The organism is Amycolatopsis sp. cmx-4-54, from assembly GCF_046548895.1.
Classification (GTDB): Bacteria; Actinomycetota; Actinomycetes; order Mycobacteriales; family Pseudonocardiaceae; genus Amycolatopsis.
On record NZ_JAEBEJ010000010.1, the window covers coordinates 111,719 to 221,468 of the forward strand.

A 109,750-nucleotide genomic window follows, 5' to 3' on the forward strand; every position below is an offset into this window, starting at 1 on the left:
GGCCGGGAGCTGGATGTTCTCGCCCAGCGACAGCAGGTCCCGAAGCGACTTGCCGCCGTGGCCGGTCCAGGCCGGGAGATCCTTGGCCAGCAACGCGGTCAGTTTGGTCAGCTCGGTGTTCCGCTCGACCTCGGTGATCAGTTCGCCGAGGTGCCGGTTCAGCGCGGCGATGCTGTCGTCATAGGCGGTGGCGATCTTCTCGAAAGCCCGGTCGAAGGACTGCAGGACACCGATGATCTCGTGGCCGGTGATCTCCTGGGTGTCCGCCCGTTCGAGCTTGAACTCAGGCAGGCCCGAGGTCTCCCTCATCAGTTCCGCGACTTCGATGACCAGTTCGGCCTTCGGGATCTGCTTGACCGCGATCAGGGCCAGTTTCAGGCCGAAGATCGCCGCGGGCCGGTAGTCGACACTCACGTCGTCCATCCGGTCGATCGCCGCGTCGAGGGCGAGCGCGATCTCCCGTAGGTCGTTCTTCTGCGCGAGCTGGACGGCATAGATCGTGTCGAGTACGGAGGACACCTGCTGGAGGTATCCGTGGCGTTCACCGATTTTGACGCCTTCGCCGATGAAATCGGTGAGGTAGGCATTCACCATGCCCAGATAGCTGTGGAATTGCGTGGCGGCATCCCCGGACCAGTCCCTGACCTCCATGTCCCGGATCGTCCGGATGATCTCCTGCGCCCGGCGGAACCTCTCACGCCGCGCGAAGACAGCGCCGAGCAACGATTCGGAAGCCACGGAAGGCTCGAACAAGGCGATGTCGCCCTCGATGGCGTACTCCTTCCACCTGTTGAAACCCAGCAGGATTCCGGACTCGTGGTTGGGCACCGTGTCGATGTCGTGCGGCCATTCATCCCGGATCTTCTTGGCCAGCCGCAGATAGAGCAACGTCAATTCGTACTGACTGGGTGCGGAGGACATGATCCGCCTACTTTCCGGTGATTTCGCGCTCGATGCGCTCGTAGGCGTCGGCGATCACGTCGAGCCGCCTGGCGGCCTCGTCGAGTGATTCGGACACCGCCAAACCGCCGCTGATCAACGTCGCGAGAAGGTGATTGCGCTTCTTCCCGAGCTCCACCCCCGCGGCATTGCCGCCGAATGCCCCCTGCGGCTGGACGTATAGATCCCGCAGCTCTTTCGAAGCGCTGCCGATCTCACCCGACGCGTCGGGCAGGCTCGCGCTCCTGCTGCCGTCGCCATTGCCGGAAGCGATGCGCCGAAGCGCCCTCACCTCGACACTGAAACCACCACTCTGTGCCATTCCGCCCCTCCATGTCACACGTCGACCGGGTCAACGTACCGGAATTCCGGGGACGGGAAGGGGTGTTCCGCGCAGCCGGCCGGACCTAGGAAAGCCGCCGCGGCCAAGACGGATGGCCCGGTGGTTCGGCGAGGTCTTCGAGATAGGTGATTTCGCTGAAATCCTGGTCAGCGACGGGTGGCCGGCGCGGACGTGGTGGCGGCGGGGGAGGCTCGTGCTCCTGTTCGTCGGCGAGTTCGGCTTCGACGACGGCCAAGGCGGGCCAGAGTTTCTCCTTCGCTTTCGGGGCGAACAACGCGAGCGCGAGCGGATGTTCGCAGGTGCCGGCGGCGACGTCCTCCCAGGTGAACTTGCCCTCGCGGACGGCGTCGGCGGCCCGGGCGAGCCGAGGCGAAATGTCCGTCCGCGCGGCGGACCGGCGGAACACCTCAGCGGAGAACGCGGGTTCGAGTGCCACAGGACCTCCGGACCGATCAGCCGGCCGGCCAACCCGGTCGGCCGACGGCTACGGACATGCCGCCCCACTTTACCTTCGCCGCGTCCCTGACCACCCGTACACGGGACAGCCTCGGCTGGGCGCCGACTAACACCAGCGCTCCCGCGGACAGCGTCACAGGCGACCTAATCGATGCGTAACCGTTTCAAATTGGGCGAACCGGGTAGCCGTCAGTGCTGCCCTCTCCCCTACAGCAAGGGTATGGCCTTCGATGACCACGACAACCGAACAGTCTCTTTGGCTCCGTGACGACGCCTATCCGACCAACTCCGTTCCCCTGTCCGGCAGGCATATCGCCGACGTCGTCGTCATCGGCGGCGGCATCACCGGACTCACCACCGCGCTGTCACTGCTGCGCCGCGGCTTCGACGTGACCCTGCTCGAAGCCGACACCATCGGTCGCGGTGTCAGCGGTAACAACACGGCGAAGGTGACCGCGCTGCAGTCGACGAAGTACACGACGCTCACTCGCACCCACGGCGCGGAGACAGCCACCGCCTACGCCGCCGCCGCGACCGCCGGTGTCGAATTGCTGTCCACTCTCGCCGAACCGATCGACTGTGACCTCCAGCGAGCTCCCGCGGCGACGTTCGCCTACACCGAGAACGAACGCGAGACGGTACGCCAGGAAGCCGACGCCGCGGCAGCAGCCGGCCTCCCGGTTCACTGGACAGAGACACTCGACGTTCCCTTCAGCACCTTCGGCGCCGTGCGCCTGCCCGGTCAGGTCCTGCTCCACCCCGCGAAATACGTGCGCGGCCTCGCAGCGCTGTTCCTCGCCGACGGCGGGCGCATGTTCGAGCGCAGCCGGGTCACGTCCGTGTCGACCACTTCCCCCTTCGACGTGATCACCACCGAGGGTTCGGTGAAGGCGGAGCAGGTAGTGGTGGCCACTCATTACCCGATATTGGATCGCGGCCTGTTCTTCGCCCGCCTCGACGCCGAGCGGTCCTACTGTGTCGCCGCCCGGCTACGCTCGGGCGAGTTGCCCGAAGACCTGGCGATCAGCGCCGGAAGTCCGGCGTGGTCCCTCAGCCGCCATGGTGATCATCTCATCGTCGGCGGGCAAAGCCACTCCGCTGGAGATTCCGGTGTCGACTTCAGCCGCTTCACCGCTCTCAGCGACTTCGCACACCAGCATTTCGACGTCGCCGAAGTGACCCACCGCTGGTCGGCACAGGACCCGAAGGCCTACGACGGACTCCCCATGGTCGGCTCCTATTTCCCTGGCACGTCCGGTCTGTGGGTGGGCACCGGCTTCGCCAAATGAGGTCTCGCCATGGGCACCATCGCCGGAGCGATCCTCGCCGACCGCATTGCCGGCCGAGACAACCCGCACGCCGAAGTGTTTTCACCGCACCGGCTCAGCCTGCGCGGCGTGCCGACCCTGCTACTGCAGAACGCGCAAGTCGCCAAAGATCTCGTCGGCGACCGGCTGACCCCACCCGACGCGCAAGACACCGAGGACGTCCCGGTGGACAGCGCCCGCATTCTTCCCGACGCCACGGGCAAGAAAGGTGTCTACCGCGACCGGAGCGGCACCCTGCACGCCGTTTCCCTGCGCTGCACCCACCTCGGTTGCCTACTGCGATTCAATGGCGCCGAACGCAGCTGGGACTGCCCCTGCCACGGTTCCCGTTTCGACGTCGACGGCGCCGTCCTTGAGGGCCCTGCGGTCCGTCCTCTTTCACCACGGCAACCCTGACACAGCGACGAAGGGACGACCATGTCGCACCCCGGTCACGACGAACTTCGCGACCTTGAAGCCAGGCTCACCGCCGACGACCCCAAGCTGGCCGCGAAACTGACCATGGCCAATCAGACACGGCGATGGCGGTTCGTTCTCCTCCTCGCCGACCTCACTGCCATCGCCATGGTCGCCGTCGGGGTTTTCGCCGGTGATGCCTCAGCAGTCTTCTTTGGCATGATTCTCGCCGCCGCTTTGCTCTGGGTACACCGTGCGGCTCGTACGCGTCCAAGAGGAGAGACATTTCCACGGACTTGAGAGAACCGGTCTATTGGCGGTGCCGGCGGACAGGGTTCCGTAACGGGTCTTACTCGGCCGGGTCCGCCCACGGTGTCCGAGACCACTCGGGAGCGAATGCCGCACGGATCGTGGCCCCAGTTCGTGACCGACCTCTTTGGACTCCTGAGTGCCAAGCCACTTTCGAGTTCGGTGGAAGTCATGTTCACGACGTCACCGTCGCTCATATCTTTCTCCAGCGCGTCGGGATTGTGCACCGCTTCGCCACCGCTCTTGTCGCTGCGCACCAGGTACTGCGGCTCCTCCCGGGAGGCGTGCACTGTACGACCGTGATCGGCGTCAGCCAAACCGACCGCCTGGTGCAGGCACGTCGCCAAGGTCGCGGCGTACAGCTTGTCGGGATTCCGGCCCGCCGCATTGAGGTCGCCGCCCAGCTCAGCGGAGGCCCGGATAGGCGATATCTCCGGATCGGTCCCACCGGCTCAGTCGTTGGACGTGCTCGCACGCGAGACCGCGGACGTCCGGTACAGCGACGTTCTCTCCGTCATCCACAATACCTTCCCGCTACGCGATCTACGTCGTCCGCCGGCGCGCTGGACGCGTCCCGACGGAAGTGTTCGGGGATTTCGACCGACTGGGCCATGGTTCGTATCCCTTGATCGGGGTTCATACCCCGCTCCAGCAGAGCGCAAACCGATCCAAAATCGATTCAGTTGACCGAATGTCCTGGTCTCCGGCGCTGCGGGAAGGATCTCGTCGACGTACGGTGAAGGTGCGTGGGGTTCAAAACGCAGCTTCGCGTGAACGGCGACATTGTCCGCCCGCACCGTCCGGATCGATCGCGGTGCGCCTGGCGACGCGCTCCGCGAACCCCTCGCGCATATCGCGGGGATTTCCTCTGTGAACGCATTCGTCCCGCTTCTTCCGAGGAGACCTCCGCCATGCCTTCTCCCCATCGACACGCCGCGCATGTCGACCCCCAGCACACCGCCCAGGCTTTCCTCACCACCTCATCCACCGATCGCCTCGGCTGTTATTCCAGGCCTTTCACGGCCGGACCGGCACGCGTGCTGAGGCATGAACACACCGCCGATCTGCTGATCCTCAGCATGTCCGGTGAACTGGATACGATCGCGGCTCCGCTGCTGCAACGAGAACTGACCGAGGATCTGCCTGACTGCACTGTGCTAGATCTGTCCAAGGTGACGTTCCTCGGCGTGGCGGGGCTGCGAGCACTCGAGGCGGCGGCCGCTCGTGCGCGACGCGAGAGGAGGCGCTTCGCCCTGGTCACCTCCTCGCCGACAGACTTGAGAATTCTGCGGATCTTCGCTCTCGACGTGCACGTCCCGGTTTACCCTCGACTGGCGGACGCGGTGCGCGAAATCTGCTCACAGCGCCCTCCTCGTGATTCGAAGCGGTTCTCGTAAACGCGCCCGCACCCGCATCGCCGGGCGCGGGACCAAGGATCTGGAAGCCGCTGCGAGCCGGGCACCCGCTGACAACGTCAATCGCGTCTACAGCCGCGGCGACGTTTCCCGGAGGTCACACATCTGGTTCGCAGCGGCCGCACAACGAGAGTCCTTCGTCCACATAGGTGCGGCTGTTGCCGTGTTCGCCCGCAAGCCCCAGTACTGCGTAACCCCGATCAAGCCGAGGGTCGCGACCGGACTCACGATCGTGGTGAGTACGACCGCCGCGGTCAGCGGAATGGTGTACGCGGCAAGAATGCCAGTTCCGGCTTCGACCACGAGAATTATGGCCCAGAGCGCCGTCAGCCTCCGATGCATGATGCGAAACGCCTTGCCGTAGGACCAGGTGCGGTCGAACACGTCAGGGTTCTCCGAGATGTCGCGGCGGATCCGCGCGATGATCGGGCGTCGCCAACCTAGCGAAATCGCCAACATCACGCCGATCACGCCGGTGATCACCAGATCCTTGACCAATTCCAGCCGGGGATCGCCGGTCACCACGGCGACGGCGATCCCCAGCGCGAAGCGGACCAGCACGAGAGAACCGAGGAACGTCAACTCCCTAGTACGCAGGAAAGTCACCACCAGGACGATCAGGGACACAGACGCCGACCGACCAGCGACCAGACCGGCGGGACACCACAAGACAGAAGTCCAAAGTAGACTTCAGGTATTGCCGGTGCTGGGGATCGTCGCCCCGGCAGCCGAGGCCGCGCCGCGTGCGGCGGCGTTGGGGAAAGCGTTCCAGCTCACCAACTTCCTGCGCGACGTCGCCGAGGACATCCAGCGAGGCCGCGTGTACCTGCCCGCGGATGAGCTGGCCGCGTTCGACGTGGACCGCGAACTGCTGGCCTGGTGTGCCGAGCATCGGAGGCTGGACGCTCGGGTGAGGCGAGCGCTGGCGGATCAAGTCGCGATCACGCGGCGGATCTACCGGACAGCGAAACCGGGAATTGACATGCTTCATCATCCGGTCTCACGACCGTGCGTCGCCACGGCATTGGGTCTGTACTCCGGGATCCTCGATCGCATCGAGGACGCCGACCTCAACGTCTTCATCCAGCGCGCGCGAGTGCCTCGTCGCCACAAGCTCGCCGTCGCCATCCCCGCGCTCTACCGTGCCGTCGCGCCCGCCGCCAACAGCGGGCGACGATGATGTCCCGTGCCGAGGCGGCCGCTCGGCCGTGATTCAGGCTTCCAGGTGCTCGGCGGCGAGGTTCAGCGCGCCGGCCAGATCGTTGACCCACGGAGCGCCATGAACGTTGAGTCCTTCCCAGCCTGGTCCTGCGACGACGACCTCGAAGCCGCGACGCTGCAGCCGTTGGCACACCAGGTCGTCGACGGTGTTCGCGGACATCGACCACAGCACGATCAGCACCGGGTCCAACTTGGAGGCCATGCCGAGGATGGTCTCCGCGGGCACCATCTGGCCGAGGTAGACCGCGGGGATACCGACCTCGACCATCACCGCGCGCAGTACCTCGACCGGCAGGCTGTGCCGCTCGTCGGGGCAACAGGAAATGAGCACTCCGCGTTCCGAGGGCGCTTTGGCGAATCGGGCGACATAGCGCTGGAGCGCCAGAGAGACCTCGCTGGTGAGCGCCCATTCCGATTCGAAGCACACATCACCCCGAAGCCAGCGCCCGCCGAGGTTGCGCAAGATCGGCAGGAGGACGTCGGTCCACATGGCCGCCGCGCCGAGCGCGTCCAAGGTCTCGTCCAGCAGCGCCGCGATCGACGCGAACTCGAGATCCTCCGCGGCCTGTTCCAGTTCGTCCACCCGCCGGTCGGCCGAGACTTCGGGGGCCACGTCGTCGGCGCCGGAGAACGCGGCCGCGGCGGCCTCGCGGGCACGGATACCGCGGCCGATGAGCCGCTGCATGTGCTGCAATCTGCGGACGTCCGCGTCGGAGTAGCGGCGATGCCGCCCGTCAGCGCGCAAGGTTGGGCCGACGCCGTACCGAGTGGCCCAGGTCCGAAGCGTCACCGGCGAGATGCCCAGCATGTCGGCCACCTTGCCCGGCGTCCACGAACCCGCGGCTCGGGAGCCGCCATGGCCGCTCATCTCGTCGACTTCCATTCAGCACCACGTTCCCATACCCGGGCGCCCCTCGTCAGCGTGCCGCCCTCTCGCGAACTCCCGCCACGATGGACACCTGACTACCGGTCATGTCCGCTCTTACGGATACGGCATCCGGCTAGTCTTGAACACCCACGCAGCTAAACCGATCTGCGTCTTCGAGCGTCTTATGATCCAAAGCACACGAATTCGTGTCAGGTGCTCGCCCGTGGAGGGTCGTTCCGGTAGTTTACGTGCTCACGCGTCGTGTGTGCAGGAATACCGTCCGCATGGCATCTTCGAGGGTGTTGACGATCGGGCCGATCCGCGGTCGGAACGAGTACCAACCCGGTCCCGCCGGACAAGCCGGGATCTTCAGCCTGCCGACTTCGTTGAGCAAAGGCAGGTCAGCGGTGTAGGAGGTCATCGACCACAAGAGAACGACCGCCGGCTCCAGGGAGGTCATCCGGCGCAGCCGCTGCCATTCCCGGGGTCCGTACAACCGCTGACCGCCGGAGGCGCGCCGGGCGGGGCCGAGACCGTATCGGCTGTCCCAGGTACGCAAAACGACGGGCGAGAGTCCGAGCGACGAGACGAGCTGCCCCGTCGTCCACCAGGAATCCCGGTCGGCCACCCCGGGCCTTGGATGTGTCGTCACTCTCCCCCACCACTGATCGCCTGGCCGCGATTCATCCCCCACCGCATCAAGCCGGAAAGAACCGGACATGCGGTACGCGCCCGATGATGGCCGAGTCGGATCGCTCGTGCAACGCTTCACTGGTGCTCCCTGGACACCACCTGGACAAACCCACCCTGAACTGGGAAAACGATCGAACTCATTGCGCGTTTCTGCATCGATTTCCGGGCAGGTTTTCGGTGCTCGGAACCGATCCCGCGTGTGTTGCTTCAACACTCAGCGTGAGCCTGAAACCGAGCAGGAGCAGAACGTGCAGCAGATAGAGCCAGAGGACCAAGGCAGACACCACGCCGACCACGGCCAGACCGCCGAACGGAACGCTCCAGTCCAGCGGGATGGCCAGGAAGAGAAGAAAACCGTGGAAGAATCCCGCGAGTATCGACGCCACGGCCAGCGAGCCGAGCACGAGCGGCCCGCGCCTGGTTCCGCGGGGCGCGCTGCCGACGAACACGACGCCGGTCACCAGAGCGATGATCAGCCAGTCGATGTGGAACGACACGGTGATGCCCCAGAAAGTCGACCAACCACCGCCGACGTAGAGATCGGCCACGGTGTCGGCGGTGGCGAGCGGCACGATCGCCAGGGTCGGGCTGAGCAGCAGGATGGGGACGAACATCAACCGGCCTCGCCAGCCGACGAAAGCACCCGGCGCGTGCCCGGAAACCTGCACGAGTCCTCGGTACAGGCCTTCTCCGTAGAAAGTGGCGGGCAACAGGGTCACCAGGAAGGTCGTCCACGGGGAATTCAGCGCCGCGGCGGTGAGAGCCCGCAGCGCGGCGCCCGGTTTCTGGTCGGGCGGGAGCGCGTCGGCCCATCGGGCGACGCCGTGGGCGACGAATTCGGGCGATCCGAGGATCGCGGCCCCGCGCAAGGCGACCAGGGCCAGCGGCACGACGGCCAGCACGGCGAAGAAGGTCACACCGGCCGCCCACAGCGACAGATCACGACCCCGCAGAGATCGGGCGGTGTGACGGAGCACGACGCCGGTGCGGCGGCGCACAGTTCCGCCGCTCATGACGCGACTCGGCCGGAGGACGGTGTGGCCGGCTGGTCCCGGCTGCACGAGCATGACGTCTCCGGCAGTCCGCTCGCGGTCGGTTGGCTGCGCGGAGTCCAGGGGCTCGCTCGGCCCGTGCTCGGCGTGCCTCCGGACGTGCTGACGGGCTTCGGGGTCGTATGTGCGGTGGCCGCGGTCGTGCTGGCGGCGGCGGGCGGTTCATGGTTGTGGCCGTCGATGGTGTTGCTGGTGGCCACCGGGCTGTTCGACGGTCTTGACGGTGCCGTCGCGCTATTGACCGGTAAGGCCCGTCCTGCTGGGGCCGTTCTGGACGCGTTCGCGGACCGGATCACCGAACTGTGCTTCACCGCTGTGCTCGTCGTTCTCGGTGCTCCGCTCGGCTGGTGCGCCGGGCTCGCCGTTCTTCTCCTGCTGCACGAATACCTTCGGGTGCGCGCCCAGGTCGCCGGGATGCGCGGCGCCGGCGCGATCACGGTGGCGGAACGTCCGACGAGACTGATCGTCGCCGTGGTCGCGGTCGCCGGTTCGGCTCTGGCACCGGCCGGAACGCCGTGGACGGGTTGGTCGTGGGCGTCGACCTGCGCGGCGGTGTGGGCCGGGTTGTCACTCATCGGGCTGGTGCACCTCTCGATCGGCGTGACGCGAAAGCTTCCCGCTCGCTGGACCGATCGAGTCGGCGACGATCGCGGCTGACATCGCCACCAGCGGGAGCCCACCGCCTGGATGCGCCGAACCACTCGCGAGGTAGAGACCGGGCACGGGGCTGACGTTGGCGGGGCGGAGCAAGGCGGCGCGTGGGCCGTTCGACGACGAACCGTAGATGGAGCCGCCCGGCGCACCGGCCTCGCGCTCGAGGTCCGCCGGGGTGCGGATGTGCTTCCACAGCAGCCGATTTCGGACATCGTGACCACGCTCGGCCAGGATGTCGAGCACTCGTTCCGCATATGCGTCGGCCAATCCGGGCGCCGTCCAGTCCACTCCGGACACCGGATCGTGACAAGGCGCGTTCACGAGCACGAACCAGGATTCGCAGCCTGGTGGGTGCAGCTCAGGATCGTCCGGTGAACAGATGTAGACGGTGGGGTCCGGCACCGGCCGTGGTGATCGACCGAAGATCGCGTCGAATTCGGCGTCGTAGTCGGCGGGGAACAAGACACGGTGATGGCTGGGCTCAGGTGTCTTGCCGCGCAAGGCGAGCAGGAGCACGAAGCCGGCCAGAGAGGGTTCGGCGTGCCGGAGCGCGCGACGGGGCCTACGAGCACGCGGGTCGTTCAGCAGGTCACCGTAGAGCCGGGTTGCGTCCGCGTTGCACACCACGATCGGCGCGGTCAGTCGTTCGCCACCGGCCAGACGCACCCCGCGCACGCCGTCCGAACCGGTTTCGACGGCGGTGACCTCGCTGCGGGTCCGGACTTCGACCCCGAGCACCGAAAGGCGTCCCAGTAGGGCATCGCCGAGGCGGTGCAATCCGCCACGGATGTGCCAGCTGCCGAACTCCTGCTCCACAAAGGGGACGACACTCATGACGGCAGGCAGTCTGCGCGGGTCCGAGCCGGTGTAGGTGGCGTAGCGGTCCAGCAGCATCCGCGCTCGCGGGTCGCTGAGGCGACCGCGCCCGATGCCGCGCAGGGTGCGCCAGGGGGCGATGGCGAGCAGGTCTTTGACCCCGCTGGCGTGCCGAAGCAGGTCACGGGCTCCGCCCAACGGCCGCCGGAGAATCTCTTCGCCGACAAGTGACCAGAGATGCCCGGCCTCCTGCATGAGGTGAGCCCACTCGGTACCCGCACCGTTGCCCAGCGCCTCCTCGAGAGCACACGGCACGGCCTCGCGATCGTGCGGGACGGCGAGCTCGGTGCCGTCCGCGAAACGGTAGTGACAGGCGGGATCGACCGGCTCGATATCGATCAGATCGTCGAGATCGGCGCCCGTGACCGCGAACAGGTCACGATAGACCGACGGCAAAGTCAGCAACGACGGCCCGGTGTCGAAGGTGAACCCCTCCCGGCTGAAAGTACCCAGCTTGCCGCCGCAGTGAGAGGACCGCTCGAGCACGGTCACCGAATGTCCGCCGGCCGCGAGCCTGGCGGCTGCCGCCAGCCCGCCCATACCAGCCCCGACTACCACGACGTCGCTCACGACATTTCCCATCGCAGGTTACGGTTCTTCCACACCAGCCGTCCGGTGCGGCGTGCCCACCAGGATCTGCCGATGAGGCCCACCAGGGTCAGCACCGACAGCGGATGCGCGAGGCTGTCCGGCCAGACGCGACCCTGGGTACGGCGAGCCGCCACCGCGCGGCCGGCGACGCCGGCCAGGTATCCGAGCAATCCGGCCCTGGACCCGGTCAAGGCAGCTGCCGCGGGCAGCACCCAGACGGTGAGCAACGCGGTGGAGATCGCGATCGCTCCAGGCAGCGAGCCAGTCGCCGACCAGAGCGATTTGGCGTATCCGTCTCGTAGATCCGGCCAGCTCGCGTACATCGTGCACTCGGCGACCCGGCTTCCGTCCGCGACCGCACCACGGCCGCCGGCTCTTTTGACCGCGCGCATGACCGCGATGTCGTCCAGCACCTCATGCCCGACCGAGAGGAATCCACCGCATTCGCGCAACATCGACGCGTCGATGATCAAGAATTGGCCGTTCGCCGCGGAAAGCGACGGCCTTGATGACCGTTCCGCGACGCGCAACGGAAGCAGGGTCAGCCACGACCACTGCAACAACGGCTGCACCAGCCGCGCGCCCACGCTGTCGGCATGTTGCCTGGGGAAGGGTGACACGGCATCGAGTGAGGCGTCACGTAGCAAGGAAACAGCTGCCGCCACGGCGTCCGGTGCGAGAACGACATCCGCGTCGATACACACCACAACGCTTCCCCGAGCCCGCTCGGCGAGCTGATGACAAGCGTGGGGCTTGCCGACCATGCCATCGGGAGGCTCGACGCCGGTGAACAGCTTGACCCGCGGATCACCCTGCGCGACCTGCCGGACCACCTCGGCCGTTCCATCCGACGAGCAGTCGTCGAGCACGAGAATCTCGACGTCGTCGAGACCGCGTTGCGCCAGAAGCGATCGCAACGTCGGCGTGACTCGCGAGGCCTCGTCGCGCAGCGGCAGCAGTATCGACACCGGCTCCTGGCAGCGAGCCGGGTTCCGCGGAGGTTCCCTGACGATGCGCGCGTTGTACACGGCATGACCGGCTCCCACCGCGGCGGCCACCGCGGCCGCGCGCACCACTACGCGGACACGCGAGCCCACAGCCGCCCCCGTCCCAGGTGGATCGCGAACGGCACCGCGATCGCACCCATCAACAGTCCACCCACCACAGCGACCCACGGTCTGCCGAAGAACGCGAAATGCGCCCATACCGACGAAAACCACGTCCAGAGGTACAGCGTGGGAGCGGGCCCCGCACGGAAACCAGGAACGCGTTCTTCCGCCAGGGGAACCAGGCGGTACAGCGCTGCTTGGACGATGATCGCGACAAGTAGCCAGCCCGCGAAGTTGGTCAGAGGGATCCCGTCGACTCCCGGCAAGGACGGCCTTGGCGAGGCCCACGTCCAGTAACCCTCGTCCACCATTTGCGGATCGAGGAAGACGTCCCAGACCGCCAGTGCGGCCGCCGCCAGCGCGACGACGAAGACAGGCTTCCTGGCCAGCGTCCGTCCCACCAGGAAGGCGGGCCACGCCATCATCAGCCACGCCAGGGGAATGAGCACCGGGACACCGGCTATCCGCCAGCCGAGCAACTCGGTGTACTGGTACTGCCCGAACGGCAACCCGGTGTGCAGACCCACGACTTCCGCGAGCAGACCACCACCGCCGGCGACCATGACGAGTGTCGCGGCGGCCCGCGCACCCGCCCGCGTCCAGGCGTCGGCGAACGAGGCAGCCGAGAAGAACAGCACGGTCAACACTGTCAGCGAAGTGCGCGCTCCAGCATCGGTGACCGAGTAAAGAATCTGACAGAGCACAGTTCCAGCAGCACAAATCCACGCTGCCAGAGCACCGGGCTGCCTCAGAAGACGTGAGAAAGCGGCGGTCCGCGTAACCATCACAAGAACACGATAGACCGACATGCCCAAGTGAAGGGAACTAGTTCGGCAATCCCGGTGCAAGCCGAAGAAATAGCATCACAAAAGGGCATGACGAAATATCCCGCGGCACGTGGAGACCGCAATGGAACGGCCTCCGCCCGGCCACCGGACAGCATCCGGAACACGACCGCAGGCGCGAGCGCCGGGCCCCAAGAGATACGGCTCGAGCTCAGCCACCTCTTCCACCAAGCAACCATGGTCGATTCGCGAACGATCCAGGTTTAGCTCGGCGGCACCGGGGGCAACCCGTGGACTCTTGTCCAACAACCAGGTTGCAAGGATGCCACCAGATCCAGTAGACAACCTACACCACGTGTGAAACGGTTGCGAATCGAATGAGCGAGAAGGGGTTGTTGGATGGCGTCGACACGGGCGGTGGCAGGGATGCCGCCACACCCCTGGCTGGACGCCTCGGGCGAGTGTCGACTTGCCGGTGCCCAAGGTTCCTTTGCAGCACGAGCCATCAGCATCTACTCGAACTCTGCGAAAGAGAACCACGGTGCACCACTCACGACGCACAAAGGAGGTAAATGCCCTCCGCTCGATGTTCACCCAGGCGGTTTGGCTGTGCGGCGGTCCGAAAACGGACGCCGCTCTACTGCACGCGCCGAGGTGACGATTGCTCGATTACTTGACGCTGGTTCAGAACGGCCCCTTCGACAGTGGCACCTGCGCGAGCTACTTCACACCGGTGGCCTAGCCGGCTCGTTCACCCAGCGCCTCACCGACGCCGGCATCGGTGAAGTCCAAGCCGCGACCGTCCCCAGCCGGCAAGGGTGGATCCTGGACGGCCTCGCCCTGCAGGAGAGCCAGTGACCAGACCTCTCGGAACCGATCCGCGCCTCGTCACGAATCCGGCGTCACCGGGCCTTGCCGACGCCGGTCAGCTCGGCCGACGTCCAACCGCGGCGATCGTGGGCGGCGGCATCGCCGGTTTGACAGCGGCGACCGGACTGGCCGAACGCGGCGTTGACGTCACCATCTTCGAACGCGACGATTACCTCGGCGGGCGAGTCGGCGGCTGGCAAGAAGAGCTCTCCGACCGCAGCACGGTGACGATGAGCCGAGGTTTCCACGCCTTCTTCCGTCAGTACTACAACCTGCGCACGCTGCTGATGCGCACCGATCCGCACCTCGATCGGCTCACTCCGCTCGCCGACTACCCTCTGCTCGATGCGCACGGCCGCACCGACACCTTCGCCGGGCTGCCACACACCCCGCCCTGGAACGCGCTCGCCTTCGCCTGGCGAAGTCCCACTTTCACTCCCAGGGATCTACTGCGGATCAGCGGGCGCGACGCCCTTCCGCTGGCGACGGTCAGCGTGCCCGAGACCTATCACCGGCTCGACCACACCGACGCGTCCTCGTTCCTCGAAGCGATCAACTTCCCGACCGCGGCGCAACACCTCGCGTTCGAAGTGTTCTCCCGCAGTTTTTTCGCCGACCCGCACGACCTGTCGGCCGCGGAGCTGGCGACCATGTTCCACCTGTACTTCCTCGGCTCCAGCGAAGGCCTCGTCTTCGACGTACCGACCGAACCGTTCCCACAAGCTCTCTGGGACCCGCTGGCGAGCTATCTCATCAGTCGTCGCGTCGAAATTCGTACCGCTACGGCTGTCACGGCCATAGAGCCCACCACCGACGGCTTCGTGATTCAGAGCAGTGATCGGACGAGGAAGTTCGACGGAATCATTCTCGCCTGCGACATCGCCGGTCTCCGCGACATCGTGACGGCCTCTCCCGACTTGGGGACCGAGGCTTGGCGGGCCACGATCGGTCAATTGCGTACTGCCCCACCCTTTCTCGTCCGACGGCTTTGGCTCGACCGGCCGGTCGACGCCAAGCGATCACCGTTTCTCGGCACGGGCAGCGTCCCGCCGTTGGACAACATCAGTCTTCTCCACCGATACGAGGGGGAAGCACTGCGCTGGGCCAAGCGCACCGGCGGGTCGGTGGTCGAACTGCATGCCTACGCGGCGACCACAAAGGACTCGAGCGGCTTGGAGAAGGCCCTGGAGAGACGCCTCCACGAGATCTACCCGGAGATCCGAGAGGCGCGTGTCGTCGGCGAGATCACGCTGTGGCGCGAGGACTGCCCGTTGTTCGGGGTCGGCGATTTCGCCCGCCGACCGACAGTGACGACGCCTGACCCGACGCTGGCCCTCGCGGGCGACGGCATTCGCATCGACCTTCCGGTCGCTCTGATGGAACGTGCGGCCGCCACTGGCTGGGCCGCGGCGAACGCACTTCTCGGGCACTGGGGCCTCGCCGGACACCCCATCCACTCGGTTCCCAACCATGGCCGAATCGGCCTGTTGAACCGGCTAGCGAAATCGAAATATGTCAGCGGGGCACGGGCATGACAGTCGAATACCTCGTCCATGTCAGGCGCCGGAAAGCTGTGAATGTACGGCCTTTGTCAGACTGCCGACCGTGGTGGGTATGCCAGGCTGGGACAGCATGACGGCACCCGGACCAGAACCTGACGACGTTCCGGGCTTGGAGCCGGGTGGTTCCGTATCACCCTGGGACGTGCCACCCGACGCGGGCCAGACGTCCGGGCTGTCACATCCTCAGCCGATCCCGTCGCGTGTACCAGGTTCGTCACGCACATCGTGCTCGGCGTCGTGGTGTTGGGCGTCGCCGCGTTCTTCCTTCTACGGGCAATAGATCTTCTCTGAACCAAGTCCGGCGACAGCGCGGCCGCGCTGTCGCGGCCGGCCTCGTCACACGCGGCGTCGGTCGTTCTCCTGGGCCACCACCTCGCCCAGGTCGGACAGTCTGTTCAACCCGTTGAGCGGCTGCCGCATCCGCGGGTTTCCTCGCAAAAGTTCGGCATTGCGGTCGAGAAAGGCCCAGTACCCGGCGGTGAACGGACATGCCTTCTCACCGATGCGCTTTCTCGGGTCGAACACGCATCCGCCGCAGTGGTCGCTCATCCGGTTGATGTATGCGCCGCCTGCCGCATAGGGCTTCGTTGCGACGATACCGCCGTCGGCGTACTGGCTCATCCCAATGACGTTCGCCGGCATCACCCAGGGAAAGCCGTCGACGAAGGCGGTGGCGAACCAGTCGGTCAGCTCGGCCGGGTCATAACCACGCTGTAGAGCGTGGTTGCCCAGCACCATCAACCGTTCGATGTGGTGGGCATAGCCGCGATCGCGGACACCGGCCAGCGCGGTACGCAGGCACGCCGCCTCCACCATGTCGGCGTCCAGCTCTCGCCACCACGCCGGAAGCTTGTTCCGTGCCCGAAGCCGGTTGTGCTTCAGGTAGTCCGGCCCGAGGTGCCAGTAGAGGTGCCATACCCACTCCCGCCAGCCGAGGATCTGACGGACGAACCCTTCGACGCTCGCCAGTGGCGCTGTCCCGTCCCGGTAGCGTTCTTCGGCTTTCCGGATGACGTCGAGGGGATCGAGCAGGCCATGATTGAGCGGCACCGAGAGCAGGGCGTGCGACATCGCCCAGTCCGCGTGGAGCATGGCGTCCTGATGAGGACCGAAAGTGGCCAGCCGGTGGTCCAGAAAGCGGCGCAAGGCACGATGGGCCTCAGCGTGGCCGACAGCGAACTGGCGTGGGCCGTCGACGCCGACCGGATGAATCGTTCCTTCGCTTTCCGCGCGGTCCAGATCGACTCGTACCTGCTTGTCGATCTCATTTTCCTTCGGATGCCATGGGGCCGGCACCGGCAGTGTCGAGCGGGCAGGCGGTGGGCGGCGGTTGTCGTGGTCGTAGTTCCACTTCCCGCCCGAGGGCTCTCCGTCCGGCTCGAGCAGTATTCCGAAGCGGCGACGCTGATCTCGGTAGAAGTCCTCCATCACGTAGCGGTGCCGGCCCGCGACCCATGCCGAAAAGTCTTGTTTGGACAGGATGAAACCGGGTGTCGGCAGAATATCCGCCACGAGTCCCCGCTCGTGGAGCCGTCTTACCAGAGCCTCGGCGGCGTGCGAGCCCGGCTCGTGCACGACGACCGGCTTGCCGAAGCGGCGAAGGCCGTCGGTGTAGGTCGCGGCGTCGATGATCCGGGCTCGGCTACCCAGATCGGCGGCCAGCCGCCGCATTCCCGCTTCGATCAGGTGCAGTTTCTGGCGATGGAACCGGCGGCGTCCGAAGGCGGCGGTGGAGCGAATCAGCAGAACTTCACGGTCACGATGCTCCGGCGTGCTGTGGAAGTGCGGTCCGAGCTGGTCGCCGAACAGCCACAGGGCAGGCGGGGTGGTCACTCGGCACCGAGCTGTTGCAGGCGCGCGGCGAGGACGGGTACGACCTCGTCGCCCAGACGCTCGAACTCGCGCTTGAGAAACGGTGACGCCAGCTTCGCGAGCCCGTGAAAGACAATCGTGGCTTGATAACGCACGGTGGTCGCCGCGGGTCCGGGGTGCAAGGTGAAATCGTCGGTGGACGTCGCGGTGCGGTTGTTCCCCACCAACGTGATCCGGCCGGGGTCTCGTCTGGTCAGCCGATACGTCAGCTCGGTGCGCTTGCCGCGGAACTCCGAGACGTTGCGCCATCGTGTGCCGACTCTGATCTCGCCGTCGTCGATGCGCTCGCAGGACAGGGTGCCAGGGTCCCAGTCGACGGCGTGACCGAAATCGGCGAGATAGGCGGCGATCAGCGGGGCGGGCGTGGCGACGGTCAGACTGCGTTCGACGCGGAGCATGAAGTCCTCCAGGTCAGTTCCACACGAGGATCGCGGCGTTGAGCGCCGTCGCGAACAACACCCAGGCCGGATAGGGCAGCTGCAGCGCGGCAGCGAGCGGGGATTTCTTATGGAACACCACCACGGTGCCGACTATCACGAGGCCCAAGGCGATGATGTCGGCCAGCGCCGCGGTGTAGGCACCGGCGGCGAAGAACAACGGTGTCCAGGCGGCATTGAGCAGCAACCCGACCGAGTACCAAACCAGACTCCGACATTCCCTGTGCCCGCCGGAACAACCAGCCGGACACCGCGATCATGACGTACAACGCCGTCCACACCGGACCGAACAGCCACGATGGTGGCGCCCGCGCAGGCAACGTGAGTCCGCTGTATACGGTCTTCGCCTGCATCGAAGCGAGCCCCCGATGATGGCGACCGCGGAGGAAACCCAAGAGGGCCACCGGGGCTGCGACCACACTCGAGAATTTCAGCCCCCACGCGCCGCCTCCAGCCTGTGTTTCACAATCGATTCAAGCGTATCTTCATTGAAGAAGTGTCGCACCTTGGCCTCCGCATGCCGGTCATCACCGAGCAACGAGCTGAACGGTGCCCTCTTCTGTCAGCCCGTTGTCCTGCCATACGAGCTCCGGGATATCCACCAGTACATGCGAGGATCCTCTGATGTCGCCTCGCCCGCGTACCGTCGATCCTGTCCGCCTTGCCCGGTGGTGCAGGCAGCATCTGGGCAGCCCACCAGCGGAGGAGATGTTCAGGTCCGGGTACCTGTCTGCCGTCCTCGGGCTGCGACTGGCTGACGGCCGCGAGGTCGTGGTCAAGGTTCGTCCGGACTCGAAGCGAATAGCGGCCTGCGTCGAAGTCCAGCGCCGCCTGTTCCAGGCCGGTTATCCCTGCCCCCGGCCGCTCACTGGCGCCGCACCGTTCGGCGGCGACGTCGCCACCGCGGAGGCCTATGTCCCCGGCGGTGCGCTGCTCCCGAGCGCGGACCACGCCGCCGAAGCCTTCGCTGAGGCGTTCGCGCGGCTGATCCGGCTGGCCCCCCGTCCGGGCGAGGTGTCCACGCTCGATCCGGCACCGTCGTGGGCGGCCTGGAACCACACCGGGGACGGGCTGTGGCCGCGCCCGGAGGAAGACCCTGATGTCAACCTCAATGAAGTGGCCGGGCAGGCGTGGATCGACGATGCCGGGCGCCGTGCCCGTGACCGGCTGCGAGACAGCGAATCCGAAGCCGTGATCGGCCACTGCGACTGGCTTGCCGGCAACCTGCGCTGGAGCGCGAACGCGCTGCTGGTGGTGCATGACTGGGACAGCATGACTGCTGAGAGCGAAGCCGTCCTAGTCGGCTTCGCCGCCGCGCTGTACTCGACCTACTCGACCGTCAGCGTGGACGAACTAGCCACCGTCGAGGACACGGAGCGGTTCCTGGACGTGTATTGCCAGGCGCGCGGCCGGGACTTCAGCGCCAGCGAACTCCAACGGTCGTGGGCGGCTGGCGTCTGGACGAGGGCCTACGACGCCAAGTATCAGCACGCGATCGGGAAGGCCATCACCTCACTGACGGAGAATGAGGCCCGCGAGCGCCTCCGTCGTACTGGCGCCGACACGCGAAGACCATAACCGACCCGCTGCGGTGCTCGAGTGCGTATTCCATGCCGCGCAGGCCCCTGCCGATGCGGCGGCGCGAGCACGTCGTCGGAGTCTTGACCCTCCTGGACGCGGAACCCGGCGGGATGCAGCGTGACGACATCGACCTCGGGCAGGCACTGGCCGAGGTCACCACGATCGAGATCTTGCTGTCCGCAGTCGCCAGTTTCCAGAACTCGTACCACTGAACAGTGATGAGGAAGCGTGTGGCGGCCGACAAGCTGTTTTCTCAACCGACCGACCGCCTTGGTGCTGGTACCCGTGGTCGGGTGCTGCCACACCACCGCTCGTGACCAGTCTCAACCGGTGCTGCCGCGGGGTGAGAGTTCGCGCCGGTTCTCGACCAGCCAGGCGGCGACCTGGTACAGCTTCATGTTGGTGGTCTGGGAGGACTCGACGAGCATCTGGAACGCGCTCACCGGGTCGATGTCGTGGCGTTCCATCAGGATGCCTTTGGCCATGCCGATGGCGTCGCGATGCCCGAGCGCGACCTGCAGCCGCGCTTCGGTCTGGGCGCCGGTCAGGGCGATCGCGGCGTGGGAGGCGAACAGCTGTCCGTCGCGTTCGGTCTGGTCGCTGAACGCGTCGAGGGAGCGGGAGTAGAGGTTGAGTGAGCCGAGGGTCGTGTCGCTGACGAACAGCCGGTAGGCCAGCATCGACCGCATCCCGGTCGCGGCCGCCGCGGGGGTGAACGCCGGCCAGCGGGTCTCGGCGGTGAGGTCACCGGTGCGGTAGATCTCGTGGGTGACGATCGCGTCCACGCACGGGCCCTGCTTGGTGCGGTACTGGATCTCGTCGATCGCGGTCACCACCTCGTCGGTGGGGGCGACGGTGCGGATCTTGCCGCGTTCGATCAGGGAGATTCCGGCGTAGTCGGTGCCGGTCACCTGGTTCAGGGCGGCCGTGACGATCGCGGTGAGAGTCGTGTCGAGGTCGGGTTCGGCCTGCAGAGTGCGCGCGACCGCACCCAGCACCGCACCGAGGTCTTCGGCCACGGTCGCTTCAGGACTGCACATCGCCACCCCTTTCGTCACGAACCGGATGCGGTGCGACAACACCATCTGATACCTCGCAGCGCTTCGATTTCAAGCTCGTCCCCCTGTCAACTTCGAGCCTGCACCGGTCCAGGTCCCGGCAGGTTCGCGGATACGCCCTGTCCCGCCGGGCTCCGCCCGAAGGGGGGAGGCTTCCCGCGGGACGGACCAGCCGGGCCCCGTCCCGTGGGAGGCCCTTCTGCGGGGACGGGACCGGCTGATCTGCGCGGTGGCCAACGCCGGGAGGACAGCGGTGATCACCAAGAGCCCTGTCCGGGGCTGTCGGAGGGTTGTGCACACGTCGGCAAGGACAGCCCGGACAGGAGAACGCCGGGCGTCGGCGCCACGCACCAGCTGTTCCACGATCGTGTTACCCCCCGCCGATCCGCCGCAAACCGATTCACGACCGTTGCAGCCCGCCGGGCCGGGTGGTGGCCTGATCAGCGGGTGTCGGCCTGGCCAGGGGCAGGATGGGTGTGCCCCGGGTATCTTAGGCCGCCCAGGGATGGTGGGTGGTTCCCGGCGCCAGGTGGATGACGCACCGGCTGCGGCTCCGCCGGTGCCGGGAACCGTACCCCACCGTCGGGATCGAGACTTGTCACGCCATTTGATGCGGCCTGAGGCTGGCGCCAGCCGGCTCGACGCCGATCCGGCAGCGGGGATAGCGTCCGGGGTGGTGCTCCTCCGCCGAAAGTCGATGAACCTCGCGTTGGCGCCGGCACCGTACCTGCAAGCGTTGTTCGAAGCCGTCCAGCTCGCCATCATTGTCCACGACGACGGCGAACATGCGACAATCACGATCAAGCTCCCGGCAGACCAGCTGCCGGAGATCACTCACGTAGCGGAAACGAACACCGACGTGACGCCCTCCCACGAACTCCCGCGCGAAGCCGCGCCTGAGCTTGTGGGGATGTTGTCTGTGCCCCCGGTGAGATTCGAACTCACACTGGACGGGTTTTGAATCCGTTGCCTCTGCCAGTTGGGCTACGGGGGCGGTGCCCGGTGAACTTTACGGGATCACGGGAGCGCACCGTTCGCCGGGCCTGGGGTGTGACGGCCGTCTGACGTGGTGAACGCCATCTAGCCGTCTGGATCGTTCCCGGTAGGCTTCAGGTTCGCGGACAGACCGCGAGCCGAACTGCCCGACGACCTTCAGGAGGACCCCGGTGACCGAGCAGGCTGCCGAGGCCGATGGTGCCGTCGCCGCACCCCAGCGGCGGGTGCTCGTGGCCGAAGATGAGGCCCTCATCCGTCTGGATCTCGTCGAGATGCTCCGTGAAGAGGGTTATGAGGTGGTCGGTGAGGCCGGAGATGGCGAGCAGGCCATCAACCTGGCCACCGAGCTGAAGCCCGACCTGGTGATTCTCGACGTCAAGATGCCCAAGCTCGACGGGATCGAGGCCGCCTCCAAGATCACCGGCGAGCGGATCGCGCCGGTCGTCATCCTGACCGCGTTCAGTCAGCGCGACCTCGTCGAGCGGGCCAGGGACGCGGGCACGATGGCGTACCTGGTCAAGCCGTTCGCCAAGCGTGACCTGGTGCCGGCCATCGAGCTGGCCGTGAGCCGGTTCGCGGAGCTCCAGGCGCTCGAGTCCGAGGTCGCGGGCCTCACGGACCGGCTCGAGACGCGCAAGGTCATCGACCGCGCCAAGGGGTTGCTGATGAGCCGTCAGGGGCTCACCGAGCCGGACGCGTTCCGCTGGATACAGCGCACCGCGATGGACCGCCGGACCACGATGAAGGCGGTCGCCGAGGCGGTCGTCGAAAGCATCGGCTGACCCAACGCCCCGTGAAGGCCACCTCCGTCGCCGGAGGTGGCCTTTTCCGGTTCAGAGGCCGCTTGCCGACCGCATCACCCAGTGGACGTCGGTGTTCTCGACCGTGCCACCCAAACGGGTGGAGCCCGGGCCTTCGGCGGTGACCGGGGTGTCGGAGCCGGTGTGGTCGTGGGTCGTCCAGTCCACAGTGAACCGGAGCTTCGAACCCGGGATGTCGAACGGGCCGTCCTGGTCGGGGTCGGTGTCGGAGGCGTCGTAGTTCTCGATGGCCAGCCCACCGGTCTCGTGATCGCCGCCGATGATCACCAGGGTGTCGGGATGCGCGCGGACGAATCGCATCACCTCGGCGACGGTGGCGTCGAGCGCGCGGCCCGCGTCGATCACGCCGTGCGCGTTGTTCTCGTGCGACATCCCGTCGGTTCCTTCTTCCTCCAGGAAGAGAAAGAAGCCGCGCGGGTTCTTGGAGAGGGTGTCCAGGGCCTTGCGCGCCATCTGCTGGAGCGGCACCCGTGGCGCGTACTTCCCGACGCCGTCCGGGCCGTAGTCGACCATGTCCTCGTTCGCGAACAGGCCGAGGATCCGGTTCGCCCGGGTGTTCCGCAGTTCGTCGCCGTCACGCACGTAGGTGTAGCCCGTTCGCTGGGCGCGTTCGACCAGGTTGCCATACGGACTGCGGCTCTCCTCCCCCGGTTTGTCCGGCCAGAGCCCGGGATTCCCCTTCGGATACCACCAGTCCTCGCCACCGCCGAGCAGGACGTCGGGGCGGCTGTTCTCGATGTACTGCTTCGCGATGTCGCTCTGCGAGTCCCGGCTGGGGACGTGCGCCGCGAAGGCCGCGGGCGACGCGCCGGTCACCTGCGCGGTCGTCACCAGACCGGTCGATTTCCCCGCGCGCTTCGCTCGTTCGAGGATCGTCTCCAGCGGGCGCCCGCGGGAATCCACGCCGACCGCGCCATTTCGCGTCTTGTGTCCGGTCGCGAGGGCGGTGGCCGCGGCGGCGGAGTCGGTGACGATCTCGTCGGGGTCGTCCGAGGACGTCCGCACGAGACCGGTGACCGCGAGCCCGTCCATCGCCAGCCTGCCGTTCTTGCCCTTGAGCGCCAAGCGAAGCAGGTCACGCTGGCCAAGGCCGAGACCGTCGCCCTGGAGGTAGATGATGTTGCGTGCCGAGCGCGCGGTCGTGGTGTCCGCGACGGCGGCCGAACCACCGCACAGGACCACCAGAACCGTCGCCGCCGCCAGACCACGTCCGCGCATGTCGCCTCCCGTTAGTTAGGAACCTTTCCTAACAGAGAACTCACGCGAAGGCCAGAGGTCCGCTCAGCCGCGCAGAAAGCCCGCGTCGTGGCCAGGACGCGGCCTGCGCCTCCGGTACATCCGGTGACCGGCGCGACCGACAACACCACGCACTTCCAGCTCACTCGTAACTCCTGCCTTCGGGACACCGGACGATCCAACCCCGGCGCCCACTCCGCGCACGACCGTCGACAGGCTGAAAGGACGGCACCGTAGTCGGCCGAGGGGACCAGACCGAAAGACATACCCACGATCGGTGAGATCCAGACCACACGATCGGGTCGTGACAATCTTCGCGCGGCTGGGTCCATGGAGTGTGGAAGTGAAGCACTTCCACCGCAGGCAACGGAATCCGAACCGAGGAGATCGCGATGACGAACACCGCCACCACCGCCAAGCCGAACTCGAGCTCCGCCGCCCCGGCCGAGAACAGCGCGCTCGTCTCCACGCAGGGCGTGACCACGATCGCCGACACCGTCGTGCAGAAGGTCGCGGGCCTCGCGACCCGCGAGATCAGCGGTGTCCACGCGCTGGGCGGCGGCGCCGTGCGGGCGTTCAACGCCCTGCGCGAGCGCATCCCCGGCGCCACCGCGTCCGCCGGGCAGGGCGTCTCCGTCGAGGTCGGCGAGCGCCAGGCCGCGGTCGACCTGCAGATCGTCGTCGAATACGGCGTCGCGATCGCGGATCTCGCCAAATCGGTGCGCCGCAACGTGATCGGCGCGGTCGAGCAGATGACCGGGCTCGAGGTCGTCGAGGTCAACATCAACGTGTCCGACGTGCACATCCCGGGTGACGACGACACCGACGAAAGCACCGAATCCACCCGCGTCCAGTGACCACCGGCGCCGGTTCGCGCCCGACTGCAAGGAGAACGTTCATGAACGCCACCCATCTCGGCCTGCTGACCGGTCTCGTGCTCGGCGTGGCCGGCGCGTTCGGCGGCTTCGGCGCCTTCCTGGTCGTCCTCGTGCTCGCCGTCCTCGGCCTGCTGGTGGGCCGGTTCCTCGACGGCAAGCTCGACCTGTCGGCCCTGGCGGGCCGCGACAGGGGCTGATCGCCATGACGACCATGACCGCCGCCGCGCCCGGAACGGACGGGCGCGGCGCCTTGACCGTGGCCGACGGCGCCGTCGAGCGGATCGCCGCCCGGGCGATCACCGAACTCGACGGCGTCGGCGGCGCGGCCTCCCGCGTGCTCGGGATCGCGGTCGGCGGTGAAGACCTCGACCAGGGCGCCAAGGTAAGCGCGCACGTCACCGGCTCGACGGCCACGCTGGACGTCCGGCTGTCGGTGAAGTACCCGCTTTCCGTGCGTGCCACCACCGAAAGCGTGCGAGAGCATCTGATCCGCCGCGTCGGCGAACTCTCGGGCCTGGCCGTCACGCGGGTCGACATCACCGTCACGGCCCTGCATTCCACGGAGACCGAAACGAGGAGGGTCCGATGAAACGGCGCCCCCGCCGCAGTGTCCCGGCCGTGCTGGTCGCCCTCGTGGTGCTCGCCGGATGCGTACTGGCCGCCATCGTCGCGGTCCAGACGATCCTCGGCGAGAAACCGTGGATCAGTTACGACGCCGTCGCGTCCGCCCTGCACGGCACCCGGTGGAGTGATCCGCTTCCGGCGATCGCGGGCGGCGTGGTCGCGCTGCTCGGTCTGCTGCTCCTCGTCGCCGCGATCGTCCCGGGACGGCCCACCGTGCTGCCGCTCGAAGGAGGCATCGACTCCGGCGCCTCCCGGCGCAGTTATCGGTCGACGCTGCGCGCCGCGGCGTCCACTGTGGATGGTGTCTCGGCGGCGAAGCTGAAGGTCAAGCGGAGCAAGATCGTCTCGGTGGTCACCACCGGGCGGACGAACACCGCGGGACTCGCCGACGCCGTCCGCGCGGCCATCGAGCACCGCCTCTCCCAGATCGGCCCCGCCACCGTCCCGGCCGTGCGGGTCCGCGTCAAGGCCACCAGGAGCGCGTCATGACCGACCTCAACCGCCCCGCCCGGCTGAACCGCACCCTGCTGGTACTGACCGGGATCGTGCTGCTCGCCGCCGGCGGGTTCGCCGTCGGCACCCATTTCGGCCGGATCCCGCCGCTCGATCCCGGCGCCACGCTCGTCCCCGGCACCGCCGCGCCGCCCGGATGGGTCTGGTACGCCGTCGCCGCGGTCGCGCTGGTGGCCGGACTGCTGGCGCTGCGCTGGCTCGTCGCGCAGCCCGTCCGCAAACCGAAGTCCCACACCTGGCGTTTCGACCAGGAGACCGGAGAGACCACGCTGGCCGCAAGCACCGCGGTGGAACCGTTCGCCGCCGAGGTCGCGACCTATCCCGGCGTCCACGCCGCGCACGCCACGCTCGGCGGCTCCCAGGACGCGCCGGTGCTGGCCGTGGTGCTGAGCGCCGAACAGGACGGTGACCTGGCCACCATCCGCGAGCGGATCACCACGGAGGGCCTGCCGAGGCTGCGCCAGGCGTTGGATCTCGGCGAGCTTCCGACGACCATCGAGTTCCGCTTCTCCACGAAGGCCGGGTCCCGCGTCCAGTGACAGGTTTCCGTGCCGAGTGGACCGGGAACACGGTGTGGGCCGAGCAGCCACCTTCCGACCGCTGAGGAGCACCCGGATGTCCGTCGTCACCCGAGCCGCCGACACCGTGCTCGACCGGACCTTGCTCGGGTACGGCAACGTCGGGTATTTCCTGCGCCGGCACTGGTGGCCCGAGGATCCCGCGCCGGACGCGCTCGCGGGCAAGGTCGCCGTGGTGACCGGTGCGAAAGCGGGTTTGGGGAAGGCGACGGCCATCGGGCTGGCGAAACTGGGCGCGACCGTCCGGATCGCGGTCCGTGGTGACGGCGACGCCGCCCGCGCCGAGATCGAACGTGCCGCGCCCGGCTCGCGGATCGTCGTCGACCAGTGCGACGTCAGCCTGATCTCGTCCGTGCGCGACTACGCCGAGGACCTCGATGGTGAGATCGACGTCCTCGTGCACAACGCCGGAGTGATGCCCTCGGAACGCACGGAAACGGCCGAGGGCAACGAAGTCATGCTGGCCACGCACGTGCTCGGACCGCATCTGCTCACCGCGTCGCTCCGGCCGAAACTCGCCGACGGCGCACGGGTGATCTGGGTCGCTTCCGGTGGCATGTACGGCCAGCCGCTGCGCACCGACGACCTCCAGTACCGCCTGGATGAGTACAGGCCGGCGGCCGGATACGCGCGCACCAAACGGATGCAGGTGGTACTCGCCGAACTCTGGGCGGACCGGCTGGACGGCTCCGGCGTCACCGTGCACAGCGCTCACCCCGGTTGGGCCGACACTCCCGGGGTCGCGACCTCTCTTCCGACGTTCCAGAAGCTGACGCGACCGATCCTGCGGAATCCCGAGCAGGGCGCCGACACCTTCGTCTGGCTCGCGGCGGCCCGGGAACCGGCCCGGTACAACGGGATGTTCTGGCACGACCGCGTCCAGCGGCCGACGCATTATTTCGGCAAGACCCGGGAAACCGCCGCGCAGCGCCAGGAACTCTGGCAGGCCTGCGAGCGGCTCACCGGGGCTTAGCCAGATCCACCATGACCACCGCCGGAACGGTCGGGGCAGGCGAGCCTCCGGCGGGTTCCGCGGTGATGCCGACCCGGTCGATCCCGCCCGGCAGGTCCGCGAGGACCGGACGTGTCCGATGTGGACCGTCCGGCGCCAGCAGGCCCGCAGAATGCACGCCGCTCGCCCCGATGAGCCAGACCTGATACGCCTTGCCGGGCGCCGGCGACGGGAGTTCCCCGGCCAGTACGACGATCTTGCCCTGGCTCCGCGAGGTCACGACCGTGGTGGTCTCCCGCTCGGCACCCTTGACCGTCGAGGCGTCGGGCGCGGTGAGCACGGCGTTCACCGAAGCCAGTTGTTGCTGAGCGGGGTCCGCTCCCGGATCGGCGGTCGTGGTGACCAAGCTGAACACCAGCGCTCCGACGGCGGCCACCGCAGCACCCCAGAGGGCGATCCGTGTCTTCGCCGGCCCGCCTCGACGCGCGACAGCGACCAGCGGAGGCCACTGACGGGTGTGGGCGATCTCCGTGAGCGTCGCCTCCCGGAGCCTCGGCGGTGGTGGCGTGGCGAGAGCCGCCCCCAGACGCGCGGCGGCCTCCCGGAGCTCCCGGACCTCCTGGCCGCACGAGGGGCAACCCCGCAGGTGCCGTTTGAAGGCCGCGGCCTCCTCTTCCGGGACCGCGTCCACGGCGTAGGCCCCGGTCAGCGTGTGCAGTTCCGCCGTCATTGCCCGACCCCCAAGCAGTCGCGCAACCGGATCAGGCCATCACGGATGCGGGTCTTCACCGTGCCGGGCGCGGTTTTGAGCACTTCCGCGACTTCCGGGTACGTATAGCCGTTGTAATAGGCCAGCACGACCGATTCCCGTTGCAGGTCGGTCAGCGCGGACAGGCACTGGCGCACCCGTTGCTGTTCCAGGTTGCTGATCGTCGACTCGGCGACCTCGTCGAACGGCCGGCGGAAGTCGAGCCTTCCCGCCCGATCGTCCCGGTCGAGCGCGGCCTGATGCGAACGCACCCGGTCCACCGCCCGCCGGTGCGCGATCGTGAGCACCCAGGCCAGCGTGCTCCCCTTGCCCGGTTTGAACCGGGCCGCCGTCCGCCAGACCTCCACCAGGACCTCTTGGGTGACCTCCTCGGCGAACGTGCCGTTGCGGACGACCCGGTTCACCACTCCCCACACCGGTCCGGCCACGACGTCGTACAGGTCGGCGAACGCCTGTTCGTCACCCGCCGCGACCCGTTGCATCAAACTCGGCTCGGCAGGCTCCGCTCCGGTGCCGCCGCTTCCGCGCGGACTCGTCCGCACACCCTCGACCATCAAGCCGCCTCCACCTCACCCGACGCCCGGCTACGCGGTTCCGTGGCGTCCGGGAGGTATTCGGTGCCGAATGCGGATCGGACTGGTCCGGAGCTAACCCTGTTCTTCGAGCACGCTGTCCATTGTGGACTTCAGATGCCGCAGGAAGGCCTCGAACCGTTCGATCTCTTCCGCCGGGTACTCCGCCACCAGCGCCGCGAGCCCGGCGCTGAACGGGCCGAAGAACTCACGCGCGGGCCCCTGGATGTCCGGGCCACTGCGCAGGGTCACCCTTCGCCGGTCGCTGTTCTCCCTGGTCCGCACCACATAACCGAGGTTCTCCAGCCGGTTCAGCAGGTTCGTGGTCGCACCGGAGGTCAGCGCGATACGTTCGCCGAGCCGGGCCGGGGACAACGGCGAACCGGTGTCTTCGGCGTAGAGGATCTCCACCAGCGCGGCGGCGTCGGTGGCGTGCAGGCCGAGCCAGTCCGCGAAACGCCGGGTGAACTCGGTGTAGTTCGCCCCGAAGCTCCGGAGGCCGTCCAGCAGCGACGTGCTCCGCGCCACGACGTCGTCCTCCATCAGCCCTCCTCGGATCCGTGCGCTTTGACAACCTACCGGCCCCAAATATACCTTCATGGTGAAGCTACTTTCACATGAAGGAGTTTTTGTGCTCCCCGATCCCTTCGCCGCGACGACCCGCGGCATCACCGAACCCGACCCTGTCCGCCCCGCACTGCGTGCCGCCGGCCCCCTCGTCGAAGTGGCCGCGCCCGAGGGCGGAAGCGCATGGATCGTGACCGAGGAGAAGCTGGCCCGCGAGGTTTTGGCGGACCCGCGCTTCGCGAAGGATCCCGCGCTCGCCCCCGAAGGCTGGACCGGGCTCGAACAGACCGCCGCCGAACAGCCCTCGCTCACCACAGTGGACGGCTCTGACCACACGCTCCTGCGTCGGGCGCACGCCCCTTTGCTGAGCGCCAAACGGATCCAGGCACAGTCCGACCGGATCCACCGGATCGCACGGACACTGCTGGCGGACCTCGGCGGCAGCACGGTCGACCTCATGGACGGGTTCTCCACCCGTTTCCCGCTCACCGTGCTGCTGGACCTGCTCGGCATCCCGCTCCACCTGCTCGACGCCGCCGTCGATGCCTGCCGCCGCATGTCCGACCCCGCACCGGGCGCCCAGGGCAAGGCCATCGCCGCGATCGCGGACCTCGCCGCCGCGGGGTTGACCCCGAACCGAAACGGGCTCGCGACGGAACTGCGCGACACCCTCCCGTCCGAGACGTCCGAAGAGGACCTGCGGTATCACCTGTTCGCGTTGATCTTCGCCGGGCAGCTGACCACCGACGCCTCGATCGGCTTCCTCGTCTCGCGGCTCTTGAACGGGGACACCGCCGCCGAAAGCCATCTGGTCCGGGAAACCCTCCGGGTGCACCCGCCCGCACCGTTCACACTCTGGCGGTTCACGACCTCGGAGGTCGGCCTCGCCGGGATCCGGCTCCCCGCGAAGGCCCCGGTGCTCGTGGACATCCAGGGCATCAACACCGATCCGGCCAGGAAACCGGGCCCGGACCTGACCTTCGGCGCGGGCCCGCATTTCTGCGTCGGCGCCCAGCTCGCGCAGCTCGAACTGCGGGCGGTGGCGACGGTTCTGCGCACGGACTTCCCCGAAGCCCGGCTCGCCGTGCCCTACGGCGAACTCCGGCAGACGTTCCTCGGCGGCATCCAGGGAACGCGGCTCACGAGCCTGCCGGTCGTTCTGCACGGCTGAAAGCGGGCCGGGGCGCGGAAATCCGCCGCCCCGGCCCGGAAAACACTACTTCTTGAAGGTGTCGCGGAGCTTGTCCGCGGCGTCACCGACGGCGTCCTTCACGTTTTCGACCGCGCCCTTGAGACCGGCCTTCGCCTGGTCCGCCTGGCCTTCCGCCCGCAATTCGTCGTTGCCGGTGGCGTCGCCGGCGGTCTCCTTGGCCTTGCCGCCGAACTCCTCGGCCTTGTTGCTGATCTTGTCGCCCAACGACATCGGGTCCTCCTCCGTCCGTGGCGCCCGGATCGTGCGCCGTACGTCCGAAGGACAAACGAAGATCAGGATTCGTCACGCGCACTGACGAGTGATCGTCCTCACCCGAGCAGGGACGCCACAGCGGCCGCGAACGCTTCGGGAGCCTCCTGGGGAACGTTGTGGCCCACTCCCGGCAGAACCCGATGCTCGTACGGCCCGGTGAAGTACTCGCGGTCGCCCTCCGCGCTCGGGCCGCCGATGCCGTCGTCCCCGCCTTCCAGCACCACCGTCGGCACCGTGATCGCCGGCTCCTCCGCGATCAGGTCTTCGAGCGCCTGATACCGCGGATCTCCTTCCACCAGGCCGAAGCGGTGCCGGTAGGAGTGGATGACGACGTCGACGAAGTCCGGGTTGTGGAGGCTGGGAGCGCTGGCCGGGAACGCCGCGTCGGCGCCGGTCCAGGTCGGCGACCAGGTGCGCCACAACAAGGCGCACAGCTCGTCGCGGTTCTCCGCCAGCCCGCGCCTGCCGCGCTCGGAGTGGAAGTAGAACTGGTACCAGTAAGTGCGTTCCCACTCCGGCGGCGCGGGTTCGCCCGCGTAGGCGAGGTTCTGGACGTTGTAGCCGTCCACCGAGACCAGCCCGCGCACACGCTCGGGCCGGAGCGCCGCCGCGATGCACGCCGCGCGGCCACCCCAGTCGTACCCCGCGACAACGGCCTTCTCCAGCCCCAGCGCGTCCATGAACTCGAGCAGGTCCTGCGCGAGGGCGGCCTGCTGCCCGGAGCGTGGTGTCGCCTTGTCGAGAAAATGGGTTCCGCCGAACCCCCGGAGATACGGGACGTACACGGAGGCTCCGCCCGCCGCGAGGAGCGCGGCGACCCCGTCGTAGGCCCGCACGTCGTACGGAAAGCCGTGGAGCAGGACCACCGGCGGCCCGCCCGCTTCACCGGAATGTTCGTACTCGATCTCGAGCACCGGCGTGGTGACCCGCTTCGCCGCCATCAGCCGGACCATCCGCTCAACCGGGTCAAAAGCCGTTCCAGGACTTCGGGATCGGCGCCGACGGGCTCGCCGGAGACGGGTTCGTCCACCAGGGTGCGGCGGTCGCCCCGCCTCGGCAGCTGGACCTGCCCCGCCGACAGGCCACCGGGCAGCGGCAGCTCGCACCAGAAGGTCACGCCGCGGGTCTCGCTCGGCGCCACCCCGGTCCGCTCACCCGGTGCGGGCGTCGGCACGGGAAGCCCGTCCACCTCGTGGTCGACCTCGATGACCAGCACGTCCGACCGCAGGCGCAAGCGCAGTGTCAGGAAGGGCGGCTCCTTCGGATCGGCCGCGTCGACCAGCGTGCCCACCAATCTGGCGGCGGCGGTCTTCGCCTGATCGAGCAACGGCCGCAAGGACCAATCCGACAAGATGAGACGGACGAAGAGCTCGGAGCACAACACGGCATTCGGTTGTGCCACCAGCCGGAGGTCGTCCACCTGGGAAGTGCGCGCGCTCAAACCAAGGCCTTCCTCGTCGACGTGCGAGCGTGCATCATGCCACTCCTTCCGGTGAACCCCTCACGCCGGGCTTTGGTCCTGTGCAGACACTCGACTTTGGCTCTGTCCATCGGACCAAAAAGCGCGCACAGTGACCTCGTGAGCATCGCCTTCCTGATCACCACGCTGGTCGTGGTCGCCACGCCCGGTACCGGCGTGGTCTACACCCTTTCCGCCGGACTGGCCCGGGGCAGACGCGCGAGCGTCATCGCCGCGCTGGCGTGCACCCTCGGCATCGTCCCGCACATGATCGCCGCGATCACCGGCCTCGCGGCGCTGCTGCACGCGAGCGCGTTGGCGTTCGAGATCATCAAGTACCTCGGCGTCGCCTACCTGCTCTACATGGCGTGGGCGACGCTGAAGGACCGGGAAGCGATCGTCGTGGACGGCGATCCCGAACCCGCGTCGACCCTGCGGACGATCACCTCGGGCGTGCTGATCAACGTCCTGAACCCGAAGCTGACACTGTTCTTCTTCGCGTTCCTGCCGCAGTTCGTCCCGGCGGGCGAGCCCGGTTCGATCCCTCGGATGCTGCTGCTGAGCGGGGTGTTCATGCTGGCGACCTTCGTGGTGTTCAGCGTGTACGGCGTCCTCGCCGCCGGCGTGCGGCACCACGTTCTCTCCCGGCCGCGCGTGCTCGCCTGGCTCCGGCGGATCTTCGCCGGTTCCTTCGCCGCGCTCGGTGTCAAACTCGCGTTCACCACCCAGTAGACAGGTTCAGCATGCGACTCCAGCACCACCCGGAAATCCGCGCCGCTCACCCCGGCCTCGCCGTCGGCACGCTGCGGGCCACCGGTGTCACCCCGGAACTGCCGGTCGACGTCGAGAAGTTCCTCGCGCGGGCGACGCGGCGGCTCGCGGACGGGCCCGAATCGGAATTCCCCGAGATCCAGGCTTGGCGGCGGGCGTTCGCCAAGATGGGCCTGAAGCCGACGCAGTACCGCTGCGCGTCGGAATCGCTGCTGCGCAGGCTCCGTAAAGAAGGCACGCTGCCCCGGATCCACCCGGTGATCGACCTCTGCAACGCGGTCTCGGTCGCCTACGCCATCCCGGTCGCGGTGCTCGACGTCGCGAAGATCAGTGGCTCTCTGGAAGTCCGCCACGCGCGGGGCGACGAGAAATACGTGACCTTCGCCGGTACGGTCGAGCAGCCGAACCCCGGCGAGGTGATCTTCGCCGACGAGGACGGTCAAGCCCACGCGCGCCGGTGGACGAACCGGCAGAGCGGGCACTCCGCGGTCTCCGCCACGACGTCCGAAGTGGTGATCGTTTCCGAAGGGCTGCACGGGACGGCGGCCGAGGACGTCCGGCTGCTGATCGAGGCCATCGCGAGCGAACTGGCGACGGCGGGTGTCGTCACGAGGCCTTGAGCGCCTTTTCCAGGCCGGCGCGGGTCATCTTCGAGCGCCCCTTGATGTTCCGCTCCCGTGCCAGCTTGTCCAGATCGGCCTTTGACAGCGAGGACAAATCCTTTGCCGCGGCCTTCTTCGCGGCCGGCTTCTTCGCCCCGGACTTCTTCTTGGCCTTCCCGCTCTCCACGCTCTTCGCCAGGGCCTCGAACAGGTCGACGACCTTCGTCGGCTCACCGGGTTCGGTCGCGGGCGTGATGGTGTCGCCCTTCTTCTTGGCCTTGATCAGGTCCCGCACGCGGTCGGTGTAGGTGTCGCGGTAGTCCTCGGGCCGCCAGTCGTCGCTCATCGCGTCGATCAGGTTCACGGCCATGTCGAGTTCCTTGCCGCGCGCCTTCGCCTTCCCCGGCAGGTCCGGCAGCTGCTCGGCGGGATCCCGCAGGTCGGCGGCGAAGTGCAGGGTGTTGAGCACCATCACGCCGTCCCCGGCGCGGACGAGCGCCAGGTACTCGCGACCGCGCATGACGAACTTGGCGATCCCGGCCTTGCCCGAGGAGTCCATCGCCTCGAGCAATAACGCGTACGGGCGCTCGAACTCGTCCTTCGCGGGCGCGAGCCAATACGTCTTGTCGAAGAACATCGGGTCGATGGCGTCCAGCTCGACGAAACTCTCGATGTCGAGCGACTTGGACCGGCCGGGGGCGATCTCGTCGAGTTCCTCGGGTTCGACGACCACGTACTCGCCGTTGTCGAGCTCGTAACCCTTGACGATGTCCTCGTAGCCGACTTCCTTGCCGGTGCGCTCGTTCACCCGCCGGTACCGGATGCGGTCCTCGGTTCCGCGCTGGAACTGGCGGAAGTGCACCGTATGGTCCTCGACCGCGCTGTACAGCCGTACCGGCACCGTCACCAGACCGAGCGAAAGCGAACCGCTCCAGACCGGACGCATGGGCACTCCTCTCCTCCAGCGGGCTGGTACCCGGAATCGCGGCCGATCACACCTGGTCAGAGGCTGAACGCGAGGGACTGCAGGAGAACGACCCCGAGGAACACGAGGGTGAAGGCGAGATCGAACGCGACTCCGCCGGTCCGCACCGGGCGCACCACACGGCGGACCGGCGCCAGCACGGGCTCGGTCAGCCGATGGGCGATCCCGCGGGCGCGGAAGGCCCAGCCGGGCGGACGGGTGGCGAGGGTGACGACCCAGTCGAGCACCATCCGGACGATGAGCACGATCAGGAACAGGGTGAGCAGGTAGCCCAGCAGATCACCTAGAGCACTCATGACGGCACACTCCTCTTTGGTCCAGTGTGCCGCGCCTTGCTGGGAGCAACCTGTGACAGGAAGAAAGGGCTACCAGGGCGGTTGGCCACCCCCAGTTCGAAGGCCAACCGCCGCGGAGCCCCTACACGCGGTTCGGCGCGCTGCCCCGTCGCGCCGATCCGCCAGCTGTGCCTTCAGCTTTCCAAGGGCCTGCATCGGAATTACATCGGCTCTCCACCACAGGGCATTCGCGCAGTTCAGGAGTGGCCGGGCGTAGAATCGAACCGGTTCCAGGGCAGCCCGATGACCGCCCGTTAGGCCGAATGCCGTAAGGCGTCCCCCGCGCCGATGTGGCTGGAGGCCGAAGCGGTGGGCTAGGGTGCCGGTCAGCCGCCGAACGGACTGGAGGTAGTGCGTGAGCACGCTCACGGTCTCGGACGACATAGTCGCATATGACCGCTGATCGTTTACCCGATTCGGCGGGATCGCCCACCGGCGGCCCATCCCAGCTCGGCTTCTCCGTTCTCGGCCCGCTCGAAGCCGAGGTCGACGGCGTCCCCGTCCGGCTGGGCGGACGCCGTGAACAGCGCCTCCTCGCCGCCCTGCTGATCAACGCGGGCAGGCTGGTCCCGGTGTCGTACCTGATCGGCACGATGTGGCCGGAGAATCCGCCGAAGACCGCGGTCCGCCAGGTCAGCAACGCGATCGCGCGGCTGCGGCACGACCTCGGCGTCGCCCGGTCCGCCGTGGTCACCACCGGCTCGGCGTACCGCGTCGTCATCAGCAGCGCCTCGCTCGACTCGGTCCGCTTCGAAGCGGGTTACAACCAGGGCGCCGAACTCCTGTCGGCCGGACTGATCTCCCAGGCGGCGGCCAAACTGGCGGAGGCGCTCTCGCTCTGGCGCGGCCCGGCGTTCGACGGTCTCGAAGGCGACGCCATCGAGCAGACCGCCCGGCGCCTCGACGAAGAACGCCTGGCCGCCTGCGAACTCCTGATCGGCGCGAGGCTCCGGCTCGGGGAAACCGAAGCGGCGGCTCGTGAGGCCTTCGACCTCGCCGCCTGGCATCCCATGCGCGAGACCCTGCAGTGCCTCACCATGCTGGCGCTCTACCGGGCGGGCCGCGGCGCCGACGCGCTCCGAACGTTCGATCGGACCAGGGTCGCGCTAGCCGAGGAGCTCGGTGTCGACCCGAGTGCCGAACTGAGCGCGCTCCACCAGCAGATCCTGCGCGCCGACGCCGAACTGATGACGGACGGCGCCCTCGTCCGGTACGGCGTCGGCGGGCTCCGGGCCGGAATGGACACCGGCGGACGACGCGAGGACGCGGACGCGCAGAAGGCGCTGTTCCCCCGCCCCGCGCAGCTTCCCGCGGACCTGCCCGCGTTCGGCGGCCGTGCCGCGGAACTGCGGACCGTCCTCGAGATCGGCCAGGCCGGCTCCTCGGCGGGGCCGAGGCTGATCGCGATCGACGGGATGCCCGGTGTCGGCAAGACCGCGCTGGCCGTCCACGCCGCACACCGGCTCGCGCCGCTGTTCCCCGACGGGCAGCTCTTCGTGAACCTCGAAGGGTTCTCGCCCGCGGGCGATCCGGTCGATCCGGGCGCCGCGCTCGAGGCGTTGCTGCGGTCGCTCGGCATCCAGGGTTCGGACATTCCCGCCGCGACCGACCAGCGCGCGGCGCTCTTCCGGAGCTGCCTCGCCGGCAAAAGCGTGCTTTTGGTGCTGGACAACGCCATCGGGGCGGCGCAGGTGAACCCGCTCCTGCCCGGCTCGGCGAGTTGTTGCGTACTGATCACCAGCCGCACCCGGCTCGTGGACCTCGACGGCGCCGAACTGCTCTCGCTGGAACCGTTCAGCCGGGCCGACGCCGTGGAACTGCTCGGCCGGATCGTCGGGCCCTCGCGGTTGCGGCGGGAATCCCCGGACGCGGCCGACCAGGTCGCGAGCCTGTGCGGTGATCTCCCGCTCGCGCTGGCCGTCACGGCGAGCAGGCTGCGCGCGCGGGCGTCGTGGACGCTCGACTTCGTCGCCAGGCAGCTGCGCGACGAACGGAACCGGTTCGGCGAGCTCACCGCCGGCGAACGCGACGTCGCGGGCGCGTTCCGAGTGTCCTATCTGAACTTGACCGACACCGAACGCCGGGTGTTCCGCCGGCTGAGCCATCATCCCGGCGCCGCTTTCGATCTCCACTCGACGGCGGCCTTGGCGGAAGTGAACCTCGGCGAAGCCCGCCGCCTCGCCGAACGCCTCGTCGACGTGAACCTCCTGCGCCAGCCGTCGATGGACCGGTACGAGATGCACGACCTGCTCCGCAGCTACGGTCGTGAGCTCCTGCTCGCCGAGGAGCCCGAGCACCAGCGCGAAGCGATGATGCGGCGGCTGTTCGACTACTACCGCAGCACCGTCGCGGCCGCGATGGAGTTCATCGATCCGGACTCCGAAGACGAGCCGGGCGGCCTCGAGGTCCCGAAGAGCGAGTTCGGACAGTCCTTCGCCGACTACGACCAGGCGGCGCACTGGATGGACGCGCAATGGCAGAACGTGCTGCCGGTGGCCGTCGCGATGAACAACCATCAGCAGTACTCCGACCTCGTGCCCTTCTGTTCGGCGGTGTGGCGCTACTTCGACAACCGCGGCTACTACCGGCAGGCCAGGGAGCTGGAGACCCTCGCCCTGTCCGCGGCGCGGGTCACCGGGAACGTGGTCCTCGAGTACCAGGCCCTGCACATGTACGCGCTGACCCTGTGGCGGCTCAACGAGTTCACCGAAGCGAACCGGCTGTTCAACGAGGTGTTCGAACTGGCATCGACCACCGGCGACATCCGGATGCAGTGCCGGGCCAGGGGGAACTCGGGGGTCACCCACTGGCTCAAGGGCGAGTCGGACGAGGCGATCGAACACCTCGGCTGGGTCCGCGAGACCGCCCATGCCCACGGCAGCGTGCTCATCGAAGCCCGCGCCAGGCACCGGATCGGGCTGATCCACACCGAGAACAGGCGCTATCCCGAAGCCGCCGAGGAACTCGACCAGGCACTGCGCCTGGCCAAGGAGAACGAATCACCCGATCTCGAGGCGGAATGTTTTCTCGCCCTCGGCATCAATTCACGCGGACTCGGTGACGGCGCGCTCGCGATCAGGCAGTTGACGACCGCGGTCGAAGTGCTCGAATCGACCGGGAATCGCAGCATGCTGCCCATCGCCCACAAGGAGATGGCGTTCGCGTTCGACATTCTCGGTGATCGATTGAATGCGGACCGTCATCGCCGCTTCGCATTACGCCTGTACACCGATCTCGGCATTTCCGAGGCCCCCGAGGTTCGCGAACTCGAACAGCGCCTGAACGATTACTCGGCGTAATTGTCGGTTCTGCTCCGGTACTCTGTTGGCGTAGGTATATTCGCTTGACCGGAGTAACCCCTCACGGAGAGGATCGACGGCATGCACGATGAGGACGACGACGAGTTCTTGTACGAGCTCGAAGCGGAGTACAAGGCGCAGAGCACCTGGGGTGGGTTCGAGCCGCCGCCGCACGGCGGGCCTCCTTTCCGCTCGCGACGCTGAATGACCTGACGTATTCGGAAAGTATTACTGGGGACTGGGGCACAAGACATTCGATGCTGGTCAGGGTTTCCTCGTGCGGAACGCTCTATTGGTCCGATGGTGATGTCGTCTGGGACGATCACCTCGGCCATCGCCAGCTGAAACTCGCCGAAGGAACCGAACGCGTCCTGCGTTGGTTCAGTTCTTGGCGAGAACCGGAATCGGTCCGTTCCGCGGACGAGAATCCCGAGATCGGGGAAAGGCTCGTCCGTATCGCGCGAGCGATGATCCGGTATGAAGTACTGGTGGTCAAAGGTTCTTCCCGGCAACAACGGGAAGAGGAGATCCTTCGAGATTGGGGCCCTTGGGGAACGTCCGCACGGGCGTTTCACTTCGGCACCCGTTCCTTACGGGAGACCGAGTTCACGACCAGCGAAATGACGGCGCAAACCTTGCTGGAGAAGGCGAAGGCCAGCCCTCCGCCCTCTCCGGTGAGGCCTTCCGGCGAGCATGACGCGATAGCGCTGCCCGAACCGTCACCGGAACCCTTGAACGCGATCGCCTTGGGCGACGCGCTGACCCAACGCAGAAGCGTCCGCGAGTTCGGCGAAGAACCTTTGCGGCTGCGCAATTTGAGCGCACTCCTTACCGCGGCCCGGCCGACGAGGCCCGAAACGCATTCCGACATCGCCACCACCGGGAACATCTTCAAGACGAGCCCGTCGGGCGGAGCCCGGCATCCGACAGAGGTGTACGTCTACGCGAGGAACGTCGAGGGCCTGCTTCAGGGTGCCTACCACTACGACGGTTTCCGGCATCGCCTCACGCCGCTGGACAGCAAGATCGACGACGACGAACTGATCGCGCTCGCCGGCGACCAGCAGTGGACCCGGAACGCCGGCGCGCTGCTGATCTACACCAGCGTCATCGAACGCAACCAATGGAAGTACCCGGTGAGCCGCACCTATCGGGTACTGCTGATGGACGTCGGCCACCTGAGCCAGACCGTGTACCTGATGGCGACCGCGCTGGGACTGAACGTCACGTTCACCGCGGCGCTTCGCGACGAACTGGTCGAGGATCTGCTCGGCTGCGATCCGGCCAACGAACTGGTGCTGGGCATGTCGGTGGTGGGCACACGTTTGTGAGTGGGCTTTGCCGTTTTTCGGCGACGGTGTTTCGGAGGGCACCGGCGGGGCAGTCGCCGCTGCGGACGTCGCTGCGTTGCGCTCAGATCGCGCTGGTTGCATGTGCCGCCGGGCTGTGGCCGAATTTCGGCGATGGACCTTTGATTCGTGGCCCTGTAGTGGATGGTGCAGCCGCGTCCGCACCGCGATCCCGGGCCTGCATACCCGACTGAGCCATAGCCGGTTTTCGGCAACGACACCTCGCAGCGTGGCCCGGCACGGACGTTGCGACCACAGCCGCACCGAGAACCCCAGGCCTACACATACGACAGCACCACAGCCGACGCTCGGCAACGGACCCTCGCTCCGTGACCCTTGCAGTGGATGGTGCAGCCGCAGCCGCAGCGAAAACCTGGGACCTGCACACACGACCGAGCCATAGCCGGTTTTCGGCAACCGACCTTCGCAGCGCGGCCCAGCACGGACGTTGCGACCACAGCCGCACCGAGAACCCCGGGCCACACGCACGACCGCGCCATAGCCGAATCTCGGCAACGGACCTTCGCACCGTTGCCCTGTAGTGGATGGTGCGACCACAGCCGCACCGAGATCTCGGGTCTCAGCCAGGGCCGAATTTCGGCGACCTCATCTCACAGCACAGCCGCGCGGCGAGCCACGCCGAAACGTCGGAACCCAGCCATAGCCGTATTCCGGTAACGAAGCTGAGAACGAATGCGCCGATCACACCACCGCGGCCGCGGCACCGTGGCCATTTTTCGGCGACGGAGTCAGAACGGTGGTGGTTCCTCGGTGCGGGGTTCGTGCAGCGGCGGCGGCGAGCTGTCGTAACTCTGCCCCGTGGGTGTGGTGATGGTGAGGGTGCCGTCCGGCCCGAGCCGGTACACCCACCCGGGTTCGTCTTTCAAGCGGTGGTCGCGGCGGCACAAGTCGACCAGGTCGGTGTCGGCGGTGTGCCCGCCGTGCTGCCACGGCACCGAATGATCGAGATCGCAGGCTTGGGCGGGACGGTGGCAACCGGGTCTTCGGCATTCCCGGTCCCGGACCCGCACGAACTCACCCAACCCCGCCGTCGGCCGATACCGGTCCCGGCCCAAATCCAGGACCTGCCCGGAGAGCGGATCGGTGATGATCCGCCGCAGCACCGTGTCGGGGCCGGACGCGATGTGCCGGGCCAGCGACGCCGGAATATGCCCATGCCCGGCCACCTCCGCCGGGTCCTCGTTCAGCCCGAGGTAGGTGTTGAGGTCCATGTAAAGGAACACCTCGGACCGTTCACTCTTCCCGCCTTGGCCGCCCAGCAACAGGTCGAGGGCAATGTCGGCGCGGAGCTGATCCAGGGTGCGGGTCTCCCCGCCGGTCCTGAGCGCCCGTGCCTCACGATCGATCCGCGTGTAGGCGGCGGCGACCTTCTCCACCGGTCCGTCTTCGACCTCGATCGAGGCGACCCCGGTCTCCCCGTGCCGGATCGACAACCGGCGCCCGGCGCGGTGCCGCTCCACACGACGCGCGGCACCGTCACGGTCGGCCATCATCGCCGCGTGATTCGCCGCCTTCCGGATCTGCTCCGAATTCCTGTCCGGCAGACGGTCCTCCAGGACGGCGTCTACCGCACGGGCGTCGTCGTCGGACAGCCACGCGGTGGCTGTGGCGACCTTCATCGCCCCGTAACCACCCACCTGCCCGCGATCCAGCAACCCCAGCGTGCGCGGCAGCCGGGAGGTCAGCGCCGCGGCTGTGGAGACGAGGCCCGCTGCGTGACCGTCCACAACGGACAGTGCGAACGCGACCTCCTGCGCCACACTGGCGGCACCTTCGCGGTGACGGTCCAGCTGCGCGAGCGCGCGGAACCGGACCGCCTCCAACCGCGCGATCCCCTCCGACGCCGCCACCGCCACATCGACAGCATCACCATCCCCCAACGACCCCAACCCAGCATTGACCTCCCTCAACACAGCAGACGAAGTAACTTCCCTGAGTAGCGCCACAGTGGCGTTGCGTGTGTCCACACCCGCAAGCTACAACCCACCACCGACAGTTTCCGGATCCACGAGAATTCCCTTACACAGCAACGTTAAGCGCCAGCTGACGCAAGATTCCCACAAAGAAAGCCACCAGCAGTTTCCGGCATCACCCCGGAAGCCAAGAACTGTGCCACAAGAAAGAACTCGAGCAACGTATCGCGGTGGCGCGGGCCGGCTGAGCCCGCGCCACCGTCCCGGCTCAGCCGAGCAGGGCCCGCATCTCGGCGATCTCGGCCTGCTGACCGTCGATCACCTTCTGCGCCAACGCCTTCACCTCGGCGTTGCTGCTCTGTTGCAAGGCGGTCTTCGCCATCTCGAGCGCGCCTTCGTGATGTTCGACCATCATCTCGAGCCACTGCTTGTCGAACGCGGCGTCCTTGGCTTTGCCGAGTTTCTCCAGATCACCCTCGGTCATCATGCCGGACGCCGAGCCGTGTCCGGAGTGTTCGCCCGACGGCGCCACTCCCCAGCCTTTCAGCAATCCGTTCAACTGCTGGATCTCCGGATCCTGCGCCTTCCGGATCCTCGCGGCCAGGTCGACGACCTTCGCGTTGCGAGTGCGGCCGTCGACGAGTTTCGCCATCTCGAGCGCCTGTTCGTGGTGCGGGATCATCCCTTGCGCGAACGTGACGTCGGCCTGGTTGTGGCCTGCCTGCCGGGGATCCGGCGCCTTCACCGTGGACACGGGGTGCCCGGTGGATGCGGTGTCGGAGCTGGCGCAGCCGGTGAGCACGGCGAAGGAGGCCAGGGCGGCGAGCGCGGCCCCGACCAGTTTCCTGCTGGTCATGGTTCTTCCTCGAATCGGTTTCGGGCAGGGCGGGACGAACCCGCCTGTCACACCCGCAACACGCGAAGAAGCGACAATCTCTCGGGCACCGGTCTCCAGCGCGGCGGATTACGGCCCGACGCCGGACCACCACCCCGCCTCGACTTCCAGGTGGCCATCGTCCGTCCATTCCGGACGAGCAGCCAGGAGACGATCAGCAGCACGACCGCGGCGAGTACCGCGAGACACAGGTGCAGTCCACTGTGTCCATCATGTCCAACACCGTCGTGCGAAGGCGTGTCCGCGCAACACGGATCCGCCATCGCGACGGCGGAGTGCCCCGCGTCGTGCCCGGATTCGGCGACGACGTGGTGCATTCCGACCAGACCCAGCGCCACCGCGCACAACAACAGCCACCGCAGGGCGGCCGGGTACGAGGACTGGGTCACGGCTCCACCGTAGCCGGATTCAGCGCGTCGCCGGGCGGTGGGGTTTCCCCGCCGAATGCAGCGCGGGGATGTCGCGATCGATGTGGTCCGCGTGGAACAAGGCCTGCGCGAGCAGGCTGCGGACGTGGTCGTTGGCCGCCGAGTAGTAGACGAACGTCCCCTCGCGACGCCCCTTGACCAAACCGGCGAGCCGCAGTTTCGCGAGGTGCTGGCTGACCGCCGTCGGCGCCGCGCCCGCCAGGTCCGCGAGACAGGCGACCGAAGACTCCCCTTGGAGCAGCGCCCAGAGGACCTTGACCCGCGTCGGATCCGCGAGCAGCCGGAACGTCTCCGCGGCCAGGTGGACCTGCTCCTCGGTGGGCATCTCGAAATCCGGGACCGACTCGTGCATGCCGGGAGGATACCCGCTACCCTTCCACCTGCGTATCTGCATGACTGCGCAGATAGCAGTACAGTGAGGTGAGGACAATGACCGGGCACGGGCACAGTCATTGCCACCGGACGGCAAAGAGCCGTCTCCGGCACCTCCTGACTCCGCACAGCCATGACAGCGCCGACCGCGTCGACTCCGCGCTGGAGACCAGCAAACGCGGCGTCCGGACGCTGATCTGGTCGTTCGCCGCCCTGTTCGTCACCGCCGTCGCCCAGCTCGCGCTCGTGCTGATCACCGGATCGGTGGCCCTGCTCGGCGACACGATCCACAACTTCGCCGACGCGCTGACCGCGGTCCCGCTCGGCATCGCCTTCCTGCTCGGCCGCCGCGCCGCCACCCGCCGCTACACCTACGGGCTCGGCCGCGCCGAAGACCTGGCCGGGGTACTCGTCGTCCTGCTCATCGCCGCCTCGGCCTTCCTCGCCGGGTACGAGTCCGTCACCCGGCTGCTCGATCCGCGCCCGGTCCAGCATCTGTGGGTGGTCGCGGCGGCCGGGGTCATCGGCTTCGCGGGCAACGAGCTCGTGGCCAGGTACCGGATCACCGTCGGCCGCGAAATCGGGTCGGCCGCGCTGGTCGCCGACGGGCTGCACGCCCGCACGGACGGCTTCACGTCGCTCGCGGTCGTGCTCGGCGCCGCCGGGGTCGCGTTCGGCTTCCCGATGGCCGACCCGATCATCGGCCTCGCCATCACCGTCGCCATCCTGTTCGTCCTGCACGACGCGGCCAAGGAGGTCTTCCGCCGCCTGATGGACGCCGTCGACCCCGCCGACGTCGATCGCGCCGAACGCGCGGCCGCCGAGGTTCCCGGCGTGCTCGGCACGCGGGACCTGCGGATGCGCTGGATCGGGCACAGCCTGCGTGCCGAACTGGCGGTGTCGGTCGAGGCCGGGCTGAGCGTCACCGAAGCGCATCACCTGGCCCATCGCGTCGAGGCGCGGCTGCGTGAAGTCCTCCCCCGGCTCGCGGAAGCGGTCGTGCACACCGAACCGGCGCACGCTCATGAGATCGTCAGTGGGTGACGCCGTCCGACAACGACATCCGTGCCGTCCGCGCCCACGCGCAACTGCTGACCGCGCCGGCCGCGGACGTGCTCGCCGTGGTCGGCTCCGTCGCCGCGGTCCAAGCACAGTCGACACCTGCCGCCCGGCTCGCGATCCGGGCCCGTAGCCAGGGGCTGACCGCTCCGGACGTCGACGCGTCCCACGCCGTGACGCGCACTTGGCTGATGCGCAAGACGCTGCATCTCGTGCCGACGGCTGATCTCCGCTGGCTGAACCGGCTGTTCGGCCCGCGCAACGCCCAGGCGGGGCAGGGACGGCGCAGGCAACTGGACCTCACCGACGAACTCTGCGAACGGGCGCTCGGCAAACTCCAGGATCTCTTGCCGGGCAAGGCACTCACCCGCCGGGAGATCCTGGACGGCTTGGCCGCCGACGGCATCGCGCTCGACGCGAAATCTCAGGCACCCGCCCATATTCTGGCGTACGCGGCCAACCGCGGGCTGTTGTGCCGAGGCCAGGACGACGGGACAGAGCCGACGTACGTGCTCCTCGACGAATGGGTCACCGAGAGCCGCACGCCGGACGAGCCGCATACGGAACTCGCCCACCGGTACCTGACCGCCTACGGCGTCGCGACCGCCGAGGACTTCAGCGCCTGGGCCGGGCTCCCACTCGGCCTCTGCCGCAAGGCTTTCACGGCACTGGACGCCGTTCCCGTCGGCAACGCCTTCGCCCTCTCGGAGACCGAGCTGTCCGCTCCCCCGTGCCCCCCGCGCCTGCTCGGCGCCTTCGACACGTACCTGCTGGGCTACCGTGACCGAGAGCTGCTCCTCGACCCGGCCGAGGCGAACCGCGTCAACTCCGGCGGCGGGATGATCGCGCCGACCGTGCTGATCGACGGCCGGATCGCCGGAACGTGGCACACCAAGCGGACCGCGAAGCTGACGAAGGTCGTCGTGGAGCCCTTCGGCTCGCTTCCGCGGTCCGCCCTCGCCGGACTGGAGTCCGAAGTCGACGATTACGGCCGCTTCCTCGGGGAAACGGCCGCCCTCGTCAGTTGAGGGAGCGGAAGAACTCCCGCACGTCCGCGACCAGGATGTCGGGCTCTTCCAACGCCGCGAAGTGCCCGCCGCGATCGACGTCGGTCCACCGCACGATCGTGTGGGCGTCCTCCGAGTACCGCCGGATCCCGACGTCGTGCGCGAAGATCAGCGCCGCCGTCGGCACTCCGGAGTTCTTCTCGACGGCTCCCCAGGTTTCCGCCTGCGCGTAACCGACGTACGCGGACGAAGCAGCCGTGCCGGTGAGCCAGGTGAACATCACGTTGGTCAGCAAGCGGTCCTTGTCGATGATCTCTTCCGGCAAGGTCGGGCGCGGATGCGTCCACTCACGGAACTTGTCCATGATCCAAGCCAGCTGCGCGACCGGCGAGTCCACGAGCCCGTAGCCGAGGGTCTGCGGCCGCGTCGACTGGATCGCGATGTAACCGAACTCCTCCTGCGTGAACGCTTCGATCCGCTTCAAGCGATCGCGTTCGACGTCGGTGAGCGAAGCGAGCTCCTCCTCCGACAACGACATCGGCGGCATCGGGGACAGCCCGCCGTTGACGTGCACGCCGATCACCTTGTCCGGCGCGGACCTGGCCACCTCCGGCGACACGGAAGCGCCGAGGTCGCCGCCCTGCGCACCGTAGCGCTCGTACCCGAGCCGTCGCATCAGCTCCGCCCACGCCCGGCCGATCCGCGGCATGGTCCAGCCTGAATCCGGGACAGGGCCCGAAAAACCGAAGCCGGGCAGGGACGGGATCACGAGGTGGAACGCGTCCGCCGGGTCACCGCCGTACGCCTTCGGATCCGTGAGCGGGCCGATGACGTCGAGGAATTCCACCACCGAACCCGGCCAGCCGTGCGTGAGGATCAGCGGCGTCGCACCGGCTTCGGGCGAGCGGACGTGCAGGAAATGGATCCGCTGGCCGTCGATGACCGTGGTGAACTGCGGGTGGCGGTTGATCTCCCGTTCGGCGGCACGCCAGTCGTAGCCGTCGCGCCAGTATTCGGCGAGTCCGCGCAGCCAGGCCACCGGCACTCCGGTGTCCCAGCCGTCGCCGGGGAGCGGAGCGGGCCAGCGCGCGCTGTCGAGCTTCGCGTGCAACTCGTCCAGCTGCTCCTGCGGGATGTCGATGCGGAAGGGGCGGATGTCGGTGTTTTCCATGAAGCCCACGTTACGAGGCATTGCGGACAGCTTCGGTCCTCAATCGAGCGGGCACTTCAGGTGCGGGAAGATGCGCTCGTGACGGACAAGTACTTGGCCTACGGCAGGCTCATCCGCGGTGGGAAGATCCTGTTCATCCGGCGGCGGCCCGGATCCTTCCTGGGCGGCCACTGGGAACTGCCGGGCGGCACCGTAGAACAGGGCGAGCGGCCCGAGGAGACCGTGGTCCGCGAGTTCGCCGAGGAGACCGGCCTGACCGTCCGCGTGACCGGCGAACGCGGCACCCACAGCTGGGACGACGTCGCGGGCAGGCCGATGCGGATTCACGCGACGGTGTACACGCTCTCCGAAGAGACCGCGGGCGAAGTCGTGCTCGATCCCGGGGAACACGACGCTTTCACCTGGCACACCAAGGAAGAAGCCACCGGCCTCGATCTTGCCGAGCACTTCCGGCACGCGCTGGAGGACTGACTTCGAAACGGGCCCACGACTTCCGCTCCGTCCTGCGCGGTTTGGTGATCGGCCACCCGGATGTCATGACCGGTCCGTTCGGACACTTTTCGCCTTGAACCACCCTTTCGTGACTTCCGGCCGCCGCGGGACGCCGGAACTTGTCGTACCCCGGTGGTCTCCTCTTCACAGGCGACAGCGGGCCCGGCCGGGTCCGCGCGCCGGCCCGAGGAGGAAAGTCCCATGGCCGGAGAAACGGTGCTCACGGTGATCGGCAACCTGACGACCGACCCGGAGCTGAAGTTCACCCCGTCCGGAGCGGCGGTCGCGAACTTCACGGTCGCGTCGACACCACGCGTCCTGGACCGCGCGAGCGGGGAATGGCGCGACGGAGACCCGCTGTTCCTGCGCTGCGCACTGTGGAAGCAGGCCGCGGAGAACCTGGCCGAATCCCTCACCAGAGGGACGAGGGTCATCGTGCAGGGCAGGCTGAAACAGCGATCGTTCGAAACCAAGGAAGGCGAGAAACGCACGGTGGTGGAGCTCGACGTCGACGAGATCGGGCCGTCGCTGCGGTATGCCACGGCGAAGGTGAACAAAGCGGGCCGGAGTTCGGGCGGCACACCGTCGGACGGGGCCTGGGAGCGAACACCGGTGCCCGCCGGAAACCCGGAGCCGCCCTTCTGACCCGGCGGTTTCCCTCTCGGGAGGGAGCGATCTCCCTCCCGGGCACCATGCGGTCACGAACCACCGGCTCGGATGCTGGAGGTCGTGAACACGACCACGATCATCACGGAACTCGGGCTGGACCCTGCCGTCGAGCGGCACGTGGAGTTCGCCGCCGAACTCCGCACCGGGCTCGCCCGGGTCGAAGAGAGACTTCAGGAGGTGTTGCGCAGCCCCGGTCAGCCGGAACTCACCGAAGCCGCCACCCATCTCGTCCGCGCGGGCGGGAAGAGGCTGCGTCCCTTGATGGCGTTGGCCGCGGCGGCCTTCGGCGACGGGCGAGGCGACGCGATTTCGGCGGCCGCACTCGTCGAACTCGTCCATGTCGCGACGCTCTATCACGACGACGTCATGGACGAGGCGCCGATGCGGCACGGGGTCACCAGTGCGAACTCCTTGTGGGGCAACAAGAAGGCCGTCCTGATCGGAGACTACGTGCTCGCCTGCGCGGCACGGGTCGGCGCCGGGCTCGGCGACTACGCGTTGCGGTCGCAGGCGAAGACGTTCGGCAGGCTCGTGCGCGGCCAGTTCCTCGAGACGACCGGACCGTTCGAGGACTGTGGCCGTCACGCGCCGTACGAGCACCACATCCAGGTGATGGCCGACAAATCCGCGTCGTTGATCGCGATGGCGGGCAGGCTCGGCGCGCAGGTGTCGGGCGCGGATGAGCGGACCATCGAAACGTTGGGCCAGTACGGCGAACTGATCGGGGTGGCGTTCCAGATCTCCGACGACGTCCTCGACATCTCCGCGTCCACCACCGACCTCGGCAAGTCCGCGGGCACCGATCTCCGTGAAGGCATCGTCACCTTGCCGATGCTCCACGCGCTCGACGACGAGGGTCACGGCGCCGCTCGCCTACGCGAGATCATCGGCCACGGACCGGTTTCCGATCCAATGGTCCGGCAGGAGGCGCTCGGGCTCCTGCGCGAATCCGCCGGTGTCGTACGCGCGCTCGCCGAAGCGCACGGATACGCCGCCAAGGCGAGAGACCTCGCGTTCAGCCTCCCCGACCGGCCCGCCAGAGCGCTGCTCGTCGGCCTTTCGGCGTTCGTCGTCGATCGCGGCGAGTAGGCCCGGCGCCTAGAGTGGCGGAATGACCACCGAAACCCTGGGAAACGTCGAAGGCCGCGACATCGGCTCCGGAGTCTCGATCATCCACGAGCGGACCGACGTCGACGGTTCCGGACCGAGGCTGCACCAGCATCCGTATCGCGAGACATTCGTCATCGTCCACGGCCGGGCCAGGTTTACCATCGGGGACACCGAACGCGAAGGAGGAGCGGGCGACGTCCTCGTCGTGCCCGCGGAGACCCCACACAAGTTCGCCGTGATCGGGCCGGAAGTCTACGAAGCCGTCCACATCCACGAAAGCGACCATTTCATCACCGAATGGCTCGAGTAATTCTATCGGGCGCAAGAAAACCCTTTCCCGGGCTAGAATCCGACGACGTGCTCGTGGACGGCGGGCACCCGAGGCGACGGGAAGCGAAAACCGTGACCGACGTGGCGGACCGCAGCGGGGACGAGACCCGCACAGTGGACAGATTCGGCCAGCGGCGCGCACAGTTGGCGAGGTCGGCGCTGGTCACGTTGTCCGAGCTGGGCTACGCGCGCACGAGCCTGCGGGAGATAGCGCAGAACTCCGAATTCTCCCACGGGGTACTGCACTACTACTTCCGGGACAAGGCCGAGCTGATCACCTACTGCGTCAAGCAGTACAAGGCCGAATGCGTCACCCGGTACGACCGGATAGTCGAAATCGCGGAAACGGCCGAAGAACTGAGAACCGCCTTCGGTGCCGCGACGGCGGCCACGCTGCGTGAAAACGCGCGGCTGCACCGGCTCTGGTACGACCTGCGCAACCAGAGCCTGTTCGAGAAGCTGTTCCAGGCCGACGTTCTCGCCATCGACGAGACACTCGAACTGATGATCTGGCGGGTCGTGTCCCGATACGCGGAACTACTGGGCAAGCCGGCGGATTTCGCCCCGTCGACGGCGTATGCGCTCTTCGACGGCCTGTTCCAGCAAGGCCTGCTGAAACACCTCGCCGGCCGGGAGGACGCGGCGAGGTGTCTTCAGGAGTCGGTGGAGCAGGTGCTGGCCCGGCTCTTCACCACTTGATCGTCGGGTACCAGATGACGCCCGTCCGGCCCAGCACGCGCAGGTCCCAGTACAGCAGCGTGAACGTGCCGGCGACCAGCAACGCGGCACCGGTCACCACGGCGATCCTGGTGGGCTTCGCGAGCATCCATCGCTGCAGCCGCCCGCCCGTACCGTGGGTGAGCAGAAGGAACAACAGCGCCATCACCAGGATGTTGCCGACCGACTGGAGGGCGAACGCGGCGGCGCCGTAGAACACGTTGTGGCTTTCGGCCGCGCTGCGGAACATCATCCGGAACAGCGGGAACGGCCTGCCGATCAGGAAACCGCCGATGAGGGCGCCCATCAGCACGAGCGGCGCGGGCGGGAACCGGCGGGTGAGCCCGGCGATCGGGTTGCGGACGATGCCGACGGAAGCCAGGCCCAGCACGATGAACACGATCCCGATCACGCCGTAGACGATCATCGACTGGATGTTCCGCGGGCTGAGCCCACCGGAGGACGAGGCCGTCGAGAACTGCGGCATCCGTGTGCCGACGAGCGCGACGATGACGCCGTACACCACGGAAACCGTCAGCATTCCCGCGGCGATCCAGCCCAGTGGCTTCAGCGTTTCCGTGAACTTCGGCCGCCCGGTGGCTCCCCCGCCGACAAGCGGGGCCACGGCACCGAAAGCGGCGATGTTGCACGCGGTGAACGTCCCCGCGAGCCCCGAGACGAACGCGAAGAACGTTCCGGCCAGCACTCCGCCGATCGGGGTCGCTTTGGCGTCGTGTCCCAGGAGGGTGTTGGCGACACTGTCACCGATCACACTGTCCACAAAGGGCGCCGACCAGAGCACGGTCAGCGCGAAGCCTGCCAGGACGGACCAGAGGACCACGCGCCATCGATGTTCCGGATACGGTCCGGAACCGAGGAAACTCGCCTGCGGTGAAACGGGTACACGTTCGGTGACGGACATTCGGTGCCTCCAGCGGCTGATGGCTTCCCCCTGATCACCATCGTTGTTCCGCAATCGGGAGGAAGCGACCTCCAAAGTGCCGATCTTCCCTTGGTCCGACCGGCTCCGGGCAGCCCGGATTCACCGGTCCGGCGGGTGTCGCCGAAGGACCCGATCCGCTAGGTGACCGAAGCACGGCCGGATAACTCCGAAAAGGTGAAAGCTCCGGGGACTCGTGGGATCATCATCTGACGCGTACGGCGGCATGGCCATCCGGTCCGGCCTTGACCGGCCACTGACTCTGCGGAGGGCGATGGACTTCGACGAGGTCGCGGACGAGCTCTACGCCGGCGATCCGGCCGAGTTCGTGTCGGTGCGCAACCAACGGGCGAAAGAGGCCAAGGCCGCGGGAGACCCTGCCTTGGCCGGGCGCATCCGCGCCCTGCGGAAGCCCACGCTCGCGGCCTCGATCCTCAACCGCCGGGCGGGCTCCCCCGAACTGGCGGAGCTGGCCGGGCTCGGTGACGATCTGCGCAAGGCGCATTCGGCGCTGGCCGGCGCGGACCTGCGCAAACTCGCCCGGCGGCGGCAGGAGCTGGTGAACCGGATCCTGCGGGACGAACGTTCGATGAGCGAGTCTGTCGCCCGCGAAGTCGAAGCCACTCTCGAAGCCGTCGTGGCCGATCCCGAGGTCGCGGCGCTCGCGCTGGCCGGGCGGCTGAGCAGTGGGGCGGACAGCACCGGCGACCAGTGGCTGACCAGTGGCTTCACCCCGCAACCGAAGCGGAAACCCGCGCCGGAGCGCGAGAAACCCGCCACCGTGTCGCATTTGGACGATCGGCGGAAGGCGAAGCAGAAAGCCGCCGAGAAGGCCGAGCAGGAGCGGACCGGCAAGGCCCGCGAAGAGGCCGAACGCGAACAGAAGCGGGTGGCGGAGTTCAACCGGCTCCGGCGCGAGGCCGCCGAGCTCGCGAAAGCCGGCAAACAGGCCGAGATCGACGTCGCCCGCGCCGAACGCCGGGCGGAGAAGGCCACGGAGAAGGCGAACGAGCTCCGGCGGCGGCTCGCCGACGCCGAACTCGAGGAGGAGACGGCGAACGATGAGACCTCGGCCGCGCAGACCGTCTTGGACGATCTGCGCGCCGAAGCCCAGCGGATCGACGAAGCCCTCGAACAGTTCTAAGCAGGCTGCCGGTCACGGACCCGGGTGGCGGTCACCCTGCGTCCGTACGGGGTCTTGCCGCCCGGCTTGTACACCGACAGCACGGTCATGGTCACGTACATCGTCGTGGACACGATGATCGGGTAGAACCCGTCCACGCGCCGCCCCGCCGCCACGAATACACCGTCCAAAGTAGACTCGGCCGCCATCGCCAGTTCACGGATGCCCGGCAGCAGCGAGAACAGCGTCAGGCCGGCGGCGATCAGGGTCAGGACCAGTTTGATCGCGACCCACTTGTACCGGATCAGGCCCCATTTCGTGCCGAGGCTGAGCACGATCCCGCTGACCAGCGCGGTCATGCTGACCGGCAGCAGGAGATACCCGCCGATCTGGTCCATCATCAGGATGGCCCCGTGCTGGCGGCGGGGGTCGTCGGTGAACACGGAGGTGAAGGTCAGGACCGCGTTCACCATGGTGATCCCGAGCCAGCCGAGTGACGAAACGACATGGACGACGAGGACGAGTTTCCGCCACCGCGGGGTGAGCGTCATCGGCGGTCGCCGCACTGTGGAAGTACTCATGCGACCAGTGTTTCCGCGGGCGGCCTTCCCGTCGTCCGTCGTGGAGCGGCACTTCGCCTACGTATCGCGGAGTACGAGCCCTCGGACGTACGCCGCCTGCCCGGCGTGCTGGAGATCGTCGGAAAGCACGCTGACCAGGCGAACCCCGAGGGTGACGGGCGGGTCCCAGCCCTCGTCGACGATACGGTCGAGGTCGGCTTCGCCGAGTCCGGCGGCCCACGCCGTCGTCGCTTCGTGCACCGCGTCGTAGTAGCCGGTCAGCAGGTCGGCGGAGCCGACACGGACCGCCTCGACGTCCTCGGGGCGATGTCCGTATCCGATGTCCGACGCCGGGAAGGGCAGCGAGAAGCGGCCCATCCAGTCCTGCGCGGTCCAGATCTGCTCGGTGCCCATCAGGCCGGCGATGTGATCGTCCTGCACCCGGGCCAGATGCCAGATCAACCAGGCGATCGTGTTCGCGCCCGGCGCCGGGCTCGCGGTCAGCTGGTCGGCGCTCAGCCCCTCGACGGCGTCGTGCACGACCTCTTGGACGCGGCCGAACCCGTCGGTCACCACTTCGGCCAGTTTCATCGAATCCCCTTCCTGCGTCTCCCGCCACGATGCCACCGCCAGGTGACCCCTGCCTTACAACCTTGACTTATATAAGCCCAGGCCGTGATAGTTGCCGGATGCACGCGTTCGACGTCCTCGGGGATCCGGTGCGCCGCCGGATCCTGGAACTGCTGGCGGGCGGGGAACAGAGTTCCGGCGACGTGACCGCGGTGGTCCGCGCCGAGTTCGGGATCTCGCAGCCCGCGGTCTCCCAGCATCTGCGCGTCCTGCGCGAAAACGGCTTCACCACCGTCCGTGCCGAGGGCGCGCGACGGCTGTATTCGGTCGATCCGGGCCCGCTCAAGGAGATCGACGGCTGGCTGGACCAGTACCGGCGGTTCTGGACCGGACCGCTCGACGCGCTCGCCACCGAGCTCGCGCGCGGCCGCCGCGAACGCCGGAAGGCCGCCGAACAGGACGACTAGGCTCGCCCCCGGTGCAAGGAGCGGGCGCGCGGGGACTGTCGGACCCCGCCCCTAGAATCGTCCGGGTGGCAGCCCCCGACATCGGAACCTCGGAAGTCGCCGAAGTTTCCGAAGCCCTTGAAACGCTGAACCGCGTCTTCGGCTACGACGACTTCCGCGGCGAACAGCACGCCATCGTCGAACACGTCATCGCGGGCGGTGACGCGCTCGTCCTCATGCCCACCGGCGGCGGCAAGTCGCTGTGTTACCAGATCCCGGCGCTGGTGCGGCCGGGCGTCGGCGTGGTGATCTCCCCGCTGATCGCGCTGATGCAGGACCAGGTCGACGCGCTGCGCAACGTCGGCGTCCGCGCGGGTTTCCTGAACTCGACGCAGGACTACGCCGAGCGGAACAGGGTCGAGGCCGCGTTCGTCGCGGGCGAGCTGGACCTGCTGTACCTGGCCCCCGAGCGGCTCTCGGTCGAATCCACCGTGCGGTTGCTCGACCGCGGCAAGATCTCGCTGTTCGCGATCGACGAGGCGCATTGTGTCTCCCAGTGGGGCCACGACTTCCGGCCCGACTACCTGATGCTGTCCGCGGTGCACGAGCGCTGGCCGGACGTGCCGAGGATCGCGCTCACCGCCACCGCCACCAAGGCGACGCACGCCGAGATCGCGTCCCGGCTCAACCTGCACGACGCGCGGCATTTCGTCGCCAGTTTCGACCGGCCGAACATCCAGTACCGGATCGTCGGCAAGAACTCACCGCAGCGGCAGCTGCTGGAGCTGCTGCGCACCGAGCACAAGGGCGACGCGGGGATCGTCTACTGCCTGTCGCGGAACTCGGTCGAGAAGACCGCGGATTTCCTGGTCGAGAACGGGATTCCGGCGGTGCCGTATCACGCCGGGCTGGACGCGCGGACCCGCGCGAAGCACCAGTCGCGGTTCCTGCGCGAGGACGGGCTGATCGTCGTCGCGACGATCGCGTTCGGCATGGGCATCGACAAGCCCGACGTACGGTTCGTCGCGCATCTGGACCTGCCGAAGTCCGTCGAGGGCTACTACCAGGAGACCGGTCGCGCGGGTCGCGACGGGCTGCCGTCGACGGCGTGGCTGGCGTACGGCCTCCAGGACGTCGTCCAGCAGCGCAAGATGATCGACATGTCGGAGGGGTCCGAGGCGCACAAGCGGCAGCTGAGCGCCCACCTCAACGCGATGCTGGCGCTGTGCGAGACGGTCGAATGCCGTCGTGTGCAGGTGCTGAACTACTTCGGGCAGCGAAGCGAGCCCTGCGGCAACTGCGACACCTGCCTGGCGCCGCCGGAGACCTGGGACGGCACGATCCCGGCGCAGAAGATCCTTTCGACCATCGTCCGGCTGCAGAACGAGCGGCGCCAGAAGTTCGGTGCGGGGCAGATCATCGACATCCTGCTCGGCAAGTCGACGCCGAAGGTGACACAGCACGGGCACGATTCCCTGAAGGTCTTCGGGATCGGCACGGAACTGAAGGAGCCCGAGTGGCGGGCCGTGGTGCGGCAGCTGCTGGCCCAGGGGCTCGCCGCGGTCGAGGGCGACTACGGCTCGCTCGTGCTGACCGAGGGCAGCGCCGAGGTGCTGAACGGGGAACGGAAGGTCCAGCTGCGGCGCGAGCCGGAGCGGGCGGCGAAGGCCGCGGCCAGGTCGAGCGCGAAAAAGGCCGCGGCCGCCGACATGCCCGCCGAGGCGGCGCCGGTGTTCGAGCTGCTGCGCTCGTGGCGGGCCGCGGCGGCGAAGGAACAAGGTGTGCCCGCGTACGTGATCTTCCACGACGCGACCCTGCGCCAGATCGCCACCAAACGACCCGCCACGCTGCAGGAGCTGGGTACCGTCAGCGGCGTCGGCGAGAACAAGCTCGCGAAGTACGGCGAGCAGATCCTCGAGACGCTCGCGGAGGCCTAGTGCTCGTAGGGCCGGCGCGGCGGCCGCCCGGTCATTCCGTCGACCTTGCGCACCGCGCCGTTGATCTGGCTGTGGTACTTGCCCTTGGTCTTGTGGTCGACGAAGGTCGCGGCCTTGTTCACGACCTTGGAGACCTTCTCGGGGTTCTTCCGCACGTAGGCGCGCACGGCCCCGGCGGTGCCGGCCAGGGCGGTCAACTTCCGCAGTAGAGGCACTGTGGTCCCTTTCCTCGGGGTCGTCTGTGTCCTGCTCAACGACCGGTAGTGGTCACTGGGTTCCCCGAAGCGCGCCAAATCACTCATTTCGGATACCCGCGCTGGTCAGCATGGAAAACAAGGCGCGCGAGACCGGTCGAGGCCGCTAGGTTCGATCCCATGCGGGATCTTTCGCTGCTGCCCAAGGCTCATCTGCACGTCCACCTCGAAAGCACCATCCGGCCGGACACGCTCCGTGATCTCGGCGAGGCGAACGGCGTCGCCGTACCCGCGGAACAACCCGTGTTCGACGGCTTCCGCGCGTTCGGTGACTACAACGGGCTGCTGCGGTCCTGCCTGCGGAGGCCGGAGGACTTCGAACGGGTGGCGCGCGAGTTCTGCGAAGACCAGGTCGCGGACGGCGTCCGCTACGCCGAGGTCACCTTCACGGCGGCTGCGCACGGCGAACGGCTGGGCGAGCCGGACATGCCGCTGGCGTCCGTCCTCAAAGGACTCTCGACGGGGGCCGCCGAATACGGGCTCCACTGGCGGGTGCTGCTGGACCACTCACGCCGCCGGTCGGTCGAACGTGCCCGGCTCACCCTCGACCTGGCACGCCGGTACGCCCCGGACGGGGTGTTCGCCATCGGCCTCGCCGGGGAGGAGAAGTACCCGCTCGCGCCGTTCGCCGGGATCTGCGACGAGGCCGAGGAGGCGGGGCTGCACCTGATCCACCACGCCGGGGAGGACGCCGGCCCGGCCAGCATCCGCGAGGCGCTGGAGATCGGGCACAGCGAACGGATCGGCCACGGCATCCGAATCCTGGAGGACGTCGCGCTGGTCGCCGAGGTGCGGGAACGCGGTATCGCACTCGAGGTCTGCCCGTCGTCGAACGTGACGCTCGGGCTCGTGCCCTCGTTCGAGGAGCACCCGCTCCCCCGGCTGATCGAAGCCGGGCTCGTGGTCACGCTCAGCACCGACGTCCCTTCGGTCACCGGGACGACGCTGACCGACGAGTTCCTGCGCACTCGGGAGGCGTTCGCCTACGACGACCTCGCGCTCGCGGGCCTCGCCCGGGCGTCCGTCGACGCGTCCTTCGCGCCCGCCGAACTCAAGCGTTCGATCCACCAAGAGATCGACGCCTGGCTCTCTTGAGGCGATCAGTCCTGTGAATGCGGTACTTGCGCGTGCAACTACCGCATCCAGAGGACGAAATGCGGAAGGTGGGCCGGGTCACCCGGACGGCGGGCCACACAAGTTCTCCACATCCGTCACGTACCGTGGAACCGGTGACCGCTTCGTCCCCTTCGACACTGGACTTCATGGACCAGTGGGAACAGCCGCCGCGGAAACGCGGCCCGCGTGGCTGCGTGATGCTCACGCTCCTGGTCGTGGGCGCCTTGGTCGCCGGTGCCGTCTGGGTCGTGGTGAGCCTCAACGACCGCGAGCCGGTGCCGGTCAAGCCGGCTTTCGAGGTCCCCGCGCTCAAACCCGCCCCCCGTTCGGCGATCCCCGGCGACGCCGGACCGCTGCCGGCGGAGCCCGCGAAGGATGCCTGGATCGCGAAGGTGGTGGAGAACACAGACATCCCCTCGCGCGCGTTGCGGGCCTACGTGAACGCCGCCGAGAAGACCGCGAAGACCACTCCACGCTGCGAAATCACCTGGGCGACCATCGCCGGGATCGGCCGGACCGAGTCCCAGCACGCCCGGCACGACGGTTCCCGCGCCGGTGAGGACGGCGTCGTGACGCCGCCGATCATCGGCATCCCGCTCGACGGCTCCCCCGGTGTGCTGGCGGTCGTCGACACCGACAAGGGCGCCCTCGACGGCGACGCGAAGTGGGATCGCGCGGTCGGGCCGATGCAGTTCCTGCCCGCCACCTGGAAGCGGTACGGCGTCCGCGCGAGCGGTGACGGCGCCGCGCCGGACCCGCAGAACATCGACGACGCGGCGATGACGACCGCGCGGTATCTGTGCGCGCGGGGCGGTGACCTCGGAGATCCCGCCGGCTGGTGGACCGCGGTACTGACCTACAACAACTCCACCGCGTACGGGCAGGAAGTGTTCAGCAACGCCGACGCCTACGGCAAGGCGGCGCTGAAGCCCTAGGCGGGCAAGAGCCGGGTCACCAGCCGCGTCAGCTGGTGCACGTTCCGGCATTCGTGCATCTCGACGACCTGGGCGTACGCGTGTGCCTCGGAGTCACCGGTGGACCACAACGCGGTCCGCTCGGGATTGAGCCAGTACGTATGCCTCGCCGCGGCGGCGATCCCGCGCACCGCCGCCAGGTTCGGGTCGCCGCCGTTGGTCCTGGCGTCGCCGAGAATCAGCAGGGATGTCTTGGGCCCCACGGCATCCGAGTACCGTTCGGCGAACTCGCCGAGCGCGTGCCCGTAGTCGCTGTGCCCGTCCCAGCGGGTCAGTTCCGCGTCGGCGAGGATACGTGCGCCGAGGTCTTCCGGATCGGCGGCGCCGGTGTCGACGAGGTGGGTGATCTCGTCGCACGCGTCGATGAACGCGAACACCCGCACCTTGCTGAACTGGTCGCGCAGGGCCTGCACCAGCAGCATGGTGAAGTTCGCGAAACCGGCCACCGAGCCCGACATGTCGCACAGCAGCACGATTTCCGGCCTTCCCGGCCGGTGCCGCCGGTACGACGGCCGCATCGGGACGCCACCGGTGGACAACGAGCGCCGCAGCGTCCGGCGCAGGTCGATCTGCCCGCGCGCGTGCCGCCGTCGCCGGGCGGCCAGGCGGGTGGCGAGTTTGCGCGACAACGGCTGCACGACACGGCGAAGTTCGGCGAGCTGCGCGCGGCTGGCGAGCAGGAAGTCGACGCGGTCGGCCGCCGTCGGGACGGCGTGCCGCGAAACCCGTTCCCTGCCACGGATTTCCGCCACCCGTCGCCGCGCTTCGGTGCGGACCAGCCCGCGAAACCCTTCGACCCGGCGGCGGACGTCGTCGCGGTCCAGCCGGTCGGTGAAGTCCTCCTGTGCGCCGGCACGGATCGCTTCGAGGACGCGGACCACGAGTGTCTGCGGCTGAAGCCGTTCCAGCGTCTGATGGGCCGACCAACCACCGGCGCCCGACGTGCCGCCGTACTCACCCAGCAGGTCGACGGCGAGCCCGGCCAGTTGCGTCAGTTCCGTCTGGTCGTTGGCGGCGAGCGCCGTGGCGAGCCGGTCCCGCAACGCGGCCAGGTCTTCGACGGGATCCTGTGACGGCGCGCCGACGCCGAGCGGGAAGTAGATGTCGAACGTCGCGTCGAACACCGCACGCTGGCCGCCGCGCCGGACCAGCGCCGCCGCGAGCCCTTCGCGCGTCTGCTCACGGGAGGCCAGGCCCAGTACTTCGAGTGCCGCGGCGGCGTCGACCGTCTCACTGGGACCCGCCGGAATCCCGTGCTCCCGCAACGCTTCCACGAATTCGACGAGCCTGCCCGGCACGCCGCTCACGAGCCGAGGACCTTGCCGAGTTCCAGCCGCGCGTCCGCCTTCACGACGTCGTCCTGGTGTTTGAGGATGACGCCGAGGCTCGCGCGGACGACGTCCTCGCCGAGAGTGTCCGCGCCGAGCGCCAGCAAGGTGCGGGCCCAGTCGATGGTTTCGGCGACCGAGGGCGCCTTCCGCAGTTCCATCGCCCGGAGCGCGGTGATCACCTTGACCACGGACGCGGCGAGCGCGTCGTCGACGCCCGGCACCTTGAGCCGCACGATGCGCTGTTCCAGTGCCGGATCGGGGAAATCGATGTGCAGGAACAGACACCGTCGGCGCAACGCCTCGGAAAGTTCACGCGTCGCGTTGGAGGTCAGCACCACGAACGGCTTGCGCCCGGCGGTGATCGTGCCGAGTTCCGGGACGGTGATCTGGAAGTCACCGAGCACCTCCAGCAGCAGTCCTTCGATCTCGACGTCGGCCTTGTCGGTCTCGTCGATGAGCAGGACCGTCGGTTCGTCGCCCTTGATCGCCGTCAGCAGCGGCCTGGCCAGCAGGAACTCTTCACCGAAGATGTCGTTGCGGGCGTCGTCCCAGGTCTCGTCCTTGCCTGCCGTGATCCGGAGAAGCTGCTTCGCGTGGTTCCACTCGTACAGCGCACGCGATTCGTCGACGCCTTCGTAGCACTGCAACCGCACGAGCCGTGAGCCGCTGGCCTGCGCGACCGCCTTCGCCAGCTCGGTCTTGCCGACCCCGGCGGGGCCCTCGATCAGCAACGGCTTGGCGAGGGCGTCCGCGAGGAACACCGTGGTGGCGACGGCCGCGGAGGCCAGGTAGCCGGTGTCGGCGAGCTTCGCCGTCACGTCTTCGACGGATGTGAAGTACCCGGTCCCAGCCACGCGGCCTCCCAGCTCGATCGCCTACCCGGCCGACTCTACGTCGCGGATCCGCTTCGGCGGCAGGACCCCGAGCGAGACCCCCGGCGGCGACGCGGTCAAGTTCGTCGAGGCCCGGGTCAAGGCCAGGCCGGCCACGCATACGCTCGTGGTCCGGGTTCTCCCGCGCGTCCGGCGGCTAGCATCGGGCCCGTGAGCATCTATGTCGCGGCCGAGGGCCGATACGAGAGCATCCCGTACCGCCGCACCGGGCGCAGCGGCCTGAAACTGCCCGCGATCTCGCTAGGCCTGTGGCACAACTTCGGCGACGACAAGCCACTGGGCACCCAGCGGGACATCGCGCGGCGCGCGTTCGACCTGGGTATCACCCATTTCGACCTCGCCAACAACTACGGTCCGCCCTACGGTTCGGCCGAGAAGAACTTCGGCAGGCTGCTGGCGTCGGATTTCAAGCCCTACCGTGACGAACTGGTCGTCTCGACCAAGGCGGGTTACGACATGTGGCCCGGCCCGTACGGCGAATGGGGCTCGCGCAAGTACCTTCTGTCCTCTTTGGACCAGTCGCTCGGCCGGATGGGCCTGGACCACGTCGACATCTTCTACTCGCATCGTTTCGACCCCGAGACGCCGCTCGAAGAGACGGTCGGCGCGCTCGACACCGCCGTCCGGTCCGGACGCGCGCTGTACGTCGGCATCTCGTCGTACTCGTCGGAGAAGACCGTCGAGGCCGCGCGGCTCCTGCGCGAGCTGGGCACCCCGCTGCTCATCCACCAGCCGTCGTACTCGATGTTCAACCGCTGGCTCGAAGGCGACGAACTGCTCGACACGCTCGAAGCCGAAGGCGCGGGCTGCATCGCCTTCTCGCCGCTGGCACAGGGACTGCTGACCAGCCGCTACCTCGACGGCGTTCCCGAGAACTCCCGTGCGGCGCAAGGGAAGTCGCTCAACCCGGACACGATCACCGAGAGCACCCTCGGCAAGATCCGGGCGCTGAACGAGATCGCCGAGCGGCGCGGGCAGACACTGGCGCAGCTCGCGCTCGCGTGGGGCCTGCGTGATCCGCGGATGACGTCGGTGCTGATCGGCGCGAGCAGCGTCGCCCAGCTGGAGGACAACGTCGGCGCGCTGAAGAACCTGCACTTCACCCACGAAGAGCTGGCCGAGATCGACCGCTACGCCACCGAGGCCGACATCAACCTCTGGAAGCGCTCGACCGACGGAGCTTGATCGCTCGCGCGACGAGAAAGCCGGCGTAGAGAGCGGAAAGGATGAATCCGACCACGTAGGAGAGTGTCGGGTTCCCGAGGAACCTCCCGAGGACGACCCCGAGGATCAAGGTGCCGACGATCAGGATGAGGACCGTTCCCACCACCCAGCCGAGCACACTCGCCGGTGTCCACACGGGTTTCGGTTCGGTGTCTCGGTTCATCCGCCCAGTGTGGCCGCCACGTTCGGGGACAGGTCCCGAAAACGCGTTGCCCCGGCGGGCGGAGGGACCGAGACTGCGGACATGACGTTCGAAGAACTGCTCGCCGAAGGAGAGGCCGTCCCGGTCGAAGGCTGGGATTTCTCGTGGTTCGAAGGCCGGGCCACCGAGGAACGGCCACCGTGGGGTTACTCGCGGCTCCTCGGCGAGCGGATGGCGACGGCCGCCGCCGGGCTGGACCTGCAGACCGGCGGCGGCGAGGTGCTCGCGGGCATCCCGAAACCGCCGCCGGTCCTCGCCGCCACCGAAGGCTGGCCGCCGAACGTCGAGGTCGCCAGGAAGACCCTCGCGCCGCTGGGCGGCCAAGTGGTCGAGGCGGAATTCGACGCACCGTTGCCCTTCCCCGACGAGTCCTTCGAACTGGTGACCAGCCGTCATCCGATCGAGAACCCGTGGCGGGAGATCGCCCGCGTGCTCCGCCCGGGCGGAACCTTTCTGTCGCAACAGATCGGCGCCGGCACCGGGCGGGAGCTGAAGGAATTCTTCCTCGGCCCGCAGGACTACGGCGGCTGGACGCCCGACGTGCTGCGCGTCGAGGCGGAGGCCGTCGGGCTGCGGGTCGAGCGCCTCGAACCGGCGAAACTGCGGATGGAGTTCTTCGACCTCGCCGCGGTCGTGCACTTCCTCCGGAAGGTGATCTGGATCGTGCCCGGCTTCGAGGTGGAGACGTACCGCGACAAGCTCGCGGAACTGCATCGGATGATCGAGACCGACGGGAAGTTCGTCGCGCACTCGCGGCGGGTGCTCGTGGAGGCCGTCAAGCCTTCGTAAGCCGCTCCAGCTGCTCAGCGGTCAGCTTGACGTCGGCGGCGGCGAAGTTCTCCTCCAGGTGCGCGATGCTCGCTGTCCCGGGGATCGGCAGGATCACCGGTGACCGCGCGAGCAGCCACGCGAGCCCTACCTGCGCCGTGGTCGCCCCGAGCTCCGCGGCGACGGTGGTGAGCTCGGTTCCGGCCTCGGACGCCGCGCCGAGCACCGGACGCCAAGGCAGGAAAGCGATCCCGGCCGCCTCGCACGCGTCCAGCACCGCCTCGTGCTCGCGGTCGAGGAGGCTGTAGCGGTTCTGCACGCTCGCGATGTCCACGATCTCCCGCGCCCGCGCGAGTTCGTCCACGGTGACCTCGGACAGGCCGATCCGGCCGATCTTGCCTTCGTCGCGCAGATCCCGAAGCGCACCGAGCTGGTCGGCCAGCGGGGTTTCCGGATCGAGGCGGTGCAGCTGCAGCAGCTCGATCCGTTCGACACGTAGCCGCCGCAGCCCTTCGTCGACCTGCACTCGCAGTGATTCCGGCCGCCCGTCGTACTTCCAGTCGTCGCCGGTCCGCACGACGCCGACCTTGGTGGTGACCACCAGATCCTCCGGATACGGGTACAGCGCTTCCGCGAGGAGTTCCTCGTTGGCACCGCCGCCGTACAGGTGCGCGGTGTCGATCAGGGTGATGCCGAGCTCCACGGCCCTCCGCGCCAAGGCGATGGACGCCTCACGCGCGGGCCCGGCTTCGGTCGGCAGGCGCATGGCGCCGAAACCGAGGCGGTGCACGGTCAAATCCCCGCCGATGGCGAATTCGTTCATGGGGGAAACCTAGCGCAGCGGATCCCTCGGCGAGGGCAAATGCGAGGTGTCCGGGAACATGTGGAGCGCGCGCAGGGCGGCGCCGAGTTCGGCGATGTCGGCCGGATCGGTCAGCGAACGCCCCAGTTCCTCGGAGATCCGCTTCAGGCGGTGCCGGATCGTGTTGGGGTGACAGAACATCCGCTCGGACGTCAGTTTCGTGGAACCCTGGCATTCGAACCAGGCCCGCAACGTCAGCAGGAGCACGTTCCGGTCGTCGCCGGGCAGCTCCAGGATCGGCCGGAGCACGTGGTGCGCGAGCTGGACCGACGCCTCCGGCGCGCTGGCGACGAGACCGGCCAGCGGGGATTCGTTGAACTGCACCATTCCCGTCGAGCCCGGCATCAGGCTGGAGAGCGCGACGCGCGCGAGGTGCAGCGCGCGGGAGGTGTTCCCGAGGCCGGTGAACACCGGGCTCACCCCGATCCGGCCGGTCTGGTTCTCCCGCAGCAGTTCGATGATCACCTGGGAGGCCACCGGATCCCGCATCGAGACCACGCCGACCTGCAGATCCGGGGTGAGCCGCCAGGCGGACGCGTGATGCCGTTCGCGGAGGCGGTTTTCGATCTGGGGCAACGGTTCGTGCCCGACACGGGGGGTCTCGGCGGCGACGACCACATACGTCCCGTCGAGCGAGAGTTCCAGCACGCGCGCGATGTCCCACAGCGTGCCCTCGGTGGCCGCGCCGCCGGCGAACAGCGCTTCGACCAACGCGGAGCGCCTGCTTTGGTGCGCCAGCATGACTTCGGCGGTGGTGTCACGGTACGTCGTCGTCAGCGCCTCGGCGTAGTCGTCGATCAGCGCCCAGATCGCCGACGTCGCGGCGACGAGGCCGCGGAGGTCCTGGTGCCCGCTCGAAGCGGTCAGGTCGACGAACCGGTTCCACACCTCGGTGAGCCCGATCCGGTAGGCCCGCAGCAGTTCCGGCAGCGGCGCGCCCTGCAGCGCGCGGGCGCGCCCGGTCGCCCTCGCCTGGGCGAGGTCGGGTTCCTCCGTGCCGCGGAGGGTCCGCATGACGAACTCGAGGTTGTTCCGCACCGACGTCCGCAGTTCGGCGAGGCTGACGAACTGCGCGTCGCGGTACACCGGCATCTCGGCACGGATCTGCCCGACAGTGCTGTCGATGAGCGCCGGCAGCTGCTTTTCGACCTCCACGGCCAGTTCGGCGACGATGGCGGCCGAACCTTCGCGGAGCACAGTTCGGTAGTGCATGGACGTCCTCCGAGGCAGGGGCTCCTCGTCGAGTCCCTGGGGACGTCATCTAACACGACTTGCCCGGAGGTGGCCCGCCGAAGCCGAGAGGCGCCGCCGGTGCGGCGGAAAATCGATATTTCCGCCGCACCAGCGGGTTTCACATCTTCGCGGCCGCGCTCTTGATCGCTTCCCGGATCCGGAAGTAGGTGCCGCACCGGCAGACGTTCTGGATCGCGTCGATCTCGGCGTCGGTCGGGTTCTTCGACTTCTTCAGCAGCGCCACCGCCGCCATGATCTGCCCCGGCTGACAGTAGCCGCACTGCGCGACGTCCTGCTCCAGCCAGGCCTCCTGCACCGGGTGCAGGTCGCCACCGTCGGCGAGACCTTCGATCGTGGTGACCTCCTTGCCCGAGCAGTCGGACACCGGCGTCACGCACGGGTTGAACGCCTCGCCGTCGAGGTGGCTGGTGCAGGCCTTGCAGACGTTGATCCCACAGCCGTACTTCGGGCCGCGGACGCCGAGCTTGTCCCGCAGCGCCCACAGCATGGGCAGATCCGCGGGCGCGTCGACGGTGACGGTCTTCCCGTTCACCGTGAAGGTGTAATTGGGCATCGGAACTCCTTGGCGGGGAAGGAAAGTCAGCGGGGGAAGGGTTCGAAGTCGATCGGGAAGACGATCGGGAAGCTGCGCGGTTTGATCCCGGTGGCCCGCGCGTAGGCGTTCCCGATCGCGCCGACCGGCGCGGGTACGCCGAGCTCCCCCGCCCCGCCGATCTCGCCCGTCTCCGGCATCACGTGGATCTTGACGTCCGTCGGCGAGTTCTTCTGCCGCGCGTAGTGGAACTGCGAGTAGCTGCCCTCCAGCGGCAGGCCCTTGTCGATGTGCAGACCCGCGGTCAGCGTCGTGGCGATGCCGTCGGTCAGGCCGCCGAGCATCTGCGCCTCGATCCCGCGCGGGTTGATCGGCTTGCCGACGTCGACGGCGATGGTCGCCTTGGTGACGCGCGGTTTCTTCGGGTCGCGGGCGTCCATTTCGACGAGGCAGGCGGTGTACGACTTGTACTCGCCGTGCACGGCGACACCCTGCGCGAAGCCCTTGGGCATCTTCTTGCCCCACTCGCCGAGTTCGGCGACCTTGTCCAGTACCGCGCGCTGCCGGTCGTTCTTGATGAATTCGCGCCGGAACGCGACCGGGTCCTTGCCGAGTTTCGCGGCGATCTCGTCGACCATGATCTCTTCCGCGCCGCGCGTGCTCGCGGAGTACACCGACCGCCAGGCACCGGTGTGGAAGTCCACCGGCACCTCGTTAAGCAGCTGCGTTGTGACACCGAAGTTGTACGGCGACTTCACCGTCAGGAGGAACACCGTCTGCGCGAAGCTCAGGTTGCCGCCGACCGGCAGTTCCGCGGCGAAGGCGGTCAAGACCTCGCCGAGCCCGTGACCCCAGTCGGTTTCCACGCTGGCGACACGGTGCTCGAAGGAGAGCACCTGGCCGAGCGCGAAGGTGGCGCGGATCTTGTGGTGACTCGCGGCCCGCGCGCGGCCGTGGCGCATGTCGTCGATGCGGCTCCACATCAGCCGCACCGGCCGCTTGAACGCCTTGGACGCACGCGCGGCCTCGATGGCGCCGTCGGAGAACAGCCGCCGGCCGAAGGAACCGCCCGCCTGCTGGACGTGCACGACGACCTTGTTCTCCGGCAGCCCGAGTTCCCGCGCGATGTTCTGCTTCGCGAGGATCGGGACCTTCATGCCGGACCAGATGGTGGCGCCGTCCTCCCGGACGTCGGCGACGGCCGAGTTGGTCTCCAACGGGGCGTGGCTGGCGAAAGCGAAGTCGAACTCGCCGTCGACGTACTGGGTCAGCAGCGGCGGCACGACGAAGGGCAGCGCCGCGGCCTGCAGCTTCTTCTTGATCGTCGCGTTGTTCTCGCCGTCGACGGTGCCGCCGTTCCAGGTGACGTCGAGGGCGTTCTTGCCGTCGAGCGCCTGGCCGAACGTCTCGGCCATCACCGCGACCCCGGTTTTGATCACGGCGAGGTCGATGATGCCGGGCATCGCGCGGACTGCGGCCTCGTTGTTGACCTTCTTGACCGTGCCGTTGATCGTCGGCGGGCGGCGGACCATGACCGGTTTCGCGCCGGGGATGTCCAGGTCCAGCGTGTACTGCAGCTGTCCGGTGACCATCGCGCGGGCGTCCTTGCGCGATTGCGGCGTGCCGACCAGCTTGTGCGCGGACTCCGCCTTCGGGGTGGCGGTGAGCTTGCCGAGGTCGGCGCGGGCGGCGGGCTTGGCCAGCGCGCCGTAGCCCGCCCGCCGGCCGTCGGGCGCGATCACCGCACCGTCCCTTGTGGACAGCCGGGCGGCGTCGGCGCCCCACTGCCGCGCCGCGGCCGCGACCAGGCGGGCGCGGGCGGCGGCGGCCGCGGTCCGCACCGGGGTGTAGAGCGAGCGCATCGTGTTGGACCCGCCGGTCAGCTGGTTGAACAGCAGTTCGGAGCGGGCGTCGGAGAGCACGACGTCGACGCGGTCGAGCGGCAGGTCCATCTCCTCGGCGACCAGCATCGCGTTCGCCGTGGTGATGCCCTGGCCGACTTCGGTCCGCGGCAGCTCCAGCCGCACGCGGCCGTCTTCGCGGACTTCGAGGACGAGAAGACCGGCGGTGGGGGCGTTCGACAAGATCAGCACGTCGCCGAGGTCGAGGATCTCGGCCGGCCCGGGCAGGGTCGGGATAACGGCTTCGGCCTCTTCGGGCGCGACGGTGTCGATACCGATCTTCGTGGCGATCGTGAGGGTGGGCGCGGCGACGAGGAAGCTCAGGAACCGGCGACGGCCGAGGCCGCCGGAGTCCGGCGCCTCGCCTTGGGTTCCAGTGGTGGGACTGGCCATCGGGAAGATCCCTTCGAGAGCGCGCGGAGAAGGCGGGGACCCTCGCGCGGCCTGGGGTCGGATGGCGACACGCTAGGCACCGGCATTCGGCGTAGTCAACGCGGAGTAGTCGGGTTGGCTCATCTGTGTGACAAGGTGACAGCGAACGGCCCCGAATGTGTGGCGCGCCACAGCGCTCCCGGAACAGCGGCGCTAGATGGAGTCGCGCTCCCGGCCCGCTTCGAGCAGGTCCTCGCGGGCACGCGCGACGCGTGAACGCACGGTGCCGACCGGGCAGCCGCAGATCTCGGCGGCCTCGGCGTACGAAAGCCCGAGCACCTGGGTGAGGACGAGGACCTCGCGCCGCTCCGGGTCGAGCCCGTCGAGCAGCATCCGCAGCTCCACCAGCTCCTCGAAACCGGCGACGCCCTCCGCCTGACGGGCACCACGCCGCTCGGCGGTGGCCTCCCAGTCGACATCCGCGAGCTTCGGGCGCGCCGAAGCCGCCCGGATGCGGTCGACGACGACGCGACGCGCGATCGACAGGAGCCAGGTCCGCGAAGAGGACCGGCCGGCGAACCGCCGCAGGCTGCCGAACGCGCGCAGGTACGTCTCCTGGGTGAGATCGTCCGCGGCGCCGACGTCGGCGAGGTGCGCGACGAAGCGCCAGACGTCGGCCTGGGTGGCACGCACCCAGTCCTCCAGCGCCCGCCGGTCACCGCGGGCGGCGGCGAGAGCGAGCTCGGTCACCCGCTCGTCGTCGTGGTTGCGCGGCCCGGCCATACGAGAAACGTAGCAGCGTCCCGGGAACCGGGGCAGGCCCGCGCCCGACAAGTGAGACGTGAAGTGCGAGACCTGCCGCGAGGCCCTGTCGGCCCGGCTCGACGGCGAAACCGAACCCGCCCCGCCCGAGGTGGTCGACCGGCACGTGGCGGGCTGCCCCGCTTGCCGATCGTGGCTCTCGCGCGCCGAGCGGATGCACCGGGCGATGCTGCTGCGGCCCGCTCCCAGAGTCCCGGACCTCACCGCCGTCATCCTCGACCGCACCCCCGCCCCGCCGAGCGAGGGCTGGCCCGCCAGGATCGCGCTCGCGCTGGTCGCGATCGCGCAGCTCGGTCTCGCCTTCGCCCAGCTGCTGGGCGTCGAAGACCACGCCGCGGGACACGGCACGGAATCCCTGATCGGGCACCTTTCGCACGAAAGCAGCGCGTGGAACCTCGCCGTCGGTGTCGGCCTCGGCTGGGCGGCCGTGCGCACGAAGGCGGCGTCCGGGCAGTTGCCCGCGCTGACCGGTTTCGTCGCGCTCCTCCTGGCGTTGTCGGCGGGCGACCTCGTCACCGGACAGGTCACCGCCGGGCGCGTGCTCACCCACGGGTTGGTCGTCGCCGGACTGTTGTTGCTGTACGTGGTGAACCGGCAGCACCGCCTGCGCCACCGCCCCAGCCCGGCGACGACGGCTGGCTACCCGGATTCCCGCGGCGCCGAAACGGGCCACGAGACCGGCGAAGTCCCCGAACGACCCCGTCAGCACAGGGGTTTCCGGCGCCCGGCGAGCCGTCACGTGGCTTGAACCGCTTGGTCTAGACCATTACCGGTCACGGGGAGCACTCGCCCGGATACCGGGTGAATCACGGGTTTTCGCGCGCGGCGTGCGCGATTCGCGGCGCGGGCACGTTTATCGTCGCCTGGAACCACCGAATGTAAACCTTCTTGCCCTTTTCGGGCCGGAGCCGGATAACTTTGGTGGAACACCTTGGTTCGACAGGAGGCTAAGTTCGTGGTTGGCGCAGAAAACCCACCCGTCGGCACCCCCGCCGGGATGCGGAAGATCAATCAGCGCGCCGTGCTGGACCTCCTGCGCCGCAGCGGCCCGGCGACGCGGCCCCAGGTCGCCAAGGACACCGGACTTTCGAAACCCACGGTGAGCCAAGCGTTACTGGCACTCGAAGCGGCCGGCCTCGCCAGGGCGACCGGGCACACCTCGACCGGCACCGGCCGGTCCGCCGTCCTCTACGAAGCGGATCCCACGGCGGGCTACGTCCTCGGTGTCGACATCGGACGCGAGCACCTCCGCGTCGCCGTCTCGGACCTCGGCCACACCGTGGTCGCCCGCCGTGACGAGCGGAACACCTCGCGTTCGGGCACCGCGCTCGTCAGCGCGGTGGGCGCCCTCGCCGCGGCGACCGTGCGCGAAGCGGGGCTGAGCCAGGCCGACATCGTCGTGCGCGTCCTCGGCTCCCCCGGCGTCGCGGACCCGGACAAACGCTGCTTCCGGCACGCGCCGAACCTGCCCGGCTGGGGCAAGGCCGGCCTGCTCGACGAACTCGAAGCCGTCCTCGGCCCGGATCTCATGGTCGAGAACGACGCGAACCTCACCGCCGTCGGCGAATGGGAACGCGGCGCCGCGCGGGGCGCGTCGGTCTTCGGCTGCATCACCATCGGCACCGGTGTCGGCATGGGCGTGATGGTCAATGGCCAGGTCTTCCGCGGCGCGACGGGCGCGGCGGGCGAAATCGGCTACCTGCCGTACGGACAGTCGCACGCGCCGGGCGAGGGCGAGGACGCCCCGCCGGTCCGCGGCCACCTCGAAGAGGCGACGGCGGCACAGTCCGTCGTCCGCGGCGCGCGCGAACTCGGCCTCGGCACGGCGAAATCGGCCCGCGAGGTCTTCCGGCTCGCCCGCGATGGCGACGAACTCGCCCTGCGCGCCGTCGAAGCGGAGGCCGACAGGCTCGCGTACACCGTGGCGTCGGTGGCGGCGGTGATCGATCCCGAACTGATCGTGCTCGGCGGCGGGATCGGCACCGCGGCCGATCTGCTGCTCGACCCGATCGATCGCGCCCTGCGCTCGTTCACTCCCCTGGTCCCGGCGGTCGTCCAGGGCGAACTGGGCGACGACGGGGTGCTGACCGGCGCGATCAGCGTCGGCCTGCGCGCCGCCGAGGGCCTGGTCTTCGAACGCAAGGTCGGCGCGGCCTGAGCCGCGCGGCATTACCTCCGCGGTAATCGACTGCGGCGAACCCGCGCGAAACGATGTCCGCATGACCACAGCCAAGAAGATCGTCCTCGACTGTTTCGAGAACATGTTCGTACACAAGGACTTCGTCGCCGCGGGCAAGAACGTGCACCCGGACTTCGTCACGCACAGCCCGGGATTCCCCTCCGGCCGTGACGCTTTCGTGGAGGCGCTGCGGAATTCACCGATGGCGGGCGCGGACGTCTCGGTGAAACGCGTGATCGCCGACGACGAGCACGTCGTCGTGCACCTGCACGTCGTCCGGCCGGGCGAGGAATCCGGTGCGGCCGTCGTCGACATCGTCCGCGTGGAAGACGGGCTCATCGTGGAGCACTGGGACGTCAAGCAGCCGGTGCCGCCCGGCGCGCAGATGTTCTAGGACTTGATGATCAGGCAGGTGCTCGACGCCGTCGCGAGCACCTTGCCCTGCCCGTCGCGGAGGTCGCCCTCGGCGAACGCGACGCGCGAACCGGCCTTCACGACCCAGCCGTGCGCGCGGATCTCCCCCACCGAGCCGGAAATGGCGCGCAGGTAGTTCACCTTCAGCTCCACCGAGGTGTACCCGACGCCGGCGGGCAGGGTCGAGTGCACCGCGCACGCCACCGCCGAGTCCAGCAGGGTCGCCGCGACCCCGCCGTGCACGGTCCCGATGGGGTTGTACAGCGACTCGTCCGGCGTCGCGGCGATCACGACGTCGCCCTCGGCCACGCTCACCCAGCGCATGCCGAAATGCGCCGAGATCGGCGCCGGCGGGATCCGGCCCTCGGCGATACCGGTCAGGTACTCGAGCCCGGACAGTTCCCGGCCGAGCCGGGCGGTGGGCAGCGGATCCTGCCAGGTCACGGTCTTCTGCCTGGTCTGCCCGGTGACATCGGTGGTCATGGCCCGCCTCCTATGACGATCGTCCCAGACTTTCCTAAGACGGTCGTCCTAGTCAAGGACTATGCTGAGGGACGTGTCCGACACCACCACCCGCGAGCGGATGATCTCGACCGCGATGACGCTCTTCCGCCGCGAGGGCTATCAGGCGACCTCGTGGCGGCGGCTGGTCGAGCAGGCCGGGACGCCGTGGGGGTCGGCGTACCACCACTTCCCCGGCGGCAAGGAACAGCTCGCGGTCGCCGCGATAGAGCTCGGCACCGCCGTCGTGGCGAAGACGGTCCGCCGCGCCTTCGAGCGCAACGAGACCGTCGAGGACGCCGTGGCCTGGTGGTATCGCAAGGCGGGCGAGGCGCTGGCCGCCGACGACTACCGGGGCGGCTGCCCGCTCGCCACGATCACTTTGGAGATGGCGAACGCCTCGCCCGCGATCACCAAGGCGTGTCAGGACGCGTTCGCCGCCTGGCACACGCTGCTCGTCGAACTGCTCGGTGCGATCAAGGATCCCGAAGACGTCGCCACGGCCATCATGAACAACCTCGAAGGAGCCCTGCTGGTCAGCCGGGTCCACCGGTCGTCCGACGCGCTGGACAGGGCCGCGCGGCATGTCGCGCTCGTGATCCACGCCGCCTGACGAAGCCGAGCGAGCACCGCCGAGCGCGGGTAGCGTGGCCAGACATGATCGGTCTGCCCGACACCATCACGGCCTGCCTCTTCGACCTCGACGGCGTACTGACCGGAACCGCGGCCCAGCATCGCGCAGCGTGGAAACGCACATTCGACGAATTCCTGCGCGCCCGCGACGGTGACGCGTTCTCGCCGTTCACCGACAACGACTACGCGGCCTATGTCGACGGACGGCCGAGGGCCGACGGCGTCCGCACGTTCCTCACCTCGCGCGGGATCGAACTGCCCGAAGGCAGTCCGGACGACGGCATCGACGCCGCCACCGTCAACGGGATCGGAAACCGGAAGAACCAGCTGGTACTGAAGATCATCGAAGACGAGGGCGTGACCCCGTACCCGGGTTCCGTCCGATATCTGGAGGCCGCGAAGGCGGCGGGGTTGCGTATCGGCGTCGTCACCTCGTCGGCCAACGGCGCGAAGGTGCTCGACGCCGCCGACCTGACCAAGTTCGTCGAAACGCGGATCGACGGGATCGTGATCACCGAGAGGAACCTGCGCGGCAAACCCGCCCCCGATTCGTTCCTCGCCGGCGCCGAGGCGTTCGGTGTCGCACCGGCGAACGCGGCCGTCTTCGAAGACGCCCTCGCGGGTGTGCAGGCGGGCAAGGACGGCGGTTTCGGTTACGTGGTCGGGGTGAACCGCGCGCATCAGGCGGGCGAACTGCTCGCGCACGGCGCCGACGTCGTGGTGGACGACCTCGCCGAACTCCTGGAGGACCGCAAGTGACCGAATCGCTTCTCCGCGGCTACGAGGTCGCGCCCTGGGAGCTGCGCTGGCACGGAATGGACGTCGACGCGTTGCAGCGCACCGAATCGGCGTTCGCGGTGTCCAACGGGCACATCGGCCTGCGCGGCACGCTGGAGGAGGGCGAACCGCGCGGTCTTCCCGGCACCTACCTCAACGGCTTCTACGAACAGCACGATCTTCCTTACGCGGAAACCGGTTACGGGTACCCCGAAGAGGGCCAGACCGTCGTCAACGTGACCGACGGCAAGATCATCCGGCTGCTGGTCGAGGACGAGCCGCTCGACATGCGGTACGGCCAGGCGACCGAACACGACCGCGTCCTCGACTTCCGGAAGGGCACCCTCGCGCGGGACACCGTCTGGTCTTCGCCGACCGGCCGCCGGGTCCGGGTGAAGACCGAACGCCTGGTCTCCTTCACCCAGCGGGCCGTCGCGGCGATCCGGTACGAGGTCGAACCGCTCGACGACGAACTCCAGCTGGTGGTGCAGTCGGATCTGCTGGCGAACGAACCGATCGAGTCCGACACGCGGGATCCGCGGGTCGCGGCGGCGCTGGAGTCGCCGCTGGTCGCGGAATACCACCACGCGGAGGCGTATCACGCCGTACTGGTGCACCAGACCCGGAAATCCGGGTTGCGGATGGCCGCCGCGATGGACCACAAGATCGACGTCTCCGACGGCGTGCGCACGCATATCGAGGCCGAGGACGATCTGGCGCGGCTCACCATCGCCGTCGACGTGCCCAAGGGCGGGCGGTTGCGGATCACGAAGTTCCTCGCCTACGGCTGGTCCGCGCAGCGTTCGGTGCCCGCCGTGCGCGCGCAGGTCGAAGCCGCGCTGGCCGGGGCCCGGCAGACCGGCTGGAAGGGGTTGCTCGCCGAGCAGAAGGAGTTCCTCGACGATTTCTGGGAGACGTCGGACATCGAGATCGAGGGCGACCCGGAACTGCAGCAGGCCGTGCGGTTCGCGCTCTTCCACCTCCTGCAGGCCGGGGCCCGCGGCGAGACGAGGGCGCTGGCGGGCAAGGGGCTGACCGGGCCCGGCTACGACGGGCACGCGTTCTGGGACACCGAGACCTTCGTCCTTCCCGTACTCACCTACAGCATGCCGGACGCCGCCCGCGACGCACTGCGCTGGCGTCACTCCACTTTGGACAAGGCGCGGGAAAGGGCGGCGCAGCTGGGTTTACGCGGCGCCGCGTTCCCCTGGCGGTCCATCAACGGCGCGGAGTGCTCCGCGTACTGGCCGGCGGGCACGGCGGCGTTCCACGTCAGCGCGGACATCTCCGACGCCGTCGTGCGCTATCTCAACGCCACCGGCGACGACGAGTTCATGCGGACCTGCGGCGCGGAACTGCTCCTCGAAACCGCGCGATTGTGGTTGTCGCTCGGGCATTACGACCGGCGGGGCCGGTTCCGGATCGACGGCGTCACCGGACCGGACGAGTACTCCGCGGTGGCGGACAACAACGTCTACACGAACCTGATGGCCCGCCGGAACCTGTTCTACGCCGCCGAAATCGTCGGTCAGCACGACGACGTGGCCCGGCGGTTCGAGGTCGGCGCGGACGAGGTCGCGTCGTGGCGCAAGGCCGCCGACGCGATGCTCGTGCCCTACGACGAGGACCTCGGCGTACACCCGCAGTCCGAAGGGTTCCTGGAGCACGACGAGTGGGATTTCGAGGCGACGGACCCCGATTTCTACCCGCTGCTGCTGAACTACCCGTATTTCGACCTCTACCGCAAACAGGTGGTCAAGCAGGCGGATCTCGTACTCGCGCTGCATCTGTGCGGGGATTCCTTCTCCTCAGACGAAAAGGCGCGCGACTTCGCCTACTACGAGGCGCGGACCGTACGGGATTCCTCGCTGTCGGCGGGAACGCAGGCGGTGGTGGCGGCCGAGGTCGGGCATCTCGAACTGGCCTACGACTACCTCGCCGAGGCGGCGCTCACCGACCTGCACGACGTGCACAACAACGTCCGCAACGGTCTGCACATGGCCTCGCTGGCGGGCGCGTGGCAGGGCACCGTCGCCGGTTTCGGCGGGCTGCGCGACTACGGCGGGCGGCTGACCTTCGCGCCGAGGCTGCCGCCGCAGCTCCGGCGGATCGCGTTCCGGCTGACCTTCCGCGGCACCCGGTTCCAGGTCGAGATCGACGGCGAGGGCGCGACGTACCACGTCATCACCGGGGCGCCGCTGGAACTGGCGCACCACGGCGAGACATTCACGGTGACCGCCGAGCCGGTGCGGCTGCCGATCCCGGCACTCGACCCGGGTCCGGCGCCGGTGCAGCCCGCGGGCCGCGCTCCGGCACGGAGGCAGCCGAAGGACGGGTGACCGGTCCGTCAGTCCGGCGGTTCGACCGGTACTTCGCCGCTGCCCGGCACGCCGTCGACCTCCTTGGTCCCGTGCGGGCCGACGTCGGGGTTGGGCGCGCTGGGCACGTCGGTCTTCGGCTGGATCTTGCGAAGGTCGTCGAGGTCTTCTTCCTCGTCCTGCCCGATGCTCTTCTTGCTTTCCCTCATGTGTCCGGGGTACCCGCTCGCGGCCGGATGCGCCAGTCTTCAAGCGGCTTTCGCCGGTTCGCCCTCCAGCGTGACCAGCCCGTCGAGCATGCCGAGCAGCAGCCCGTCCCTGGTGGACCACGGGCAGATGGCGACCTGGCCACCGGCCAGCGTCAGCAGCGCCTCGGCGACGATCGCGCCCGCGAGGGCCTGGTGGGAGCGCTGTCTCGAAATGCCCGGCAGTTCGGCGCGGCGTTTGGCAGGCAGCTTCGCCAGCCGCGGGATCCACGCGCGAAGGTCGTCGAGGTGCAGTTCCCGGGAGCGGGACGGCCGGTCGCCGGCGAGCCGGGCGAGCTGCCGCAGCACCTTGGAGCAGCCGACGGCGCGATGGTCGCGGATTTGCGGGAGGACGTCCTGCATCGCGTCGCGGACCTCGTCGAGCACATGTTCCCGCATCGCCCGCACGACCTTGGGCGACGGGCACTCGGTGGCGAACCAGTCCCGGGTGAGTGACCGGGCGCCGAGCGGCAGGGAGTGCGCGAATCCCGCCTCCTCGCCGTCCCCGGCGGCGAGCTCGACGGTCCCGCCGCCGATGTCGAGCACCAGCAGCCCGCCGGCGGAAGCGCCGTACCACCGGCGCGCGCCGACGTAGGCGAGTTCGGCCTCGCGGCGGCCGGTGAGGAACCGCAGCTTGACCCCGCTGGCCTTCTCGACGTCGCGGACGACCTGCTTGACGTTGCTCGCGTCGCGGATCGAGGAGGTCGCGAGCGGGTACACGCGTTCGACGCCGTGTTTGGCGGCCATCGTCATCCCCGCCTCGACCGCGGAAGCGACGGCGTCGATACCGCGCCGGGTCAGGTTGCCGTCATCGTCGAGTTCCCTGTCCAGCCGCAGCCGCGTCTGGTGGCTCAGCGCGGGGTCGAGCGGCGAACCGCCCTTGGCCAGGACCACCAGCCGTGCGCTGAACGACCCGACGTCCAGGACCGCGGCGGATGGCTCGCCGATCTGCTTGCGCACGCGAGGCACCTCACCTTCGTCGCGAACGGATTCCCCCGAGGTCTCGCTTTCACTCCTGATAATGGCGGATTTTCCGGCCGTTCAGGCGTGGTTTACGTGCTCTTTTCACCGGGAGGGCGTTTTTTGACCACGAAGGGGGTACACCGACGCAGGTCAAGCGTACCTTATCGATACAGGTGAGAGGTTCGCCTCCCCGCCGAGCGCCTAGCCGACGAGTTCGCGAAGCTTCGAAACCTGCGCCACACGGGCCTCACGACCGGGCAGTAGCGGGTTGACCACCAGCGTGGTCGCACCAGCCTCACGGAAGGCGGCGAGGCGCTCCTTGACGTAGCCCTCGGGTCCGATCAGCGAGATCGCCCGGATCAGCTCCTTCGGCACCGCCGCGGCGGCCTCGTCCTTCTTGCCGTCCAGGTAAAGGTCCTGGATGAGCTTCGCTTCGGCCTCGTAGCCGTACCGCTGAGCGAGACTGTTGTAGAAGTTCTTCCCGCGCGCGCCCATGCCGCCGATGTAGAGCGCCAGCATGCCGCGAAGGTGGTCCAGCAGGCCTTCGACGTCGTCACCGATCGCCAGCGCGGTGCCGACGAAGGTGTCCAGCTCGCCCAGTGACGGGTCGCGCTTCGCCTTGCCCTCGGCCAGCGACGCGCCCCAGACCTCGGCGGCCTTCTCGGGGTGGAAGAAGATCGGCTCCCAGCCCTCGGCCAGTTCGGCGGTGAGCGCGACGTTCTTCGGGCCGATCGAGGCCAGCAGGATCGGGATCCGGGCGCGCACCGGGTGGTTGATCAGCTTCAGCGGTTTGCCGAGGCCGGTGCCCTGCTCGGGTGGCAGCGGGATCGAGTAGTGCGTGCCGGAGTGCACCACCTTCTCCCGCCGCCACACCTGACGGCAGATGTCGATGATCTCGCGGGTCCTGGCGAGCGGCGCGTCGTACTTCACGCCGTGGAAACCCTCGATGACCTGCGGACCCGACGCGCCGATGCCGAGGGTGAACCGGCCGTCGGAGACGAAGTCCAGCCCGGCGGCGGTCATCGCGGTCAGCGTCGGGGTCCGCGTGTAGATCTGGAAGATGCCCGAGGCGATCTGGACCCGTTCGGTCTTCGCCGCGACGTAGCCGAGCTGGCTGACCGCGTCGAACGAATAGGCCTCGGGGACGAAGACGATGTCCAGCCCGGCCTTCTCCAGCTCGACGATGTCCGCCACGCTGTCGGCGAAACCACCGGCGTAGCTGATCGCGGTCCCGATCCTCATCGGCATCTCCTCGTGAAGTTACTGAGCGTTCGCTTAGCTTAGACCGAGGGGTCCTGCGCGGCCACCCACTCCTTCACCACGTCGTCCAGCACGCGCAGCGGAAGGATCCCGTTGCTCAGCACGACCTCGTGGAAGCCCTTGATGTCGAACCGGTCGCCGAGCGCGGCCTCGGCCTCGGCCCGGATCCGCTCGATCTCGAGCCGTCCCACCATGTACGACAGCGCCTGCCCGGGAACGGCGGCGTAGCGGTCGATCTCGGCCTCGATCTCGACCCCGGCCATCGGCGTGTTCTCGGCCAGATAGTCGACGGCCTGCTGACGGCTCCAGCCGAGCGCGTGCATCCCGGTGTCGACGACGAGCCGTCCGGCGCGCATCGAATCCTGGGTGAGCATGCCGAACCTGGTCAGATCGCTGGAGTACAGGCCCATCTCGTCGGCGAGCCGCTCCGAGTAGAGACCCCATCCTTCGACGTAGGCGTTGACGTCGGCGTGCCCGCGCAACATCGGCAGGCCCTTGAGCTTGTGCGCGATGCAGATCTGGAAGTGGTGCCCCGGCACGGCTTCGTGGAAGGCGATCGCCTCGCTCGTGTGCTTCGGGCGCTGCTCGGCCTCATGGGTGTTCGCGTAGTAGGTGCCCGGCCGCGAGCCGTCGAGCGACGCCTCGATGTAGTACGCCAGCGTGCCGCCGGGCGCCTCCGCGGGCGGGACCGGCTCCACCTGGCACCGCTCCTCGGGCACGGTCGAGAACCACCGCGGGGCGACGGCTTCGGCGCGGGTGATGGCGTCACGCGCGGCGTCGAGCAGTTCGTCGCCGTCCCGCCAGCGCAGGGCCGGGTCGGTGCGCAGCCGCTCGAAGATCTCCTCGAGATCCTTGGTACCGAAGATCTTCTCGCCCAGCTCGCGATACTGGTCGGCCAGCTTCGCGATCATGTCGAGGCCGGTGTCGTGCAGCTCCCGCGCGGTGCGCTCGGTGGACGTGTGCGCCCGGATCAGCGCGGCGTACTTCTCCTGCCCGCCCGGGAGCGCGCAGAGACCCGGCTCGGTTTCCGGCTTCGCCACGGGACGCAGCTCGTCGGCGAGGAAGTCGCGATACCGCGTGTAGGCGGGCCGGACGACCTCGGCCAGCAGCCGGTCCCGTTCGGTTTCGTAGCCCTCGACGGAGACGGACGCGGTGAGCGCCAGCGGATCCCCCGCCTCGTCACCGAGATAACGCTCCACGTAAGCGATCCCGCCTTCGACGAGGAAGCCGGGCGGGACCAGCCCGTCGGCCGCCGCCGCGCGCTGACGCACGATCAGGGCGTCCAGGTAGGCGCCCATGCCTTCCAGCCGCTTCAGGTAACCGCGGACCTTTTCCTCGTCGTTCAGCGACAGCACCGCGAGTTCGTTGAGCAGGAACAGCGCGGGCGAGGCCAGCCCGTCGCTGACCGAGAACTCCGCGGCACGGGCGTCGATGACGTCGACCATCGCCTTCGCCTGCTGGATCACGACCTCGCGGGTGACCACCTCGGCCGGAGAAAGCCCTTCGGTGTCAAGAGCTTCGGCGCGCTCGGCGATGGCGACCGCCGTCGCGCGCTGCGCGATCGCGGCCTCCGCGCTCGGATCGGGCAGCGCGCCTTCGTCGCCGGGGAGCCCGAGAAGCGAGCGCCACAGCGGAAGCTCCTCGAACTTGAGCTCCATCAGCTCGTCGGCGAGACCGTTCGGGGTGTCGCCGTGGCCGGCGACCCAGTCGCGGACCACACCGTCCAGCACCGAGAGCGGCAGCCCGCCGCCGCCGAGTACGACGTCGTGGAAGGCCTTGATGTCGAACCGGCCGCCCAGCTTCAGTTCGGCCTCGGCACGGATGCGCTGGATCTCCAGCCGGCCCACCATGTACGACAGCGCCTGGCCGGGGAAGGCGATGTACCGGTCCACTTCGGACTCGATCTCCACCGGCGCCATCGGCGTGTTCTCGGCGAGGAAGTCGATGGCCTGACGGCGGCTCCAGCCCAGCGCGTGCAGCCCGGTGTCGACGACCAGCCGTCCGGCGCGCATCGAATCCATCGTCAGCATGCCGAGCTTCGCGATGTCGTCGGAGTACAGGCCCATCTCGTCGGCGAGACGCTCGGTATACAGGCCCCAGCCCTCGGCGTACGCGGTGAAGTCGCCGATGCGGCGCAGCAGCGGGAGTTCGGTGAGGCCCTGCGCGAGGCTCAGCTGGAAGTGGTGGCCGGGAATGGCCTCGTGGAACGCCGTCGCCTCGGCCGCGTGCCGGAATCGCTCCTCCGCCTTGTGGGTGTTGGCGAAATAGATCCCGGGCCGGGAGCCGTCGACCGCGGGCCACATGTAGTACGCGGCGGGCGCGCCGGGCGCGGATTCGGCGGGAACCGGCTCGACCGTCCACGGCTGCGGCGGGATCCGGCCGAACCACTTCGGCGCCTCGGCCTCGGCCCTGGTGATGGCCGCGCGGGCGGAGTCGAGCAGCTCGTCGGCACCGGACCAGCGCAGGGCCGGATCGGAGCGGAGCTTGGTGAAGATCTCCTGGAGATCGCTGGTGCCGAAGACCCGCGAGCCGTACTCGCGGTACTCGGCGGCGAGGCCCGCGATCACGTCGAGCCCGGTCTGGTGCAGCTCACGCGGGGTGCGGTCGGTCGTCGTGTGCATCTCGGCGAGCAGGGCGTAGATGCGCTCGCCGTCGGGCAGCCAGCAGACGCCGGGCTTGTCCTCGGGACGGCCGTGCGGCGCGATCTCCTTCGCGAGCACCTCACGGTACTCGGCGATCGCGGGCCGGACGACGTCACGCAGCAGTTCGGCGCGGCGGGCCTCGAAGTCCTCGTCGGGGGCGGGCTGGCGCGACAGCGGATCGGCCGACGGCTCGGCGAGGTGCCGGTCGAGGTACGCGACGGCGTTGTCGACGAGGTAGGCGACCGGGACCAGGCCGCGGGCGACGCCGTCACGGTGCCGCTGAGCGGCCTGCCGGAGGTACTCCGGGATCGCGGCGATCCGTCCGAGGTGCGCCTCGGCCTGCGCGCCCGTCCCGACCGACATCATCGGCAGGACGGTGAGCACCTCGGCGGCGGGCGAGATGAACAGGTCACTGACGGTGAACTCGACGAATCGCGAGTCCAGCAGCGCGATCCTCGACCGCGCCATCGCGATCAGGACGTCACGGGTGGTCTTCTCCTCCGCGCTCAGACCGTCGGTGGCGAGTGCCTCGGCCCGCTCGGCGAGCCCGGCCAGCCGCGCGCGGAAGGCGTCCCCGGCGGCCTCGCTGAGATCGCTGAGCCCGGTCGATTCCGGGCGGAAGCCCTGTAAAGCGGGCATGACCGGCTCGGCGTCGAAGAGGGCTTCGACGAACTCGTCGGCGAGGGCGGAGACTTCGCTCATGTTTTCTTTCCCCAGAGGTCGATGGAGGCGGTGACCCGACCCTAATGGAGACCGCGTACTACCGAAGCCGGGTTTTGCCGCGCTCGGGCGGCCTCTCCCCGCGGCGCCGAGGGCGAGACGGTAGCGTTCCCGGACGTGGCCGTGACCGATCCCGTGGACATCCGCCTGCTCGCCGCCCTCGCGGACCTGGGCAAGGCGGCGGTCCACGAACTCGCGGCCAAGGTCGGGATGGACCCGCGCGAGGTCGCGTACCGCCTGGTCGCCCTCTCCGGCAGCGGGTTGCCGCTGCTCGTGGGCGTGGAAAGCGACCCGAACGGTCTACGGGCCGCCATCGCGAGCGCGCCGCCCTCATGGGCTCAGCAGCCCCAGCAACCTCCGCAGCTCCAGCGTCCGCCGGGGCATTCGGGACCGCACAACGTCCAGGGCACCCCCTCCGGGCCGTACAACGTCCAAGGCACGCCGTCGGGCGCGTACAACGTGCACGGCACGCCGTCGGGCCGCTATCCCGGTCCGCCGTCGGCCCCGGTGCGCCAGCAGATGGCACCGCCTCCGCGGCCGCCCGCTCCGCAGCAGTTCGCGCCGCCCCCGATGGCGCCCGCCGACCCCGTGATGAGCACCTGGGGCGTCCCGCAGACCGCGTCCTGGGCACGCGGCGACGAACAGCAGGTCACCCCGCAGGCCGCCCCGGAAGGCAAGAAGGGCCGCACCGGTGACGTGATGGAGACCCAGGGTCTGGAGGGCGAGCAGCTCACCGTGCAGTTGCTCGAGGTCCAGGACCCGGCGGACTACCTGTTCAGCGCCGCGGGCTACTCGCTGGAAGCCGGGGAACGGTCGGTCGTGGTGCACACCGAGATCACCAACCGCGGCAACATCCCGTTCGTGTCGCTCCCGGACAACTACCTCGAACTGCTCACCGCGGACGGCAAGCCGATCACGAAGGCGCCGGTCTCGCTGACGTCGCGGCCGCCGCACAAGATCGGCGTCCGGCCCGGGGAGACCCTGGGCGGGCACACCGTCTACGTGCTGCCGGACGCGACCCGCGTGGTCGCCGTGCGCTGGTCACCGCGGCCCGAGCCGGACGAGCGCACGCTGACCTGGTCGATCGAGGACTGACGCGCCCGTTCCGCATTCAGAGGACTGAATGCGGGCAGTGCCTAGTTCTCGTCCTGCAGGGTCCGCAGCGCGTTGGCCAGGTCGTCCGGGTACTCCGACTCGAACTCGACCCAGCGCCCGTCGGACGGGTGGGCGAAGCCGAGTGTCTTCGCGTGCAGCCACTGCCGGGAGAGCCCGAGCTTGCGCGCCAGCACCGGGTCGGCGCCGTAGGTCAGGTCGCCGACGCAGGGGTGCTTGAGCGCCGAGAAGTGCACGCGGATCTGGTGCGTGCGCCCGGTCTCGAGTTTGATCTGGGCCAGCGACGCGGCGCGGAAGGCCTCGACGACCTCATAGTGCGTGACGCTGGGCCGCCCGCCCTGGACGACGGCGAACTTGTAGTCGTGCCGGGGGTGCCGGTCGATCGGCGCGTCGATGGTGCCGCGCGTCGGGTCCGGGTGGCCCTGCACGATGGCGTGGTAGCCCTTGTCGACGGTCCGCTCCTTGAACGCCCGCTTCAGCACGGTGTACGCGTGCTCGCTCTTCGCCACGACCATCACGCCGGTGGTGCCCGCGTCCAGCCGGTGCACGACGCCCTGGCGTTCCGCGGCACCTGAAGTCGCGATGCGCAGCCCTGCCGCGGCGAGCCCGCCGACGACCGTCGGCCCGGTCCAGCCGGGGCTCGGGTGCACGGCGACGCCGACCGGCTTCGCGATCACCACGATGTCGTCGTCGTCGTGCAGGATCTTCATGCCTTCGACGGGTTCCGCGACGACCTCGATGGCCGACGCGGGATCGGGCAGCGTCACTTCGAGCAGTCCGCCGGCGGTCAGCCGGTCCGATTTCCCGGCGGGCCTGCCGTCGAGGAGGACCTCGCCGGATTCGGCCAGCTCCGCCACGACAGTGCGGGAAAGCCCCAGCAGTTTCGCCAGCCCCGCGTCGACGCGCATGCCGTCGAGCCCGTCGGGAACGGGCAACATCCGCGCGCTCATTCGCTCGCCGCCTTCTTCTTGTCCTTTGTAGACGTTCCATCGTAGTCCTTGCCCAGCAAGGAAAGGATCACGATGAGCACGCCGCCGACGCAGATCGCGGAGTCGGCGACGTTGAAGATCGCCCAGCCCTGCCCGTTCGGCGCGAACGCGGAGATCATGTCGACCACGTGCCCCTGCAGCGGGCCGGGCGCGCGGAAGATCCGGTCGGTCAGGTTGCCGAGCGCGCCCGCCAGCACCAGGCCGAGGCCGATCGCCCAGCCGACCGAGCGCAGCCGCCGGGACAGCCAGACGATGGCGATCACGACGGCGATCGCGACCAGCGCGAGCACCCAGGTCAGCCCGGTCGCCATCGAGAAGGCGGCACCGGGGTTGCGCACCAGCTGGAAGTACACGAGCCCGCCGAGGAACTCGACCGGCTGCCTGCCCTCCAGCGTGGACACGGCGATCTGCTTGGTGAGGAGGTCGATCCCCCACAGCACCGCGGCGACGGCGAACACCACGGCGACGCGCTTCTTGGGCAGCGGTGGCGACGGTGGCGCCGTTTCGGGCTCAGTACTCACCGCCCCATTGTCCACTGAGTGTGTTCAGGACTCCCCGGCGGCCGTCTTCGGCCTGCTCAGCAGCGCCGCGAACGCCCCGGCGAGCACGACCAGCGACGACAGCACCAGCGCGAGCTGCCCTTGAGCGAGCACGACCGCGCAGAGCACGAACGCGGCGGCCACGACCAGCACCAGCACGCTGCGCTCCAGCCAGGCGAGCCCGGCCAGGCCCAGCGTCAGCAGGATCGCGCTCCGGGTGTCGCCGTCGAGATCGAATTCCCAGTAGCCGACCAGATCCGCCAGCACGATGGCGACCAGACCGCCGAGCGCGATCGCGGCGACCTTCCACCAGCGCATGGCCTTCGTCCGGATGGCGTAGAACAGCACCGTGCCGAGGTAGACCGCGAGAACGGCGAACAGCCAGCCGTCCGTCCGTCCGGCGGCGACGTCGAACGACATGTCCAGCGCGGCCGCGGTCTCACGGCTCATCTCGACGCCGTACAAGCCCACGTACCGGCCATCACCGACCCCATACAGATTCTGGGTCAGGAACTGCTGCCCACCGGCCGGCGCGTAGGCGAACCAGCCCCCGGACCACATCCCGCCGAAAGCCACCACAAGCAGCTGGGCGAATCCCAGCGACGCCAGCGGAAACCAGTAACGCGGTCGCTCGTTCCCCATGCGGGGTGAGGGTAGTGGATCAGGCGCAGAACGGGGGAAGCTCCCGCGGATCGTTCTCCGGCACCCAGCGGCCTTCCGGCTTCTCGTACTGCCAGCGCGCGCCGCGGGCGACGATCTGGCGCAGCGCCAGGACGATCCGGTCCACGTGCTCGGTGGTGCTCCCGAGGCCGAGGCTGACCCGCACGGCCTGCTGCCCCGTCGAGCCGGCCACGGCGATCAGCCGCTTCGTCGCCACGTGCGCGCAGAACGCGCCGTCTCGCACGCCGATGCCGTATTCCGCGGACAGCACCGCGGCGAGCCAGCCAGGGTCGAAGCCGTCGACGACGAAACTGAGCGTGCCGACCCGGTCGACCGGCGCGTCGAACAGCCGCAGTTCGGCGAAGCCGGGGATGGCGGCGAGGCCGCGGCGCAGGCGCGCCAGCAGTTCCTCCTCGTGGGCGACGATCCCATCCCAATTCGCGGCCAGGGTCTCGCAGGCGACCCCGAGCGCGTAGACGCCGACGGTGTTGGGGGAACCGGCTTCGTGCCGCTCGGGACCGGAATTCCAGACCACGCCGAGGTTTTCGGAGTCACGGTTGACGAGTTTCGTCGCGCCGCCACCGGCGAGGTACGGCTGAGCCGCGCGCAGCCAGTCGGCGCGGCCGATCAGCGCGCCGGCACCGAAAGGCGCGTACAGCTTGTGCCCCGACAGCGCGACGTAATCGACGCCCAGTTCGCGTATCGAGATCTTCCGGTGCGGCGCGAGCTGCGCCGCGTCGAGCGCGATCCGGGCGCCGTGCCGCCGCGCGACGGCCACGATCTCCTTGACCGGCAACAGTTCCCCGGTCACGTTGGACGCGCCGGTGAGCACCACGAGACGCGGGCCCTGCGGGCAGTCCGCGAGCGCTTCGTCCACAGCGGACACCGCGGCGAGGCGGGTCCGAGGGGTTTCGATCCGGCGGACGTTCGGCCCCTTCCACGGCAGCAGCGCGGCATGGTGCTCGGTGTCGAACACGACGACCGAGGTGTGCTTCGGCAGGCTGCGCGCGAGAAGGTTGAAGGAATCGGTGGTGTTGCGGGTGAACACGACGGTGTCGGTCGACCGAGCGTCGACGAACTCGCGCAGGATTCCGCGCGTGCGCTCGTAAAGCTTGGTCGAGACCTGCGAGGCGAACCCGGCGCCGCGGTGCACGCTGGCGTACCAGGGCAGGAATTCGTCGACCGCGGAACGCACCTTGTCCAGACAGGGGGCGCTCGCCGCGTGATCGAGGTTGGCGTAGCCGATGTCGCCGCCGGTGACCAGCGGAACCCGCAGATCGGCGCAAGCGACCGCCGGGATTTCGCGGGTGGCAACGGTTTCAGCGGGAACACTGGTGCGTTCGAGAGCGAGAGTCATCGTCGTCCTCCGGGTCAGGGGACCCGACGAGGATCCCGCGCTTGCCCGTCGCACCACGCGACGAGCCAGGTCCTCACCCGGGGCACCCCACCGCGGTAGGAGGGTTGCCGGTCAGCTAGCCGGGGCTTGACGCTGACACTCGTGACCTACGGACGAAGTTAGCGGATGGGCGGGCGATCGAGCCAGCCCTCGTCCGCATCTTGAGACGCCGCTCACGTGCTCCGCAAGCGGGAAGAACCGCTGCCCGGCGCCGCGCCGCGCCGGGCAACGGCAGGTCAGACCCGGAATCGGCCGGGCAGCGGGACGGTCGCGCGGGAGGAGACCTCGGTCGCGGTGCCGGAGTACTGATCGGTGCCCGCGGTGAACTGCCAGCCGCCGAAGGTCTTGCCGTCGACGGCCTCGCCATAGGCCTCGGCGACCTTGGTCGACACCTCGTCGTAGGACATACCGTTCCAATTGCCCGCGCCGACCCCGAAATCGCGCGAGTCGCCGCCCTGCGCGGCGGCCGTGGGCAGGGTCCACAGGGTGAAGTGCACGTGGGCGCCGGTGCTGCTGCCACCACAGGGCAGCGCGTTGCCGGTCCGGCCGAGGGCGTCGCCCGGGGCGACCTTCTGGCCGTCGGTGACCGAGATGCCTTCCAGGTGGTAGTACCCGGTCCGCCAGCCGCCGTCGTGGTCGACGGTCACCCAGCCACCACCGGAGCAGTGCTGGATCCGCACCGTTCCGGCCAGCGGGGCGCGAACGGTCTTGTCCCCGGGGCTGAAGTCGATGGCGTTCTTCACTCCGGACGTGCCGTTGTCCGAGTGGATCCCCGCCGAGTAGACCGACTGGCCCGTGCCGAAGGGCAGCCCGAACGCGGGGAAAGCACCGGCCGAGTGCGCAGCAGTCGCCGTCGGAGCGGCGAGAACCACTCCGACGAGTGCCACAGCGGCCCCCAGACCGGCGAACCGCACAGGAAGTTTCGTCACCTTGCGTACTCCTTACCCCGCGACACTCACCCATTCGATGGAGTCGATTGCGGGGAAAGTAATCCAAAAGGAGTACGGAAGGGAAGAATTTTCTGAGATCAACCGACGAACAGCTGGTGCCGGTTCGTGACCTACTGGCCGGATTCGCCCTTCCACCTGGCGAGACGGCCGGCGCGGTCGACGGCCCGCAGGCGTCGTTCGGCCGCGTCACGGGCTTCAGCGGTGGTCACGACGAGTAACTGGTCGCGTTCCTGGAGCCTGGTGTTCTTGTTCGGTGTGAAGCCGGAGCCGTCGCGGACGAGGAGGCTGATCGTCGCCCCCGCGGGCAGCCGCAGTTCGGCCAGGTAGACGCCGTGCATCTTGGATCCGGTGTTGATCCGGACCTGCAGGAGTTCCGCGCCCATCTCGTCGAGCGGCGCGGAGTCGACGTCGATCTCGTGCGCCTCGGCATGCTGGGCGAGGCCGAGCACTCTCGCGAGCGGCGTCAGCGTCGCTCCTTGGAGCAGTGTCAGCACGATGACCAGCACGAACACCGCGTCGACCAGCTCCTGCGCACCCGGCACCCCGGACGACAGCGGGATCAGCGCGAGCACGATCGGGACCGCCCCGCGCAGCCCGGCCCAGGACAGGAACACCTGTTCTCGCCAGGGAATCTTGAACGGCAGCGCCGACAGCAGCACCGACAACGGGCGGGCGAGCAGCAGCACCACCGCGCCCGCGACCAGGCCCTGGATCAGGCTTTCGAAGATCCTGCTCGGCGAGGCGAACAGGCCGAGCAGTACGAACAGGCCGATCTGCGCGAGCCAGCCGAGCCCTTCGGCGAAGGACAGCGTGTCCGACCGGTGCGGCAGCTTAGAGTTCCCCAGCACCAGGGCCGCGACGTAAGTGGCGAGCAGGCCCGACGCGTGGGCGAGCTGCCCGCTCGAGTACGCCACGACGCACACCGCGACCGTGGCCAGCGGATACAGACCGGTGGCGGGAAGCGCCGCCCGGCGCAGCGCGAACGCCCCGCCCCAGCCGAAGGCCAGGCCGATCACCAGCCCGGCGGCGAGTTCGTAGACCACCAGAAGCGGCAGCGACCAGTCGATGGTCGCGCCCTCGGCGAGGACGACGACGGCGATGTAGGCCGGGGCGTCGTTGATGCCCGACTCGATCTCCAGCGCGCCGACGAGCCGCTTGCCGATCCCCGCGGATCTCAGCACCGAGAAGACCGCGGCGGCGTCGGTCGAGGCCAGTACCGCGCCCCACAGCAACGCCATCCGCCAGTCCAGTCCCAGCAACCAGTGCAGGGCGGCGCCGGTGACCGCGATACTCACCACCACGGCCACTGTGGACAGTGCGATTCCGATGCCCAGCGAGGGTTTCACGGCCGACCACCGGGTGGTGAGGCCACCTTCGGACAGGATCATCACCAGCGCCGCGAGGCCGAGCGACTGGGTGAGCTCGGGGTTCTCGTACTGGATGCCGAACCCGGCTTCGCCGAGCAGGACCCCCATCCCCAGGTACAGCAGCAGCGAAGGAAGGCCGACCCGGATCGACACCCGGACGGCGATCACGGCGACAAGAAGCACGGCGCCACCGGTGCCGAGGATGAGCGGGAGTTGCTCCATGTCGCCTCCCGTTCCGGTCGCCGTGAGGGCTCCAGAATAGTGAGGCGGTGCTCGTCACTCGTCCGTGTACCGGCCGAAAGCCGTCCGGCCCGCCTGTGTTACAGACTGTCCATTAGGGACTGCGCAGGGCCACCAGGTCGACGCCGAGTTCCGCGAACGGCTTATCCGCCGCGGGCAGGACTTTCACCGCGCGGTTGCCCTCACGGGACAACCAGCCGGCGCTCACTCCGTGTGACAGTAACGCCGAGGGGACCCGGCCCGCCAAATGATCACGCCGGACCGTCCAATCCAGACAGTCACGCAGCATCGGGCGGCGGCCGTCGTCGATCTCCACCCCGAGCGCGCCGAGCACCTCGCGACCGCGACCGGTCAGCGTCAGGCCGCCGGCGTCGTCGATCAGCCCGGCGGCTAGCATCCCGTCCCGCAACGCGACCCCGACCGTCCCGGCGAGGTGGTCGTAGCAGGTCCTGGCGAACTCGAGCCGCTTCACCCGCACCGACGACCGTAACCCCTTCACCGGCCGGCGTTCGGCGTGCTGCGCCAGATGCTCGATCAGCTCCGCCACCCGGGGGTCGGCTATCCGGACGTAACTGTGCCTCCCCTGCTTGACCCGCACGACGAAGCCGGCCTCGGTCAGTTTCGTCACGTGCTCGCTCGCCGTCGACGCGGCCACCTCGGCCGCGCCCGCCAGCTCGGTCACCGTCCAGGCACGCCCGTCGAGCAGCGCGAGACACATCGACGCGCGGCTCGGATCGGCGAGCACGGCCGCGACCTCGGCCAGGGCGATCGTTTCCATGGGTCCACCGTAGAAGACCGACGGTTCGGCGACCGCCGAAGCGTCAGCCCGCCAGGAATTTCGCCGCCAGCTGCACCGCGGGTTTGGAGTCGTCGGAACCTTCGAGCATGACGGCGAAAGCCACGTCACCGCGGTAGCCGACGAACCAGCCGTTGGCGTCCGCACCCGATCCGAACTGCGCCGTCCCGGTCTTGCCGAAGACCGCTCCGCTGCCCTTCAGCGCCTTCGCCGTCCCGGTCGTGCAGACCTCGCGCATCATCGCGCGGACCTGGTTCAGCACTCCCGCCGGCGGCGCCTGGTACCCGGCGTTGACCTTGGTCTCCAGGCCCTGCCACAGCTTCGGGACCACCGGCTTCCCCGTGGCGACCGTCGCGGCCATGAGCGCCGCGCCCAGCGGGCTGACCTGCACCCTGCCCTGCCCGATCCCGGCTTCGACCTGCTCGTCACCGCTGCCGGACGGCTCCACCTTGCCGGTCTCCGTCGCGAGCCCCGGGATCTCGAAGTCGGCGTTGAGGCCGAACTGGCTCGCGGCCTTCGCGAGACCGTCCGCGGGCAGCTGTTCGGCGAGCCGCCCGAAGGTCGTGTTGCACGACGCGGCGAACGCCGTCTTCAGCGAGACGGTCCCCAGGTCGAACCCGCTGTCGTTTTTGAGCGTGCGGGTTCCGATCTGCGCACTGCCCGGGCAGGCCAACGGGGAGTCCGCGGTGACGCCGCCCTGCTGCAACGCCGCGGTCGCCGTGGCGATCTTGAAAGCCGAACCCGGCGAGTACAGGCCGTTGAGGGCCTTCGGCTGGTTCCCGGCCGCGCCGTTCTGCGCGACCGCCAGTAGCTCGCCCGAGGTCTTCATCGCGACGATGATCGCCGGGCCTTGAAAGCCGTCGACGGCTTTCTGGGCGGCGGTCTGGGAGGCCACGCTCAAGGTCGAAACCAACGGCTTGTCCGTCTCGGCAGACTGTCCGAAGAGCGTCTCGACCGGTTTTCCGGAGGCGTCCACACGAGACACGGTGACGGTCGCTCCGGTGCCGCTGTTCTCCCCGGAGGCGACCTTGGACAACGCCCCCTGCAGGATCGGCGCGACACCCGCCGCGTCCCCGCCGACGAGGGCCTTGCCGTCACGGTCGGCCACCACCGGTTTGGCCGAAACCGGCGCGACGGCGAGCCGCTGCCCGGCTTCGAGCTTCGGGTGGATCACCGACATCGCCCAGCGGACGACCCATTTCCCGGCGTTGCGCACCAGGTCCAGCTTGCCCTCGTACTTCCAGACGCTGTTGCCGGCGAAAGTCCACGCGACGTGGAAGGTGGCCGACGTCGAAGGCGCGTCACCCGGCGTCGTCGGGACCTCGCCGAGGGACGTTTTGACGGACGCCCCGTTGAGCGTGTTGCGCGTCCCGGTCAACGCGGCCGTGGCGGCCGCCGGATCGTCGACCGGGGCGGTGGTCAGGTCACCCATGTCGAACAGCCGCAGGAACCGGGCGGCGACCTGCGCCGGGCTGTCCTGCGCGTTCTCGGTGGACTCCCCCGGGCCGGCGGCGGCCGCGGGCGCCCGGTCCTCCTTGACCAGCAGCACCACCGCGGCCACCACGATGGCGACGACCGCCAGCGCGGCGCCGATCAGGATCCCTCTTTTCCGGGCAGGACTCATGGATTCGCTCTCCCCCAGTGTGGCGCGCCCCTCGCGCGCCCCCGGGCGCCAGCCTGCCGTTTGCCCCCGCGCAAGGCGCGCTTCGGGCGGGAAAGCCGCTGATCCGAATCCTTTTCGTGATCCCGGTGATCGGCACCTCTTGACTGCAATGAAAGGCCCCTTCATTGCAAAATTTGCAATGAAGGGGCCTTTCATGTCACTCGCGAGGGTCAGGCCTTGGCGACCGCCACGGTCACCTTGGTGCCCTCCCCGACCGTCCCGGCCGAGCCGTCGGCGACGTCGCCGTAGGCCACCGAAGTCGCCAGCGTCTCCGACGCGATGAACTCCTCGTGCGTCTTCGCGGCCGTGACCACGTCTTCCGGCGCGTCGACCGTCAACGCGATCCGGTCGGCGACGTCCAGTCCGGCGTCACGGCGGGCTTGCTGCACGACCCGGACCAGGTCGCGGGCCAGGCCCTCGGCCGCCAGTTCGTCGGTCACCTCGGTGTCGAGCAGCACCAGCCCGGCCCCGCCCGGCAGTTCCGCGGCCGCGCCGCCACCCTTGGCGACCAGACGCCGGTCGTACTCGCCTTCGACGAGCTCGATCCCGGCGGCCACGACGGCGCCGCTCTCCGAAGTCGTCCACTCACCGGCCTTGACGGCCTTGATCACCGTCTGGACGTCCTTGCCGAGCCGCGGCCCGGCGGCGCGGGCGTTCACCGCGACCTCGAACCCGCCGTGCGCGGCGACGTCCGTGGTCAGCTCGACGGATTTGACGTTGACCTCGTCGCGCAGGATGTCGGTGAAGTCGCGCAGCGAGTCGGCCTCGTGCGCGGCGACGACCAGCTTGGCCAGCGGCAGCCGCACCCGCAGCTTGTTCGACTTCCGCAGCGAGAGCGCCGAAGACGCCACCTGGCGCACCCGGTCCATCGCCGTCACCAGCGCCGCGTCGGCGGGCAGGTCGAGCGCGTTCGGCCAGTCGGTCAGGTGCACCGAACGGCCGCCGGTCAGCCCGCGCCAGACGACCTCGGTGGTCAGCGGCAGCAGCGGCGCCACCACCCGCGACGTCACCTCCAGCACGGTGTGCAGGGTGTCGATCGCATCCTGCTCGCCCGCCCAGAACCGGTCGCGCGACCGGCGCACGTACCAGTTCGTCAGCACCTCGAGGAAGTCACGAACGGTCGAGCAGGCACCGGCGACGTCGTAGGTGTCGAGCGCGTGCTCGACGTCGGTCACCAGTTCGTGGGTCTTCGCCAGCACATACCGGTCGAGGATGTGCTTCGAATCCGTGCGCCACTGGCCTTCCACGCCCTCGGCGTTCGCGTAGAGGGCGAGGAAGTAGTACGAGTTCCACAGCGGCAGCACGGCCTGGCGGACGGCGTCGCGGATGCCCTTGTCGGTGACGACCAGGTTCCCGCCGCGCAGGATCGGGCTCGCCATCAGGTACCAGCGCATCGCGTCGGAGCCGTCGCGGTCGAAGACCTCGTTGACGTCCGGGTAGTTGCGCAGCGACTTGGACATCTTCTGCCCGTCCGAGCCGAGCACGATCCCGTGCGAGACGCAGGTCCGGAACGCCGGCCGGTCGAACAGCGCGGTCGCCAGCACGTGCAGCAGGTAGAACCAGCCGCGGGTCTGCCCGATGTACTCGACGATGAAGTCGCCCGGATAGTGGTGCTCGAACCACTCGGTGTTCTCGAACGGGTAGTGCACCTGCGCGTACGGCATCGAACCCGAGTCGAACCAGACGTCGAACACGTCCTCGATCCGGCGCATGGTGGACTTCCCGGTCGGGTCGTCCGGGTTCGGCCGGGTCAGCTCGTCGATGAAGGGCCGGTGCAGGTTCTCCAGCCGCACGCCGAAGTCGCGCTCGAGCTCGTCGAGCGAGCCATAGACGTCCGTGCGCGGGTACGCCGGATCGTCCGACTGCCACACCGGGATCGGCGTGCCGAAGTACCGGTTGCGGGAGACCGACCAGTCGCGGGCGTTCTCCAGCCACTTGCCGAACTGGCCGTCCTTGACGTTCTCCGGGTACCAGGTGATCTGCTGGTTCAGCTCGACCATCCGGTCCTTGAACTCGGTCACCGCGACGAACCACGACGAGACGGCGCGGTAGATCAGCGGGTTCCGGCAGCGCCAGCAGTGCGGGTACGGGTGCTCGTAGGTCTCGTGGCGCAGCAGTACCGCGCCCTGACGGCCGGCGGAACCGGTGCCGTTCTTGAGGTCCTTGATGATGTTCGGGTTGGCGTCGAAGACCTGCTGACCCTCGTAATCCGAGACGGTCGCGTCGAACTTGCCCTGCGCGTCCACCGGCGTGACCGGGACGATCCCGGCCGCGTCGGTGACGACCTTGTCCTCTTCACCGTAGGCGGGCGCGATGTGGACGACACCGGTGCCGTCCTCGGTGGTGACGTAGTCCGCGGACAGCACGCGGTGCGCGTTCTCGTGCCCGGTGAAGTACGGGAACGGCGGGGCGTAACGGGTTCCGAGCAGTTCGGTGCCGGTGTAGTGCCCGACGACCGCCGGCTCTTCACCGAGCTCGCGAGCGTACGAGGCGACGCGCGCTTCGGCGAGCAGGAACCGCTTGCCGTCGCTTTCCACCACGACGTAACGCACGTCCGGGTGCACCGCGGTCGCGAGGTTGGACGGCAGCGTCCACGGGGTCGTGGTCCAGATCAGGAGGTACGTGCCGTCGAGCTCGTTGTCGTTGCCCTCCAAGCGGAAACCGACCGTGACGGCCGGGTCCTGACGGCTGGCGTAGACGTCGTCGTCCATCCGCAGCTCGTGGTTGGACAGCGGGGTCTCGTCGCGCCAGCAGTAGGGCAGGACGCGGTAGCCCTCGTAGACCAGGCCCTTGTCCCACAGCTGCTTGAACGCCCAGATGACCGACTCCATATAGGACAGGTCGAGCGTCTTGTAGTCGTTGTCGAAGTCGACCCAGCGGGCCTGGCGGGTGACGTAGTCCTGCCATTCACCGGTGTAGCGCAGCACGGACTCGCGGCACGCGTCGTTGAAGACGTCGATGCCCATCGCGTCGATCTCGGACTTCTCGGTGATCCCGAGCTGGCGCATGGCCTCGAGTTCGGCGGGCAGGCCGTGGGTGTCCCAGCCGAAGCGGCGCTCGACGCGCTTGCCCTTCATGGTCTGGTAACGGGGCACCAGGTCCTTCACATACCCGGTGAGCAGGTGACCGTAGTGCGGGAGACCGTTGGCGAACGGCGGGCCGTCGTAGAAGACGTACTCGTTCGAACCGTTGACGCCGGGGTCGCGGGCGTCGATCGAGGCCTGGAAGGTCCGATCGGCTTCCCAATACGCGAGGACGCGTTTTTCCGACTCGGGGAACGAAGGCTGGGACGGGACGCCGGTCTCGCCGTCCATCTGTGCCTTGGGATACATCTTCGGTGCTCCTCAGATCCGACACTGCTCGTCTCTCTCGTACGGGCTCGCGCCCACACGGGGACGAGACGGCCGTTTCCGGCGCGTTCCGCGGTACCACCCCGCTTGCCCGGCCGGTGGTGTTCCGGCTGGGCCGCTCATTCGACGGCTGTGACGGGCCGTACCCGTCCGGTTCTACTGAGGGCTGGTCTGGTGAGGACACGGGCCCTGTTCTTCCGGAGGCTCCCCGGTGATGGCCGGATCGGTGCCAGTTGGTTCAAGGGTAGCGCGCGGGGGCAACCGGGTTGTCCGGGGTGGGCATATCGTTCGCGCGCCTGCTCCCCGTACAGCTTGCTTCGACGATACGCGAGAAGACTCGCTCGCCGGACAGACACGGACCTTCACGGCACTGCGCGGCAAGCGAGTCGACAGGTGGACCGGCGTGGAGATGGCACTGCGGGAAGATGTGGCGGGAACCGGCCCGCAATTCGCCGACCCCGACGTTCCCGGCCTTCAGCTGTACTGGCTACAAGCCTGGCTGGGACGACGGCAGCGCGGTGGAGATCGGCACCCATCAGGACGACGATGGCTTCGGCCTCCACGGCCGAACGTCGGACCAAGCCTCCGACGACGGCCATTGGAACGGGATCTATCGCTGGAGGCCCTTTCCCGAGTTGCCCACCGGTCCGGTCGATCACGTCTCCGTCTTCCACGAGCGGCATTTCCCGGCCAAAGTTCACTCCGGATCGGAGCACGGTCACTGGCGCCGGTCGGGGGTGAACTGGGAGGAGACACACGAAGGCGAGCTGGTCTTCCAACGGCTCGACGAATCGGTCCTCGCCTTCACTGATCTTGTCGCAGTCGAACATGTCCCTTGGGACACGGCGCGACAAGTCCATCCCGTAGCTTTCTGAGAGCGCGGACGTGTAGGTCGTTATACGGGCGTGGGTCTGCCCTGGTCCCGCAAGCGGCGTCGCCGGGTCGGCGAGATGGCCACATGGTCCGCCGTCGCGGCGTGACTCGGCTTCGGAAGCTTCGGGGTAAGGCTTATGTCCTGAGGTGCATGGTGTTGCGTCTTGGTGTGCCGGTGGGGTCGAGGTAGCTAGGTGGGGTGAATTCGGGGAGTCCGTCTTGGGCGATGCGGACTTTCCATGTGCTGTGGTGGATGAGCCGGTGGTGTTTGGTGCAGAGCAGGACGAGGTTGTCGATCTTTGTTTCGCCGTGGTGTCGCCAGAAGACGATGTGGTGGGCGGTGCAGCGGGGGACGGGCATGTCGCAGCCGGGGAAGGCGCAGCCACCGTCGCGGAGGGTGAGTGCGTATTTCTGGGCCAGTGACACGGTGCGTTTCGACCGCCCGATGTCCAACGGTTCACCCGCGGTACCCAGAACACCCGGTCGCACCCGAGCATCGCAGGCGAGGATGCGGGCGTCGGTGGCGCTGATCGGCCCCACCAGATCCAGGTGTGCCTCGCCGAGGTCGTTGATGAGGTCGTCGTAGGACATGGTGACGAGGATGTGGGTGGCTTCTCCGGCTTGTCCGGGGAGGTTGCGGCTGGTGGTTTTCAGCCGGACGTAGTCGGTGAAGGCGTCCCCGTAGCGTTCGTCCTGGGTGCGGGAGTCCCGCACTCCGTCGATGGCTTTGTGGGGTTTGGCCATGGGGTCGAGGTCGGATTTCAACCGAGCATAGGTTTCGAGGTCGAGTCTGGCTTTGAGACCGAGTGTGCCGTCGCGGTGTTTGATGAACCGCAGCTCCGGCCGGGTGTTTTTGGGGTTTTCGTTGCGGGGCTCTTTCCCGTCCGGATCCAGCTTGTCCAGCAGGCGGCGTCCAGCCCGGGCGATCTGCCGAGGCCCCGCCCGACGCGCCAGCTCGACCAAAATCTTCTCCCCGCCCCGCACGTCCTCCTCCGGCACGCTGGAGGGGATACGGGCGAGGGTGCGGATGATCGCGTCGATCTGCGACCCCCCGATCACCCCCTCAGCGGCAGCCTGGGCGGTCAACGGGGCTAGGGGTGGTTCGGGGTCTCCGCCGATCGCCGGGCCGGGATGTAGCGCGAGGACGCGGTCGGCGCGGTCGCTGGCCTCTTTGTCCGTCACGAGGAAGTCCTCGAAAATCAGTGCCGCCAACGTCGCATGACCACTACACCCCCGGATACCGCGGGAATTGATTTCCGCGAGGATCGCGTTCTGCTCCGCATCCGCCCGACGCTTCACAACTTCCAGTTCTTGTTTGCGGGCATGCAGCGTCGCGGTGTCGACACGCCACCACTCGGTGGACGTCCCTGGAGGTGCATCGTCGCTGGCCACGACACCGACATTACTCCGAATCGAACACCTGCGCTAGCTCAAACGGCCCAACGAAGGAAATCGCTTAAACCCGGAAGCGAAGCGCTCTTAAGCGCGCGAAGGGCCTGAAGGAACGCGAAGGTGCCCGCAATTAGCCAACTAATTGCGACCGCCCCGGGCCGAGGCCCCCGCGGCGTTCCGGATGATGATGTCACCGAGCCGGATCGAGCACCTGCGCTAGCCCGAAGGCCGAACAGAGAAAGTGCCCGCACTGAGCAGCGAAGCGCTCTTGAGCGCGCGAAGGTGACCGCAATTAGCCGACTAATTGCGACCACCCCGGACCGAGGCCCACACGGCGGATGACGATGTCATTGAGCCGAATCGACCACCCGAGCCAGCCTAAACCTCCAGCATTCAAAAGCGCAGCGAAGCGCTCTTAAGCGCGCGAAGGACCTAAAAGAGCCCCGGCGAATAGAGCCGCAAAGGAGGCGCCACAAACACCAGGGCCTCAGAACACGAATTGCACTCACGACTGCCGCGAGTAACGCCGTCACGACCACCACCCAGGGCCCGAGTTGCCGTCCCCGCCATCGCCTCTAGGTTGACGGGTATGCCGATCTGCGAGGCCCGATGAAAGAGCCCGGACTCCTCATCGTCCTGCTGGTGGTCCTCGGCGGCGTCAGCGGGCTCGGGTTCGTCCTGGGGCTGGGCAACGCGGCCGTCCTGGCGGCCCTCACCGCGCTCTTCTGTCTCATGGCGGCGGTGGGCGGGCCGCTTTGGGCGGATCTGCGGTTGCTGGCGTGGTTCGCGCCCGCGCTGATCCTCGCGGTCGGGGTGCCGCGGTTGCTGGGCGCGGTGTCGCAGTGGGCGGCGATCGGGCTGTTGGTGGCGATCGTGGTCGTCGCCGGGCTGTTGCCCGTGCTCGGGGCACGGTTCGTCACGGTCGGGCTGGGGCTCGGGATGGCGTCGCTGTTCGGGTACGGCTTCCAGCTGACGGGGACGGCGTCGGCGGGACAGATCCTGGGCGCGCCCGCGCTCGCGGTGGGCGTCGTGATCCTGTTGCGGGTGCTGATGGGCGCGAAGGATCCGGCCAAGCCGACCCGTGACGCGCTGGCCGACGCGCTCGCGGCAGGCTCGTCCGAGACGCAGGAGCGCGCGGCGAGGCTTTGGCTCGCGGACCGGCCTCGTCGCTGGACCGGCCGGGTCCTCGGCGGCATGTTCCGGTATCGCGCGGCCACCGGGTTGCTGGAGATCCGACGGAAACGGCTGAACAGCGAAGAAATCGGCGAAACGCTCGACGCCGCCTGCGAAGAAGCCACCAGGCTCGCCGACGCCGTGCGGAGCCCGACGGCACCGGACGAAGTCGAACCGGTGCGGCGCAAGGAACCCGCCGGGCTTCCCGGTGCCACGGCGAGGCTCGTCACCGCGCTCTGGGAAGCTCTCGAAACCATCCGGGCCGCGGCGATCGACCGCGACGAGTCGCGTGTGGACGTTCCGAAAGGACTCCGCGAAGAACTGCGCAGGATCGAGTTGAGCGGCGCGTTTTCGTGGCGGTCGGCGCAGTTCCGGCACGCGCTCCGCTGCGGGCTCGGGGTCGGGCTGGCGCTGGTGGTCGCGAGTTTCCGGCCAGGCGATCCGCTCACCGTGTCGTTCCTGCTCGGCACTTTCGCCATCATGCAACCGGAATGGCGGGACAGCCTCGGCAAGGCCTGGCAGCGGATCGGCGGCTCACTCGGCGGTGCCGTCGTGCTCACCCTCGTTCTTTGGCTTCTGCCACAAGGGTTTCTGCTGCCGATCGGGCTCGTCGCGCTACTCGGCGGATTCTCCTTCATGCAGACGCGTCCGGCGATCTTCAACGGCTGCATGGTCCTGATGTCGGTCGGCCTGAACGCGACCACCCGGCATCTCGACCCGCGTTACGTCCTCGTCGAGTACCTGCTCCTGATGGTCCTCGCCGGCGCCATCGCCCTGCTGTTCGGTTTCGCCGCGATCCCCGGCGTGCCGAAACCCGGCCCGGCGGAACGGTTCGAGACCGCCGTCGGCGCCACCCGCGCCCTGCTCGGCTCGGTGGCGCGGAAACTGCGCGGGGAGGACGTCGACCCGCGGACGCTGGGCTGTGAGTTCCGTGCCGCCGCGGTCGCGCACCACGGCCTGCGAACCGCGGAGCCGGGCACCAAGGAGCCCGCACCCGGCCAGCAAGACGCGCTGGAGAACGCGGCCGAAGCCTTGCGCGGCCTGTCGGTCACGGCGTCGTCGCTCTTGCTGCGGCCCGGTTCGGCCGGAGCGGCGGAAGCCGTCGCCGAGGTGGCGCGCACGCTCGGGACCGAAGAGGCGGCGGAGGTCCCGGTGCCACGCGACGCGGACGAGGAGCAGCGTCTGGTGCTCGACACGATCGCCGCCGACGTCGTGACGGTCGGCGAAGCGGCTCGGAAACTCTAAGCCTTCTCCCGGTGTTGTTCGGCGATCTCGGCGTCGGGCGTGCACAACGCGCAAGGCGTGAAGCCGAGCTGCCGCGCCTCGCCGATGCCGAGCGGGATCGTGTCCCGGGTTTCGAGCCACTTGCACGATGTGACGTGATAGCGCGGGTACTCGTCGACGACGACGACCTCGATCTCGAGTTCGGAGACGATCGCCACGTCCTCGGGGGCGCTCTTCTCCTCGCCGGGATCACCAGTGGGCTCAGGCTCCGAAGACACTTCAGTGTCTTCCTCCTCGCCCAGTTCACCGGCGGCGGGCATCAAGACGGTCTGCTCGGCGTCCTCGGGTTTCTTTTCCTCACCCTCGGCGGACTCGGCGTCGTCGGAATCGGCGTCGTCGGAATCGTCGTCGGAGTTGTCTTCGGCGATGTCTTCGGCCGAGTCATCCGACTCCTCCTCGGCGGGAGCGCGCTTCTTCCGGCGGCGCAGCAGGTCGAAGAGGAGCAGCAACCCCGCTACGACGGAGACGCCGATGGAGATCCAAGCCCACAGGGAGTTCGCGGTGATGAGCGCCGCGACGAGCAGCCCCAGAGCCGCCAGTACCAGTACCAGGACGATGTAGAGCACGGTGAATTACAACACGAGGACCAAGCGAAACGGCCCCGACCCTCCGGAGAGTGCCGAGGCCGTTCCACTGTGTTCAAACGAACTGTGAAGAAACGAACCGGTGGGGATCAGCCCGCTTCGGCCCGGGGGCCGAACGAGTAGCCCTGTCCACCACCGGAGGACGAAGACTGCCCCGAGTTCGACGAAGACGCCGACGCGGGAGCGGCCGAACCACGGTCGTCGAGCTCACGCAGCTGGGACTCGAGGAACCCGCGCAGCCTCGTGCGGTACTCCCGCTCGATCGTGCGCAGCTCTTCGATCTTCTTGCCCAGCGAGCCCTTCTCCGCGTTCATGTTGTTCATGGTCTCGGTGTACTTGCGCTGAGCCTCGCGCTCCATGGTCGTCGCCTTGTCGCGCGCCTGGCGCTCCAAGGTCTCGGCACGGGTCCGCGCGTCGTTCAGCATCGTCTCGGCACGCGTGCGCGCCTCGTTCACCATCGAGTCCGACTTGGACCGCGCGTCCGACAGCAGCTGCTCGGACTTGGTCCGGGCTTCGGCGAGCATGCCGTCCGACTCGGTCTTGGCCTCGGCGGTGAGCCGGTCGGCCATTTCCTGCGCCAACCCGAGCACCTTCGCGGCCTGGACGTTGGGCTCCCCGTTGTCCGGCACCATCGAGTGGGCCTGGGTCTGCTCCATCGCCGACTGCGGTGGCGGCACCGGCGCCAGGCGGCGCGACGGTTCGTCGCGTACCTGTGGCGGCGGGCCGACGGCGCCGGCCTTGGCGTTCTCGAGCTCACCACGGGTGGTCTCGAGCTCGTTGTCGAGCTGTTCGACCTGCTGCCGCAGCTCGTTGTTGTCCTCGATCAACCGGGCAAGCTCGGTCTCCACCAGGTCGAGGAACGCGTCCACCTCGTCCTCGTTGTAGCCCCTTTTGCCAATGGGCGGCTTGCTGAACGCGACGTTATGCACGTCAGCGGGGGTCAACGACATCAGATCACCTCACGCACTCCATGGCCTGCAGGTCCACCGGGGCTTCCCCGAAAATCACCCTGGCGTTGCCAGCTGCATCGCAAAGAACACAACCAACAGCAGCACCATAATCGATAAGTCCAGTCCGACGCCGCCGATTCGTACGGTCGGGATGATTCGTCTGAACAGACGAACCGGTGGGTCGGTCACTGTGTAGATGGTCTCGAGCGTTACCGCAACCCCTCCGGCAGGACGCCACTCGCGAGCAAAAGCACGCACGAGTTCGACGACGATCCGTGCCGTCAGCAGGAGCCAGAAGGCGAACAGCACGTACCAGACGACCAGCAACACAGCATTCACGTAACCACTCTGCCATGCCTCACGTCAAAAGGCGCAGTTGACGGGCCACGGATGGCGATGAGTCGACAAAATCACATCCGGCTGCGCTCAGCGGTCGCCGGGTGATCAGCCGCGCAGGAACAATCCGCCTTCGGCGATCCGTCGGCGGTCCTCCGCGGTGACGTCCACATCGGGCGGTGAGAGAAGGAACACCTTGTTGGTGACCTTGTCCATCGATCCGCGCAACGCGAAAGCGAGCCCCGCGGCGAAGTCGACAAGACGCTTCGCGTCCGCGTTCTCCATCTCCGTGAGGTTCATGATCACCGGGATGCCTTCCCGGTAGTGCTCCCCGATCGCGCGCGCTTCCGCGTAACTCGTCGGGTGCAGCGTCGTGATCCGGCTCAACGGGTCACGCACCGGCGGCCGCACCGGCTCGGTGACCGGCCGCAGCCGCGCGACCGGCTCCGGCTGACGGTCGATCGCCAGCGCTCCGTGGACGGCAGGCTCCGGGCTGACCACGGAGCGTGACCGAGGCCGCGGCGCGGGCTCGTCATACGTGTCATCGACGCCCCGGTAACGTCCACCCCGTGACCGGGCCGGCGGCTCGTCGTCATAGTCGTACTCGTCGTCGGCGTATTCCTTCGCGACGTAGCCTCGCCGGTAGTCATCCTCGACGTCATAGCCGTCTTCGTCCGCGGGCACCATCCCGAAGTAGGCCTTCAGCTTCTGCAGCGCGCTCATGCCTCTCCCTAGCCTTAGCCGCGTCCCGCACCGTACTCCCCCGTCCTCGCCACCACTCCCCGTAACGACGAGACGGTATTCCCTAGGGCGAGGCTAAACCGCGCCCACCGAGCAACGCGGTTCCGACACGCACACAGGTCGAGCCGTGCGTGATCGCCTGCTCGAGATCATTGCTCATTCCGGCGGAGATCTCACGGGCATTTGGGTGTTCTTCCCGTAGGCGCTCCGACGCGCGAGCGAGTTTCCCGAACGCCTCCGCAGGATCAGTACCCAGCGGCGCCACCGCCATAAGCCCTCGGAGGCGAATATCACCCACATGGGCTATCCGCTCCGCCAAATGGCTCACTTCGTTCAACCGAATGCCCCCGCGCTTCGGATCGTCATCGAGACTTACTTGAATGAGGACGTCCAGCGGGTGCTCGCGTTGCCCGGAATCCAGCGCCGACTTGGTCGCCTTCGCGAGCGCGTCAGCGAGCCGCTCGGAGTCGACGGACTGGACCTCGTCCGCCCAGCGCACGACCGATTTGGCCTTGTTCCGCTGAAGACTGCCGACCATATGCCAGCGGATCCGGGCATCCGGGCGGAGACCGGCGACCTCGTCGGCTTTCGCGCCCGCCTCCTGATCGCGGTTCTCGGCGAGGTCGAGCGCGCCGAGGTCGGCGAGCAGCGCGGCGTCGAGCGCCGGGAAGGTCTTGGTGACCGCGAGCAGCTTGACCTCGTCGCGGGCCCGGCCGGCGGCCTCGCACGCGGCGGCGATCCGCTCTTCCACTTCGGCGAGGGACGCGGCGAGTTCGTCCCGTCGTGCGTCACTCACGACGCGTCCAGCCAGGTGATACCCGCGATCCGGCCGGTGGTGCCGTCGCGGCGGAAACTGAAGAGAGTCTTCTCCTCGTTGGTACAGCGCGGATCGACGCCGATCTTGCCGACGCCGAGGTCGGCCAGCTGCCGCCAGAGCCCGGCGCGCAGGTCGAGCCCCGGCGTGCCCTCGCGGGTTTTGCAGGCGCTGCCCGGCACGTGCTTTTCGACGTCGGCGGCCATGTCGGCGGGGACCTCGTAGCAGTCGCCGCAGATCGCGGGACCGAGCAGCGCTTCGGTGCGGGCCGGTTCGGCGCCGACCGAACGCATCGCCTCGATCGCGGCGGGGACGACGCCGACCCGCGCGCCGACGCGGCCCGCGTGGACGGCGGCGACGACTCCGGCTTCGGCATCGGCCAGCAGAAGCGGGACGCAGTCGGCGACGAGCACCACGAGTGCGAGGCCGGGCTCGGCGGTCACGAGCGCGTCGGTCGCTTCGGCGGCGGAGGTCTCCGAACCGTCGACGACGGTGGCGGTCCGGCCGTGAACCTGCTCCATCCACGCCAGCCTGTCCTCGGCGAGGCCGAGTTCGGCGGCGAGACGCTTGCGGTTGGCGTAGACGTCGCCCGCGTCGTCACCGACGTGATCACCGAGGTTGAAGGTGTCGTAAGGCGGCCGGGAGGCCCCGCCCGCCCTGGTCGTGACAATCCGCCGTACCCGCACGCGTTTCCTCCTAGACCTGAGTGAAGGCCCCCTCGACAGTAGTCAAGGAGGCCTTCACGGAACGTACTGGCGAGAACTACCGCCGCATGAACGGGGGAACGTCGACCTCGTCGTCCGACGGGTCGTCGTGCACCGGAGTCGCGCGACCGGGCAGGCTGCCGTGGTTCGAGTTCGACCCGATCGGCGAGTAACCGCGCGAACCGCCGCCGGGCTGCGGGAGCCCGCCGGTCATCGAGCCATTACCCTCGTTACGGGCGGACGGCATCGGCGTGTGCGTGCGCGGCGGCGCCACCGGATAGCCGTTCGAACCGGTCGACGGCACCGGCGTGGCACCCGAAGGCGGGCTCTGCACCGGGGTCGCCCCGCCACCGTTGACCTGACCGGCCTGCGCGGACGCCGTCGAGTTCGACCGGGAGCCGAACGCCGGCGGGTCGAGCTTCTTGTGGGTCGGGGTGCCGGCGTCGAAACCGGCCGCGATCACGGTGACCCGGACCTCGTCGCCGAGCGAGTCGTCGATGATCGTCCCGAAGATGATGTTGGCGTCGGGGTGCGCGGATTCCTGCACCAGCGACGCGGCCTCATTGATCTCGAACAGGCCGAGGTCCGACCCGCCCGCGATCGACAGCAGCGCCCCGTGCGCCCCGTCCATCGACGCTTCCAGCAGCGGCGAGTTGATCGCCTTCTCCGCCGCCTGGATCGCCCGGCCCTCGCCGCGCGCCGAGCCGATGCCCATCAGCGCGGAGCCCGCGCCGGACATGACGCTCTTGACGTCGGCGAAGTCCAGGTTGATCAGACCCGGCGTGGTGATCAGGTCGGTGATGCCCTGGACACCCGAAAGCAGCACCTCGTCGGCCGAGCGGAAGGCGTCCATCAGCGAGACGCCGATGTCGCCCAGCTGCAGCAGCCGGTCGTTCGGGATGACGATGAGGGTGTCGCATTCGTTGCGCAGCTGCTGGATGCCGTCTTCGGCCTGCTTGCTGCGGCGCTTGCCCTCGAAGGTGAACGGGCGGGTGACGACGCCGATGGTCAGCGCGCCGAGTTTGCGGGCGATCTGGGCGACGACGGGCGCGCCACCGGTGCCGGTGCCACCGCCTTCACCCGCGGTCACGAACACCATGTCGGCGCCCTTGATGACCTCTTCGATCTCTTCGCGGTGGTCCTCGGCGGCCTTCTGCCCCACCTCGGGGGCGGCGCCGGCACCGAGGCCGCGGGTCAGTTCCCGGCCGATGTCGAGTTTGACGTCTGCGTCGGACATGAGCAGTGCCTGAGCGTCGGTGTTCACCGCGATGAACTCGACACCCTTGAGGCCGACCTCGATCATGCGGTTCACGGCGTTCACTCCGCCGCCGCCGATACCGACGACCTTGATCACCGCAAGGTAGTTGTGCGGGGGCGTCATCGGAGCCGCCTTCCTGATCGTGTGTGCTCGTGCTGCCCGCCGGTCGCTGAGTCTGGACCGAAACCCTCTAGCTGAAGTTCAGATTGAGAGTTATGTCAACTGCCGACGTTGAAGCAGGACGGTATGCACCAGGCAGGCTCGAATCCAGTAGCCACGCCGTGTGTCGCAAAGGTGTTTTGCCACAACATGTTCGCGGGCGCAAGAGCGAGACCCGGTCGCGGCGGCGAACGGCGGCCTGGTAAAGAGCCCATTGGCGGAGCCGAGGACGAGCTCGTCAAGGGACATAACGCATGAGCCCGCCCGCCGAAGGCCCCCGCTATCGCGGGGGCAGGGCGCCTTACTCACGGACGTGAGAGATTCGACCAAGCAGCGCCCTGCCGACGTCGATCGCGGACGCGGGTTCACCGACAGACGGTAAAAGGCGAAGATCAGGTGGGCATCGACATGACCATGACGACGTCCTTCGACGGCGATCCCGTCGGTGATCCGCCCGCCTGTTCGACGCTGAGCGCGAACTTCTCGGCCCCGCCGAGCCCGTCGGCGACCAGCAGCGCACCGTCCTGACCACCGGAAATGAGCCCGGCGGGTTTGGGCGCGGTGCCCGGGTACATCAGCCAGGCCTGGTAGATCCGGCCCGGTTCGTTCTTCGGCAGCCGCGCCGCCATGAACACCAGCCGGTCCTTCGCGCGCGACATCATCACGGTCCCGCCGCCGCCCGCCGAGGTCTCGGCGTGCCCGGTCCGGAGGTCGGCGGCCGAAAGGACGTCGGCGACCGGGCCGTACCGGTCCGCGTACTCGGCCGCCTGTTCGCGCGCGGCGGTCAGCTGCGAGTGGTTGTCGTAGGCGATCCCGCCGAACACGGCGGTGCCCGCCAGCCCGACGACCGCCGCCGCGACCGCGGCGATCGCCCAACGCGGGACGCGGCGGCGGTCCTTGGCGCGGTCTCCGGTCTCGAAGCGCGTCTTCGGCGGCTGCTGCCTGGTCGCCATCGCCTCGGCGAGCACGCGGCGCTTGAGCTCGGGCGGCGGGTCCTCGGCCAGCGCGGCACCGAGCCGGGTCGCGGTCATCTGCAGTTCGAGGACCTCTTGCGCGCACGACGCGCATTCGGCGAGGTGCCGCTGGAACTGGGCACGCTCCACTTCGGACAGCGCGTCGACGGCGTAGGCGCCGGTGAGCGTGTGCATCTCGGGCATGGTCATGCCGTCACCCCCAAACAGTCCCGGAGCCTGATCAGGCCGTCCCGGAGACGGGTCTTGATGGTCCCGTGCGGGGTCTGCAGCACCTCTGAGACCTCGCGATAGGTATAGCCCTGGTAGTAGGCGAGCAGCACCGATTCCCGTTGCAACTCGGTCAAGGTAGTGAGACAGCGGCGCACCTGCGAATGTTCCCAGCGGGCGGCGACGGCCTCGGCAACCTCGTCGAAGGGCCGGGCACGGGCGGCCTCGAAGGTCGCCTTGACCTCGCGATCCGAACTGGCCCGTGCCGAGCGGACGCGGTCGACGGCGCGGCGGTGCGCGAGCGTCATGGCCCAGTTCAGCGCGCTCCCCCGCTCCGGGGAGTAGCGCGTGGCCGTGCGCCACAGCTCCACCATGACCTCCTGGGTGACCTCTTCGGACTGCGCGGCGTCACGGAGGATCCGCCGCACGAGGCCGAGGATCGGACCGGCGAGTTGGTCGTACAACGCGTCGAAGGCGCGCTCGTCGCCCTTCGCGACCCGGACGAGCAGGTCCTCGGCCGTCGGACCGGCCGGTTCGCCGTCGCCGGGAACGGGCGCCATCCGGTGCCGGCGTGCCGATTCATCCATCAAGCCTGCCTCCGGCCGTCTGTGGCGTCCGCCGGGTGATCGGAGCCTTCTTCAACCACAGTTTGACCCCATGCCGCCGGATCAGCGCGGAGACCCGGTGCGGCATGAGCGGACGGGTGATCAGCAGATGCGCCAGCCACTTGGTGGTGGCGGGGCGGCGCACGCCACGCAGCGTCGCCGTCAGCGGCGTATTCCCGTCCTGGCGGAGGGCGATCTTGACCGAAAGCAGCGATTCCGGCATGGGCACCGCCATCCGGTACTCACCGTCCATCGACTGGAACGGCGAGACGTAGAACTCCTTGTCCGCGAAGGCGTTCCCGTCCGCGTCCGGCCGCAGGAGATACGCGTGCCTGCCGCCGTAGGTGTTGTGGACCTCGGCGACGACGCATTCGAGCCCACCATCGGGCCGGTGGCACCAGTACAAGGTGATCGGGTTGAAGTTGTGGCCGAGCATCCGCGCACCGGCCAGCATCAGCACCCGGCCGCCGCGGAGGTCGACGTCGCGCGCCGCGAGCCAGCGGTCCAATTTGGACCTGATGCTGGAGGTGTCCGCAGGTGCGAAGTGGTCTCGCGGGTCGAAGCGGGCGAAGGGGCGCAGCCACCAAGGCAGCTTCGGCGGCACGTCGAGGTCGACGAACCACAGGTAGATCCGGTGGGCGAACGAGATCGGCGGATCGTTGCGCCGGACATGCGCCACCGTGGAGTCGTAGAGGACGGCCATGACGTTCACCATCGCACCCCGAAGTCCTCGGCCGCGCGGACGCCGGACGCGCAGCCGTCCTCGTGGAATCCCCAGCCGTGGTACGCGCCCGCGAAGGCGACCGTGTCGTCGTTCAGTTCGGGCAGACGGCGCTGGGCGGCCACGGACTCCGGCGTGTAGACGGGGTGTTCGTAGGTCATCTTGGCCAGCACGGAGGCGTCGTCGGGGCCGTCTCCCGGGTTGAGCGTGACGACGTAGCCGGTCGGCTCGTCGAGCCGCATCAGGCGGTTCATGTCGTAGGACACCTGGACCGCGCCGTGGTGGGCACCGCAGAACGGGGTCGCGTAGTTCCAGCCCGCCCGCGCCGATTCCGCCGTCGGGAGCACGCCCGTGTCGGTGTGCAGCCAAGCCTCGTTGCTGGAGTACCGGAACGAGCCGAGGACCTCGCGCTCGGCCGCGGTCGGCGACGCGAGCAGCTTCAGCGCCTGGTCCGCGTGCGTGGCCAGGACGACCTTGTCGAGCCGGTGCCGCGTGTCGGCGTCGTCTCGGACCTCGATCCCCCGCGCGGTGCGCTTGACCGAGCGGACCGGCGTCGACAGGTGCACGGCGGTCAGCTGCTTGGCGGCCAGCTCGACGTATTCGCGCGAGCCCCCGACGACGGTGCGCCAGCTCGGCGACCCGCCGACCGACAACATCCCGTGGTTGCGCAGGAACTCGAACAAGTACTTCGCGGGGTACTTCAGCGTGTCGGTGCGGTCGGCGGACCAGACGGTCGAGACGACCGGGAGCATGAAGTGGTCGACGAAGTACTTCGTGTACCCGCCGATCGCGAGGAACGCGCCGAGGGTGACGTCTCCGGCCTCGGGTGCTTCGAGGACGCGCTTCGCGTGCCGGTGGAAACGCTTGACGTCGGCGAGCATCCGCAGATAGCTGCCCCGTGCGATGTTGCGCGGCTGGGCGAACAGGCCTTTCAGGCCCTTGGCGCCGGCGTACTGGAGACCGCAGCCGTCGCAGCGGATGCTCATCGACATCTCGGTGTCGCGGGTGGCGACGCCGAGTTCGGCGAACAGGCGGAGCAGGTTCGGATAGGTGCGCTCGTTGTGCACGATGAACCCCGAGTCGACGCCGACGGTGCCGCCGTGCGCGCTCGGGACGTCGTGGGTGTGCGCGTGCCCGCCCAGCCTGTCGTCGGCTTCGAACAGCAGGACTTCGTAGCGGCGTTGGAGCAGATAAGCCGCCGTGAGTCCGGCGACGCCGCTGCCGATGACTCCGATGCGTTGACCCTTGGTGTGCACGTGAAGCATTCGGAGCCGGATCGGGTGAGGATTGGATCGCGTGAACCGGTGCCACCTCCGACCCATCCCTTTCCGGTCCGGGAGCGAATGACGACTATGCCGAACAGTCCCGCCTCCCGCTTAGCCCCGTTCGTCGAGCGGCTCCTCGGTTGCTCCCTGCCGGTCGGACTCCGTACCTGGGATGGCGTACGCGCCGGTCCGCCGGATGCCCCGACCGTGGTACTCCGGAACCGGCGTGCCCTGCGCCGTCTCCTCTACGCACCCGGCGAATTGGGGCTGACGAGGGCCTACGTCTCCGGCGATCTCGATGTCGAAGGTGACCTCGCCGACGGATTCCGCCGGATCTGGGCGTTGACCCGGTCGGGCGCCCTGCGCGGCGCGAAGCTCGGTCCGCGCGAATGGGCCGAGGCGCTGCGGATCGCGGTGAGCTTGGGCGTCGTCGGGCCCCCTCCTCGACCGCCGGCCGAGGAGGCCCGGCTGCGCGGGAAGCTGCACACCCTGCTTCGCGACAAGTCCGCGATCGCGCATCACTACGACCTCAGCAATGCCTTCTACCAGCTGCTGATGGACGAATCGATGGCTTACTCGTCGGCGTACTGGACGTCCGAGGAGGAGGGCTACGACCTCGAACAGGCGCAGTGGGACAAGCTCGAGCTGATCTGCCGGAAGCTCGGCCTGCGGCCCGGGATGCGGCTGCTCGACGTCGGATGTGGCTGGGGCTCGCTGCTGGTGCACGCCGCGAAGCACCACGGCGTCCAGGCCGTCGGGATCACGCTGTCGGCGGAGCAGCAGCAGCACATCCGCGGCCGCCTCGTCCAGCACGATCTGGAGGATCGCGTCGAGGTCCGGCGGCAGGACTATCGCGAACTGCGTGACAGTCCCTTCGACGCGGTCGCGACCATCGAGATGGGTGAACACGTCGGCGAGGAGAACTACCCCGAGTACACGCGGACGTTGTACCGGATGCTCAAGCCCACCGGGCGGCTGGTCCTGCAGCAGATGTCCCGCGGCGCGGTGGCGCCCGGCGGCGGCGCGTTCATCGAGCGCTACATCGCACCCGACATGACGATGCGGCCGCTGAGCCGCACGCTCGGGCATCTGGAGACCGCCGGGTTCGAGATCCGCGACGTCCACGCGCTGCGCGAGCACTACGTGCGCACGGTCCGCGCCTGGGAGAAGACACTCGAAGCCAACTGGGACGACGTCGTGGCGCTGATCGGTGAAGCCGGCGCACGGGTCTGGCGGCTCTACCTGGTCGGCGGGGCACTCGCGTTCGAGGAGAACCGGATGGGGGTGGATCAGATCCTGGCGGTCCGCACCTCCGACGAGGGAATGAGCGCGCTGCCCGCCACCCGGGAGTGGTCCTGATGTCCCTCGGCGGGACGCTCGCGGTGACGGCGGGCGCGACGTTGCTGGCCTTCGTCGTCACCTTCGGCATCGCGCGGTGGCGCAAGCGGTACGACACCGTCGACACGCTGTGGGGGCCGGGCTTCGCGCTCGTCGCGCTGGTGGCGGCGCCGCTCGGGGACGGGTCGGTGGCGCTGCGCGTCGTCACCGCGCTGCTGACCACGATCTGGGGTGTGCGCCTCGGCGTCCACCTCCACCTGCGCAACCACAAGCTGCCCGAGGACCCGCGCTACGTGCGGATGGCGGAAAGCGCCGGGGAGAATCCGGCGCTCAAGCTCTTCGTCCGCGTTTACCTGGTCCAGGCGGTGGTGCTCTGGTTCGTCTCGCTGCCGGTCCAGTTCGCGATGTACGGCGGCACCTTCGGGGTGACGGCGTGGCTCGGTGTCGCGCTGTGGCTGGTCGGCTTCGGGTTCGAGACGATCGGCGACGAACAGCTGCGGCGTTTCAAGGCCGACCCGGACAACAGGGGGAAGGTCCTCGACACCGGGCTGTGGCGCTACACCCGGCATCCGAACTACTTCGGCGACGCGTGCGTGTGGTGGGGCCTGTACTTGCTGGCGTGTACGAGCTGGGTGGGGGCGGCGACCATCCTGTCGCCGATCGCGATGACGTACACCCTGGCCAAGGGAACCGGGAAACCTTTGCTGGAGAAGGGTTTGCGTCGTTCCCGGCCGGGATACGGGACGTACGTCGAGCGGACCAGCGGGTTCTTCCCGCTCCCCCCGCGCCGCGGGGGCGCATCCTGAACCGAGGCCGGCCTCGGATTCGCGGAGGCGGGCCGCTGAATGACGCGGCCGGCTCACTCCCCGGTGAGACCGTCGGTCAGTTCGCGCAACAGGTCGAGGTGGCCGGCGTGCCTGCCGGTCTCCTCGATCATGTGCGCGACCACGAACCGGACGTTGACCTTGCGATCGCCGCGGAAGGGGACCTCGTCGTCCAGCCCCATCGCGGCGACGACCTTGCGGCTCCGCTCGCACTCGGCCTCGTAGGCGGCGATCAGCTGCTCGATCGGGGTCTGCATGGCGACCCGGAACTCGGCGTCCGGATCGGCTTCCAGGGCCTCCTTCCAGACGTCCTCCTGCCCGTTGAGCACGACGGTGAACCAGTACTGCTCGACGAGGGTCAGATGGCCGAGCAGACCGGCGA

At 68.5% G+C, this 109,750-nt stretch carries 113 protein-coding genes, 1 tRNA gene, 3 pseudogenes and 1 riboswitch (2 of these 118 cut by a window edge); of the genes and pseudogenes, 48 read left to right on the top strand and 69 right to left on the bottom strand.

Annotated features, from left to right (window positions below; translation table 11 throughout):
* From ACLJQ7_RS29665 to ACLJQ7_RS29675, 3 genes are all read right to left on the bottom strand, one after another.
* Positions 1-921 carry the 5' portion of a hypothetical protein gene (locus tag ACLJQ7_RS29665; RefSeq protein WP_410651458.1) on the bottom strand. The gene continues 96 nt to the left of window position 1, outside the view, so only the first 921 of its 1,017 coding nucleotides appear in the window; the start codon lies at positions 919-921; its stop codon lies off the left edge, out of view.
* Between the two features lie 7 nt (positions 922-928).
* Positions 929-1,261: a hypothetical protein gene (locus ACLJQ7_RS29670; RefSeq protein WP_410651459.1), complete on the bottom strand. Its 333-nt coding sequence runs from the start codon at positions 1,259-1,261 to the stop codon at positions 929-931.
* An 85-nt stretch (positions 1,262-1,346) separates the two neighbouring features.
* On the bottom strand, positions 1,347-1,718 hold the full coding sequence (locus tag ACLJQ7_RS29675; RefSeq protein WP_410651460.1) for a hypothetical protein: 372 nt from the start codon (positions 1,716-1,718) through the stop codon (positions 1,347-1,349).
* Between the two features lie 250 nt (positions 1,719-1,968).
* Here ACLJQ7_RS29675 and ACLJQ7_RS29680 point away from each other — a divergent pair, with 250 nt between their 5' ends.
* The 3 genes from ACLJQ7_RS29680 to ACLJQ7_RS29690 are packed head-to-tail and all read left to right on the top strand — an operon-like array spanning position 1,969 to position 3,762.
* Entirely contained in the window at positions 1,969-3,027 is a 1,059-nt protein-coding gene (locus ACLJQ7_RS29680; protein ID WP_410651461.1) for an NAD(P)/FAD-dependent oxidoreductase, read from the top strand.
* A 9-nt stretch (positions 3,028-3,036) separates the two neighbouring features.
* The gene (locus ACLJQ7_RS29685; RefSeq protein ID WP_410651462.1) at positions 3,037-3,462 is read left to right on the top strand and encodes a Rieske 2Fe-2S domain-containing protein; all 426 of its coding nucleotides are present in this window, start codon (positions 3,037-3,039) and stop codon (positions 3,460-3,462) included.
* A 21-nt stretch (positions 3,463-3,483) separates the two neighbouring features.
* The gene (locus tag ACLJQ7_RS29690; protein ID WP_410651463.1) at positions 3,484-3,762 is read left to right on the top strand and encodes a DUF3040 domain-containing protein; all 279 of its coding nucleotides are present in this window, start codon (positions 3,484-3,486) and stop codon (positions 3,760-3,762) included.
* A 227-nt stretch (positions 3,763-3,989) separates the two neighbouring features.
* Here the strand turns inward: ACLJQ7_RS29690 and ACLJQ7_RS29695 are convergent.
* Positions 3,990-4,061, bottom strand: a pseudogene (locus ACLJQ7_RS29695) (HVA1 family protein); the annotation flags it as partial.
* Between the two features lie 621 nt (positions 4,062-4,682).
* Between ACLJQ7_RS29695 and ACLJQ7_RS29700 the strand changes: the two are divergent.
* Positions 4,683-5,168, top strand: a complete 486-nt coding sequence (locus ACLJQ7_RS29700) for an STAS domain-containing protein (RefSeq protein ID WP_410651464.1) — start codon at positions 4,683-4,685, stop codon at positions 5,166-5,168.
* Positions 5,169-5,255: 87 nt separating this feature from the next.
* Here the strand turns inward: ACLJQ7_RS29700 and ACLJQ7_RS29705 are convergent, their stop codons facing one another.
* Positions 5,256-5,813: a VC0807 family protein gene (locus ACLJQ7_RS29705; protein ID WP_410651465.1), complete on the bottom strand. Its 558-nt coding sequence runs from the start codon at positions 5,811-5,813 to the stop codon at positions 5,256-5,258.
* Positions 5,814-5,874: 61 nt separating this feature from the next.
* Between ACLJQ7_RS29705 and ACLJQ7_RS29710 the strand changes: the two are divergent.
* Positions 5,875-6,366: pseudogene (locus tag ACLJQ7_RS29710) on the top strand (phytoene/squalene synthase family protein); the annotation flags it as partial.
* A gap of 33 nt (positions 6,367-6,399) precedes the next feature.
* Here the strand turns inward: ACLJQ7_RS29710 and ACLJQ7_RS29715 are convergent.
* The 3 genes from ACLJQ7_RS29715 to ACLJQ7_RS29725 all read right to left on the bottom strand — a co-directional run bounded on the left by ACLJQ7_RS29715 (position 6,400) and on the right by ACLJQ7_RS29725 (position 8,981).
* Entirely contained in the window at positions 6,400-7,290 is an 891-nt protein-coding gene (locus tag ACLJQ7_RS29715) for a MerR family transcriptional regulator (protein ID WP_410651466.1), read from the bottom strand.
* 229 nt (positions 7,291-7,519) lie between these two features.
* Positions 7,520-7,927 carry a MerR family transcriptional regulator gene (locus tag ACLJQ7_RS29720; protein ID WP_410651467.1) on the bottom strand — a complete coding sequence of 136 codons (408 nt, stop codon included), beginning with the start codon at positions 7,925-7,927 and terminating at the stop codon, positions 7,520-7,522.
* A 178-nt stretch (positions 7,928-8,105) separates the two neighbouring features.
* Positions 8,106-8,981 carry a YhjD/YihY/BrkB family envelope integrity protein gene (locus tag ACLJQ7_RS29725; protein ID WP_410651468.1) on the bottom strand — a complete coding sequence of 292 codons (876 nt, stop codon included), beginning with the start codon at positions 8,979-8,981 and terminating at the stop codon, positions 8,106-8,108.
* A gap of 24 nt (positions 8,982-9,005) precedes the next feature.
* On the opposite strand from ACLJQ7_RS29725, the gene ACLJQ7_RS29730 reads away from it, so the two are divergent.
* The gene (locus tag ACLJQ7_RS29730; RefSeq protein WP_410651469.1) at positions 9,006-9,677 is read left to right on the top strand and encodes a CDP-alcohol phosphatidyltransferase family protein; all 672 of its coding nucleotides are present in this window, start codon (positions 9,006-9,008) and stop codon (positions 9,675-9,677) included.
* Here the strand turns inward: ACLJQ7_RS29730 and ACLJQ7_RS29735 are convergent.
* The 3 genes from ACLJQ7_RS29735 to ACLJQ7_RS29745 are packed head-to-tail and all read right to left on the bottom strand — an operon-like array spanning position 9,588 to position 12,897.
* Positions 9,588-11,120: a phytoene desaturase family protein gene (locus tag ACLJQ7_RS29735; RefSeq protein ID WP_410651470.1), complete on the bottom strand. Its 1,533-nt coding sequence runs from the start codon at positions 11,118-11,120 to the stop codon at positions 9,588-9,590. The two genes, ACLJQ7_RS29730 and ACLJQ7_RS29735, sit on opposite strands and share 90 nt — an antisense overlap.
* Positions 11,117-12,238, bottom strand: a complete 1,122-nt coding sequence (locus tag ACLJQ7_RS29740) for a glycosyltransferase (protein ID WP_410651471.1) — start codon at positions 12,236-12,238, stop codon at positions 11,117-11,119. Before ACLJQ7_RS29740 ends, ACLJQ7_RS29735 begins: the two co-directional genes overlap by 4 nt.
* Positions 12,217-12,897: a carotenoid biosynthesis protein gene (locus tag ACLJQ7_RS29745; protein WP_410651472.1), complete on the bottom strand. Its 681-nt coding sequence runs from the start codon at positions 12,895-12,897 to the stop codon at positions 12,217-12,219. The genes ACLJQ7_RS29740 and ACLJQ7_RS29745 overlap by 22 nt, the downstream gene beginning before the upstream one ends.
* Positions 12,898-13,889: 992 nt before the next feature.
* Here ACLJQ7_RS29745 and ACLJQ7_RS29750 point away from each other — a divergent pair.
* Both ACLJQ7_RS29750 and ACLJQ7_RS29755 read left to right on the top strand, forming a co-directional pair.
* A complete protein-coding gene (locus ACLJQ7_RS29750) occupies positions 13,890-15,440 on the top strand; it encodes an FAD-dependent oxidoreductase (protein ID WP_410651473.1) in 1,551 nt (516 codons plus the stop codon).
* Positions 15,441-15,537: 97 nt separating this feature from the next.
* Positions 15,538-15,747 carry a DUF6480 family protein gene (locus ACLJQ7_RS29755; protein WP_410651474.1) on the top strand — a complete coding sequence of 70 codons (210 nt, stop codon included), beginning with the start codon at positions 15,538-15,540 and terminating at the stop codon, positions 15,745-15,747.
* 56 nt (positions 15,748-15,803) lie between these two features.
* Here ACLJQ7_RS29755 and ACLJQ7_RS29760 read toward each other — a convergent pair whose 3' ends face one another.
* From ACLJQ7_RS29760 to ACLJQ7_RS29770, 3 genes and pseudogenes are all read right to left on the bottom strand, one after another.
* Positions 15,804-17,300 carry a cryptochrome/photolyase family protein gene (locus ACLJQ7_RS29760; RefSeq protein ID WP_410651475.1) on the bottom strand — a complete coding sequence of 499 codons (1,497 nt, stop codon included), beginning with the start codon at positions 17,298-17,300 and terminating at the stop codon, positions 15,804-15,806.
* Positions 17,297-17,737, bottom strand: coding sequence for an SRPBCC family protein (locus ACLJQ7_RS29765; protein WP_410651476.1), 441 nt, complete (start codon positions 17,735-17,737; stop codon positions 17,297-17,299). Before ACLJQ7_RS29765 ends, ACLJQ7_RS29760 begins: the two co-directional genes overlap by 4 nt.
* A 13-nt stretch (positions 17,738-17,750) precedes the next feature.
* Positions 17,751-18,195: pseudogene (locus ACLJQ7_RS29770) on the bottom strand (TspO/MBR family protein).
* Positions 18,196-18,484: 289 nt separating this feature from the next.
* Here ACLJQ7_RS29770 and ACLJQ7_RS29775 point away from each other — a divergent pair.
* Entirely contained in the window at positions 18,485-19,354 is an 870-nt protein-coding gene (locus tag ACLJQ7_RS29775) for a phosphotransferase (protein ID WP_410651477.1), read from the top strand.
* 32 nt (positions 19,355-19,386) lie between these two features.
* A complete protein-coding gene (locus tag ACLJQ7_RS29780) occupies positions 19,387-19,569 on the top strand; it encodes a hypothetical protein (RefSeq protein WP_410651478.1) in 183 nt (60 codons plus the stop codon).
* 111 nt (positions 19,570-19,680) lie between these two features.
* Here the strand turns inward: ACLJQ7_RS29780 and ACLJQ7_RS29785 are convergent, their stop codons facing one another.
* Both ACLJQ7_RS29785 and ACLJQ7_RS29790 read right to left on the bottom strand, forming a co-directional pair.
* Entirely contained in the window at positions 19,681-20,397 is a 717-nt protein-coding gene (locus ACLJQ7_RS29785) for a GAF and ANTAR domain-containing protein (protein ID WP_410651479.1), read from the bottom strand.
* A gap of 938 nt (positions 20,398-21,335) precedes the next feature.
* Positions 21,336-21,409, bottom strand: a tRNA-Leu gene (locus tag ACLJQ7_RS29790).
* A 172-nt stretch (positions 21,410-21,581) separates the two neighbouring features.
* On the opposite strand from ACLJQ7_RS29790, the gene ACLJQ7_RS29795 reads away from it, so the two are divergent.
* Positions 21,582-22,193 carry an ANTAR domain-containing response regulator gene (locus ACLJQ7_RS29795; protein WP_410651480.1) on the top strand — a complete coding sequence of 204 codons (612 nt, stop codon included), beginning with the start codon at positions 21,582-21,584 and terminating at the stop codon, positions 22,191-22,193.
* Positions 22,194-22,244: 51 nt separating this feature from the next.
* On the opposite strand, the gene ACLJQ7_RS29800 is transcribed toward ACLJQ7_RS29795, so the two are convergent.
* Complete coding sequence (locus ACLJQ7_RS29800; protein ID WP_410651481.1) at positions 22,245-23,450, bottom strand: alkaline phosphatase; 1,206 nt, start codon at positions 23,448-23,450, stop codon at positions 22,245-22,247.
* Between the two features lie 410 nt (positions 23,451-23,860).
* Between ACLJQ7_RS29800 and ACLJQ7_RS29805 the strand changes: the two genes are divergently transcribed.
* From ACLJQ7_RS29805 to ACLJQ7_RS29830, 6 genes are all read left to right on the top strand, one after another.
* On the top strand, positions 23,861-24,325 hold the full coding sequence (locus ACLJQ7_RS29805; RefSeq protein ID WP_410651482.1) for an Asp23/Gls24 family envelope stress response protein: 465 nt from the start codon (positions 23,861-23,863) through the stop codon (positions 24,323-24,325).
* Between the two features lie 41 nt (positions 24,326-24,366).
* Complete coding sequence (locus tag ACLJQ7_RS29810; RefSeq protein WP_005154991.1) at positions 24,367-24,543, top strand: hypothetical protein; 177 nt, start codon at positions 24,367-24,369, stop codon at positions 24,541-24,543.
* Between the two features lie 5 nt (positions 24,544-24,548).
* The gene (locus ACLJQ7_RS29815) at positions 24,549-24,935 is read left to right on the top strand and encodes an Asp23/Gls24 family envelope stress response protein (RefSeq protein WP_410651483.1); all 387 of its coding nucleotides are present in this window, start codon (positions 24,549-24,551) and stop codon (positions 24,933-24,935) included.
* Complete coding sequence (locus ACLJQ7_RS29820; RefSeq protein ID WP_410651484.1) at positions 24,932-25,459, top strand: DUF6286 domain-containing protein; 528 nt, start codon at positions 24,932-24,934, stop codon at positions 25,457-25,459. Before ACLJQ7_RS29815 ends, ACLJQ7_RS29820 begins: the two co-directional genes overlap by 4 nt.
* Positions 25,456-26,022: an alkaline shock response membrane anchor protein AmaP gene (locus tag ACLJQ7_RS29825; protein WP_410651485.1), complete on the top strand. Its 567-nt coding sequence runs from the start codon at positions 25,456-25,458 to the stop codon at positions 26,020-26,022. The genes ACLJQ7_RS29820 and ACLJQ7_RS29825 overlap by 4 nt, the downstream gene beginning before the upstream one ends.
* A gap of 76 nt (positions 26,023-26,098) precedes the next feature.
* Positions 26,099-27,034 carry an SDR family NAD(P)-dependent oxidoreductase gene (locus ACLJQ7_RS29830; RefSeq protein WP_410651486.1) on the top strand — a complete coding sequence of 312 codons (936 nt, stop codon included), beginning with the start codon at positions 26,099-26,101 and terminating at the stop codon, positions 27,032-27,034.
* On the opposite strand, the gene ACLJQ7_RS29835 is transcribed toward ACLJQ7_RS29830, so the two are convergent.
* From ACLJQ7_RS29835 to ACLJQ7_RS29845, 3 genes are all read right to left on the bottom strand, one after another.
* Positions 27,021-27,743, bottom strand: coding sequence for an anti-sigma factor domain-containing protein (locus tag ACLJQ7_RS29835; protein WP_410651487.1), 723 nt, complete (start codon positions 27,741-27,743; stop codon positions 27,021-27,023). The two genes, ACLJQ7_RS29830 and ACLJQ7_RS29835, sit on opposite strands and share 14 nt — an antisense overlap.
* Positions 27,740-28,336, bottom strand: coding sequence for an ECF RNA polymerase sigma factor SigK (sigK, locus tag ACLJQ7_RS29840; protein ID WP_410651488.1), 597 nt, complete (start codon positions 28,334-28,336; stop codon positions 27,740-27,742). Before sigK (ACLJQ7_RS29840) ends, ACLJQ7_RS29835 begins: the two co-directional genes overlap by 4 nt.
* Positions 28,337-28,429: 93 nt before the next feature.
* Entirely contained in the window at positions 28,430-28,897 is a 468-nt protein-coding gene (locus ACLJQ7_RS29845) for a MarR family winged helix-turn-helix transcriptional regulator (protein ID WP_410651489.1), read from the bottom strand.
* An 88-nt stretch (positions 28,898-28,985) separates the two neighbouring features.
* Here ACLJQ7_RS29845 and ACLJQ7_RS29850 point away from each other — a divergent pair, with 88 nt between their 5' ends.
* Positions 28,986-30,092 (top strand): cytochrome P450, encoded by a 1,107-nt coding sequence (locus tag ACLJQ7_RS29850; RefSeq protein WP_410651490.1) that lies wholly within the window; start codon positions 28,986-28,988, stop codon positions 30,090-30,092.
* 45 nt (positions 30,093-30,137) lie between these two features.
* On the opposite strand, the gene ACLJQ7_RS29855 is transcribed toward ACLJQ7_RS29850, so the two are convergent.
* From ACLJQ7_RS29855 to ACLJQ7_RS29865, 3 genes are all read right to left on the bottom strand, one after another.
* The gene (locus tag ACLJQ7_RS29855) at positions 30,138-30,344 is read right to left on the bottom strand and encodes a CsbD family protein (protein WP_410651491.1); all 207 of its coding nucleotides are present in this window, start codon (positions 30,342-30,344) and stop codon (positions 30,138-30,140) included.
* Positions 30,345-30,442: 98 nt separating this feature from the next.
* Positions 30,443-31,327, bottom strand: a complete 885-nt coding sequence (locus ACLJQ7_RS29860; RefSeq protein WP_410651492.1) for an alpha/beta fold hydrolase — start codon at positions 31,325-31,327, stop codon at positions 30,443-30,445.
* Positions 31,327-31,827 carry an ATP-binding protein gene (locus ACLJQ7_RS29865; protein ID WP_410651493.1) on the bottom strand — a complete coding sequence of 167 codons (501 nt, stop codon included), beginning with the start codon at positions 31,825-31,827 and terminating at the stop codon, positions 31,327-31,329. Before ACLJQ7_RS29865 ends, ACLJQ7_RS29860 begins: the two co-directional genes overlap by 1 nt.
* Before the next feature lie 138 nt (positions 31,828-31,965).
* Here ACLJQ7_RS29865 and ACLJQ7_RS29870 point away from each other — a divergent pair, with 138 nt between their 5' ends.
* Both ACLJQ7_RS29870 and ACLJQ7_RS29875 read left to right on the top strand, forming a co-directional pair.
* Positions 31,966-32,577, top strand: coding sequence for a LysE family translocator (locus tag ACLJQ7_RS29870; RefSeq protein ID WP_410651494.1), 612 nt, complete (start codon positions 31,966-31,968; stop codon positions 32,575-32,577).
* Between the two features lie 11 nt (positions 32,578-32,588).
* On the top strand, positions 32,589-33,236 hold the full coding sequence (locus tag ACLJQ7_RS29875) for a B3/4 domain-containing protein (protein WP_410651496.1): 648 nt from the start codon (positions 32,589-32,591) through the stop codon (positions 33,234-33,236).
* Here the strand turns inward: ACLJQ7_RS29875 and ACLJQ7_RS29880 are convergent.
* Both ACLJQ7_RS29880 and ACLJQ7_RS29885 read right to left on the bottom strand, forming a co-directional pair.
* Entirely contained in the window at positions 33,223-34,164 is a 942-nt protein-coding gene (locus tag ACLJQ7_RS29880; protein WP_410651497.1) for a Ku protein, read from the bottom strand. The two genes, ACLJQ7_RS29875 and ACLJQ7_RS29880, sit on opposite strands and share 14 nt — an antisense overlap.
* Before the next feature lie 56 nt (positions 34,165-34,220).
* Positions 34,221-34,499: a YggT family protein gene (locus tag ACLJQ7_RS29885; RefSeq protein WP_410651498.1), complete on the bottom strand. Its 279-nt coding sequence runs from the start codon at positions 34,497-34,499 to the stop codon at positions 34,221-34,223.
* A gap of 431 nt (positions 34,500-34,930) precedes the next feature.
* Between ACLJQ7_RS29885 and ACLJQ7_RS29890 the strand changes: the two genes are divergently transcribed.
* From ACLJQ7_RS29890 to ACLJQ7_RS29900, 3 genes are all read left to right on the top strand, one after another.
* The gene (locus ACLJQ7_RS29890; RefSeq protein WP_410651499.1) at positions 34,931-37,837 is read left to right on the top strand and encodes an AfsR/SARP family transcriptional regulator; all 2,907 of its coding nucleotides are present in this window, start codon (positions 34,931-34,933) and stop codon (positions 37,835-37,837) included.
* Between the two features lie 81 nt (positions 37,838-37,918).
* Positions 37,919-38,041 carry a hypothetical protein gene (locus ACLJQ7_RS29895; RefSeq protein WP_255432121.1) on the top strand — a complete coding sequence of 41 codons (123 nt, stop codon included), beginning with the start codon at positions 37,919-37,921 and terminating at the stop codon, positions 38,039-38,041.
* A gap of 53 nt (positions 38,042-38,094) precedes the next feature.
* Positions 38,095-39,168, top strand: a complete 1,074-nt coding sequence (locus tag ACLJQ7_RS29900) for a SagB/ThcOx family dehydrogenase (protein WP_410651500.1) — start codon at positions 38,095-38,097, stop codon at positions 39,166-39,168.
* A 767-nt stretch (positions 39,169-39,935) separates the two neighbouring features.
* Here the strand turns inward: ACLJQ7_RS29900 and ACLJQ7_RS29905 are convergent.
* The 4 genes from ACLJQ7_RS29905 to ACLJQ7_RS29920 form a co-directional block, all read right to left on the bottom strand.
* Positions 39,936-41,153 carry a DUF222 domain-containing protein gene (locus ACLJQ7_RS29905; RefSeq protein ID WP_410651688.1) on the bottom strand — a complete coding sequence of 406 codons (1,218 nt, stop codon included), beginning with the start codon at positions 41,151-41,153 and terminating at the stop codon, positions 39,936-39,938.
* Positions 41,154-41,388: 235 nt separating this feature from the next.
* A complete protein-coding gene (locus ACLJQ7_RS29910) occupies positions 41,389-41,976 on the bottom strand; it encodes a DUF305 domain-containing protein (protein WP_410651501.1) in 588 nt (195 codons plus the stop codon).
* 47 nt (positions 41,977-42,023) lie between these two features.
* Positions 42,024-42,404 carry a DUF6153 family protein gene (locus tag ACLJQ7_RS29915; protein ID WP_410651502.1) on the bottom strand — a complete coding sequence of 127 codons (381 nt, stop codon included), beginning with the start codon at positions 42,402-42,404 and terminating at the stop codon, positions 42,024-42,026.
* 19 nt (positions 42,405-42,423) lie between these two features.
* Positions 42,424-42,795, bottom strand: a complete 372-nt coding sequence (locus tag ACLJQ7_RS29920; protein ID WP_410651503.1) for an ArsR/SmtB family transcription factor — start codon at positions 42,793-42,795, stop codon at positions 42,424-42,426.
* 77 nt (positions 42,796-42,872) lie between these two features.
* Here ACLJQ7_RS29920 and ACLJQ7_RS29925 point away from each other — a divergent pair, with 77 nt between their 5' ends.
* Together ACLJQ7_RS29925 and ACLJQ7_RS29930 are read left to right on the top strand one after the other, a co-directional pair.
* Positions 42,873-43,859 carry a cation diffusion facilitator family transporter gene (locus ACLJQ7_RS29925; protein ID WP_410651504.1) on the top strand — a complete coding sequence of 329 codons (987 nt, stop codon included), beginning with the start codon at positions 42,873-42,875 and terminating at the stop codon, positions 43,857-43,859.
* Positions 43,856-44,902: a winged helix DNA-binding domain-containing protein gene (locus ACLJQ7_RS29930; protein WP_410651505.1), complete on the top strand. Its 1,047-nt coding sequence runs from the start codon at positions 43,856-43,858 to the stop codon at positions 44,900-44,902. Before ACLJQ7_RS29925 ends, ACLJQ7_RS29930 begins: the two co-directional genes overlap by 4 nt.
* Here the strand turns inward: ACLJQ7_RS29930 and ACLJQ7_RS29935 are convergent.
* Positions 44,895-46,052, bottom strand: a complete 1,158-nt coding sequence (locus ACLJQ7_RS29935; protein ID WP_410651506.1) for an epoxide hydrolase family protein — start codon at positions 46,050-46,052, stop codon at positions 44,895-44,897. The genes ACLJQ7_RS29930 and ACLJQ7_RS29935 overlap by 8 nt on opposite strands.
* Before the next feature lie 78 nt (positions 46,053-46,130).
* On the opposite strand from ACLJQ7_RS29935, the gene ACLJQ7_RS29940 reads away from it, so the two are divergent.
* The 5 genes from ACLJQ7_RS29940 to ACLJQ7_RS29960 all read left to right on the top strand — a co-directional run bounded on the left by ACLJQ7_RS29940 (position 46,131) and on the right by ACLJQ7_RS29960 (position 49,352).
* Positions 46,131-46,523, top strand: a complete 393-nt coding sequence (locus tag ACLJQ7_RS29940; protein ID WP_410651507.1) for an NUDIX hydrolase — start codon at positions 46,131-46,133, stop codon at positions 46,521-46,523.
* 222 nt (positions 46,524-46,745) lie between these two features.
* A complete protein-coding gene (locus tag ACLJQ7_RS29945; protein ID WP_219150473.1) occupies positions 46,746-47,189 on the top strand; it encodes a single-stranded DNA-binding protein in 444 nt (147 codons plus the stop codon).
* Positions 47,190-47,273: 84 nt separating this feature from the next.
* On the top strand, positions 47,274-48,302 hold the full coding sequence (locus ACLJQ7_RS29950; protein ID WP_410651508.1) for a polyprenyl synthetase family protein: 1,029 nt from the start codon (positions 47,274-47,276) through the stop codon (positions 48,300-48,302).
* Positions 48,303-48,324: 22 nt separating this feature from the next.
* The gene (locus ACLJQ7_RS29955; protein WP_410651509.1) at positions 48,325-48,633 is read left to right on the top strand and encodes a cupin domain-containing protein; all 309 of its coding nucleotides are present in this window, start codon (positions 48,325-48,327) and stop codon (positions 48,631-48,633) included.
* Positions 48,634-48,725: 92 nt separating this feature from the next.
* On the top strand, positions 48,726-49,352 hold the full coding sequence (locus ACLJQ7_RS29960) for a TetR/AcrR family transcriptional regulator (RefSeq protein ID WP_410651510.1): 627 nt from the start codon (positions 48,726-48,728) through the stop codon (positions 49,350-49,352).
* Here the strand turns inward: ACLJQ7_RS29960 and ACLJQ7_RS29965 are convergent.
* Complete coding sequence (locus tag ACLJQ7_RS29965; RefSeq protein WP_410651511.1) at positions 49,342-50,292, bottom strand: hypothetical protein; 951 nt, start codon at positions 50,290-50,292, stop codon at positions 49,342-49,344. The genes ACLJQ7_RS29960 and ACLJQ7_RS29965 overlap by 11 nt on opposite strands.
* A 292-nt stretch (positions 50,293-50,584) precedes the next feature.
* Here ACLJQ7_RS29965 and ACLJQ7_RS29970 point away from each other — a divergent pair, with 292 nt between their 5' ends.
* On the top strand, positions 50,585-51,454 hold the full coding sequence (locus ACLJQ7_RS29970) for a hypothetical protein (RefSeq protein WP_410651512.1): 870 nt from the start codon (positions 50,585-50,587) through the stop codon (positions 51,452-51,454).
* Here ACLJQ7_RS29970 and ACLJQ7_RS29975 read toward each other — a convergent pair.
* Both ACLJQ7_RS29975 and ACLJQ7_RS29980 read right to left on the bottom strand, forming a co-directional pair.
* On the bottom strand, positions 51,451-52,014 hold the full coding sequence (locus tag ACLJQ7_RS29975; RefSeq protein WP_410651513.1) for a hypothetical protein: 564 nt from the start codon (positions 52,012-52,014) through the stop codon (positions 51,451-51,453). The genes ACLJQ7_RS29970 and ACLJQ7_RS29975 overlap by 4 nt on opposite strands.
* Before the next feature lie 57 nt (positions 52,015-52,071).
* Positions 52,072-52,584, bottom strand: coding sequence for a mycothiol transferase (locus ACLJQ7_RS29980; RefSeq protein ID WP_410651514.1), 513 nt, complete (start codon positions 52,582-52,584; stop codon positions 52,072-52,074).
* A 98-nt stretch (positions 52,585-52,682) separates the two neighbouring features.
* On the opposite strand from ACLJQ7_RS29980, the gene ACLJQ7_RS29985 reads away from it, so the two are divergent.
* Complete coding sequence (locus ACLJQ7_RS29985) at positions 52,683-53,030, top strand: ArsR/SmtB family transcription factor (RefSeq protein WP_410651515.1); 348 nt, start codon at positions 52,683-52,685, stop codon at positions 53,028-53,030.
* A 65-nt stretch (positions 53,031-53,095) separates the two neighbouring features.
* A complete protein-coding gene (gene recQ, locus ACLJQ7_RS29990; RefSeq protein ID WP_410651516.1) occupies positions 53,096-54,946 on the top strand; it encodes a DNA helicase RecQ in 1,851 nt (616 codons plus the stop codon).
* Here the strand turns inward: recQ and ACLJQ7_RS29995 are convergent.
* Positions 54,943-55,161 (bottom strand): antitoxin, encoded by a 219-nt coding sequence (locus ACLJQ7_RS29995; protein ID WP_063276581.1) that lies wholly within the window; start codon positions 55,159-55,161, stop codon positions 54,943-54,945. The genes recQ and ACLJQ7_RS29995 overlap by 4 nt on opposite strands.
* A gap of 159 nt (positions 55,162-55,320) precedes the next feature.
* Between ACLJQ7_RS29995 and add the strand changes: the two genes are divergently transcribed.
* Together add and ACLJQ7_RS30005 are read left to right on the top strand one after the other, a co-directional pair.
* Positions 55,321-56,295 carry an adenosine deaminase gene (gene add, locus ACLJQ7_RS30000; protein ID WP_410651517.1) on the top strand — a complete coding sequence of 325 codons (975 nt, stop codon included), beginning with the start codon at positions 55,321-55,323 and terminating at the stop codon, positions 56,293-56,295.
* Positions 56,296-56,429: 134 nt separating this feature from the next.
* Positions 56,430-57,251 carry a lytic murein transglycosylase gene (locus tag ACLJQ7_RS30005; RefSeq protein WP_410651518.1) on the top strand — a complete coding sequence of 274 codons (822 nt, stop codon included), beginning with the start codon at positions 56,430-56,432 and terminating at the stop codon, positions 57,249-57,251.
* On the opposite strand, the gene ACLJQ7_RS30010 is transcribed toward ACLJQ7_RS30005, so the two are convergent.
* Together ACLJQ7_RS30010 and ACLJQ7_RS30015 are read right to left on the bottom strand one after the other, a co-directional pair.
* Positions 57,248-58,597 carry a vWA domain-containing protein gene (locus ACLJQ7_RS30010; RefSeq protein ID WP_410651519.1) on the bottom strand — a complete coding sequence of 450 codons (1,350 nt, stop codon included), beginning with the start codon at positions 58,595-58,597 and terminating at the stop codon, positions 57,248-57,250. The two genes, ACLJQ7_RS30005 and ACLJQ7_RS30010, sit on opposite strands and share 4 nt — an antisense overlap.
* Positions 58,594-59,475, bottom strand: coding sequence for an AAA family ATPase (locus tag ACLJQ7_RS30015; RefSeq protein ID WP_410651520.1), 882 nt, complete (start codon positions 59,473-59,475; stop codon positions 58,594-58,596). The genes ACLJQ7_RS30010 and ACLJQ7_RS30015 overlap by 4 nt, the downstream gene beginning before the upstream one ends.
* 189 nt (positions 59,476-59,664) lie before the next feature.
* Here ACLJQ7_RS30015 and mgrA point away from each other — a divergent pair, with 189 nt between their 5' ends.
* The gene (mgrA, locus tag ACLJQ7_RS30020) at positions 59,665-60,699 is read left to right on the top strand and encodes an L-glyceraldehyde 3-phosphate reductase (protein WP_410651521.1); all 1,035 of its coding nucleotides are present in this window, start codon (positions 59,665-59,667) and stop codon (positions 60,697-60,699) included.
* Here mgrA and ACLJQ7_RS30025 read toward each other — a convergent pair.
* Positions 60,665-60,901, bottom strand: a complete 237-nt coding sequence (locus ACLJQ7_RS30025; protein ID WP_410651522.1) for a hypothetical protein — start codon at positions 60,899-60,901, stop codon at positions 60,665-60,667. The two genes, mgrA and ACLJQ7_RS30025, sit on opposite strands and share 35 nt — an antisense overlap.
* 81 nt (positions 60,902-60,982) lie before the next feature.
* Here ACLJQ7_RS30025 and ACLJQ7_RS30030 point away from each other — a divergent pair, with 81 nt between their 5' ends.
* Complete coding sequence (locus ACLJQ7_RS30030; RefSeq protein WP_410651523.1) at positions 60,983-61,729, top strand: class I SAM-dependent methyltransferase; 747 nt, start codon at positions 60,983-60,985, stop codon at positions 61,727-61,729.
* Here ACLJQ7_RS30030 and ACLJQ7_RS30035 read toward each other — a convergent pair.
* From ACLJQ7_RS30035 to sigC, 5 genes are all read right to left on the bottom strand, one after another.
* A complete protein-coding gene (locus ACLJQ7_RS30035) occupies positions 61,716-62,531 on the bottom strand; it encodes an aldo/keto reductase (protein ID WP_410651524.1) in 816 nt (271 codons plus the stop codon). The two genes, ACLJQ7_RS30030 and ACLJQ7_RS30035, sit on opposite strands and share 14 nt — an antisense overlap.
* Before the next feature lie 9 nt (positions 62,532-62,540).
* A complete protein-coding gene (locus ACLJQ7_RS30040; protein ID WP_410651525.1) occupies positions 62,541-63,782 on the bottom strand; it encodes a PucR family transcriptional regulator in 1,242 nt (413 codons plus the stop codon).
* Positions 63,783-63,921: 139 nt separating this feature from the next.
* Positions 63,922-64,377 carry a (2Fe-2S)-binding protein gene (locus ACLJQ7_RS30045; protein WP_410651526.1) on the bottom strand — a complete coding sequence of 152 codons (456 nt, stop codon included), beginning with the start codon at positions 64,375-64,377 and terminating at the stop codon, positions 63,922-63,924.
* 26 nt (positions 64,378-64,403) lie between these two features.
* Positions 64,404-66,650, bottom strand: a complete 2,247-nt coding sequence (locus ACLJQ7_RS30050; RefSeq protein WP_410651527.1) for a molybdopterin cofactor-binding domain-containing protein — start codon at positions 66,648-66,650, stop codon at positions 64,404-64,406.
* Between the two features lie 192 nt (positions 66,651-66,842).
* Positions 66,843-67,412, bottom strand: coding sequence for an RNA polymerase sigma factor SigC (sigC, locus tag ACLJQ7_RS30055; protein WP_410651528.1), 570 nt, complete (start codon positions 67,410-67,412; stop codon positions 66,843-66,845).
* A gap of 58 nt (positions 67,413-67,470) precedes the next feature.
* Between sigC and ACLJQ7_RS30060 the strand changes: the two genes are divergently transcribed.
* The 3 genes from ACLJQ7_RS30060 to ACLJQ7_RS30070 all read left to right on the top strand — a co-directional run bounded on the left by ACLJQ7_RS30060 (position 67,471) and on the right by ACLJQ7_RS30070 (position 70,024).
* Positions 67,471-68,199 (top strand): zf-HC2 domain-containing protein, encoded by a 729-nt coding sequence (locus tag ACLJQ7_RS30060; RefSeq protein WP_410651529.1) that lies wholly within the window; start codon positions 67,471-67,473, stop codon positions 68,197-68,199.
* 207 nt (positions 68,200-68,406) lie between these two features.
* Positions 68,407-69,609 carry an ROK family protein gene (locus tag ACLJQ7_RS30065; RefSeq protein WP_410651530.1) on the top strand — a complete coding sequence of 401 codons (1,203 nt, stop codon included), beginning with the start codon at positions 68,407-68,409 and terminating at the stop codon, positions 69,607-69,609.
* A gap of 61 nt (positions 69,610-69,670) precedes the next feature.
* Positions 69,671-70,024: a nuclear transport factor 2 family protein gene (locus ACLJQ7_RS30070; RefSeq protein WP_410651531.1), complete on the top strand. Its 354-nt coding sequence runs from the start codon at positions 69,671-69,673 to the stop codon at positions 70,022-70,024.
* Here ACLJQ7_RS30070 and ACLJQ7_RS30075 read toward each other — a convergent pair.
* The gene (locus ACLJQ7_RS30075) at positions 70,021-70,527 is read right to left on the bottom strand and encodes a PaaI family thioesterase (protein WP_410651532.1); all 507 of its coding nucleotides are present in this window, start codon (positions 70,525-70,527) and stop codon (positions 70,021-70,023) included. The genes ACLJQ7_RS30070 and ACLJQ7_RS30075 overlap by 4 nt on opposite strands.
* 73 nt (positions 70,528-70,600) lie before the next feature.
* Here ACLJQ7_RS30075 and ACLJQ7_RS30080 point away from each other — a divergent pair, with 73 nt between their 5' ends.
* Genes ACLJQ7_RS30080 through ACLJQ7_RS30090 form a run of 3 tightly spaced genes read left to right on the top strand, consistent with a single transcriptional unit; the run spans position 70,601 to position 74,294 of the window.
* Positions 70,601-71,158, top strand: coding sequence for a TetR/AcrR family transcriptional regulator (locus tag ACLJQ7_RS30080; RefSeq protein ID WP_410651533.1), 558 nt, complete (start codon positions 70,601-70,603; stop codon positions 71,156-71,158).
* Positions 71,159-71,202: 44 nt separating this feature from the next.
* Positions 71,203-71,937, top strand: a complete 735-nt coding sequence (locus ACLJQ7_RS30085; RefSeq protein WP_034319137.1) for an HAD family hydrolase — start codon at positions 71,203-71,205, stop codon at positions 71,935-71,937.
* Positions 71,934-74,294, top strand: coding sequence for a glycoside hydrolase family 65 protein (locus ACLJQ7_RS30090; protein ID WP_410651534.1), 2,361 nt, complete (start codon positions 71,934-71,936; stop codon positions 74,292-74,294). Before ACLJQ7_RS30085 ends, ACLJQ7_RS30090 begins: the two co-directional genes overlap by 4 nt.
* A gap of 8 nt (positions 74,295-74,302) precedes the next feature.
* On the opposite strand, the gene ACLJQ7_RS30095 is transcribed toward ACLJQ7_RS30090, so the two are convergent.
* The 4 genes from ACLJQ7_RS30095 to ACLJQ7_RS30110 all read right to left on the bottom strand — a co-directional run bounded on the left by ACLJQ7_RS30095 (position 74,303) and on the right by ACLJQ7_RS30110 (position 80,085).
* Complete coding sequence (locus tag ACLJQ7_RS30095; RefSeq protein WP_410651535.1) at positions 74,303-74,482, bottom strand: hypothetical protein; 180 nt, start codon at positions 74,480-74,482, stop codon at positions 74,303-74,305.
* Between the two features lie 39 nt (positions 74,483-74,521).
* The gene (locus tag ACLJQ7_RS30100; protein ID WP_410651536.1) at positions 74,522-75,478 is read right to left on the bottom strand and encodes a Ppx/GppA phosphatase family protein; all 957 of its coding nucleotides are present in this window, start codon (positions 75,476-75,478) and stop codon (positions 74,522-74,524) included.
* A gap of 204 nt (positions 75,479-75,682) precedes the next feature.
* Positions 75,683-76,723: an LLM class F420-dependent oxidoreductase gene (locus tag ACLJQ7_RS30105; protein ID WP_410651537.1), complete on the bottom strand. Its 1,041-nt coding sequence runs from the start codon at positions 76,721-76,723 to the stop codon at positions 75,683-75,685.
* A gap of 38 nt (positions 76,724-76,761) precedes the next feature.
* Positions 76,762-80,085, bottom strand: coding sequence for a DUF885 domain-containing protein (locus tag ACLJQ7_RS30110; protein ID WP_410651538.1), 3,324 nt, complete (start codon positions 80,083-80,085; stop codon positions 76,762-76,764).
* Positions 80,086-80,220: 135 nt separating this feature from the next.
* Here ACLJQ7_RS30110 and ACLJQ7_RS30115 point away from each other — a divergent pair, with 135 nt between their 5' ends.
* Positions 80,221-81,198 (top strand): AsnC family protein, encoded by a 978-nt coding sequence (locus ACLJQ7_RS30115; RefSeq protein WP_410651539.1) that lies wholly within the window; start codon positions 80,221-80,223, stop codon positions 81,196-81,198.
* Positions 81,199-81,239: 41 nt separating this feature from the next.
* Here ACLJQ7_RS30115 and ACLJQ7_RS30120 read toward each other — a convergent pair whose 3' ends face one another.
* The 9 genes from ACLJQ7_RS30120 to ileS form a co-directional block, all read right to left on the bottom strand.
* On the bottom strand, positions 81,240-82,166 hold the full coding sequence (locus tag ACLJQ7_RS30120) for an RluA family pseudouridine synthase (protein WP_410651540.1): 927 nt from the start codon (positions 82,164-82,166) through the stop codon (positions 81,240-81,242).
* A complete protein-coding gene (gene lspA, locus ACLJQ7_RS30125) occupies positions 82,163-82,726 on the bottom strand; it encodes a signal peptidase II (RefSeq protein ID WP_410651541.1) in 564 nt (187 codons plus the stop codon). The genes ACLJQ7_RS30120 and lspA overlap by 4 nt, the downstream gene beginning before the upstream one ends.
* 24 nt (positions 82,727-82,750) lie before the next feature.
* The gene (locus ACLJQ7_RS30130; RefSeq protein ID WP_410651542.1) at positions 82,751-83,386 is read right to left on the bottom strand and encodes a hypothetical protein; all 636 of its coding nucleotides are present in this window, start codon (positions 83,384-83,386) and stop codon (positions 82,751-82,753) included.
* Positions 83,387-83,405: 19 nt separating this feature from the next.
* Positions 83,406-84,761 (bottom strand): aminotransferase class V-fold PLP-dependent enzyme, encoded by a 1,356-nt coding sequence (locus tag ACLJQ7_RS30135; RefSeq protein WP_410651543.1) that lies wholly within the window; start codon positions 84,759-84,761, stop codon positions 83,406-83,408.
* Between the two features lie 32 nt (positions 84,762-84,793).
* Positions 84,794-84,908: riboswitch (SAM riboswitch) on the bottom strand.
* A gap of 128 nt (positions 84,909-85,036) precedes the next feature.
* A complete protein-coding gene (locus tag ACLJQ7_RS30140; RefSeq protein WP_410651544.1) occupies positions 85,037-85,729 on the bottom strand; it encodes a M23 family metallopeptidase in 693 nt (230 codons plus the stop codon).
* A 131-nt stretch (positions 85,730-85,860) separates the two neighbouring features.
* Complete coding sequence (locus ACLJQ7_RS30145) at positions 85,861-87,339, bottom strand: potassium/proton antiporter (protein ID WP_410651545.1); 1,479 nt, start codon at positions 87,337-87,339, stop codon at positions 85,861-85,863.
* Positions 87,340-87,451: 112 nt separating this feature from the next.
* Positions 87,452-88,135, bottom strand: a complete 684-nt coding sequence (locus ACLJQ7_RS30150; RefSeq protein ID WP_410651546.1) for an ArsR/SmtB family transcription factor — start codon at positions 88,133-88,135, stop codon at positions 87,452-87,454.
* A 43-nt stretch (positions 88,136-88,178) separates the two neighbouring features.
* On the bottom strand, positions 88,179-89,777 hold the full coding sequence (locus tag ACLJQ7_RS30155; RefSeq protein WP_410651547.1) for a penicillin-binding transpeptidase domain-containing protein: 1,599 nt from the start codon (positions 89,775-89,777) through the stop codon (positions 88,179-88,181).
* Positions 89,778-89,986: 209 nt separating this feature from the next.
* Positions 89,987-93,148, bottom strand: coding sequence for an isoleucine--tRNA ligase (ileS, locus tag ACLJQ7_RS30160; RefSeq protein WP_410651548.1), 3,162 nt, complete (start codon positions 93,146-93,148; stop codon positions 89,987-89,989).
* Between the two features lie 443 nt (positions 93,149-93,591).
* Here ileS and ACLJQ7_RS30165 point away from each other — a divergent pair, with 443 nt between their 5' ends.
* A complete protein-coding gene (locus ACLJQ7_RS30165) occupies positions 93,592-94,041 on the top strand; it encodes a hypothetical protein (protein ID WP_410651549.1) in 450 nt (149 codons plus the stop codon).
* 133 nt (positions 94,042-94,174) lie between these two features.
* Here the strand turns inward: ACLJQ7_RS30165 and ACLJQ7_RS30170 are convergent, their stop codons facing one another.
* Positions 94,175-95,431 carry a DUF222 domain-containing protein gene (locus ACLJQ7_RS30170; RefSeq protein WP_410651550.1) on the bottom strand — a complete coding sequence of 419 codons (1,257 nt, stop codon included), beginning with the start codon at positions 95,429-95,431 and terminating at the stop codon, positions 94,175-94,177.
* A gap of 609 nt (positions 95,432-96,040) precedes the next feature.
* Here ACLJQ7_RS30170 and ACLJQ7_RS30175 point away from each other — a divergent pair.
* Entirely contained in the window at positions 96,041-97,849 is a 1,809-nt protein-coding gene (locus ACLJQ7_RS30175; RefSeq protein WP_410651551.1) for an FUSC family protein, read from the top strand.
* Here ACLJQ7_RS30175 and ACLJQ7_RS30180 read toward each other — a convergent pair.
* From ACLJQ7_RS30180 to ACLJQ7_RS30230, 11 genes are all read right to left on the bottom strand, one after another.
* Entirely contained in the window at positions 97,846-98,454 is a 609-nt protein-coding gene (locus ACLJQ7_RS30180) for a hypothetical protein (protein WP_410651552.1), read from the bottom strand. The two genes, ACLJQ7_RS30175 and ACLJQ7_RS30180, sit on opposite strands and share 4 nt — an antisense overlap.
* A gap of 107 nt (positions 98,455-98,561) precedes the next feature.
* Positions 98,562-99,422, bottom strand: a complete 861-nt coding sequence (locus tag ACLJQ7_RS30185; RefSeq protein ID WP_034319194.1) for a DivIVA domain-containing protein — start codon at positions 99,420-99,422, stop codon at positions 98,562-98,564.
* A gap of 54 nt (positions 99,423-99,476) precedes the next feature.
* The gene (locus ACLJQ7_RS30190) at positions 99,477-99,752 is read right to left on the bottom strand and encodes a YggT family protein (protein WP_005155180.1); all 276 of its coding nucleotides are present in this window, start codon (positions 99,750-99,752) and stop codon (positions 99,477-99,479) included.
* 114 nt (positions 99,753-99,866) lie between these two features.
* Complete coding sequence (locus tag ACLJQ7_RS30195; RefSeq protein WP_410651553.1) at positions 99,867-100,481, bottom strand: cell division protein SepF; 615 nt, start codon at positions 100,479-100,481, stop codon at positions 99,867-99,869.
* A gap of 82 nt (positions 100,482-100,563) precedes the next feature.
* Positions 100,564-101,295 carry a YggS family pyridoxal phosphate-dependent enzyme gene (locus ACLJQ7_RS30200; protein ID WP_410651554.1) on the bottom strand — a complete coding sequence of 244 codons (732 nt, stop codon included), beginning with the start codon at positions 101,293-101,295 and terminating at the stop codon, positions 100,564-100,566.
* On the bottom strand, positions 101,292-101,999 hold the full coding sequence (gene pgeF, locus ACLJQ7_RS30205; RefSeq protein ID WP_410651555.1) for a peptidoglycan editing factor PgeF: 708 nt from the start codon (positions 101,997-101,999) through the stop codon (positions 101,292-101,294). The genes ACLJQ7_RS30200 and pgeF overlap by 4 nt, the downstream gene beginning before the upstream one ends.
* A gap of 76 nt (positions 102,000-102,075) precedes the next feature.
* A complete protein-coding gene (gene ftsZ, locus ACLJQ7_RS30210) occupies positions 102,076-103,398 on the bottom strand; it encodes a cell division protein FtsZ (protein ID WP_125684264.1) in 1,323 nt (440 codons plus the stop codon).
* 428 nt (positions 103,399-103,826) lie between these two features.
* Complete coding sequence (locus ACLJQ7_RS30215; protein WP_410651556.1) at positions 103,827-104,597, bottom strand: anti-sigma factor domain-containing protein; 771 nt, start codon at positions 104,595-104,597, stop codon at positions 103,827-103,829.
* Entirely contained in the window at positions 104,594-105,202 is a 609-nt protein-coding gene (gene sigK / locus ACLJQ7_RS30220; RefSeq protein WP_410651557.1) for an ECF RNA polymerase sigma factor SigK, read from the bottom strand. The genes ACLJQ7_RS30215 and sigK (ACLJQ7_RS30220) overlap by 4 nt, the downstream gene beginning before the upstream one ends.
* The gene (locus tag ACLJQ7_RS30225) at positions 105,195-105,935 is read right to left on the bottom strand and encodes a DUF1365 domain-containing protein (protein ID WP_410651558.1); all 741 of its coding nucleotides are present in this window, start codon (positions 105,933-105,935) and stop codon (positions 105,195-105,197) included. Before ACLJQ7_RS30225 ends, sigK (ACLJQ7_RS30220) begins: the two co-directional genes overlap by 8 nt.
* On the bottom strand, positions 105,929-107,206 hold the full coding sequence (locus ACLJQ7_RS30230) for an NAD(P)/FAD-dependent oxidoreductase (RefSeq protein ID WP_410651559.1): 1,278 nt from the start codon (positions 107,204-107,206) through the stop codon (positions 105,929-105,931). The genes ACLJQ7_RS30225 and ACLJQ7_RS30230 overlap by 7 nt, the downstream gene beginning before the upstream one ends.
* A gap of 87 nt (positions 107,207-107,293) precedes the next feature.
* Here ACLJQ7_RS30230 and ACLJQ7_RS30235 point away from each other — a divergent pair, with 87 nt between their 5' ends.
* Together ACLJQ7_RS30235 and ACLJQ7_RS30240 are read left to right on the top strand one after the other, a co-directional pair.
* Positions 107,294-108,565, top strand: coding sequence for a class I SAM-dependent methyltransferase (locus tag ACLJQ7_RS30235; RefSeq protein ID WP_410651560.1), 1,272 nt, complete (start codon positions 107,294-107,296; stop codon positions 108,563-108,565).
* Positions 108,565-109,350, top strand: coding sequence for a DUF1295 domain-containing protein (locus ACLJQ7_RS30240; protein ID WP_410651561.1), 786 nt, complete (start codon positions 108,565-108,567; stop codon positions 109,348-109,350). Before ACLJQ7_RS30235 ends, ACLJQ7_RS30240 begins: the two co-directional genes overlap by 1 nt.
* Positions 109,351-109,403: 53 nt before the next feature.
* Here the strand turns inward: ACLJQ7_RS30240 and ACLJQ7_RS30245 are convergent, their stop codons facing one another.
* Positions 109,404-109,750 carry the 3' portion of a DinB family protein gene (locus ACLJQ7_RS30245; protein WP_410651562.1) on the bottom strand. The gene runs 163 nt beyond the window's last position, so only the last 347 of its 510 coding nucleotides appear in the window; the start codon falls outside the window, past its right edge; its stop codon occupies positions 109,404-109,406.

Excerpts from the sequence above, each read along its gene's own strand:
- ACLJQ7_RS29670 (WP_410651459.1), bottom strand. The coding sequence starts at position 1,261 with ATGGCACAGAGTGGTGGTTTCAGTGTCGAGGTGAGGGCGCTTCGGCGC.
- ACLJQ7_RS29680 (WP_410651461.1), top strand. The coding sequence starts at position 1,969 with ATGACCACGACAACCGAACAGTCTCTTTGGCTCCGTGACGACGCCTAT.
- ACLJQ7_RS29685 (WP_410651462.1), top strand. The coding sequence starts at position 3,037 with ATGGGCACCATCGCCGGAGCGATCCTCGCCGACCGCATTGCCGGCCGA.
- ACLJQ7_RS29690 (WP_410651463.1), top strand. The coding sequence starts at position 3,484 with ATGTCGCACCCCGGTCACGACGAACTTCGCGACCTTGAAGCCAGGCTC.
- ACLJQ7_RS29700 (WP_410651464.1), top strand. The coding sequence starts at position 4,683 with ATGCCTTCTCCCCATCGACACGCCGCGCATGTCGACCCCCAGCACACC.
- ACLJQ7_RS29715 (WP_410651466.1), bottom strand. The coding sequence starts at position 7,290 with ATGGAAGTCGACGAGATGAGCGGCCATGGCGGCTCCCGAGCCGCGGGT.
- ACLJQ7_RS29725 (WP_410651468.1), bottom strand. The coding sequence starts at position 8,981 with ATGAGCGGCGGAACTGTGCGCCGCCGCACCGGCGTCGTGCTCCGTCAC.
- ACLJQ7_RS29755 (WP_410651474.1), top strand. The coding sequence starts at position 15,538 with ATGACGGCACCCGGACCAGAACCTGACGACGTTCCGGGCTTGGAGCCG.
- ACLJQ7_RS29765 (WP_410651476.1), bottom strand. The coding sequence starts at position 17,737 with ATGCTCCGCGTCGAACGCAGTCTGACCGTCGCCACGCCCGCCCCGCTG.
- ACLJQ7_RS29775 (WP_410651477.1), top strand. The coding sequence starts at position 18,485 with ATGTTCAGGTCCGGGTACCTGTCTGCCGTCCTCGGGCTGCGACTGGCT.
- ACLJQ7_RS29780 (WP_410651478.1), top strand. The coding sequence starts at position 19,387 with ATGCCGCGCAGGCCCCTGCCGATGCGGCGGCGCGAGCACGTCGTCGGA.
- ACLJQ7_RS29785 (WP_410651479.1), bottom strand. The coding sequence starts at position 20,397 with ATGTGCAGTCCTGAAGCGACCGTGGCCGAAGACCTCGGTGCGGTGCTG.
- ACLJQ7_RS29800 (WP_410651481.1), bottom strand. The coding sequence starts at position 23,450 with ATGCGCGGACGTGGTCTGGCGGCGGCGACGGTTCTGGTGGTCCTGTGC.
- ACLJQ7_RS29805 (WP_410651482.1), top strand. The coding sequence starts at position 23,861 with ATGACGAACACCGCCACCACCGCCAAGCCGAACTCGAGCTCCGCCGCC.
- ACLJQ7_RS29810 (WP_005154991.1), top strand. The coding sequence starts at position 24,367 with ATGAACGCCACCCATCTCGGCCTGCTGACCGGTCTCGTGCTCGGCGTG.
- ACLJQ7_RS29815 (WP_410651483.1), top strand. The coding sequence starts at position 24,549 with ATGACGACCATGACCGCCGCCGCGCCCGGAACGGACGGGCGCGGCGCC.
- ACLJQ7_RS29820 (WP_410651484.1), top strand. The coding sequence starts at position 24,932 with ATGAAACGGCGCCCCCGCCGCAGTGTCCCGGCCGTGCTGGTCGCCCTC.
- ACLJQ7_RS29825 (WP_410651485.1), top strand. The coding sequence starts at position 25,456 with ATGACCGACCTCAACCGCCCCGCCCGGCTGAACCGCACCCTGCTGGTA.
- ACLJQ7_RS29830 (WP_410651486.1), top strand. The coding sequence starts at position 26,099 with ATGTCCGTCGTCACCCGAGCCGCCGACACCGTGCTCGACCGGACCTTG.
- ACLJQ7_RS29835 (WP_410651487.1), bottom strand. The coding sequence starts at position 27,743 with ATGACGGCGGAACTGCACACGCTGACCGGGGCCTACGCCGTGGACGCG.
- sigK (WP_410651488.1), bottom strand. The coding sequence starts at position 28,336 with ATGGTCGAGGGTGTGCGGACGAGTCCGCGCGGAAGCGGCGGCACCGGA.
- ACLJQ7_RS29845 (WP_410651489.1), bottom strand. The coding sequence starts at position 28,897 with ATGGAGGACGACGTCGTGGCGCGGAGCACGTCGCTGCTGGACGGCCTC.
- ACLJQ7_RS29855 (WP_410651491.1), bottom strand. The coding sequence starts at position 30,344 with ATGTCGTTGGGCGACAAGATCAGCAACAAGGCCGAGGAGTTCGGCGGC.
- ACLJQ7_RS29860 (WP_410651492.1), bottom strand. The coding sequence starts at position 31,327 with ATGGCGGCGAAGCGGGTCACCACGCCGGTGCTCGAGATCGAGTACGAA.
- ACLJQ7_RS29875 (WP_410651496.1), top strand. The coding sequence starts at position 32,589 with ATGCGACTCCAGCACCACCCGGAAATCCGCGCCGCTCACCCCGGCCTC.
- ACLJQ7_RS29880 (WP_410651497.1), bottom strand. The coding sequence starts at position 34,164 with ATGCGTCCGGTCTGGAGCGGTTCGCTTTCGCTCGGTCTGGTGACGGTG.
- ACLJQ7_RS29885 (WP_410651498.1), bottom strand. The coding sequence starts at position 34,499 with ATGAGTGCTCTAGGTGATCTGCTGGGCTACCTGCTCACCCTGTTCCTG.
- ACLJQ7_RS29890 (WP_410651499.1), top strand. The coding sequence starts at position 34,931 with ATGACCGCTGATCGTTTACCCGATTCGGCGGGATCGCCCACCGGCGGC.
- ACLJQ7_RS29895 (WP_255432121.1), top strand. The coding sequence starts at position 37,919 with ATGCACGATGAGGACGACGACGAGTTCTTGTACGAGCTCGAAGCGGAG.
- ACLJQ7_RS29900 (WP_410651500.1), top strand. The coding sequence starts at position 38,095 with ATGCTGGTCAGGGTTTCCTCGTGCGGAACGCTCTATTGGTCCGATGGT.
- ACLJQ7_RS29910 (WP_410651501.1), bottom strand. The coding sequence starts at position 41,976 with ATGACCAGCAGGAAACTGGTCGGGGCCGCGCTCGCCGCCCTGGCCTCC.
- ACLJQ7_RS29920 (WP_410651503.1), bottom strand. The coding sequence starts at position 42,795 with ATGCACGAGTCGGTCCCGGATTTCGAGATGCCCACCGAGGAGCAGGTC.
- ACLJQ7_RS29925 (WP_410651504.1), top strand. The coding sequence starts at position 42,873 with ATGACCGGGCACGGGCACAGTCATTGCCACCGGACGGCAAAGAGCCGT.
- ACLJQ7_RS29935 (WP_410651506.1), bottom strand. The coding sequence starts at position 46,052 with ATGGAAAACACCGACATCCGCCCCTTCCGCATCGACATCCCGCAGGAG.
- ACLJQ7_RS29945 (WP_219150473.1), top strand. The coding sequence starts at position 46,746 with ATGGCCGGAGAAACGGTGCTCACGGTGATCGGCAACCTGACGACCGAC.
- ACLJQ7_RS29955 (WP_410651509.1), top strand. The coding sequence starts at position 48,325 with ATGACCACCGAAACCCTGGGAAACGTCGAAGGCCGCGACATCGGCTCC.
- ACLJQ7_RS29965 (WP_410651511.1), bottom strand. The coding sequence starts at position 50,292 with ATGTCCGTCACCGAACGTGTACCCGTTTCACCGCAGGCGAGTTTCCTC.
- ACLJQ7_RS29970 (WP_410651512.1), top strand. The coding sequence starts at position 50,585 with ATGGACTTCGACGAGGTCGCGGACGAGCTCTACGCCGGCGATCCGGCC.
- ACLJQ7_RS29975 (WP_410651513.1), bottom strand. The coding sequence starts at position 52,014 with ATGAGTACTTCCACAGTGCGGCGACCGCCGATGACGCTCACCCCGCGG.
- ACLJQ7_RS29980 (WP_410651514.1), bottom strand. The coding sequence starts at position 52,584 with ATGAAACTGGCCGAAGTGGTGACCGACGGGTTCGGCCGCGTCCAAGAG.
- ACLJQ7_RS29985 (WP_410651515.1), top strand. The coding sequence starts at position 52,683 with ATGCACGCGTTCGACGTCCTCGGGGATCCGGTGCGCCGCCGGATCCTG.
- add (WP_410651517.1), top strand. The coding sequence starts at position 55,321 with ATGCGGGATCTTTCGCTGCTGCCCAAGGCTCATCTGCACGTCCACCTC.
- ACLJQ7_RS30025 (WP_410651522.1), bottom strand. The coding sequence starts at position 60,901 with ATGAACCGAGACACCGAACCGAAACCCGTGTGGACACCGGCGAGTGTG.
- ACLJQ7_RS30030 (WP_410651523.1), top strand. The coding sequence starts at position 60,983 with ATGACGTTCGAAGAACTGCTCGCCGAAGGAGAGGCCGTCCCGGTCGAA.
- ACLJQ7_RS30035 (WP_410651524.1), bottom strand. The coding sequence starts at position 62,531 with ATGAACGAATTCGCCATCGGCGGGGATTTGACCGTGCACCGCCTCGGT.
- ACLJQ7_RS30040 (WP_410651525.1), bottom strand. The coding sequence starts at position 63,782 with ATGCACTACCGAACTGTGCTCCGCGAAGGTTCGGCCGCCATCGTCGCC.
- ACLJQ7_RS30045 (WP_410651526.1), bottom strand. The coding sequence starts at position 64,377 with ATGCCCAATTACACCTTCACGGTGAACGGGAAGACCGTCACCGTCGAC.
- ACLJQ7_RS30050 (WP_410651527.1), bottom strand. The coding sequence starts at position 66,650 with ATGGCCAGTCCCACCACTGGAACCCAAGGCGAGGCGCCGGACTCCGGC.
- sigC (WP_410651528.1), bottom strand. The coding sequence starts at position 67,412 with ATGGCCGGGCCGCGCAACCACGACGACGAGCGGGTGACCGAGCTCGCT.
- ACLJQ7_RS30070 (WP_410651531.1), top strand. The coding sequence starts at position 69,671 with ATGACCACAGCCAAGAAGATCGTCCTCGACTGTTTCGAGAACATGTTC.
- ACLJQ7_RS30075 (WP_410651532.1), bottom strand. The coding sequence starts at position 70,527 with ATGACCACCGATGTCACCGGGCAGACCAGGCAGAAGACCGTGACCTGG.
- ACLJQ7_RS30085 (WP_034319137.1), top strand. The coding sequence starts at position 71,203 with ATGATCGGTCTGCCCGACACCATCACGGCCTGCCTCTTCGACCTCGAC.
- ACLJQ7_RS30095 (WP_410651535.1), bottom strand. The coding sequence starts at position 74,482 with ATGAGGGAAAGCAAGAAGAGCATCGGGCAGGACGAGGAAGAAGACCTC.
- ACLJQ7_RS30105 (WP_410651537.1), bottom strand. The coding sequence starts at position 76,723 with ATGAGGATCGGGACCGCGATCAGCTACGCCGGTGGTTTCGCCGACAGC.
- ACLJQ7_RS30110 (WP_410651538.1), bottom strand. The coding sequence starts at position 80,085 with ATGAGCGAAGTCTCCGCCCTCGCCGACGAGTTCGTCGAAGCCCTCTTC.
- ACLJQ7_RS30120 (WP_410651540.1), bottom strand. The coding sequence starts at position 82,166 with ATGAGCGCGCGGATGTTGCCCGTTCCCGACGGGCTCGACGGCATGCGC.
- ACLJQ7_RS30130 (WP_410651542.1), bottom strand. The coding sequence starts at position 83,386 with ATGGGGAACGAGCGACCGCGTTACTGGTTTCCGCTGGCGTCGCTGGGA.
- ACLJQ7_RS30135 (WP_410651543.1), bottom strand. The coding sequence starts at position 84,761 with ATGACTCTCGCTCTCGAACGCACCAGTGTTCCCGCTGAAACCGTTGCC.
- ACLJQ7_RS30145 (WP_410651545.1), bottom strand. The coding sequence starts at position 87,339 with ATGGAGCAACTCCCGCTCATCCTCGGCACCGGTGGCGCCGTGCTTCTT.
- ACLJQ7_RS30150 (WP_410651546.1), bottom strand. The coding sequence starts at position 88,135 with ATGGAAACGATCGCCCTGGCCGAGGTCGCGGCCGTGCTCGCCGATCCG.
- ACLJQ7_RS30155 (WP_410651547.1), bottom strand. The coding sequence starts at position 89,777 with ATGAGTCCTGCCCGGAAAAGAGGGATCCTGATCGGCGCCGCGCTGGCG.
- ileS (WP_410651548.1), bottom strand. The coding sequence starts at position 93,148 with ATGTATCCCAAGGCACAGATGGACGGCGAGACCGGCGTCCCGTCCCAG.
- ACLJQ7_RS30165 (WP_410651549.1), top strand. The coding sequence starts at position 93,592 with ATGTGGCGGGAACCGGCCCGCAATTCGCCGACCCCGACGTTCCCGGCC.
- ACLJQ7_RS30175 (WP_410651551.1), top strand. The coding sequence starts at position 96,041 with ATGAAAGAGCCCGGACTCCTCATCGTCCTGCTGGTGGTCCTCGGCGGC.
- ACLJQ7_RS30185 (WP_034319194.1), bottom strand. The coding sequence starts at position 99,422 with ATGTCGTTGACCCCCGCTGACGTGCATAACGTCGCGTTCAGCAAGCCG.
- ACLJQ7_RS30195 (WP_410651553.1), bottom strand. The coding sequence starts at position 100,481 with ATGAGCGCGCTGCAGAAGCTGAAGGCCTACTTCGGGATGGTGCCCGCG.
- ftsZ (WP_125684264.1), bottom strand. The coding sequence starts at position 103,398 with ATGACGCCCCCGCACAACTACCTTGCGGTGATCAAGGTCGTCGGTATC.
- ACLJQ7_RS30215 (WP_410651556.1), bottom strand. The coding sequence starts at position 104,597 with ATGACCATGCCCGAGATGCACACGCTCACCGGCGCCTACGCCGTCGAC.
- sigK (WP_410651557.1), bottom strand. The coding sequence starts at position 105,202 with ATGGATGAATCGGCACGCCGGCACCGGATGGCGCCCGTTCCCGGCGAC.
- ACLJQ7_RS30225 (WP_410651558.1), bottom strand. The coding sequence starts at position 105,935 with ATGGTGAACGTCATGGCCGTCCTCTACGACTCCACGGTGGCGCATGTC.
- ACLJQ7_RS30230 (WP_410651559.1), bottom strand. The coding sequence starts at position 107,206 with ATGCTTCACGTGCACACCAAGGGTCAACGCATCGGAGTCATCGGCAGC.
- ACLJQ7_RS30235 (WP_410651560.1), top strand. The coding sequence starts at position 107,294 with ATGCCGAACAGTCCCGCCTCCCGCTTAGCCCCGTTCGTCGAGCGGCTC.
- ACLJQ7_RS30240 (WP_410651561.1), top strand. The coding sequence starts at position 108,565 with ATGTCCCTCGGCGGGACGCTCGCGGTGACGGCGGGCGCGACGTTGCTG.